The sequence below is a fragment of the Yinghuangia soli genome (assembly GCF_021502675.1).
Lineage (GTDB): Bacteria > Actinomycetota > Actinomycetes > Streptomycetales > Streptomycetaceae > Yinghuangia > Yinghuangia soli.
Genome location: NZ_JAKFHA010000005.1, coordinates 1 through 113,860, shown reverse-complemented (window position 1 = coordinate 113,860; position 113,860 = coordinate 1). Strand labels below are relative to the sequence as shown.

Below are 113,860 nucleotides of genomic sequence, written 5' to 3'. Positions count from 1 at the left end.
CCGGGGGCGAGGGCCATCTGCAGGTCGTACAGCTGCACGATCTGCCGCCAGTCCGTGTCTTCGGCGCGGACCGCATCGGCGTGCACCGCGCTGATCGCGGCCTGGATCTGGAACGGCCCGGGCCGGTCGATGCGCAGGCACCGCCGGACCAGGGCTCGGCCCTCGGCGACGAGGCCGCGGTCCCACTGCGAGCGGTCCTGGTCGGGCAGCCGGACCAGCGAGCCGTCGGCGGCGGTCCGGGCCGGCCGCCGGGCCTGGACGAGCAGCATCAGGGCCAGCAGGCCGAGCACTTCGGGCTCGTCGGGCATCAGCTCGGCGAGCAGCCGGCCGAGCCGGACCGCCTCGGTGCACAGCTCGTCCCGGACCAGCCGGTCCCCCGACGCGGCCAGGTAGCCCTCGTTGAAGACCAGGTGGACGACGGCGAGCACCGGCGGCAGCCGCTCGGGGAGTTCGCCGGCGGTCGGCACGCGGTACGGGATCCCGGCGTCGCGGATCTTGGCCTTGGCCCGCACGATCCGCTGCGCCATCGCCGCCTCGCCGACCAGGAACGCGCGGGCGATCTCGGGGGTCGCCAGGCCGCCGAGCAGCCGCAGCGTGAGAGCCACCTGCGCGGTGGGGGCGAGCGCGGGATGGCAGCAGGTGAAGATCAGCCGGAGCCGCTCGTCGGGCACCGGGCCGTCCGGGTCGCCCAGGTCGGCCGGGTCGGTCGCGTCAGCCGGGTCGACAGGGTCGTCCTGGGAGCCAGCCTGGCCGCCCCGGTCGCCCGGGCCGCCCGCGCCGTCCGGCATCGCGGACATTCCCGGCATGGGTGCGCCTGCCCCGTACAACCGCACCGCCTCGGTCTGCCGGGCCGCCCGGATCGACTCGCGGCGCTGCCGGTCGATCATGCGGTTGCGGGCCGTCGTCACGATCCACCCCGCCGGACTGGGCGGCAGCCCGGCCGCGGGCCAGCGCTCCGCGGCGGCGGCGAACGCCTCCTGGACCGCGTCCTCGGCGAGGTCGATGTCCCCGGACGCGCGCACCAGCACGGCCACCGCCCGGCCGTATTCGCTGCGGAACACCGCCTCGACGTCCTGCGCGGACGGCCGCCCCGGGGCGGCCGGCCCGCTCACCCCCGGAACGGCCGCACCTCGACGGGGAGCGTGGTCGCGGCCGCGTAGCGGCGGGCCCAGGCCAGCGCGACGTCCAGGTCGGCGACCTCGATCACCATGATGCCGCCGAGGTGCTCCTTGCCTTCGGCGTACGGACCGTCCGTGACGAGCACGCCGCCGTGCGCCTGCGGGCGGACGACGGTCGCGGTGTCGGGATCGTGCAGCGCATTTCCGAACACCCACGCGCCGGCCGCCGCCAACTCCTCGCGCAGCGCCGCGAGCTCGGCCGTCACCTCGGCCAGGAACTCGGGCGGCGGCATGCTGCCGGTCGGCTGGTGGATGCTGAGCAGGTACTGCTTCACGGGCTCGTTCTCCTCTCCGTCCGTGCGGCCTCGGACCGCGGCCTCAGACCGCGGCCGGTGCGCCGGGCACGTCGTACGTCGCGACGATGACACCGGTCGTCGTCGGCACGCTTTCCACCAGCCGCAGCCGGGCGAACGCGCCCCGCGCGGCGAACAGCCGCGTGCCGCTGCCCAGGACGAGCGGGTGGATCGACAGCACGTACCGGTCGACCAGCCCGGCGGCCGCCAGCGCCCGGGCCAGGACGCCGCTGCCGAGGACCACGATGTCGCCGTCCACCTCGGCCTTCAGGCCGGCCGCCGCCTTCTCCGCATCGGTCCCGTCGACCACGGTCGAGTTCTGCCACGGCAGCGGTCCGGCCAGGGTCGTCGACACGACGTACTTCGGCGTCGCGTCGAGCTTCGCGGTGAACGGGTTGCCGTCGGTCTGGTGCGGCCAGAACCCGGCGAAGTGCTCGTACGTCCGGCGCCCGAACAGCAGGGCCCGGCATGCGGCCATGCCGCGCTGCATGACCGACATCATCACTTCGTCCATGTACCCCGGGCCCCAGCCGCCGTGCGCGAACCCGCCGCGTTCGTCGTCGGGCCCGCCCAGTCCCTGCATCACACCGTCCAGGGACACGCTCATGGTGACCACGATCCTGCCCATGCTGCTGCCTCCGCCACTCGGCGGGCCGGCCGCCCCTCCGGCGGCTGGTCCCACCTCCTATACGAAGGCCCTGCGCAAAATCGACAGCCCCCGCCGGAATCAGCGGGGGCTGTCGCAAAAAACCTCGGCTCAGCGGACGACCGGCTCCGCTCCGCTCAGGTCGATGCGGGCGAACGAGTCGGTCTCCGGGTGCCCGGCGACGCCCTTCGCGTAGTACGGCTCGCCGGGGCGGCGCACGCCGACCGTCCGCCAGCCCGCCTCCTTGGCCGCGTCCAGCTCCTCGACCAGGTCGGAGAGGAACACGAAGCGCGCCGGGTCGGTCTCGCCGACCGCCGCGGCGATGGCGTCGTACGACGAGGCGATCTTCTTGGGACCGGCGGTCTCGGTGTCGAAGTGGCCGGAGAACAGCGGCAGCAGCGAGCCTTCCGCCGAGTGCCCGAACCACGCCAGCTGCGCGGAGACCGAGCCCGACGAGAAGACGTACAGCGTGTGCCCGGCGGCGTGCCAGGCGCGCAGGGCCGGGATCGCATCCGGGTAGAAGTGCGAGGTCAGCTCCCCGGAGGCGAAGCCCTCGGCCCAGATGACGCCCTGCAGCGTCTTGAGCGGAGTGACCTTCTCGTCGCGGTCCAGCCAGCCGTTCAGCGCCTCGACGATGCGCTCCGTGCCGGCCTCCGGCTCGCCGATCAGCTCGCGGACCGCGGCCGCCGCCCGGGCGACGTCCGGCTCGGTGCCGCGGGTGTCGAGCAGCTGCGCGAAATGCTTGCGGGAGTACGGGTAGAGCTGTTCGGTGATGAATCCGGTGGCACTGGTCGTGCCCTCGATGTCCACCACGACGTGCACCGGTGCGGTCGTGCGGGAGGCGGTCACGCGGCGGACTCCGTGTAGCCGGCCCAGATGGCGTCGAAGTCCGGGAAGCGCGTGGAGATCCCGCTGCCGGTGAAGTCCCCGACCCAGCCGTCCTCGTCGTGGAAGAAGCGGATCGCGGCGACCGACGGCTCGGCGCCCATGTCGAACCAGTGCGTGATGCCCTTCGGCACCGAGAGCAGGTCGCCCGCCTCGCACAGCACCGCGTACACCTTGCCGTCGACGTGCAGGTAGAAGATGCCCGCGCCCTCGACGAAGAAGCGCACCTCGTCGTCGTCGTGGGTGTGCTCGGACAGGAACTTCTGCCGCGCGGCCGCGGCCTTGGCCGGCCACTCGGGGTCGTCGGACGGCTGCAGGCGGATGACGTCCACCAGGATGTAGCCCTCGGCCGCGGTGATGCGGTCGACCTCGGTGCGGTACGCGGCGATGACCTCGTCCTGGCCGGCCCCGGGCGCGAGCTCCTGGTCCGCGGTCCACTGCTCGTAGCGCACGCCGATCGGCGCCAGCGCCTCGGCGATCGCGGACGGCTCGGCGGTGCGCAGCACCGGAGCCGTGCCGTCGGCCTCGGGCCACACGGTGAGCAGGGACATCGGACTCTCCTCGCTTGCCAGGGGAAACGCGCAGGCCGGACCGGTCGGGCGGAACGGCTGGCCTGCGGCAAATCTACCTCCGGCACCCCGCAGCACCCAGCCCGCGGCCGGATCCGTTCGTATTCCGGACACACCCGCGGGCCGGGGTGGACTTCAGCGGCGGCGTCAGAGGCCGAGCAGAGCCAGCAGCTCCTGGGGCGGGTCGACGGCACTCTGGCCGCCGAAGCGCGGCGAGCTCTGCATCATGGCCAGGCATGCGGGCGGGCCGCCGTGCACGACTACCCGGTACTGGCCGCCCGCGACGTCCGCGAAGTGCAGGGCCACGATCGGCCCGGGGTCGTTCCAACGGCAGGCGAACCGGTTGTACGGCGGCCCGGTGGGCGCCAGGGCGTTGACGCGGGCCTGGATATCGGCGGCGTCCGCGGTGCGGTCCTGGCTGCCGACCAGCACGCGCGTACCGTCCGCGCCGGCCTCGTACCGGCAGACGGTCAGTGCCGCCGACGGGTACGGGATGGCCTGGTCGGAGCCGACCATCGCGTCCCTGGTCGTGGCGAAGTCGCCGGTCGGCGCGGCTGCCGAGCAGGTCGGCGGCCCCGGCGCGGGTACCGGCGGGTCGGTGATGCGCTGCTGCTCCAGGAGGCGGAACATGATCCCGGACAACTGGCGCGCGTTGCGGTAGGTCGTGTCGCCGATCCGGAGCTCTCCGCACCCGCTCAGGTTCAGCGGGACCGACACCCGGACGCCGTCCGGGTAGAGGACCTCCAGAGGGACGTCAGGCCGGGCGTCGAGGGGGCACACGCCTGTGGATTCCCCGGCGCTCAGCCCGTTGACCGCGGCGATGAACGCCTCGACGTCCCGGTACAGGGTGGTCGGCCACGGCACCTCGGGTTTCATGACGTTGCCTTCGCGGCTGAACTCCCCCGAGCAGATCCGCACCGCCAGCGCGCCGGGCGCCAACGTGTGCCCGTCCCCGGTCGTCGCCCGCGGGTCGATCGGCCCGGGCGCGGGCGCGGCTGCCGGGCAGTCCAGCGCAACCCGTGCAGCGGGCGCCGGTGCGCCTGAACCGGCCCCGGGCGTCCCGGACGGAGCCGGCGTCCCGGTGGCCGGGCGGACCGTGGCGTCGCTGCCCTGCCCTGCGCTCTGTCCTCGGCCGCCATCGTCGTCGAAGAGCACCACGGCACCAGCAGTACCGCCCACGACGGCCACCACCGCCGCGACCGTGAACGCCACGACGCGGCGGCTGAACTTGCTTGGTACCGGCTCTGTTTCGTGGGCCTCAGCCACGGAGTCCTCCTCGTCTGCACCGACTGGTTGCCGTTCGACGCGCCGTACCGGATCCGGGTTCCGCCGGGTCAGAGACCGAGACGCTCCAGGAGCTCCTCGGGGGGATCGACGGCCCCTTGACCGGTAAAGCCCGACCCGCCCACCAACATGGCCAGGCACCCGGGCTGACCGCTGTGTACCGCGACCCGGTACTGCCCGCCCGCGACGTCGGCGAAGTACAGGACCACCATCGGGCCGCTGGCGGACGGACAGCCGAAGCGGGTGTACGGCGGCCCCGGGAAACGCAGTTCGTTGATGCGATCGCGCAAGAAGGCGGCATCCGCCATGCGGTCCTCGGTGGCGGTCAGCACCCAATTGCCGTCCGCGCCGACGTCGTAACGACACGCGGTGAGCGCCGCCGCAGGGTACGGAACGGGCCGCCCGTCACTGGTGATCGCATCCGAGGCGGCCGCGAACTCCCACTTCGGCGGGGCTGCCGGGCACGTCGGCGGGCCGGGTGCGGGGACCGGCGGGTCGGCGAGGCGCTGCTTCTCGAGGAGGCGGCTCATGATCCCGGTCAGCTCGTCCGCGTTCTCGTAGACCGCGTCGCCGATCTGGAGAACGCCGCACCCGCCCAGTTTCAGCGGGACCGACACCCGCACGCCGTCCGGATAAAGGATCTCCAGCGGAACGTAGGGTGTGGCTGCCAAGGTGCACGTTTCCGGGGGTTCCTCGCCGCTCAGGTCATTGATCGCGGTGATGAACTTCTCGACGTCCCGGTACAAAGTGGTCGGCCACGGAACGGCAGGCTGCATGAGATTGCCTTCGCGGCTGAACTCCCCCGAACAGATCCGCACCGCCAGCGCGCCCCGCGCCAGGGTGTGCCCGTTCCCGGTCGTCGCCCGCGGATCGAGCGGCCCAGGGGCGGGGACGGTCGCCGGGCAGTCGAGCGCGATGCGTGCGGCCAGAGGCGTCGGGCCGTCTTCGCGGCCGCCGCCGTCGTCATAGAGCGCCACCGCACCGGCAGTACCGCCCGCGACGGCCACCACGATCGCGGCCGCGACCGCCACGACGCGGCGGCTGAACTTGCTTGGTGCCGGCTCTGCTTCATCGGCCTCGGCCACGACGTCTCCCTCGGCAGTCCCAACTGGTTGCCGTTCGACGCAGCGCACCGGGAACGGGTTCCACCGGGTTCGGGCGTCGGGGCGTACGGGGAGGCCGGCTGTGGTCGGTGCGACCGCGGGGAGGAGCGGGGAGAAGCGGGGACCCGCAAAAGAGGCACCCGCCTCGGCGGCTCAGGGCCGGGAGGCGGGTGCCAGGACGCGGGTCACGTCGTCTTCACGTAGTGGCTCACCGAGCTGCCCTCGGCGAACTGCCGGGTCTCGACGAGGTCGAAGCGGCGCGGGTTGAACGGGCCCTGGAAGAGCGGGATGCCCGCACCGGCCAGGACCGGGTAGGTCTTGAAGACCAGTTCGTCGATCTCGTCGTAGAGCGCACTGGCGAGCGTGCCGCCGCCGGCCAGCCAGATGCCCATGTCGCCGTCCTCGGCCTTGAGGGCGCGGACGGTCGCGAGCGGGTCGGAGCCGACCAGCGTCACGTCCGCGGCCGGGGTCTCCTTGAGCGAGCTCGTCACGACGTACTGCCGCAGGTGCGCGTACGGGCTGAACAAGCCGACGTTGTAGCCCGGGTCGTACGTGGCACGGCCCATGATCACCGTGTCGTACTTCTTGGGCGTGGGGTCGCTGCCGATGGCGGCGTGGACCGGGGTCGGGAGCGTCTCCGGGCTGTTCTCGACGATCCAGGCGAACATCTCGTCGAAGCCCATGAGGAAGTTGAAGTCACCGTCCGGAGCGGCGATGAAGCCGTCGATCGAGTGGCTGATGTAGTAGGTGAGCTTGCGCATACGACTCCTTGGTGGGTGCCGCCGGGGCCTTGCCCCCGGTCGAACGACTACAGTTATAGTACTTCATCTGTAGTGGTTGCAAGCGATCCGCGCGACCATCCGAAATGCGCGAACCAGGAGGCCCGGCGACATGGTCCAGAACCCCGAAAGACGCGCGGCACTGCTCGACGCCGCGATCAGCGTGCTGGCTGCCGAGGGCGCCCGCGGGCTCACCTTCCGCGCGGTCGACGCCGCGGCCGGCGTCCCCAAGGGCACCGCGTCGAACTACTTCGGGCGCCGCGACGACCTGGTGAACCAGATCGCCCCGCGCATCTACGCCCGTCTCGGGCCGGATCCGGACGCGGTCGCCAAGACCCTCGAAGCGCCCCCGTCGCGCGAGGTCGTGCGGCAGTTCATGCACGAGCTGATGGCCCGCGTGACCGGCGACCGGGTCGGCTACATCGCGCTGCTGGAACTGCGCCTGGAGGCGACCCGGCGCCCCGAGCTGCGCGCCGCGCTCACCGAGATGCTGCAGCCGGAGTACGAGGCGTCCATCAGCTTCCACCTGGGCAGCGGGCTGCCGGGCGACCGCACGACGGTCAGCGTTCTCTATTTCGCGATACTGGGGCTGATCGTCGAGCACCTGACGACGCCCGGCGCGGTCGCCGCGGACTCGTTGGAGGTGCTGGTCGACGGCATCGTGGACCGGGTCGTCCCCGCGGGCTGACGGTCAGTGGACGCCCGGCCGCAGGCCCGCTGCCAACGCATGCGCCATGAAGGCCGCGGCGGCGGGCCCGGGTTCGCCGGGCGGGTGGATCAGCGCGACAGTGCCGCGGACCGGCGGGTCGAAGGGGCGGACCACGGTGCCCTCGTAGCCGAGGTGTTCCACCAGGTCGCGGTACAGGAATGCGGAGCCGAGCCCGGCCCGGACGCAGGCCACCCACGCGGACCTCTCCTCGGCCTCCATCGCGACCACCGGCCGGACCCCGGCCGCGGCGAGCAGCCGGTCGATGTCGTCGCGGCGTCCCGAACCGGGCGGCGGCAGCACCAGCGGCAGGCCGTCGAGATGGGTGTTGTTCACGGCCGGCGGCAGATCGACGTCGGCGGGCGAGACCAGCACCACCTCGCGGACCGCGAGCCGCCGCGCCGCGAGGCCGTCCGGCACCGGCATCGCGGCGACGCCGACGTCGGCCGTCCCGTCGTGCAGCGCCGCGAAGAGCGCCTCGCGGGAGGGCGAGCGGACCAGGCGCACCGGGATCTGCGGATGCCCGGCCACGAAGGTCGGGATCAGGTGCGTGCCGAGGTCGTTGGACAGCATCGGGGTGGCCGCGATGCACAGCGGCGTGCGGGCGGGAGCGGCGGGCGGTCTCGGCTGGGCCAGTCCCTCGAACGCCTGCACGTCGGCGAGGATCGCCCGGGCCAGCCGGACCGCGCGCTCGCCGTCCGCGGAGAGCACCGTGCCTCGATTGGTGCGGGCGAACAGCCGGGTTCCGACGTTGCGTTCCAGTTCGAGCAGGGACTTGGACAGGGCCGGCTGGGCGATGTAGAGCGCCGCGGCGGCAGCCGAAATCGAACCGTGCTCGGCGACCGCGATGAGGCGGCGCAGCTGATGCACGGTCAGCCGAGGGTCGGTGCCGCCGTCGTGGGCCATGCGGGGACTCCGTGGTGCCGAGGTGCGGTGGTGCGCGTGTGACCGGTTCCGGAGCTGTGCGGACAGCGCCGGGCGCAATCGTCGCGTGCCGCGGCCGCGGATGCCAGAGCCCCGCCGGCATTGCGACGCCCGGCACATTCGGCACGGGAACCGACGGGAAACGGGACGGGGCCGCCGACCGCCCCGCCTCCGCACTCACACGACCAGTCGGCCCGGCCGGTACCTGACGAACTCCGCCGCACCCAGCCCCGTCGCCTCCGCCGCGGCGTCCAGCGCCCACGGTTCGGCGACCGGTCCCCAATGCCCGAAGTCGAGGCGGAAGTCCAGGGCCCGTACCGATGCGACGACCTCGGCCGCACTGAAGATGCAGTGCCCCGGACGCGCGACGTACGCCTGCCGCAGCAGCCTGCCGTCGCCGGCGGCCCGCACCCGCTCCGCAAAAGAGGCCTCCTGCTCGACCGGGGCGAGCGGGTCGGCGGTGTTGTGCACATTCAGCGTCGGGACGTTCAGCGCCTGGCCGGATGTCCCGGTACGCCGTGCCTCGGCCCTGGCCGCGGGGTCGGCCGCGATGGGCGGGGCCGCCGCGAGCGCGGACAGGTCGGTACGCAGGTCCAGGCCCGCCTCGGCGTACAGCGCCCGGACGACGTCCGCGTGCCGCGAGCTCCGGAGCAGCGCCGCATAGTCCGCGCCGACCGTGCTGGACGGGTTGCCGCCCAGGGCGAGTTCGATCTGGTACCGGCCGAACCAGGTCAGGAAGTTGAGCAGCCCCTGGAACATGCCCGCGTATTGCTGCGCGGCGCGCGCGTGCACGTGGTCGCGCGCCGGCGGGCCGGCAGTGCCCTCGGCCCAGTCGGGCAGGTTCAGGTACGCGGCCGCCAGGGCGACCCGGGCCCGCCCTTCGGGCGTGGCCTGGGCAGCGTCGACCGCGGCCATCAGGCGCTGCCCGGACGCCTGGGCTTCGGCGAAGCTGTCGAAGCCGACGAGGTCGACTGCTTCGCCGGGCAGCAGCAAGGTGGTGATGGCGAGTTGGCCCCGCAGGAAGTAATCGCCCATGTCCAGGATTCCGGCCGAGAGGCCGCACAGCGGCAGTGCGGCGTCGATGCGCCCGGTGCGGTCCTCGGCCAGGCGCTGGGTGATCAGCCCGCCCATCGACTCCCCCACGGCGATCGTGCGGGATGGCGGGCGTTCGACGCGGCCGAAGGCTTCCAGGGTGGCGAGTTGGTCGCGTTCGGCGCTCGCCATGGCCCACCACGATCCGTTCGGGTCGTACGAGGACCCGGCGAGCGCGTAGCCGGCCCCGAGGAGTGCGATCTGGGCTTCCTCGGAGGGCACATGTCAAACCCAACTCGTCTACCGCGCGCAGGAGTGGGCGAACGCCTCGCGATCTACGGGCACTTCTCCCCGAACTTCACGACCCCGAGCCGGATCTTGTCCTTGGGCAACGGGGCACCCGGGGCCGGGTTCTGGGTGCAGACCTGCCAGTGGTTCTCGATGATGATCGGGCGGCCGCTCTTGAGGTCGTCGGCGTCCACCTTGACCTCGCTGCGCAGCGCCTGCCGGACCACGTTGACGCTCCGGCCCAGCACGTCGGGGGTGATCCCGTCGGGGGCGGACGGCTTGGTGGTGGGCATCGGGGTGGTCGGGCAGTCCTCGTCCTTGCGGACCACGCCGAGCCGGACCGTGGTGTCCTTGTCGACCTTGCCGGGCCCCGGATTCTGGTCGCAGACCTGCCAGTTGCTGAGCAGCAGCTGGGTACGCCCGCGCCCGAGCGCGTCGTGCGGCTTGATGAAGTGGTAGCCCGCCATCCAGACCGCGTCGCGGGCCTTCTGCAGGTCCTTGCCGACCACCTGCGGCACGCCGTCGGTGGCGGTGGGAGCGGGCTGCGGCGCGGCCGACGTCTTGGCCGGCGCCGGGGTCGTCTTCGGCGCGGGCGCGGGTGCGGAGCCGGCCCCGGTGGGGGTGCCACCGGGGCCCTCCTGGCCCGCCGCGCCGGCCGGCGCCGTCCCTGCCGCCGGACCGGCCTGGTCGCCGCCGGGACGCGGCGAGCAACTGCCGCGGTCGATGAGCGCGGCAATGACGAGGAGCACGAGGACGAGCGTGATGGCCGAGGTACGCCGCTTGGGGTCGCGCCACCAATCGGGCGCGGCCTTCGACGTCCCCCTCCTCGCCCTGGAAGAACTCAGGCGGTTGATGGCGCATCACCTCGAACGACCGACTCGCGCACTTGCTCCGGATTCTTGCCCTCCGGACCTCTGTCCGGAGCATGCTCGGCACGGCGCGCAATATGCACTCATGCACCACATACCGCCGTTTAGAGTGGCACATTCTCGGGATGAGTCGGTCAAATGCCAGGTATTGCCGGTTTTTGACGTGATCGATGCGCAGTACGACAGGGCAAACGTCAGCGAGTGGGCGTGAGTTCGCTGTGCACGTAGGCGAGCGCATGGGCCAGGCGGTCCGCGCGGACCACGCCGGGGGCGCCGATCACGATCTGCAGCGCGAAGCCGTCGAGCATGCCGTGCAGGCGGACCGCGAAGTCACGGCGCGCAGCCGCGTCCGTGGCGGGCCACTCCCCCGCGTCGGCGCCCTCGACGAGCAGGGCGTCCAATTCGGCGGCCCACACCCGCTCGATGTCGTGCCCGGCCTGGAGCACTTCCGCATCGCCGAGCGAACGCCCGTACACCGCGACCCAGATCGTCCAGCGCGGGTCGGCGCGGCCGACGGGGAGGTAGAGGTCGACGTACCCGGCCAGGCGCTCGGCGGCGGGGGCCGGGCCGGCCAGCAGCTCGCGGCGGCGTTCGCCGAGCAGTTCCTCGCTCCAGCGCAGCGTCTCGACCAGCAGGCGGTCCTTGGACCCGAAGTAGTAGAGGATGTGGCCGCCGCTGATGCCGAGGCGCTTGCCGAGGGCGGCCATCGTCATGGCGTCGAGGCCGCTCTCCGCGATGGCGTCGAGGGCGGCCTGGAGGACGACCTCGCGCGGCTGTTCGAGGCGCTTGCGGCGGGCCGGGGGCGGCATGGCGGTGGATCCTCTTTCGTTCGTCGGCCGCCCGAGGATACGCGGGCCGGGCGCGGCCGGTGGAGCACGGTCCTCAGCCCGGCCCCTCAAGGGACCGGGCCGAGGACCGGCAAACGCGTCAGACGCGCGGCTGCTGCTGCGTGATGCAGTGGATGCCGCCGCCGTTGGCGAAGATCTCCCGGGCGTCGACCAGTTCGATGGTCCGGCCGGGGAAGACCTTGGCGAACGTCGCGGCGTTCTCCTCGTCGCGCGGGTCGTCGAAGCCGCACAGGATCACGGCGCCGTTGACGACGTAGTGGTTGATGTAGCTGTAGTCGACCCAGCCGTGGCCGTCCTCCTCCAGCACGGTCGGTGCCGGGATCTCCACGACCTCGAGCTTGCGGCCGCGGGCGTCGGTGGCGGCGCGCAGCAGCGCGACGTTCTCCTTGCCCACCTCGTGGTCCGGGTGCGCGGGGTCGGGCTGCGTGTGGCACAGCACCACGCCGGGCCGGGCGAACGACGCCACGATGTCGATGTGGCCGCGCGTGCCGTACCGCTGGTAGTCGCGGGTCAGGCCGCGGGGCAGCCAGATGACCTTCTCGATGCCCAGGTAGTCCCGCAGTTCGGCCTCGACCTCGGCCTTGCTCCAGCCCGGGTTGCGACCCTCGTCGAGCTGCACCGTCTCGGTGATCATGACGGTGCCGTCGCCGTCGACGTGGATGCCGCCGCCCTCGTTGACCATGCGGGACGCATAGCGCTTGACGCCGGTCAGCTCGATCACGTGCTCGGCGATGTGCTGGTCGCGCTCCCACGACGCCCACTCCTGCGCGCCCCAGCCGTTGAAGATCCAGTCGGCGGCGGCCAGGTTGCCGGATCCGTCGGTGAGGAACGTCGGGCCGATGTCGCGCATCCACGCGTCGTCGAGCGGGCGTTCGACCACGGTGAGCGGGGCCCCGACGTACCGCGCCACGGTGTCCGACTCGCCGAGGTTGGCGACCATGGTGACCGGCTCGTAGCGGGCGATCGTCTCGGCGACCTTGCCCCATGCGGCGCGCGCGTTGTGCAGGTCGTCGTTCGCGCCGCTGTCGTCGTCGCCGAAGGTCTCGTTGGACGTGGGCCACGCCATCCAGGTCTGCTCGTGCTCGACCCACTCGGCGGGCATCGAGAAGCCGTCTGCGGCCGGGGTGATCGTCATGTCGGGGTTTCCTTACCGGTACTGGTTGCTGATGCGGGGACAGGGACAGGGACAGAGACGGGGACGGGGACGGGCACGAAGGAAGAGGCGGCGCGTCACAGGAAGTAGAGGCGGTTGAGGGTGACGGACTCGGCGGGCTCGGACATGATCGGCTCGCCGTCCAGCGTCACCATCCCGGTGTCCGCGGCCACCCGCACCTCGGCGGTGCGGTTGTTGAACACCATGGCCGCGGGGCCGATGCCGCGCGTGCCGCGCACCCCGACGCGGCGGCGCTTGGTGGGCATGTGGTCGCCGCCGTTCTCGGCCGCCGCCTGGCTGGTGAAGGCGACCGAGAGCTCCGCGGGGGCCGCGCCGTGTGCTCCGAACTGCGGCCCGAGGACAAGGGGTTCGCAGGTGTCGGTGGTGGCGTTGGGGTCGCCGACCACGCCGTACGCCGGGAAGCCGGACTTGAGCACCAGCTGCGGCTTCGCACCGAAGTGGTCGGGCCGCCACAACACGATGTCGGCCATCTTGCCCGGCTCGATCGAGCCGATCTCGTGGGCGAGGCCGTGGGCGATGGCCGGGTTGATGGTGAGCTTGGCGATGTAGCGCAGCACGCGCGCGTTGTCGTGCCGGCCGTCGGCGGGATCGCCGGTCCCGTCGAGATGGAGCGGCCCGAGTTCGGCCTTCATCTTCCCGGCCATCGCGAACGTGCGGCGCACGGTCTCGCCGGCCCGGCCCATGCCCTGCGCGTCGGACGAGGTGATCGGGATGACGCCCAGGTCGTGCAGTACGTCCTCGGCGCCCATGGTGCCCGCGCGGATGCGGTCCCGGGCCATCGCGGCGTCGCCGGGCAGGTCGGGCTTGAGGTCGTGAGCGGACACGATCATGCCGAAGTGCTCGGCCACCGCGTCGCGTCCGAAGGGCAGCGTGGGGTTCGTGGACGATCCGATGACGTTGGCCACGCCGGCCATGCGCATGACGTTGGGGACGTGTCCGCCGCCGCAGCCCTCGATGTGGTACGCGTGGATCGTGCGGCCTTCGAGCACCGCGAGGGTGTCCTCGACCGACAGGCATTCGTTCAACCCGTCGGTGTGCAGGGCCACTTGCACGTCGTGGTCCTCGGCGACCCGCAGCGCGGTGTCGAGTGCACGGGCGTGCGCGCCCATGTCCTCGTGCACCTTGAAGCCGGACGCGCCGCCTTCCACGAGCGCCTCGTCCAGCGGCCCGCGTCCGGACGACGAACCCCGGGCCAGGAAGGCGATGTTGACCGGCCACGCGTCGAACGCCGAGAAGGCGTGCCGCAGCGCCCACGGCGAGTTGACGCCGACACCCCAGACCGGGCCGAACTCCTGGCCGACGATGGTGGTCACGCCCGCAGCGAGCGAGGCCTCCATGATGCGCGGGCTGAGCAGGTGGACGTGCGTGTCGACGGCACCGGCGGTGGCGATGAGGCCTTCACCGCTGACGATCGTCGTCCCGGTGCCGACCACGACGTCGACGCCGTCGAGCGTGTCGGGGTTGCCGGCCCGGCCGACCGATGCGATGCGGCCCTCGCGGATGCCGATGGACACCTTGCGGATGCCCTGCACGGCGTCGATGACCACGACGTTGCTGATCACGATGTCGCAGGTGTCGCGGACCGTCTCAGCCTTGAGGTGCAGGCCGTCGCGGGCGGTCTTGCCGAAGCCGGCGAGGAACTCCTCGCCGTGCCGCTGCGCGTCCGACTCGATCTCGATGATCAGCCCGGAGTCGCCCAGCCGGATGCGGTCGCCGGCCCGCGGGCCGTACGTGGAGGCGTAGTCGCGCGGGTCGAGCACCCCGCCGGTCGCGGCCGTCATCGCCCTCCGCCTTCCCGGTCGTTCTGGCTGTCGTTCTGCCTGTCGCCCTGCCCGGAGCCCCGCCCGGCCCCTTGGCTGCCGCCTTGTCCGCCGCCCTGCCCGGCGCCCTGCCCGGCGCCTTGCCTGCCGTCTTCCGCGTCGCCGCGGCCCGGGCCGCCGTGCGCGTAGATCCGCGGTTCCACCGGCTGTTGGTCCGGATTGCCGGTGTCGAGGTAGCCGCAGGCGTGCGCCCTGCGCAGCGCCTCGTCCTTGGCGCCGGGGGCGTCCAGCGGGCCGTCGACCAGCCCGGCAAAGCCGATGGCGATGCGCGCGCCGCCGATCGGCACCAGGCCGACGGACACGGTCGCGCCCGGGTCGAAACGCACCGTGGAGCCGGCCGGGATCGCGGCGCGGCGCCCGTAGGCGGCCGAACGGTCGAAGCGCAGCCGGGGGTTGGCCTCGAAGAAGTGGAAGTGCGAGGTGACGCTGACCGGCACCGCGGAGGTGTTCTGCACGTCGAGCGTGACGACGTCGGCGTCCGCGAACGGGTCGGTCGGCGCATCGCCGAACAGCACCGCACCGGGTGCGTCGGGGCCGAGCGCCCCGGGGGCGGCTGCGTCCAGCGGCGTCGTCTCGGCGGCACCGGTACGCGAGCCGCCTGCGTGGCAGGTGCGGTCGTTCCCGGTCGGCGCGGCGCCGACGCGCTCGGCGGACCGGAAGGGGTCGGACACGACCGCGAGCCGGGTCGCGTCGTCGAAGACCGCCTCGACCTTGACGGTCCCGACGATGTCGACGACCCCGGGCAGCACGTCGCCGGGGCCGAGCACGCTGCGCGCGAGGTCGATGGCCTCGGCCAGCCGGCGGCCGTCGCGGGCCGCCTCGCAGACCGTGTCGGCGATGAGCGCATGCGCCTCGGGCACGTTGAGCCGCAGCCCCCGGGCCCGCCGGGCACGCGCGAGCTCGGCGGCGGTGAAGATCAGCAGCCGGTCGCGCTCGGTCGGGGTCAGTCGCACGGAACCTCCGGTTTGTACGGCGTTCAATACGTGATTGAACAGCGTTCTAAACTGGCTGTCAAAGGTCCGCCGCGATCCGCCGCCACGGCCGCCCGCGAGGCGGCCCCCGAGGGCGCACCCGGCCGCACCCGAGTAGCCGCGCGCTCCCGCCCCGAAACGTCGTGCCCGGGGCAGGAACGCCGGTGGATGCGGGCATGCCGCGGCAGGGCCGCCGGACATGCGGGAGCGGTGGCGCGCCGGGGCGAACCGGCCGGCCTCATGAGGGGCGACCACGCGTACCTGGTCGACCGGACGGACGCCTGCCTCAGCCTGGCGCGGGCGGACCCTGTGCCGCGCGTGGGGTCTGCGGCCGGCCGGCGGTGCGAATTCTCCGCGCCGACGGCGGACGCGACGCCCGCGTGGTCGGCGTTCCGGGCGGGATCCGCCCGACCGTCACGCGCTCGGCGTCGGCCCCAGCCGTACTGCAAGGCCGTCGAGCAGCAGCCGCAGCCCGCGCTCGAAGCCGCGCTCGTCGAGGCCGGCCAGCCCGTCGGGGGCGGCCGCGTCGGCCGCTTCGAGGGAATCGGCGAGGCCGGGGTACTCGGGGCGGTAGCCGTCCGGGGTGCGGATGAAGCCCGCGGTGTAGGTCTCCAGGACCGAGCCGAGCACCAGGTAGTCGAACGCCGCGGAGACCTCCGCGGTCTCCGCGTCCGGCAGACCCCAGCGGACCAGCGCCCGGGCGAGCGCGTCGTAGCCGGCGAGGGCCTCGGGGGTCTGCACGGGCCGGCGGGCGACCACCGGGAGGATGCCGTGGTGCCGCAGGAAGACCTGGCGGTAGCTGCGGGCGTACGCGGCCAGCCCGGACCGCCAGTCGTCCGACTCCAGCCCGCTGTGATCCATCTCCCGGCTGATCTGCGCGGTCATCGCGTCGAGCAGGTCGTCCTTCGAACTTATGTGGTTGTAGAGCGACGGCCCGCGGACGCCCATGCGCGCGGCGAGGGCCCGCATCGTCAGCGCATCCGGGCCCTCCTCGGCGGCGAGGTCGAGCGCCGTCAAGGCGATCGCCTCGCGGCTCAGCAGCGGATTCGTCGGCCGCCCCATCGCGTGCACCCCATTCGTCCCCCGGCGCCGCGGCTCCTGCACGGCCGCGTCCGGTCACTCGGCGTGGCGAGCCTAACTGCGATTTGGGGTCTTCCCCGAGGGCAGGTCGCTCGCTACAGTCTCCAAAACTAACAACGTAAGTTTTTATTCGGCAGTAGTTCTTCCGCAGTTTCCCGGCCGCGGCTCTCCCGCCCCGGCCGCGCTCCCACCCCGCCATTCCTCGATCGGACGACGCGTCCGCGCGTCGTTCCCGGCCCGGCCGATCGACCTGCCACCTGATGAGGGCCCATGACGCAGCACCCTCCCCCGAGATCCACCGCCCCCGGAGCCGCCGGAGCCGCCGGCACCGTGCCGGGCACACTCGACGCCGACGCCGCCCACCTGGAGAGCCTCGGCTACAAGCAGGAGCTCAAGCGCAGCCTCAGCGTCTTCGGCAACATCGCGATGGGCTTCGCCACGGTCTCGCCGGTGGTCGGCCTGTACGCGGTGGTCGCCCTCGGCATGGTCGTCGCGGGCCCGGCGTGGGTGTGGGCGCTGCCCGTGGTGTTCGCGCTGCAGGCGCTCGTGGTCTGCGTCTACGCCGAGCTCGCCGCGGACTTCCCGATCGCGGGCGGCGCGTACCAGTGGACGCGGCGCCTGATCGGCCCGAAGTACGCCTGGGTGGTCGGCTGGATGACGGTGTGCGGGCTGTTCTTCGCGCACACGACCATCGCGTACCTGGCCTCGCCGTGGTTCTTCGCGCTCTTCGGCTGGACGCCGACGCCGGGCAAGGTGGTCGCGGTCGCGGCCGTCTTCCTGGTCGTGTGCGCGGCGATCAACGCGTACGGCATCGATCTGCTCAAGCGCGTCGTCGACCTGGGCATCGCGGCCGAGGCAATCGCGTCGGTGCTGGTCGGCATCGGCCTGCTGCTGCTCTTCCGCGAGCAGGGCTTCTCGATCCTCACCGACACCTTCGGCGCCGAAGTGCTCTCGGACGGCTCCAAGTCGATGGCCTTCCTGGCCGCACTCGCCGTCGCGGGCTGGGCGTTCATCGGCTTCGACGCGTGCGTCGGGATGGCCGAGGAGACGGTCGGTGCGGCAAAGCAGGTGCCGAAGGCCCTGTGGTGGGCGTTCCTGAGCGTCGGCGTCATCGTGATCCTCAACGCGGTCGCGGTCGACCTGTCGCACCCGGACCCGGCGAAGGTCATGACGGGTGAGGACCTCGACCCGGTGACGACGGCTGTGGTCGCGTCGTTCGGCGACTGGTCGACGAAGCCGTTCATCGTGGTCGTGATCATCGCCTTCGTCGCCTGCCTGCTCGCCTCGCAGGCGGGTGGTGCCCGCGCGATCTTCTCGATGGCCCGCGACAACGTGCTGCCCGGCTCGGCGACGCTGCGCAAGGTGAACCGGCGCCAGGCGCCGATCGGCGCGCTCGTCGTGGACCTGGTGATCAGCGGTGCGGCACTGCTGTTCGGCCTGGAGGCCTCGGCGATCGGCAGTGTCGTGACGTTCGGCAGCGCGGCGATCTACCTCGGCTTCCTGGCCATCGCGTTCGCAGCGCTGGTGGCCCGGGTGCGGGGGACGTGGGTGCCGCGCGGCATCCGGCTCGGGCGCTTCGGCCTCGCCATCAACGTCGGCGCCGTGCTGTGGCTCGCCTTCGAGTTCGTCAACATCGCCTGGCCCCGCAAGATCCTGTCCCCGCCGGACGCGCCGGCCTACCAGGTGTGGGCCGCGGTGATCGGCGTCGCGCTGGTCCTCGGCGTGGGTCTGGTGTACCTCGTCATCGCCCGCCCGCAGCGCGCCCTGGCCGAGGCCGCGGCCCGCGCCGAAGCCATCGCCGCGGCAGCGGTCCCCGCCCAGTCCGCCACCACCCCGACGGAAAGCCACGCATGAGCACCAGCACCAACGCACAACTCGCCATCGTCGGAGCGCGGATCCTGACCCAGGACCCCGCCAACCCCGTCGCGTCGGCGGTGGCGATACGCGACGGCCGCATCATCGCCGTGGGCGACGACGCGGACATCCGGCCGTACATCGGTGCGGGCACCGAAGTCATGGACGCCGCCGGGCGCGTACTGACTCCTGGACTGACGGACTGTCACCAGCACCCGGTGCACGGCTCCGAAATGGGGCGCGGCGTCAGCCTCGTGGGGGCGATGACGCTCGACGAGCTCCGCGGCAGGTTGACCGAGCAGGCCAAGCTGACCGGGCCGGACGACTGGGTGATCGCGTACGGCGGCGAGTACGCGGCGTTCGCGGGGCACGAGCTGCACCGCGACCTGATCGACGATGCGGTGGGCGGGCGTCCGGCGTTCATCTGGATGTTCGATGCGCACAGCGCGCTGATGAGCACCGAGGGCTTGCGCCGGGCGGGCCTCACCGGCCCGCGGGAGTTCGCGGACCGCGCGGAAATCGTGTGCGACGACCGCGGGCCGACGGGCGAGCTTCACGAAATGGGCGCGACCGAGCTCGGGTACGCGGCGGTGACGCCGATGCCTGCGGAGGAGTTGGCGTCCCGGGTCGAGGAGTTGTTCGCCGAGCAGAGCAGGCTGGGTGTCACCGGCGTACACGTGCTCGACGACGGGCCGGGCACCGCGACGACGCTGGCGTCGCTGGACGCGCAGGGCCGCCTCGGCATGCGGATCCGCTTCGCGCCTTGGTGCCCGCCGGGTCAGGTGGACAACCTGGCGCAGCGCATCAGCGACCTGCGCGGCGTGCTCTCCGAGGCGTCGCTGGTCCGCCTCGCCGCCATCAAGTTCTTCGCCGACGGCGCGATCGACGGCGGCGGCGCGTGGCTGCACGAGCCGGACTGCTGCGGGCAGTCGAAGACGTCGCAGTGGAAGGACATCACGCGGTACGACGACGCAGTGCACATCGCCGCTGCGAACGGCCTGCCCGCGTGGACGCACGCCATCGGCGACAAGGCGGTCGCGAACACTCTGGACACGTACGCGCACGCCGCGGCCCCCGTCGGCACTCGCCACCGCATCGAACACGCCGAGGTGTTGCAGGACGCTGAGATCGCCCGCTTCGCGGCGTTGGATGTCGTCGCGTCCATGCAGCCGACGCACATGGACTGGTCGCTGCCGGACCACTCCGACAACTGGTCGACCCGCGTGGGCCCCGAACGCGCGGCCCTGGCCTGGCGCTACGGCGACATCCTGCGCGCGGGCGGGCACGTGGCCTTGGGCTCCGACTGGCCGGTAGCCGCCTTCGATCCCCGCCGTACGCTCGCCGGAGCCCAACTCCGCCGCCCCGCGGGAGAGCGTGACCGCGCCCCGTACGTCGCTGCCCAGGCGATCACCGCCACCCAGGCCCTGGCCGGATACACGACGGAAGCCGCCTACGCCGCAGGCGAGGAGTCGTACGCAGGACGGGTAAAGGTAGGCCACTACGCCGACCTGACTCTGTTTGCGGACGACCCCACGCTGTGCAACCCGGACGACTTGGTGGACTTGCCGGTGGCGGCCACCATCGTCGCCGGCCGCTTCACCCACCGCGAAGGCGTGTAGAACTTCCGCGGGGGCCGGCCATGGAGGAGACCCGGCCCCCGCGGAACAGTGATTCAGATGGACGGCGTGCTCGTACCCTTGAGCCCCGACACCAGCGCCCCCCACGCCTCATGCCTGTAGAGCTGCACGGGCCCACCAAGAAACTTGCTGTCCCGCACACCGGCGAGACGCGCACCGAGCGCAACCTCCACACATTGGCCCGCATCGGTCGCCGAGTATGAGGACTTGAACCAGGCGGCTTCGGCGAGGGCATCAGTTGCGCGTTCGGTCGTCAAGATCCGTTGCCTTCTTCGAGTCTCGCGTGCAGAAGCATCATGGAATCGTCCGGCGTCAGAGCCGCACGGCTGATCTGGTCGAACAGCCGATTACAGCGTCTCACTTCGCGTTCGGATTCGTAGAGGATCGTACCTCCAAGGTCTTCACTGGAGGCTACGTCCGGATCCGCCTCGTCACCGAACTTGAGCACGGTGAACGGCACAGGCTGCAGAGCCATCCGGCCGGCTGACAACGGCAATACCTGAATCGTCACGTTGTCTTGCTTCGCAACCCTGGCGAGGTGCTCCAACTGTTCACGAAGGACTTCGGGTTCACCCAGGTCGAACCCCAGCGCCACCTCGTTCACGACGCAGTGGAACTTCAGCGACGGTTCCGTAGACAGCCTCTGCTGCCGAGCCAGCCGCACCGCCCCCAGCGCCTCGGCCTGCTCCAGACCGAGCGCACGTGCCCCGGTACTCAGCAGCATGGTTGCGTACTCTGAAGTCTGAAGCAGACCGCTCATCACCATCGGGGCGTACTCGATTGCCTCGACAGCATCGTTCTCCAGCGCGACGAACTCGGTGTACGCCGCGGACATGATGTCTGCGTACGAACGCCACCAGTGCTGGGGACGCTTCCCGACGAGCAGCAGCTCCCAGGCATGTCGCTGGTCCGGCGTCACGTCGTAGATGTCGCAAAGCCGGTGCAGGTCATGCGGTTCGACGTAGGCCTTGGCCAGTTCCATGCGCCCGAGTTTGTTGCCGTCCATCTTCATGCGCGCCGCGACCTGGCGCAGTGTCAGACCTTGATCCAGCCGGACTTGGCGGAGTTCGCGACCCAGTCGCTGCCGCTTCAAAGTGTGCTGGTCGGCACCCATCGAGCCACCTCCCCTTCGCGAGCACATTGTGGCGCATGTCGATCTCCCGGATACAACACGGAAGTTCAAGACATCACCAAGCACTCGGTGACGAACTTGCGTACTCACTTTCGCTGGGTGTTACATCATCACATCACGCATTGCATCCGCAAGATCACTCATCGCGATGGCGTGGAATGTTCGCACACCCTCAAGCAAGGGAGCTGCGCCGATGCCTTCCGCCTACATCAGGGCCTCGTTCCGATTCGTCTACGAACCCCTCCCTGAACACGTCTCCGACGCTCGACGCCAAGTCGCCGCCATCTGCGACGCGCACGACTTCGATCCCTTCGGTCCCGCCCTCGCGGTTTCCGAACTCCTCACCAACGCTCTCAAGTTCGGCTCGTCCGACGACCACCTCACGGTCGCGGCGCACGTGGACCGAACGTCCCTCACCGTCGAAGTGACCGACCCCGCGGTCGGCACCGTCCCCGACCTAGACGGCATCACCCACCCGGCCGACGACAGCGAAAGCAGCCGCGGACTCCTCCTCGTCCGCGAAGTCTGCGACCGCGTCGAAGTCACCCGCCGAACGCCCGACCAAAAGGCGCTCAGCGCTCGCTTCACGCGTACCGACCGCGAACTCGCTTGCTACGCTGCGCCACAAGCCAAGCGTCCGCCGAATCCGACCACGCCGGCCAACCCCGGACGGCCGCCCCGCGACCCCAAGAAGCCCGACAAGAATCCCCCGATGCCGCCCAATCCACCGGCGCCTCGCAGGAGTTCGTGACATGAGCGAACGCACCTCGTGGGAGCAGATGCCGGCTGCGGTCCACGACGCCGTCACCGCACGCTTCGGCGCCTTCTACACCTCCCACGAAGCGACCGGCGGCGGCTCCGACTCCGACTGCACCTCGTGGGTCTACCTCAACGACGGCGACGCCCTCTTCGCCAAAGGCGTCCTCCTCCACCACGTCGACAAGCTCCAGCGCCTGGACCTCGAAGCCGCGATCAACCCCTGGACGCCGTCCTGTACACCCAGACTGCGCGGCCGCATCCGCACCGCAGGCTGGGACGTCCTCCTCTTCGAAGTCGTCGGCACCCGCGAGTGGGCCGTCTTCGAGCCGGACTGGCCCGATCTTCCCTTGGTCGCAACCGCCTTGGACTCCCTGAGCAGATGCGCGGCACCCCCTCTGCCGCTCGCCACACTCCGGGACCGCTGGGAAGACTTCTGCGAACCGTCCGATCAGCCCCTGCTCACCGGAGGAGCCCTCGTCCACAGCGACCCGGCCGCCACGAACTTCGTCATGAGCGACGATCAGGCGTACCTCGTCGACTGGACGAACCCCCTCCTCGGCCCGGCCTGGGCAGACGCGATGCTCTGGGGCATGCGCCTGATCTCCGACGGCGGCCAGACCCCCGAACAGGCCGCCGAATGGACAGCCAAGGTGCCCGCGTTCGCCACCGCTCCCCGCGAGGCCGTACGCGTCGCAACTCTGGCCGAGGCCCGCATGTGCGACGCCTTCGCCGACCCCGGGCAGCCCCACCCCATGGCCGCAGCCGCCCACGCCTGGGCCGCCCACTGGTCGTGACGTCCCCCACGACCTGACCGTACGTACGTCCACAATGAGCGCGCCCCGAGCCGCGCGCCCATCAAAGACAGGCCCTGTCCATGCCGCGCACTCCCTGGGCTGATCTGCCCGATGAGGTACGCGACGCCGTCACCACTCACTTCGGGGCGCTCGACGAGGCGCATGATGCCGGGGGGGAGGCGCCGACTCCGACTGCACAGCATGGCTCTGGTTCGCGGACGGGACCGACCTCTTCGCGAAGGGGATCGCCCAGGAAAGCGGCGACAAACGGCTCCGGCTCGATCTCGAAGCACGCATCAATCCCTGGACGCCCGCCTGCACTCCACGACTCCGCTGCTGCCAACCTCGTGCACACAGACCCGGCGGCCACGAACTTCGTGATGACGGACGACCAGGCCCATCTGGTCGACTGGACGTGGCCCGCGCTCGGCCCGCCCTGGATCGACGCCGTCCTGTGGGGCTTCCGACTGATCAGCGATGGCCACCAAAACCCAGAAGAAGCCGCCGACTGAGTACGCCGTATCCCCGCGTTCGACGACGCATCCGTCCCAGGCGTCCAGGTACTTGCCGGAGCCGAGGCCCGCTTCTGCGAAGCCCAGGCCATCGAATCCCCCGCGGTCCGTGCGGTGGTCGACGCAGCGCGTGCGTGGGCGACGTACTGGGAGAAGCGCTGACGGCGTCCCCGATTCCGGTTGGGCCAACACCTGGTCGTGACGTCCCCGCGACCTGATCGTACGTACGCTGTCCACGAGCGCGCGCCGAGCCGCGCGCTCGTCAAGGACGCCACTGCACCCCGGTTCACATCCCGTCCAGCATTCCGTCGACCACCTGGCCGTGATCGTCGTGTCTCGGGCGCACGAGAGGGGCCCGGACACCACACGGCGCCGGGGGTCTGCGGGATCGGGACAGTGGCTCGTGGTCGGCGTCGGGGCCCGGGAGGGTGTGGGCGCTGAGCCCGGCCTCTCGGTGGGGCGGCTGACGTGATCTTGCGACGAGGGGAAACCGCTTCCCATGTACTTCGGCATCATTCTGCTGCCCGACGACCGGGCCGGCGCCGCGCTGGCGGCATACGCACAGCGCGTTTCGGCGGACGGGCCCACCATCATGTGCCTCGGCGAGAAGTACCTGCCGCACATCACGCTGCTGCACGTCGACGGTACGCCCGAGCAGGCCGCCGAGTTGTGGGACCGCTGCCTTTCGTCGGTCCCGGCGACGGTCGAAATACACCCCACTGGCGTGCAGTTCGCCGCCTACGCCCCGGACGACATCTACCTGCCGGACGGCGGGGTCTACGTCGGCGTCGAGGCCCTGCGGCGCAGCGACCTGGCTGCGGCGCACCTCCGCGTGCTCGGGCATGCACGTGACATGGGCCTGCGCGTCCTCAGCGGTGCGGACGAGGCTTTCCGCCCGCACGTCACGCTGGCCGCCTTGACGGCCACCGACCGCTTCACCGCCCCGCTCCCGCCCGCGGAACTGCTCGTGCCCTTCGACGCCCGACTGGCCTGGGGCGAGATGGGGCCGCACGGCACCTTCTCCGTCATCGAAGCCTCCGCCCCATGACATCCGCCGCATGACCCGAAATGCACGTACGGCGGCCTGAACCGTTCGCACGCCTGTATGTCGGCGAGACAATCCGACACTTTCTGTCTGTTCGGGCGTGGTTCGCACAAATGTCGGAGGGCGGTGCAAAACTGTGCGCGTTCGAGGCGTCACGCCACGGAAGGAGCACTTCCCATGATCAATCCCCCGGTCTTCCCGCCCGGCACCCCCAACTGGATCGATCTCGGCAGTCCGGACATCCCGGCCTCCACTGCCTTCTACACCGCCGTCTTCGACTGGTCGTTCCAGGACCTGGGCCCCGAGGCCGGCGGCTACGGGTTCTTCCAGATCGACGGCAAGACGGTCGCCGCCCTCGGCCCGCTCACCGAGGAAGGCGCGTCCAGCGCCTGGACGATCTACTTCGCGACGCCGAGCGCCGACGACACCGCCAAGTCCGCCGAGCAGGCGGGCGGCACGGTGCGCGTCCCGGCCTTCGACGTCTTCGACGCGGGGCGCATGGCGTGTCTGACCGACCCGCACGGCGCGCAGTTCGCGACCTGGCAGGCCGGTACGACCACCGGCGTCGACATCGCGTGCCAGCCCAACACCTTCCTGTGGGCCGAGCTGCACACGTCCGACCCGGAAGGCGCCTTCGCCTTCTACCGGACGCTGTACAAGTGGCGCGAGCAGGTCATGGAGGTGCCCGGCATGGCCTACCGCGTCGTGTCGACGGCCGAGGGCGACATCGAGGACGCCTCCTTCGGCGGCCTCGCCCCGCACATGGAAGAGGGCGAACCGAACCGCTGGGTTCCCTACTTCATGGTCGAGGACCCGGACGACATCTCGGTGCGCGTGGCCGCCGCGGGCGGCACGGTGAAGATGGCCGCCGCCGACATGCCCGATGTCGGACGCATGGCCTGGTACGCCGACCCGACCGGCGCCGAGTTCGCCGTCCTGCGCCCCGAGCCGCCCGCGCCGCGCTGACCCACACCGCACGGCAACGCACCACGGCATACAAGCAAACAACGCACAAGCAAACGGCGGCGGTACTCCGCATCGATCGCGGAGTGCCGCCGCCGCGCGCGCTGCGGCGCAAAGCTCAGCGTCGCGTCCCGAAGTCGCGGACCAGGTCGTACGCGACCGCCGCCCCCACCGCCAGCGCCCGCACCCCGTCCGGTGCGGCGGCATGGAAGCGGAACACGTTGCGCCGCACCCGCTTGCCGTCCCGCTTGGCCACCTCGCCGGTGTGCACCGACATCACGGCCGAGAGCAGCCCCAGCGATGTCCCGGCACCGTCGTGCAGCACCACCTCGGCGCGCCCCTGCCGCCGTACCGTCCCGAAGGCCCGCCCGTCCGCGCCGCGCACCTCCAGCACCGGCTTGAAGAGCGAGAATCCCTTGCTCAGCCCGAGGAGTTCCGTCCCGTCGGGGCCCAGTACCCGCAGGTCGAACGGGGTGGACCCGGACAGCTCGGTCAGCCGGGCGACGGCCAGCACCCCGGGCCCGCGGCGCTCGCGTACCGTCCCGACCGGCCGGTCCGCGTCGTCGTAGACGTCGGCCGCGTACTTGGTGTCCAGCAGCGTGTCCTTGACCGCGATCGACCGCTCCACGACGAGCGCCGCCGCCCGGGTCAACCCCGACTCCGGCAGTACCGGACCGCCCACGCCGTTCATGGCATTCCCGCCTTTCCTCTCCTCGACGGTGCCCACCCTCTCAGCCGGACCGCGCTGCGGCAGGCCCCCGCCTTCGCCGAGCCACCGGGGTCAGGCCGGAGCCACCCGGCGATTCGACGGAACACGCCACATGCCCGGACGAGTTGGCGCTAGCGTCGAGTAGCACCGACGAGGGCGGAATTCCTGGGGGACGTCGATGACCGAGTACGTACGCATGCGCCTTGAAGGCGGCGGCACTCTCCTCTTCGAGGTCGGCGCGGGCCTTCCCGATCCGCCGCTGCCGCTGCCTCCGGCCCCGCCCGGGGCGACTGCTCCGCCGCCTCCACCGCCGCGACCGCCCAAGCCCGCCGTCGACATCATCCGCGATGTCCCCCCAGGCCTCCAGAGCGCGCTGGCCCCGGTGGGCACGGCCGCCCGCATCGTCCTGGAGCAACTGCGCAAGGCCGAGCCCAGCGAGGTCGAGATCGAGTTCGGTGTCGACCTGTCCTCGCCGACGGCCACGATCATCACCAAGACCGAGACGCCGTGCCACTTCAAGGTCCGCATGTGCTGGGCTCCGGACCCGGACGCGGACCCGGACGCCGAGCAAAAGCCGCGCCCGCTCCAGTTCTTGCCCACCGGCGGCGGCAGCCCGGCCCCGACTCCCTGACACCCGGCCCGGCCCCGCACCGGACCCGCTCCTGTCGTACCCGAGTTCGGGCGGCTAACGTGTGCGCTCCCTCGCGTCGCCCGAGCGCAGGCACCGCCGACACCGCCTGGGCGCCCCCGTGCCACCCAAGGAACACGTTGACGACGACGCCTACTGCGCCGCCCGCTCCGGACGACGAGTCGCCGAACGCAGCGGAACAGAACACCGTGACCGCGGCTTGCGCAACGCCCGCGGGCGCGGACGGCTCCGGCGGACCGGAGCCCGCACCGCGCAAACCCGGCATGCTCGGCCCCGAATACCACCGCCCCGTCGTCGACCCCGACTACGGCGCAGACGCGCGCTTCACGTGCACCCGGTGCGGGGCATACCCCGCCGCTGACGTGACTCTGCGCGGGCATCGCGGGGTGGTCGTCTGGATGGTGTTCCTCAAGGAGCCCGGCCCGTTCTGCCGGTCCTGCGGCATCTCCGAGTACCGCGACATGACCGAGGAGACGCTCCTCAAAGGCTGGTGGAGCCTGTTCTCCGTCTTCGTCGCGCCGTTCGTCCTCCTCGCCAACCTCCGCGCATACGCAAAGCTGCGCGCGCTCGGTGAGCCTGTCCCCGGCAGCCCGCGGGCCCCGTTGCACGTGGGGAAACCGCTGCGCAGGCGGCCGGCGGTCGCCATGCTGCTGGTCGCCCCGCTGCTCGCGGTCGCCCTGATCGCCTGGGCCGTCTCGGCCTGGGGAGACGGCGGCGACGACATGAGCCGCGCGCAGGCCGGGCAGTGCGTCAAGAACTCCGGCTCGGACGCGAAGCCCAAGATGCACTTCGCGGACTGCGAGTCCACGGACCCCGGCGTCCTTGTCGTCCTCGAACGCCTCGAGAAGACCGCCTCGGACCTCCGCTGCCCGGAAGGGACTGCGTCCGCACTGTCCTCGAAAAACGCCGACCCCGACGAAGAGTTCGTCCTGTGCCTGGCTCCGGTGAACCCGGGTTCCGCAACCCGGACGGTCGCCTTCACCAGCTGAGCACAGCCTCCTCAGGTGCGAAGTCCGACTGGTGAGGGCCGAATTCCGCCGGAGTTCCGGCCGGCAGCGGGCTGGACTGGATCTTGCCGCCATACCGGGCGGTCCGATCCTGCCGGAGGGGTGCCGTGGCCACCGCCCATGCTGCTCGTGGAGCCGACCGTCCGTACGGTGCGGGGGACGCCGCTCCGCCCCCGGCGGCAGACGGTCCCGCGCACTGGACCGCTGTCGCCGGGGTCTCGCTGGGCATCTTCACGATCGTCACGACCGAGATCCTCCCGGTCGGCGTCCTGCCCACCCTGGCCGACGACTTCGGCACGTCGGACGGCACTGCCGGGCTGCTCATGACGCTGCCGGGCATCCTGGCGGCGTGCTGCGCCCCGCTGGTGATGGCCGCGGTCGGGCGGCTCGACCGGCGGATCGTGCTGACCGCGCTGATGGCGCTGCTGTGCCTGGCGAACGTGCTGACCGCGGCCGCCCCGGCCTTCTGGGTCGTACTGGTGGCCCGTGCCCTGGTCGGGCTGGTCATCGGCGGCTTCTGGTCGGCCGGCGCGGGCCTCGCGCCGCGGCTCGTGCCGGCCGCAGCGGTCGGCACGGCGACTGCGGTGATCTTCGCCGCGGTACCGGCCGGGTCGGTGCTGGGCGTGCCGGCCGGGACGCTGCTGGGTCAGCAGGCGGGCTGGCGTTCCGCGTTCGCGATCCTGGCGGTACTGGCCTTCGCGGTGGCCGTCCTGCTGGCGCGGTCGCTTCCCGCGCTGCCGGTGGACGCGACGGTCGGACTGCGGGCGATCGGCGCGCTGCTGCGGATCCGGGGCGTCCGGCTCGGACTGGCCGTGACGGGTCTGCTGGTGGTCGGCCACTTCGCCGCGTACACGTACGTCGCCGCGTTCCTGCGCGACGTCACCCGCGTCGACGGCGCGCAGGCCACCGCGGGCCTGCTGGTCTACGGCGCTGCCGGGGTCGCGGGCAACTTCCTCGCGAGCCGCGCGCTCGCGCGCAGCCTGCGCGGGGCGGTCGCGGCGTACGCGGGCGGCATCGGAGCCGTGACCCTGCTGTTCCCGCTGCTCGGGCAGTCCTGGCCCGGGGCCGTCGGCCTGCTCGTCGTGTGGGGGTTCCTCTACGGCGGCGTGCCCGCGGCCGCGCAGACGTGGTTCGCCCGTTCCGCGCCGGACGCCCCCGAGGCCGCCGCGGTGGTGTTCACGTCGTCGTTCCAGGCGGCGCTCGCGGGCGGTGCGCTGCTGGGCGGAGTGGTCGTGGACGCGGCGTCGCTCTCGGCTGTCATGTTTTTCGCGGCGACCGTCTGCGCCGCGGCCGGTGCGGCAGTAGCCGTCCCGGCCGCGCGCAAGTCTCCGTGACCGGTCAGGAAGAGACCGGGATGGAGATGCCGAGGCCGCCCTTCGTCTGGCCGCCGAAGCGGGCGATCTCCGCGCCGAGGTTCAGCGCCTGGGTGGGCTTGCGGCGCGCCTCGGCGAGGATCTCCTCGGTGAGCAGGTCGGCCGGGAGCAGCCAGCTGACCTCGAACTCGATGCCGTCCGGGTCCTTGGCGTACAGCGCCTTGGTGGTGCCGTGGTCACTGGCCCCGACCAGCGCGCCGGCCTCGGCCAGGGCGCGGCCGATGCGCTCCAGCTCGTCGAGCGTGTCGACCTCCCAGGCCAGGTGGTACAGGCCCACCGTGCTGCGCCCGGCGCCGGAGTCGCCGGCCGCGGCGCCGATCTGGAAGAGCCCCAGGTCGTGGTCGTTGGTGCTGCCGGACGCCTGCAGGAACGCCGCGCCGGGGAAGGCCGCCTTGGTGCGGAAGCCCAGGACATCGGCATAGAAGGCGACGCTGCGCTCGACATCGCGCACGTACAGCACGGCGTGGTTGAGGCGGGTGACGGGCATGGCGGACTCCTCGGGGCTGAGCTTCTGGCCCCATTCTAACCCCGCTTAGTTCATCGTTCAACTAAATGCGGACCGCGGGCATCCGCTCCGCCTCCCCGAGGCCGCGCAGGGCCGTCTCGGTGCGGGACCCCGGCTTCGCGGCGAACACGTCGAGCCCCACGCAGTCCGGCGCGTCCGGCAGGGCGAGCAGGGTCGCGTGCAGCACCAGCTCCCCCGCACTCGCGTGGTGCAGCACATACGTGCGGTCGCGCAGGCGGGCGACCGGATGCTCTCCCCACATGCGCGCGAAGTCCGGGCTGCTCCGGCGCATTTCGGTGATGTGCCCGGCCAGTTCCCGGTCGCCGAGGAAGCGGCCAAGCAGGACACGCAGGTGGGCCACGTGGGCGTACGCCGCCTGCTCCCACCCCGCCCCGAACAGGGCGTGCCGGTCCGGCGCGGCGAACAGGAGGTGGGTGAACGTCCGCCGGCCCGGCGCGTACGCGTCCAGGTCGCCGAAGACCGCCGAGGCCAGGGGGTTCCACGCGACGATCTGGGTGTGCCGTCCGATGAGCAGGGCGGGCGTGAGGACGAGCGATCCGAGCAGGTGGCGCCAGCGGTCGGGGACGTCCGCGAGGCCCGGCTCGGCACCGGGCTCGGGATGGGCCCCGGTCCTGGCCCCGGTCCTGGCCTCGGGATCGGCCTCGGGATCGGTCTCGGGATCGGTCTCGCGCCCGGTCCGGGGCTCGGCGCCGGCCCTGGCCTCAGGACCGGCCCCCCGCCCGGCCTCCGGGTCGGCCCCGGGCTCGGCCGCAGTCCCCGCCTCGGGCGAGACCGGCGGCTCCGCGCACACCGCAGGCCGGCGCGCGATGGCTCGCAGATACGCAGCCTCGTCCGCGTCCAGGCGCAGTGCGCGCCCGATGGCGCTCAGCACCTCGTCCGAGACGCTGTCGCCGCGCCCCTGTTCCAAGCGCGTGTAGTGCGCGGTGCTGACGCCCGCGAGCTGCGCCACCTCCTCGCGGCGCAGGCCGGCGACCCGCCGCCGGCCGCCGTAGTCGGGCAGTCCGGTGTCCTCCGGACGCAGGCGGGCCCTGCGCGAGACGAGGAACGCGCCCAACTCGGTGCGGTCTGCCACTGCTCGCCCTTCGCCGTCGCTGTCGATTTCGCCTCCGCCTCCGCCCTCACCTCGGCCTTCACCGCGGCGCTCACCTCGGCGCTCACCTCGGCCCTTCGCCTCGGCCTTGGCCGGCGCCCGGCATGGTGATCACGCCGTGCGTAGGCAAACCGGTTGCCTGGCACGCACATTCCTGCGGGCCGCAGCCTTGGGTTCGCGGCCATCCGCCGCACCGCACGTACGACAGAACGGAGGCACTGCGGTGCCCGACACCTTGGGTTTCATCGGCAGTGGCATGATCGGCTTGGCCGTCGCACGCCTGGCCGTCGCGGCGGGCCTGGACGTGGTCCTGAGCAACTCGCGCGGCCCCGAGACGCTGGCCGGCCTGGTCGCCGAACTCGGCCCGCGCGCCCGGGCGGCCACGCCCGCCAAGGCGGCGCGCACCTCGGACTTGGTCGTCGCGGCGATCCCGCTGCACGCGTTCGACCGGCTGCCGGCCCGCGAACTCGCCGGCAAGACCGTCCTCGACACCGCGAACTACTACCCCGAACGCGACGGCGGCATCGCCGCCCTGGACGCGGGCGAACTCACGTCGACCGCTCTCGTGCAGCGCCACTTGGCCGACGCGCACGTCGTGAAGGCGTTCAACACCATCACGCCGCATCAGATCGTCTCCCTCGCCCGGCCGTCCGGCGCCCCGGACCGCAGCGCGCTGCCGGTCGCGGGCGACGACCCGAAGGCGACCGCGGAGGCCGCCGAACTCCTGGACGTCCTGGGCTTCGACGCCGTCCGGGTCGGGAATCTCGGCGAGAGCTGGCGCACCGAACCGGACACTCCGGCGTACGTGCGCCCCTACCTCGGCGACGTCCCGCCCGTGGACGTCGAGGAGTTCCTGCTCTGGACCACGCGCACTCCGGGCGTCGTCGTCCCCGCGCCGCAGGTGGCCGCGCTCGTTGCCGCAGCCGTCCGCCGCGTGGCAAGTGCGGCCCGGCTGCCCAGCGCCGACGCGTAACCGCCGCGCTGACGCGTGTCCAGCGCACTCATACCTGCCGCTGCGGGGGCGGCTACCCCCGCAGCGGACGGAAGAAGTCCCGCAGGTCGCGGGCCAACTGCTCGGGCTCCTCATGGGCCATGAAATGCCCGCCCCGCTCCGGAGTACGCAGTTGCCGCAGGTCGGGGAACACGCGCTCGGCCAAGCTGCGCGGCATGCCGCGGTAGGCCGGCTCGTTGGACAAGGTCACGGCCCCCGGGACGGCGACGGGCGGCCGCGGGCGGTTCAGCGGGTAGTCGTAGTACTGCCGGAAGGAGGTGCCGATCGACTCGGTCGCCCAGTACAACGTGGCCACGGTCAGCAGGGTGTCGCGGTCCCAGCGCGTGGCGACGTCCCCGCCGCAGTCGCTCCAGTCGCGGTACTTGTCGACGATCCAGGCCAGCAGGCCTGCCGGCGAGTCGGTCAGCGCGGCCGCGACGGTGTCCGGGCGGGTCCGCATGATCTCGCTGTAGCCGCCGTCCTCGCGGTCGTACGCGTCCATCGCGTCGAGGAACTTCTGCTCCTCGGGCGTGGCCGGGTTCTCGGCGAAGTCCGCCGGAATCACCGCGGAGGTGACCAGAACGCCGGTCACCTGGTCCGGGAACAGCGCACCGATCCACTGGGTGACGCCGCCGCCGATGTCGCCGCCCTGCGCGCCGTACCGCGGGTATCCGAGCACCTCGGTCATGAGCTCGTGCCACGCCTCGGCGACGCCGCGCCGTGTGAAGCGCCCGGGCGGCGGCGCGGAGAAGGCGAAGCCGGGCAGCGACGGGATCACCACGTCGAACGCGTCGGCCGGATCGCCGCCGTGCGCAGCCGGATCGGTCAGCAGCTCCGTGATCCGCAGCATCTCCACGAACGTGCTCGGCCAGCCGTGGCTGAGCACGAGCGGCAGCGGCGCCGGGCCGGCGGCGGGGCCCTTGCCGCGCATGTGCACGAAGTGCACCTGACTGCCGCCCACTTCCGCACGGAAGTTCGGGTACGTGTTCAGGTGCGCTTCGGCGCCGCGCCAGTCGAAGCCGTCCGCCCAGTACGCCACGAGGCCGCGCAGGTAGTCCGGGTCGACCCCGGCGGTCCACGACGACGCGTCCGAGGCGGTGGTGAACCGGGTGCGGACCAGCCGCTCGCGCAGGTCGTCCAGCACGGCGTCCGGGATCGAGATGTGAAACCGCTCTGCCGTCATGTGTCCTTCGGTGGTTCGTCCGCGGGCAAGGCCGCGACCCGGGGCACGGGCCGCGGAGTTGCGACTGTCACTTCGCCGGTCGCAACACCGTCCGGCCGCCGCGGATTCCACGGCGGCACTACGCCGTACGAGCGGAAACGGACCCCCGGGCGGGCGAACGCCGGGAGTTCGCCACGCGGTGTGCCACCGTGATCATTCAATGGACACGATCATCTTTCTGCTGATCCTCGCCACCGCCTGGGCGGTCCACCGCAACTGGACCCGGTACGCGGTGCTGGGACTGTGGTTCGCCTCGCTGGTCGCGAGCCTGCTGCTGTTCGACCACCACGTGACGTCGAGCCTGAACCTCGAGTGGTGAGGAACCCGCCATGGTGACCGACTACACGACGCGCCTCAACGCGGGATCGTTCAACCGCCTGGGGTACTGGTTCGCGCACCTGTACGTCGTGGGCATGTGCGGCGTGCTCGCGGGCGGTTTCTACTACCAGTTCGTGAAGTGGGAGTACCCCTGCCCGCTGTGCGTCCTGCAGCGGATGTTCATGATGCTGGTCGCGATGGGCCCGGCGTACATCATCGCCCGCGGCCGCAAGGGCCGTGTGGACACGCGGGATTACGTGACCGGCTACGGCATCGCGATCGTGTCGGCGGTGGCCGGGGCGATGGTGTCGGCCCGTCAGATCCTGCTGCACATCGTGCCGCCGGACCCGGGCTACGGCGGCACGGTCTTCGGCCTGCACCTGTACACGTGGGCGCTGATCACCTTCGTGCTCGCGATCGTGGCGGCCGGCGTGATGCTGGTCTTCTGCCGCGAGACGGAGCCGCTGGACAGCGACTACACGCCCATCTCGGCGGCGGTCATGTGGCTGTTCCTGGCGATCATCGCCGCCAACGCGGTCGCGGTGTTCCTGCTGGAGGGCTTCAACTGGGTCCTGCCGGACGACCCGGACCGGTACGAGATCTTCTACTGACCGATCCGGCGCAATCGCCTGCCCGCGGGCAGGCCTTCGGACCGCTTGCGGGTGGGAGCAAGCGGTCCGCCGGCCCGGCGGATGCCAGGTGTGTGCGAGGGGTCAGGCCCGCGGGTGGTCCGCGCGCCCCTCATACGGCAGCACCCGCTCGGCGTGCCCTGCGCGTTCGCGGGCCGCGACGATCTCCTTCTCGGCGTCGTCCCGGCCTTCCCAGTGCGAGCCGTCCACGGACTTGCCCGGCTCCAGATCCTTGTAGACCTCGAAGAAGTGCGCGATCTCGTTGAGTTGGTGGGCCGGGACGTCCGCGATGCCGAGTACCCCGAAGCGCCGCGGGTCCTGCGCGGGCACGCACAGGATCTTCTCGTCCGGGCCCTTCTCGTCCCGCATGACGAACATCCCGAGCGCCCGGCAGCGCACCCGGCAGCCGGGGAAGGTCGGTTCGTCGAGCAGGACCAGTGCGTCCAGCGGGTCGCCGTCGCCGCCCAGCGTGTCCGCGACGAAGCCGTAGTCCGCCGGATAGGCGGTGGAGGTGAACAGCATGCGGTCGAGCCTGATGCGTCCGGTGTGCCGGTCCATCTCGTACTTGTTCCGGCTGCCCGCCGGAATCTCCACGACGACGTCGAACTCCACGACGGCTCCTCTCTGGTTCGCCTGCTTCGGCTGTACGCGCGTTGCGGGGCGGCCTCGCCTGCGAGGCGGCGGCCTGCGGTGCGACGGCATTGACAGAGGTGCATATCGGCGCAGTCGTGGACCTTCCCCGGTGACGGGTCCGTTACGCGCGCGTGAACCTGCCGGATCGGAGCGCACCGCGCGGACCCCGCGCGCCCCCACGTCCCTTGACTTGGTCAATAAAGAACGGTTTCCTGTCCAACGGCCCGCATGCGGCCACCCGCCGGCACGTCAGCACGGAGAGGCCCGCCATGATCCGCATCGAGGACACCGACCGCGTACGGATCCTGACCCTGGACCGCCCCGACGCGCTCAACGCGTTCAACGAGGCGCTGTACGACGCGACCTGCGAGGCGCTGATCGACGCGGCCGCCGACCCGGGCGTCGCGGTCGTCGTGATCACCGGCACCGGCCGCGCCTTCTCGGCGGGCACCGACCTGGTCGAGATGGCGCAGCGCAACTCCGGCACCTTCGCCAACGGCAAGCACGGCTTCCCGGGCATGGTCGACCAGCTCGCCGTGTTCCCCAAGCCGCTGATCCTGGCCATGAACGGCCTGGGCCTCGGCATCGGCGCGACCATCATCGGCTTCGCCGACCTGGTCTTCATGTCCACCGACGCGCGCATCAAGTGCCCCTTCACCTCGCTCGGCGTCGCCCCCGAGGCCGCCAGCAGCTACACCTTCCCGGCCCTCATCGGCCGCCAGAAGGCCGCCTGGGTGCTGCTCAGCTCCGAGTGGATCGGCGCCGCCGAATGCGTCGAACTCGGCCTGGCCTTCAAGGCGGTCGCCCCCGACGACCTGATGCCCGAGACGCTGCGCCACGCCAAGATCCTGGCCGCGAAGTCGGTGGCCTCCCTGGTCGAGTCCAAGCGCGTCCTCCTCGGCGCCCTGGGCGACCAGCTCGACCAGGCCCGCGCACGCGAGAACGAAGCCTTCCGCGTCCTCCTCGGCGGCCCCGCCAACATCGAGGCCCTCACCGCCTTCGCCGAACGCCGCGACCCCGACTTCGCCGCAGTCGACGCAAAGGCCACGACCCCGAACCCCGACGCGGCCTCCTGACGCCGTCCGCCCCAAGGAGGTCACGGGCGGACGGGCGGATGGGCGGATGGGCTAAGGTCCCGCGACCGACGTGACCTTGGTCCGTCGATGCACCTATTCATGACACTTTCATAGCTATCGATGGCATAAGGAATACTGGAGCGGTTCCACCCGCACCACCTCCAGGACCCGAGCGCACCGATGAGCAGTCGCAACACGTCCGTGAAAGCCCACACCCCGGGCGCGGACCCCGGGTCCTCGGCCGGCAGCGGCGACGAGCATCTCGGGCACGGGCTCAAGCCCCGGCACCTCACCATGCTCGCGCTCGGCGGCGCGATCGGTGCCGGGCTCTTCGTCGGCACCGGGCAGGGCATCCGCACCGCGGGGCCGGCCATCCTCATCTCGTACGCGCTGGCCTCGCTGCTCGTCGTGATGATCATGCGGATGCTCGGCGAGATGTCCGCGGCGTCTCCGCGCAGCGGGTCCTTCTCGGTGTACGCCGAGCGCGCGTTCGGCCGCTGGGCCGGCTTCACGGTCGGCTGGCTCTACTGGTGGATGCTGACCATCGTGCTCGCCGTGGAGTCGGCCGGCGCCGCGACGATCGCGCACGGATGGTGGCCGGACGTCCCGCAGTGGGCGTTCGCGCTGGCGATCATGGTGTTCTTCACCGGGGCGAACCTGCTGTCCGTGAAGGTCTTCGGCGAGTCGGAGTTCTGGTTCGCGGGCGTCAAGATCTTCGCGATCGTGGCGTTCCTGGTGCTCGGCACGCTCGCCATCTTCGGCTGGCTCCCGGACAACGACGCTCCTGGCCTGGCGAACCTCACCGGGCAGGGCGGCTTCCTGCCCAACGGCTGGACGGGTGTGGTCACCGGCCTGCTCGCGGTCGTCTTCGCCTTCGGCGGCGTGGAGGTCGCCACCATCGCGGCCGCCGAGTCCGACAACCCCGCGCAGTCGGTGGCCCGCGCGGTCCGGACGATCGTGTGGCGGATCCTGCTCTTCTACATCGGCTCGGTGCTCGTCATCGTGACGCTGCTGCCGTGGGACTCGGACGCGGTCGGGTCGGGGCCGTACGCCGCGGTCCTGGACCGCATCGGCATCCCGGGCACTGCCGTGCTGATGGACATCATCGTCTTCGTCGCGCTGCTGTCCGCGCTGAACACCATGCTGTACGGCGCGTCCCGCATGGTCTACTCGCTCGCCGAGCGCGGCGAGGGCCCGCGTGCGCTGCTGGCGGTCTCGCCCGGCGGCGTGCCGCGCAAGGCGGTGCTGGCGTCCTCGGCGTTCGGCTTCGTCGCGGTGCTGCTCAACGTGTGGTGGCCGGAGCAGGTCTTCAAGCACATGCTGAACTCGGTCGGCGCGATGCTGCTGTTCGTGTGGTTCGCGGTCGCCGCCTCGCAGTTGGTGCTGCGCAAGCGATACGAGCGCGAGGCGCCGGAGAAGCTCGTCGTACGGATGTGGCTCTACCCGTACCTGACCTGGGCCTCGCTGGCCGCGATGATCGCCGTGCTGCTCCTGATGATCTTCGGCGAGAGCGACGACGCCCGCACCCAGCTCGCCTCGTCCACCGCGGTCGTCGTGGTGATCCTCGCGATCGGCCTGATCCGCGAGCGCCGCGGCCGTCGCGGCGGCCACGACGGCCGCGCTCGCGGTGCGGCTAATTCCGTTGGCGGCGGCCCGCACGGCGAGTAGCTTCGCCGCCGTGACCCCGACGCTGACCACCGCCCGCCTGGTCCTCCGCCCCTACGTACCCGAGGACGAGGACGGCTTCGTCCGGCTGTTCGACGACCCGTCGGTGACGCGCTGGCTCGGCATGCCGAGTGTCGATGCGCGCACCCTGTTCCGGCGCGCCTTCACCCCGGAGTTCAAGATCACCTGGGATATCTGGGGCATCTGGGAGGACGGCGCGTACGTCGGCCATGCCGAGATCAAGCCGAGCCCGGACCCGCAGGTCGACGGGCACGAACTCGTCTACGCCCTCCTCCCCCGGGCCTGGGGCCGCGGCCTCGGCTCGGAGATCGCGGCGGCGGTCACCGGCCACGGAGTCGGCGCCCTCGGCCTCGCGGAGGTCCACGCGACCGTCGACCCGGCGAATGCCGCGTCCCTCGCGCTGCTGCGCAAGCTCGGGTACGCAGACGTCCGCGACCTCGTCGACGAGGACGACGGCGAGATCAGCCGCCTGCTGACGTTCCGCGCATAGGCGCGCGGCCTGCCCCGCGGGAAAATCCGCGGCGCAGGCCGGTCCGAACTCCCGTGCAGGGCGGGGCAGCTCAGACCCTGCGGGCGCTGCGTCCCTCGACCGTGGTCAGCGCGCTCAGCGCGGCGCCGAAGAACAGCACGCCGGCGGTCGAGACCGTATTGACCAGGACGCCGCCGAACAGCGCGCCGCCAGGTCGACCAGCTCGCGATGGTCGCCAAGGTCCGCACCCTGGTCGCCGCGGCGCCGCCGGCGCCGCCGGTGCTGCACGTGGCCTGACGGCGGCCGGCCGCGGCGCGGCCGCGTCCCCCGGATTTCCGGGTGGCAGCCGCGTCTCGTCATGTGGATTATGTGCGGATGACTTCTGAGGCGATCACCGCGGCGGCGTCCGGCACCTGGGTCCTCGGCGACCTGACGGTCCATCGGATCGGGTTCGGCACGATGCGGCTGCCGCAGACCGGCGCGGCGCTGGTCCCGGACGCGGTGCCGCGCGACCGCGCCGAGGCGATAGCGGTACTGCGCCGGGCCGTCGAGCTCGGGGTGAACCACCTCGACACCGCGGCGTTCTACTTCTCGCCGCTGCGTTCGGCCAACGAGCTGATCAACCAGGCCTTGGCGCCGTACGCCGACGACCTGGTCATCACCACCAAGGTCGGCCCGGCCCGGGACGCGTCCGGGCACTGGGCCACGCACGCGGGGCCGAAGGAGTTGCGCGGCCAGGTCGAGGAGAACCTGCGGCAGCTGGGCCGCGACCACCTCGACGTGGTCAACCTTCGGGTGCTGGGCACCGCGTCGATCGCCGAGCGCTTCGGCGCCCTCGCGGAGTTGCGCGAGGCCGGGCTGATCCGGCATCTGGGCATCTCCAACGTCACGCCCGAGCACCTCGCCGAGGCGCAGGCCATCGCGCCGGTGGTGTGCGTGCAGAACCCGTACGGCATCGCGATGCGGCCCGAGCAGGACGACTTCGTCCGCCTGTGCGGCGAGCAGGGCGTCGCGTTCGTGCCGTTCTATTCGATCGCCGCGACGGGCGGCCAGTACGGCACGACCGCCGCCGAGCCCGACGAGGTGCTCACCGTCGCCCGCGCGCACGGCGTGAGCCCGGCGGAGATCCGGCTGGCCTGGACGCTGCACCGCGGCCCGCACATGCTGGCCATCCCCGGCACCGGCGACCTGGGGCACCTGGAAGCCAACATCGCGGCGGGCGCGCTGCGGCTGAGCGATGCGGAACTGGCGCTGCTGGAGACGGCCCACCGGCGGGCCGCGGAGGCGTGAGAAGGCCGTTCCGCATCCGCGCAGGCTAAGGTTCCACGACCACCTTGATCGAGCCGGTCCCCCGGTCCCCGGCGACCCGGAACGCCTCGGCGGCGTCCTCCAGCGGGAAGCGGTGCGTAATGACCGCGGCCGCGATCCCCGGGCGCGCCGCCAGCATGCGCGCGGCGCGGTCGATGTCGCGTACGCCGTCGTCGTCGGTGCCGTACGCCATCGACATGACCACCCGCGCCTCCTTGAGGAACGCCGCGAGGAAGGGCAGCGGCAGGTCGCCTTCGTGCAGGGCGGCGATCGACACCGTGCCGCCCGGGGCGAGCAGTTCCACCGCATCGGCGAGCGCCGCGGGGGTGCCGGCGGCGTCGACGACCACGTCGTAGCCGCCGGCCGACGTCGTCTTTGCGGCGGACGCTGCCGACGCATCGGTGAGGACTGCCGCGCCCAGGCGTTCGCCGGCCTCGATGCGTTCGGTGCGGCGGGCCGACAGGGCGACCTCGGACGCGCCGAGCGCCTGCGCGGCCGCGACCGCAAGCAGTCCGATGGCCCCGCCGCCGACCACCGCGACCCGGCTGCCGGGACCGACGCCGGCGATGCGGGCCGCCCGCCAGGCCACCGCTGCGGGTTCGACGAGACTGGCGTCGTGTACCGGCAGGCCGTCCGGTAGCGGGACCAACGCCGAGGCGGGGACGGCGTATTGCTCGGCCATCCCGCCGTCGATGCTCAGCCCGGGCACGCGCAGGTAAAGGTCGGCGCAGTGATTCCGGTGCCCGGCTCGGCACGGCGCGCAGATGCCGCAGCCGAAGACCGCCTCGACCGCGTAGCCCCGCCCTTCGGCGTCGACGCCCGCGAGTTCGTGGCCGATCAGCAGGGTGCTGCCCATGGCCAGGTAGCCGAAGTCCGAGCCGCAGATGCCGGCCGCCGCCATGGTGAGCAGGCGGTCCGCACCGGGTACTTCCGGGACACCGTCGACATCGACGACCTCCACCGCGGCGCCGCCGCCCGCGGCCGTGCCGCGCCCCCGTACCGCCCTCATGCCTGCCGCCTCTCGTCGTCGGTGATCGGCGTCCCCTGGAGCAGATCGTTCGAAATCTCTATCACAACGGTCGAGAGATCGAACGGCAAGGCCGTGGGTCCGGCCTTCCCTTCTCGGTGGACCCGCCTTAGCATGCACGGACTTTCGGGACCGAGACCCGAGTGCGACCGAGGAGCGTGGTGCCGCGATGCTGGGACCGGACGACCTGGTGCTGTGCGCCGGAACCGTGCTCGGCAGCGGGTTCCGGGAACGCGCGGAGGCTGCGGCAGCCGCCGGATTCGGCGGCATGACGCTGTGGGCGCAGGACTGGCAGCGGGCTCTCGACGAGGGGCTGACGCCCGCCGACATGCGCGCGATCCTCGCCGAGCACGGGCTCTCGGTGGGCGAGTTGGACGCGGTGACCGACTGGCTGCCGTCGGGCCCGGCCGGGGCGGACGGCGTCGGGTTCTCCGTACCCGCCGACGTCTTCTGGGAGATCGCCGACGCGCTCGGCGGACGCTCGCTCAACGTCGTGGAGATCGCCGGGGCCGCGGTCGACCCGGAGCAGGCGGCCCCGGCGTTCGCCGCACTGTGCGACAAGGCCGCGGGGTACGGGCTGCTCGTCCATCTGGAGTTCCTGCCGTGGTCCGGTATCCCGGACATCCATGCGGCGGCCCGCATCGTGGCCCTCGCCGATCGGCCCAACGGCGGCATCCTGCTGGACACTTGGCACCACTACCGGTCGGGCGGCGGCCTCGCCGACCTCACGCCTGAGGTGACGCGGCACATCAACGGCATCCAGATCAGCGACGCCCCGGCGCAGCCGTCCTCTGCGACGGCGGCTGATGCGGCCGCGCTCATGGACGAGACGATGACGCGCCGCCTGCTCCCCGGCGACGGCGACGCGGACGTCGCGGCCACCCTCAGGGCGCTGCGTGCGGCAGGCGTCGATGCGCCGGTGGGCGTCGAGGTGTTCTCGTCCGAACTCGCCGCCCGCGGTGTTCACGAGGCAGCCCGGGCAGCGGCGGCCGCGGGGCGGGCGGTCATGCCGGGCTGAGCCGTACGGGACCGGGCGGCGGCCGATTCCGGAGATGTCGGTCGCTCTCCGGGGCCGGAGGGGCCGGGCGCGGCAGCCAGGCCGGACGGGGCGAGCGGCAGCCGATTTCCGGAGGGGGTGGGAATCAGCCGGGTCAGGCGGAGTCGGCTGCCAGGAGCAGCACTTCGGCACCCACCGGCACGTACCCCGCAGCCTGGAAGACCCGGATACTGCGGGCATTTCCGGTGGCTTGCTGGGACCAGACCGGTCCCCCGCCCGGGACGAGATGGCGAGCGGCAACAGCCATCGCGCGGCCCAAGCCGCGGTGGCGGCCCCCCTCGTCCACCTCGATCGCCGCCTCCCAGCGGCCTGCGACGCCGCGGCCGAGCACGAGGACTCCCCCGTCGGCGGCCCAGACGCGTACGTCGTCGCGGCGTTTGAGGGCCCGGACGACGCGCGGATGGTCCGGGTCGGCGATCTCGCGCAGCGGCAGCGGCGGCTCCCCGGTGAGCGGCGGAGCGACGGTCAGCAGGTCGATGGTGTCCATCGTCCGACCGGTGCGGTCCATGAGTGCGGACAGGAAGCGCGGGTTCATGCTGGCCGCCAGCGGATCGCAGCGCACCGCCGCGAGGGTGGCCCGTACCCACGCGGGGTCCTCGTCCGTGTGGACGACCGTGTGCGCGGTGAACGCGATGACTCCGGCGTCGCGTCGGTTCGCCTGCGGCAGCACGGTCGTGCGGCCGTCGGGAGGCGGGAACTGCCCGCGGGCCGCTGCGTCCAGGATCGCGGCAAGCGCGGGCGGGCTCGGTTGCTCCGCCGCGTCCGCCGCGGCAGGGTCCCCGCGGTCGGCCGGCCCGTTCTTGATCGTTTCCACGCTCCGAGGCTACGTGACCTGCTCTGCTGGCACGGCTCGCGTCGACGTGCCCCGGCAGGTTGCTGTGCCGTTCCGACCGGACCTACCCGTCGGCTTCGGGGATCTGCTGGAGCCGGGCCTGCTGGATGTCGAGGGCGTGCTGGGCGCGGCCGAGGGTGCGTGAGCTGTACGCGCCTGCGCGGCGGGCCAGCAGCAGTTCGTCCTGCTCGGCGGCGAGGACGCGCAGTATCAACTCGCGGTACTGCTCGCGCGGGTCGGTGGCGTCCGCGGAGCCGGAGCCGGGGCCGGAACCGGAACCGGAGCCGGGGCCCTGGCCGGGGCCGGGGCCGGGGCTGCCCGCCTGCTTGCCACCGGCGGCCTCTGCGGCTTTGCGGTAGCCGGTGCGGGTGTCGTTGCGTACCCGGTCCACGACGATGTCGGCGTAACGATCGGTGCCGTCCGCCGGTGCGAGGTCGGAGGCGTCCAGGATCTCGCGGGCGCGGTCGCCGAGTTCGTCGAGCAGCGCGGCGTACTCGGCTCGGTCGGCGGCGGTGTCGTCGCCGGGGATGGCCAGGACGCGGATGACCTTGGGCAGGCTGAGTCCCTGCACGAGCAGAGTCGTCACCGCGACCACGAAGGCGATGAGCAGGAGTTCGGTGCGGTACGGGGTGTCCGCGGGCAGCGTCTGCGCGGCGGCGACGGTGATCGCGCCGCGCATGCCGGACCAGCCGAGGACCACGCCGCCGCGCCAGCCGATGCTCTCGGCGAGGGCGAACTCGAGGTCGCTCTTGCGGCGGGTGATGCGGAGTTGGAGGCGCTCCTTGCGCTCGTCGGTGACCTTCTTGCCGCGGACCACGGTGCCGGGTTCGAGGTCGGCGACCTGGCCGCGCATGCGTTCCAGCACCGGCTGCCAGGTCTCCGCCCGGCTGGCCTCGCGGCGCAGCGACGCGACCAGCGGGGCGACGAACGCCATCCGCAGCGCCATCACGAGCACCGAGGCGACCAGGCCGATCCAGACGGCTTTGCCGACGTCCACGCCTGCCCGGTCCGCGTCGTCCAGCAGGGTCTTGAGCTGGAGTCCCATGAAGAGGAACAGGCCGCTTTCCAGCAGGAACGCGACGGTCTGCCAGTTGAGCGCCTCGGTCACCCGGTCCTGGGCGCGCAGGAAGCGGGGGCTCTGGTGGCCGGTGACCAGTCCGGTGACCACGACGGCCAGCACCCCGGACGCGTGGATCTCCTCGGCCGGCACGAACGCCACGAACGGGATGACGAACGTGACCGCGGTATTGAGCACGCTGTCGTCCAGGTGCGCCCGTACGCGGACGTTGACCTGGCCGACCGCGACACCGATCGCGATCGCGGCGGCCACCGCGTAGAGGAAGTCGAGGCCGATGCGGGCGAAGGCGACGTCGTGCGTGATGGCGGCGACCGCAGAGCTGAGCAGCACGAGCGCGGAGGCGTCGTTGACCAGCCCTTCGCCTTCGAGGATGGTCAGCAGGCGGGACGGGAGGCCGAGGCGTTTGCCGACCGAGGTCGCCGCGACCGCATCGGTGGGGCTCACCACCGCCCCGAGCGCGAACGCGGCGGCAAGGCCGAGCCCGGGCAGCAGCGCCTCGAAGACCAGGCCGGTGCACAGCGTCGTCACGGCGACCAGCAGCACCGCAAGCCCGGCGATGGCCTTGAAGTCGCGCCGGAAGTCGACGGCCGGCATCCGTACCGCGGCGGCGTACAGCAGCGGGGGCAAGACGCCGGCGAGCACCCACTCGGGATCCGCCTCGATGCGCGGCAGGCCGGGGATGAAGCTCAGGCCGATGCCCACGACCACCAGAGCGAGCGGCGCGGCGACGCCCAGCCGCCGGGACACCGAGGCGACGGCGACGATGCTGATGACGCCGAGGACGGCGACGATGGTCAGTTCCATGGCCGTCCCATTGTGGGCGTTTTGCCGCGTTTCTCCGGGCAGGTACGCCCACCCGCGTGGCGGACCGGCGCGGCGCACTTCCCATGCGCCGCGTCGTATGGCCGCCTCTGACGACTACTGCACGTGCGTACGTACTGCGTCGTCGCCCACGGTGTGCCACGCGTCGAAGGCAAGCGCAGTCACCAGCCAGGCAGCGCCGGCCACCCGCACGAGTGCCAGCCGGTAGGCGCCCCAGCCCTCCCACTTCGCGCCGCCGAGTCCGCCGCCGACCTCCTCCGCGAGCAGGTTGTACGCGTAGCCCTTGGTGTCGACGAGGGCCGAGTCGCCGTCCAGCTGCACGCGGATGTTGGACACCGCATGGAAGCTCTGCTTCAAGGGGTGCAGCCCCTGTATCCAGCCCTCCACGAGCGCATCGGCCGGCAGACGCACGGGATCGCCGCCCGCAAGGCTGGTGAAGTCGAGGTCGACCTCGTCGGCGAACAGCGCGCGGGCCGCCGTCCAGTCCTTGGCATCGACGGTGTCGAAGACGGCGTTCACGACGTCGGTGATGGCGTACTTGTCGACGATGACCGCGAGTTCGTCGCTCATGATGACCCCTTCCGTGACCTGATGGGACACGGGGCACGCGCGTGCGTCGAGCTCCGCACGCATCCGGCCCGCGGCCGGATATTCGATCACAGGATGATGAAGCCCATTACCGGACAAGCGAATTCAAGCCACGCACACGGCCGGTGACGGCGCCGCCGACGACCACGACGCGGTGCCCGCCCAAGGCGTCGCCGAAGGCCGCCAGGAACTGCGGGCTGAACCGCGGCCAGTCGCGGAACGCAAAGCCCAAATAGCCGAACGCGTAGCGGTCGTGGTCCCAAGTCCAGGCGGTCAGATCCCCGGCACGGCCGCAATCCGGGCAGACCACTGCGGCCGCGCCGCTCTCGTACCAGCGGTCCATGGCGGCGTCGAACGGCAGCCACGCGCCGGGGATCACGTCCCAATCCTCGGTGTACAAGGCGATGCGCGACGCACAGTGCGGGCATTGCGCGTACGCGGGCGGGTACTGCCCCGCGTCGAAGCCGACCCGTCCCGTCGTGACCCTGAGCCCTCCGTACGGCTCCCCCTCCCCCGCGGCCACCGCCCGTCCCCACTCCGGCCCGGGCGGATGCCCCAACGGCACCCCGAGCACGCAGTCGGTCCGCTCGGCGAGGACGATCCCTTCCGCCACCAACCACCGAAGTCCCCGCGCCGCCACGGCTTCTGCGGCCGCGGCCGACACGCTGAGATCCACGACAGTCTGGAGATGGTGGCCCATACACGGACCGTAGAAGGCGCCACCGACATCCGCGAGTGCCCAACGGGGTCGGCGGGGTAACGAAGGTCATGCCGCGACGGATGCTCCCCCTCATGATGGCCTTGGCGTTGGCCTGGGTTTGCGCGTGCCAGCGGGCGGGCGGGCCCTCGTCCGCCAATACGGCTCCATCAGCGCCGCCGACGAGGGCGGGCAGTCATCCCGCGTCGGCGTCGCCGAGCCCTTCGGCCCAGGAGCCCCTGAAACTGGACCACTTCTACCGGCTGTGCACCGGGGAGGCCCGCGGCTTCCCGACGAAGCCGTACCGAGGACCGGGGCCGCATCGGATCGTACTGGTTCCCCGCATCGGCGCAAACGGCTCCTTCTGGACGTCCCCCGACTACCGGCGGCTGCCCGCCGAGTGGGATATCGAAGGGGCCGCCTCCCCCTACGACATCGAGCTTGTGGCCTGCATGACGAGGACTGACGGCGCGCACATAAGCAACTGCCTCTACAAGCAACTAGGCAACCTCAAGCTCCACTTGGGGCATTACAGCGTGGTGGTCAAGGAGACCAGTACCGGTACCGAGGTCGCCCGCTTCGAGTTCGATGCAACTGCCCGCACATCGTGCCCGCCAGCAGCGTTCGCCAATACGACGCTCTCCACCTCGGCCACGCCGGAAGAGCTCGCGGAAGCGTTCCGCGCCGTTGCGACGGCCACCGTCTGACGTCGCGGACCGTATGCCGCAGCCTCCGGAGGGCTCCCATTCCTCCGCGGCCACAGCCCGTGCCCGCTCCGGCCCGGGGGGATGCCCCAACGGCACTCCCAGCATGCAGTCGATCCGGTCGGCGAGGACGATCCCTTCCGCCACCAACCACCCAAGTCCCTGCGCCGCCACGGGTTCTGCGGCGGCGGACGGCACGCTGAGATCCACGACGATTTGGGGATGGTGGCCCAGAGGCGGACCGTAGAAGCCGGCGCCGACCTTACCGACCGTTCACCACGCCCAGACCTGCCACCCGGTCCGCCGCGGTTCCGCCGCGGTCCGGAGGAAGGTTTCGCGTACGACGTACCGGTCGTCGGCGTACCACCGCTGCCGAGGCCCCGAGGCCTCCGCCGCCACCGGCAGGCTCGCCGCGAACTCCTCGGGCGCCGCACCGAACGGCGGCACCGCAAGCCGCTCCGCGTCCACGCAGGCGTCCAGCAGTGCATGCGACTCGATCACCTGAAGCATCGACGCGTACAGCGGCACGAACGCGAACGTCTCCGCCTCGGCGATCCCGAACCGTCCATCGACGTGCTGCATATAGGGGACGGGGCTCGCGACACACTCACCGACGACTTCGAAGGCGCATCCGCGGACGTCCTGTCGAGCGTGGTCGACGAGCGTGAACTCCCAGTCTCTGTCGTATCGGAGCGGGCCGTCCGGGAAGTCGATCCACTGTCGTACCGGGTACCGGAGCCCCCCGAACCGCCTCGCGTACCCTTCACGCCTCAGCACCAACGCGAACGGCGCCGGAACACGCTTGCCGCGCCGGTCGAGCACCGTCATGAACTCACTTGGCCGATCGGCCTGTTCCACCCGGTCTCCGACGCGGGCCAGAAACCCCCGAGCGCGATCGCTCAGATCCCACGGGTCGTCAAGGACGTGCACATGAGCTTCCTCGTTCTGTGTTGTGCGTGCACTCTAGCCCGAGGCAACCGCAACCGGACGTTCGCGCGAACGAACCGGCTCACCACTCACCGAGGCGGAACCATTCGGATCCGTCGCCCGGCCGAACCCGGACCGAGCCCCCGAGATCGAGCTCTCGCAGAGCGGCGAACACTCGTCGAAGGACGTCGTCGCGATCGGCCTCTGGATCGATGTCCAGGTCGAGGTTCGATACAAAGCTGCCGGTGCCGGCGCCGCTGACCTCGCCGACTCCGTCCAGCGCCGCGGAGAGAGAATCCTCCACGTCATCACGGTCCACCGGAATCGGACCGTCGATGACGACCTCGATGAAGTCCATGGTTGCGCCCCCCGGGACCGAGTCGTTTGAATCCGGTCGTCACCACAGCGAGCCTCCGGGCGGTCAGTATGGCCCGCGCGGCACTTCCTCCGCTTGGTTGAAGGCCCTTGCCTGCTCACGTACCGCTTGGATCCAGCCCCGTGGATCCGCATCGTAGAGAGCGCAGCTCTCGAGCCATCGGGCGAGTCCCCCGATGATGCCGTCGAGGGAGTGACACCATCTGCCCTCGCCCGCCCTCCCGTGCCAGACAACGCCGGGGCGGCCTGGATCCTCGCAGAGGTCGAAACCGTGCAGGTGCTGCAGGGCGCTTACGACCAAAGGGTCCTCGAAGTCGGCAAAGGCACCGTCGCCCTCCACCCATGGAACCGCCCACGCATGCACCGCTTCACGGGTCACCTCACCCGCTGCCAGCGCATGCCACCAGGCGGCCACCTCCCCGCGACCGGGCGGAAGCGGCGGGGCGTCCGGATCACTCATCAACTCACCCTCCCAGCCGGACAGCCCAGGCGCGGAGCCGGATCCAAGGTGCCCCCGAACAGGCCGTCGCATGACCGGACCGTTTCATCCGCTCGGGGCGGGTTGGTCTCACAGCGCAGACCGGATGCGATCATGAGGCCCCTCTGACCTGGGAGGGGCACATGGGCCATGTCTTCGCTCGGCTGACCGGATTCGGCATGACGCTGATTCCGGTCTGGCCCTACACCTTCGAGCGTACGGTCGACGCGCCCGGCACGGTGAGCGTGACTCGCTGGGAGGGCCAGGCCGCCCGCACCGCCATCGTCGCCGGATCTGCAGAGAAGCCCTCGGTCCAACTCGCGAACACCCAGACCGCCGACGAAGTCGTCGAGGTTCTGGCAGGACCCGCCGAGCAGGTCTGGCGCATCGAGACGACGCCGTTCTCAGTCGAGTGGCCGGAAGGCTTCGCGATCGACTCCCCGCCTGCGGGCGACAACTCCACCCCGTTCATGCTGTTCGGACCGGCGGGCTCCACGATCTATCTCCAAGGCCCGCTTAGCCGCGACCAAATCCCCTCCCCCGCCCGGCTCGCAGCTCCCGGCCAGGCCCTCGTCGACCACCGCACCGAGGGCGCATTCGAAGCGGTCGAACTTGCGTATCAGCACGACGGCGCCGCCTGGCAGCAAAGCCACCACCTCGTCGCGCTGACTGAAAGCCATGTGCTCGTTATCACCGCCCAGTCGCCGGCAACGCACGCCGCGCAAGTCCGGGCGGCCGCTGATCTCATGGCCCGGTCAGTCGTGGTACGCACCAACACCTGATCAGGGCGGACGCCTGCACCCCAAGAGTCGGGCTCCTGGGCTCGGTGGGGTGTCCGCGCTGGTGCTTGCCGGGGTCCGGGCTTCCTGGGGGTGTTTGGTAACGAGCATGGAGGGGCGGGCGGAGCGGGGGCTGTCGTTAGTGGGGGTTAGGGTGCGCGGCCATGAGCTATGACGTGTACTTCTTGGCGCGGGAGGCGGGGCAGTCGTGGGAGGACGCGTTGGATGCCTTGGAGCATCGCGTCCGGGACGAGAGCCTGCCGACCGGGTGGGATGACGTGGTGCGTGGTGTGGGCGAATTGCTCGGCGGGGTCGAGGTGAGTGCGGGGCCGCCGAGTTGGTGCATGGGGCACCGGAAGACCGGCATCGAGGTCAGTTGTCTGGCCGGCGAGTGGTCGATGTCGGTGCCGTTTTGGACCTCGGGGGACGCCGCGCTCGGCGTTGTCGACAGGCTCAAGGCGATCGCGGCGGTCGTCGAGGCGGCGACCGGATTGTCCGCCTACGATCCGCAGACCGGCGAGTTGTTGCTCGGGGTCGAAGACTCGGCTGCGGCAGGGGTGTTCGACCGCGTGGCCGAGTCGTTTGCGGAGCGGGGGATCCGGTCGCCGGGCGACTCCGGGTGAGGGGCGGCGTCAGGGGGTGGTGAGCAGGGCGCAGACGAAGTCTTCCTGGATGGCGCGCATGCGCTCGAGGAGGGCCGGGTTGCTGGTCTTGTTGATCTGGGCGCTCACCGAGAAGGTCAGGGAGCGGCGGCCGTCCTCGGTGGACGCGGCGAGCTGGGTGTAGCCGGCGGTGTTGCCGGTGTGGCCGTAGACGACGCCGCAGCGGGTCGTGTAGCGGAAGGTGGCCAGGCCGGCGTCGTTGCGCCCGGGGCCTGCGGGCTCGGATGCGCCGCCGTCGACGAACTGGAACTGCTCGGTGTGCTCTGCCGGGCCGACGAGCGCGCCGCTTGCCCAGGCCCGCATGAAGGCGCCGGTCTCGTTCGGGGTGGAGGTGATGGCTCCCGAAGCCCAGACGCCCGACATGCCGATGAGTTCGCTGACGTCCTCCGGCGGCTCGTTCGGGGCGACGGCATAGCCGTGGATGTAGGGCTCGTACATCCGGAAGCCGCTGGGGAGGCTGGTCCTGCGGAGTCCGAGCGGGCGGTAGACGAGGTCGGCGAGGAGGTCTTCGTACCGCCGGCCGCTGGCTGCCTCGGCCATCAGGGCGACGGCGATGTTGTCCGAGTTGGAGTACTCGTAGCGGCTTCCGGGCGGGAAGTTGAGCGGCTTCTCGGCGACGAAGTCCAGCAGGCGGCGCGAGTCGAACAGGTGGTGCGGGTCGGCGCGGAGGATGTCGCGGAAGGCCTGGGAGCCGCTGAAGTCCGGCAGGCCGCTGGTGTGGTTGAGCAGCTGCCGGAGGGTGACGGACGCCCAAGCCGCGGGCAGGTGCGGCAGGCGTTGGCCGAGGGTCTCGTCGAGGCCCAGCAGGCCGCAGCGGACGAGCGACAGGGCGACCGCGCCGGTGTACGCCTTGGACGCGCTCGCCAGGCGCATGTAGTCGCCGGGTCGGGGCGGGCGCTGGCTCCCGACCTCGGCGACACCTGCGCGATAGACCTTGGTGCGCCCGTCCGTAGTCAGTACGGCGATCACCCCGGGCGGGCCGTCCGGGCGGGCGACCAGTTCGGCGAGTTCGGCGCGCAGGTTCGCGTCCTGGCCGGCGTGCGGGCGGGGCTGCGGGCTGTGGGCCTGGGCGGACACGGGTGCGGGCACGGTGGCAAGCAGGGCCATGACCGCAAGGGCCGCGGTCTTGGCGGTGAGCCGCTTCGGGCGTCGCATCCGGTGCCTCCCGGGGAGTCGGTGTCCCGGAGTGGCCGCGCCACCCCGCGTCTCCGGCAGCATGGGCAGGCGGACGTGCCGGGCTGCGGAGCAGGGCGGCGACACGGCGAAATTCCACCGTTCGGCGGTGGGGCGGGGCCTGGGATTCAGGCCGCGGCGCGGGGGAGGAACGCGAGCGCGGCGGCGAGGTTGTGTTCGACGATGCCGAGCATGGCGTCGCGGTCCGGGAAGTCTCCATCGAGCAGGCGCAGCGGGCCGGCGATCAGGGAGAGGTGCATGGCCATGGCGTAGAACGCGATGCGCTGCGGGTCGAGGTCGGCAGCGGAGGCGGCGGCGATTGCCGGGTAGTGCTCGCCGAAGCGCAGGTGGAGAAAGGTGTGCTCCCATTCGACGTCGAAGAACATGAGTCCTTCGATGTCGATGATCACCGGTTCGCCCGCCGCATCGACCAGGACATGGTCGGGACCGAGTTCGCCATGGATGAGTGCGTACTCGGTACGCGGCTGCACGGTGGCGGCCAGACCGCGGACGGCCGCTTCAAGGTCGCGGTCTCTGCCTCGGAGCCGGGTGTCGCGGGATGCCGCCTCGGCCAAGTCGGTCAACGCTCGTTCCAGGAGCACCTGTTCGCAGGACTCGCCGTGCGAGGCCCTGCCCGCGTCGATCAGTGCGACCTTCCCGAAGCGCGGGCCACGGTGGCCGTGCATGGCGCCGAGGGCCTCGGCGAGTCGGGCCAGAGGCCGCGCTGCGGCGGCCGGGTCGGCTCGGAGCAGCGCTTCCAGGCTGCCTCCGGTCACGTCTTCCAGGACGACGACGTCGGCGGGCAGGTACGTCCTGCTCCGATCGGCCAGGTGGATGCGGGGCGTACGTATGCCGAGAGCGGTGAGGTGCCGGTGGGCGGCCTCGAAGAGGTCGATGCCAGTGGCCGCCGAGAACGGGTCCCGGTGGTCGTCGGAGTCGGTGCCGGGCGTGGTCGGCCAGTAGTTCTCGGCGTCGTTCCAGACGTACGCGACCGCGGTCGAGGCGTCCTCGAGGACGAGCCGGTACACGCCCTTCTTGGTGCCACCCCGGATGCGCTCGACGGCCGCGAGGCTGCGACGCTCCCCCAGCGCAGCCCGCGCGACGTCGACGAATTGCTCGCGGGTCAGGTGCGTACGTGGTGACGAGTCCTTGCGGGGATACTGCCGGATTCGACCAACTGGACGCCTGGCAATTGTCGTTGGCGGCGTGCAGGGGTTCCTACTGATCGGGGTCCCAGGCGCGGAGGAGGTCGATGAGACCCGAGTCGCCGTCGACGCGCAGGGACGTCAGAGGGATCCGGTCGTACATGAAGAGGACGAGGTCGCCGGCGGAGCCGTGGACCGAGACACCAGGAGCGGGGTCGTCGGCGGTCGGGTTGCGGGTGTAGCGCGCGCCGGTGGCATCTGCGGTCAGGCGCCACGAGCGACCCTCGGCAGCGTGGAAGTCGAACGCGGTGGCCTTGTGCGGCCAGGGGCTCGACGTCGAGCAGCAGGTGGACAGGAAGTCCTCGACGCCGTCGAGTGCCACCTCCGCGGGCAACGACTGCGGTGCACCTGCGGTGAGCTGCGCGTCGTAGGTGTGGACGGCGAGTTCCTGCAGTTGGTGCCGGGCGACGGCATGGCAGGTGGGCGGCGACTGGGAGTCGCCCCACCACATCCAGCAGCCGCGGTCGGGCCCGGCTTCGCGCAGTGCGTCCAGCAGGGCGTGTGTCGATGCGGCCAGCCAGGCCTGGATGCTCTCGGGGTCGCCGGGCGCGGGCGGGGCGCCCGCCGCGGTGGACTTGGCGGTGGCCTTGGGTCCGGCGGCAACGGTCGCCGCCCAGGCGTGGCGACCCTCGCCGATGTGCCGGATCAGATCGGACAACGTCCAGTCGGGGCAGGTCGGAACCTGCGCATCGAGGCTGGGCGCAGCCGCCACCGCGGCCCGGAATGCAGCCGACCGCTCGTCGATCAGCCGCAGCAGGTCGGAGAACTCCGGAGTCGTGTCCACGGCCGGATTCCTATCACCATGATCCGCTTATCGGACAGTCCTTTTCGGTTGGACGGGGAGACCCTTGCGGGTGGCAGCCGGGAGGGTGGCGGCTGTGGCGGAGTTGCCAGGGGCGGTGAGGAAGGTCAGGTACGGGTTGCCGCGGCGGTGAACATGGGGATGGCGACGAGGATCCGGTCGGCGTCGGTGAGCACGGTCGTGTGCACGGTGACCGTGACGTCGACGAATCCCGTGTCGAGCAGCAGATTGCGGTAGCGGCGGGCAGTGCGGGGGCCGACGACCAGGTCGGCGCGGGCGTGAATCAGGGTTCGGGTCAGTAGGTGGTCTTCGGAGTCGACCACGACGGCGTCCCAGTCCTGGCCGGTCAGGACGATCCGCCCCCGAGGAGCCAGTACGCGTCGGGCCTCGGCCAGGGCCCTGGCCGGGTCGACGAGTTCGTGGAAGACCTGGTGCGGGCACGAGGACATTGCCTCGTGCCCCGACTTTCGGAGGCTGGTCGGCGCCGTACCGTCGGTGGGCTAGGCCCGGTCAGGCCGCGGTGAGCCAGGTCAGGAGCTTTTCCCTGGTCTGCGGGTGCTGGAACAGGGAGCTGTGCCAGACGGCGGTTTCTGCGGGGAAGTGCAGGGTTCGGTCGTCGGCTATCGGGAAGCCTGCTGCGCCGCGGGCGGCCAGGTCGTGGCGGCAGACCCCTGCGGTGGGGACGACGAGGTCGTTCTCCATGCCGAAGATGTCGTCCATGAGCAGGTCGCCGGCCTTGAGCTTGAGGGTGAGGTCGGGGCCCGGCTCGAAGTTCGCGGATATGCCGTAGTACTCCGTGCCGGCGGCGCCGGGGAGCAGGTCTTCGAGGGATTTGCCCTGGGGGTCCATCGCGCAGAGGCCGTCGAGCGAGGCCAGGCCGGCGTGGCCGAGGATCTGGACGGCGGTCATGAGGCCGGAGAGGATGTCGCCCGCCACCGCGGCCGGGCCGGGGAGCAGGCCGGCCAGGTTGGCGTAGCGGTCGATGAAGCGGACGACGTGGTCCGGGTCGGCCAGCGGGGTGCCGTTGTTGGGTGTGGCGGCGAACACCACTTTGCGGACGCGGTACTTGGCGTCGGGTGCGTGCTGGCGGCGGATCAGCTCGCGGGCCACGAGGCCGCCGCGGCTGTGGGCGACGATGTCGACGTCCAGCGGCCCGGTGGCGTGGGTGAGTTCGAGGAGCTTGTCGATGTTGTGGGTCAGCGAGAACGACACCGTCGGATGGTCGAAGGCGATCACCCGGCCCTCGTAGCGCTCGTGCAGAGCCTGCACGGTGGCCTGGTCGAGGCCGCTGAAGCCGCCGTGGCAGGTGGAGAAGGTGCCGTGGACGAAGAGCAGTGTGCGGCCGGTGCCGAGGCGGGACCAATCCTCGGCGGTGGTAAGGGCTGACCCGGCGGCCTGCGGGGTCGTGTAGTTGTCGGGCGTGAAGGTGCGTACGCCGTAAGGGTGCGATGCCAGTTCGCGCTTCTGCCAGATCTTGTCGATCAGCGGATCGGCGATGGTGTCGACGATCGGGTAGACGAGCACGGCGAACTTGCGCACCACCTGGCGGGCGATCGCGCCGATGAGGCCCTCATCGAGGACGGGCTGGTCGGGCTGGTCGGCGGGCGGTGCGGTGAGGGCGGCGCGGGGGATGACGAACTGGGTTCCGGGAGTGGCGGGTTCGGGGACGGCCGACTCGTTCTCGGCAGGCTGTTCGGTGCGCGGCGCGGGCACGCGCCAGTGCCATAGCCCCGCGTCGTCCTGGTAGCGGAGGACCTGGAAGGTGCCGGGCTGCGGGTCGGGGACAGTGAGGACGACGTTGTCGTGGGCGGCGCCGCCGGCGCCGGGCGGCAGGGGCTCGGCCTCGACGATGAGGGTCTGCCGGGTCAGCAGGTTGGCGGCGGATTCGGCCTGGCCGCGCGGGTCGGCGGCGTCGGCGGCGGCCGCCTCGGCGTCGGCCTCGATGTCGCGCCCGGTACCGACGCCGGGGTCCGCGGGGCCCAGGGAACTCTCGTCGAGGTTCGGGACGTTGTCGTGGCGGTCGTGCAGCGTGACGGTCATGCGCAGGCCTGGCGCTTGCACGGCATAGCCGTTGGCCAGGTCGACGAAGCCGTCACCGGTAGCAGTTGTAGTGCTCATGGTGTTCCCCCCGGAACCCGAGTACCCCCGGCGGCGCAGTTGCGTCGCTGTGCACGACGATACTGCGGCTGCCGGGGGCCGGGAGGGGCCTCAACGGACGGGCCTGTGGAGAAGCCGGAGCCGGGTACCGGGTCGTCCACAGGACGGGCAGAAGGGTCAGGCGCGGGGTGTCCGGTGCAGGTACAGTGCGCGGGCCACGGCCCCGGTCGCCGCGAGGCAGAGCACGGCGCGCACCGCGTTCCAGGCGTTCCACGTCGCCTCGAAGTCGGCCCGCACGCCGGACGGGTCGGCGTCGCCGGTCGACGCGAGGGTCTCGTTGAGCGGCACGTTGATCGCCATCGTGGTCAGTACGCCGATGCCGTACAGAACGGCCGATGCCACGGCCCAGCGGAGCGCCGGTCCGCCGCCGCGTTTCCGCATCTTCCAGGCCGCGAGTGCGGGCAGGACGAAGGCGGCGAAGAACAGGACGAAGAAGGCCGGGTTCTCGATGATCACGTTGGTCCGCTGCATGGCGTCGACGAAGTCGGCGTCGTTCTTGCGGCCCAGGATCGGCATCACCGCGACGCTGAACGCCACGTAGATGGCGGCCATCACCGCCGACGCGACGGTTCCGAAGACGAGCAGTTTGCGGACCCCGTCGCGCGGTGCCGGGGTAGCGGTGAGCGGCGCGGCGGCGGAAGCAGCGGTGGAGGGACGGTCGATGACAGCCATGGTGGTTGCTCCTCGGAAGTCTTGGTTCGGCAGCTTGGTTCGGACGTCTTGGTTCGGCACTCTTGGTGCGGCGGTCTTGTTTCGGAAACGGTGTCGGTCAGCCCGCGTACGCGAACGGCATGGCGGTGCGGTGCTTGAGCATCCGGCCGTACGGCTCGCGCGTGCCCGGCGGCAGCGTCGCGGCCCACAGCACCTCGTCGAGGGCGACCCCCGCGGTGTCGGGGTCCGCGCACACCGCGCCGACCAGCAGGTCGCGCTTCCCGCGGACGTCGGCGAGGGCCCGGGCCAGGCAGCGCATCGCCGCGATCTGGCCGACACGCGAGGCCACTTCGATCCAGGCCGGCCAGCCCTCGGCCGCTGCGGTGCCTGCGGCGACGGCTTCGGCGTAGGCGGCCAGCACCTCGTCCAGGTGGGCAAGTCCGGAGGCGAGTGCGGCCCCGGGGGACGCCTGGGACGGCTCCGGGAAGCCGTCGAACCGTCCGCGCAGCCGCAGCGGCAGGTGGTCGAGCGACCCGAGCGTGCTGGACACCACCACGAACCGCGCGCCGTCGGCGAGCACCGGCAGGTACGCGTTCATGATCAGGTGCAGATCGCCGTTGTTGGCGTCGAGGTACGCGGCGACCTGGTCGGCCATCCGCACACCCGGTTCGATCCCCGCCGCCGGGGCCGCGACCACGATGTCCGCCTGCTTCCCCGCCGCCGCGAGTGCGTGGGCGAACGCGACGGCCTTGGCTGTGTCGGTGATGCTGCGGACGGTCGCCTCGGTACCGAGCAACTCGGCCAGGCCCGCGGCAACTTCGCCGCCCGACCTCCGGTCCGGTCCGATCACGACGGCGGTTTTGGGCATGACGGTCTCCTTTCTCGGCACATGGGGATGGTCTGCGCGACCCGGGGGCGCCCTTGCGGCCGACGGCCTTCCGGGCGGGGCAGGTCCGCGTCCGCGGTCCTTGCGCTCGGCGGTTCCGGCGCCTTTGGGGCCCGTTCCTTCGATGTCTCAAGCCTGCGGCACCCGCGCGGGCCGAACAACGGCCAAGATGAGAACCTCGGTTAACCCATGGGTTACCGGTCCGGCCGCTCGCGTCCGGCACGCTCGATCACGGGACAGGACGGACGGGTACATGGAACTGCGCGACATCGAGATATTCCTGACGCTCGCCGAGGAACTGCACTTCGGACGCACCGCCGACCGCCTGCTCGTCTCGCGCGCCCGCGTCAGCCAGGCCATCAAGGTGCAGGAGCGGCGCATCGGGGCACCGCTGTTCGAACGCACCAGCCGCAACGTCGCGCTCACCCCGATCGGGGCGCAGCTGCGCGACGACCTGGCGGACGGCTACCGGCGCATCAACGAGGGCCTGGAGCGCGCCGCGGCCGCCGCGAAGGGCCTGACCGGGGTGCTGAGCCTGGGCATCATGGACGCGATGCTGCACGAGATCCACGCCGTCACCGACCTGTTCCGGGAACGCCACCCGGAGTGCCGCCTGCAGATCCGCGAGGCGCAGATCAGCGATCCGTTCGGGCCGCTGCGGGCCGGGACCGTGGACGTGCAGCTGGTGTGGCTGCCGGTCGAGGAGCCGGATCTGACGGTCGGCCCGGTGGTGGTCACCGAGCCGATGGTGCTGGCTGTTTCGGCCCGGCACCACCTGGCGCAGCGCGAGACGGTGTCGCTGGAGGACCTGGTGGAGGGCCCGGTGCTGCAGTCCGCCGAGTCGATCCCGGCCTACTGGGAAGAGGCCATCAACCCGCGCGTCACGCCGAGCGGCAAGCCGATCCCGCGCGGCCCCGCGGTCGCGACCGTGCACGAGACGCTCGCCAACATCGCCGCCGGGCTGGGCATGGCACCGGTCCCCGCACACGCCCCGAAGTACTTCCAGCGCGCGGACATCGCGTTCGTGCCGATCCACGACATGGCGCTACTGCGCTGGGGCCTGGTGTGGCGCAACTCGGGCGCGAGCCCGCTGGTACGCGCCTTCGCGCAGGCAGCCCGCGACGCGGTCAAGGCCTGACCGCGCAGCCCCCGACCGGGGCAGGCCCGCGGGCTGCGCGGTGGCCGGCCGGCGGGCGGTTGGCCGACGGACGCGCAGGCAGCCATGCGGACGGGCAAGCCATTCAGCAGGCAGCGAAGTCGGCGGGCGTGCTCGTGGGTGGGCCGGCAGACGCGCCCGGGCAGGTCAGCGACCGCAGGCCGGCCCGCGCGGCCCAGGCGACTGGGTATGCAAGCCCGGCCAACCCTTCAACCGGGCAACCCTTCAACCGGGCAACCCTTCAACCGGGCAACCGGGCAACCGGGCAACCGGGCAACCGGGCAACCGGGCAACCGGCTCAGGCGTAGCGCTCCTTGAGCTCCTTCTTCAGCACCTTCCCCGCCGGATTGCGCGGCAGCACCCCCACGACCTCAAGCCGTTCGGGCAGTTTCTGCACCATGAGGCCCTGACCGCGCAGGAACTCGCCCAGTGCGTCGAGCGTCGGCGGGGCGGCCGGGTCGGAGGCGACGACGACTGCGCACGCGCGCTCGCCGGTCGCGGCGTCCGGCAGGCCGACGACCGCGACCTCGGCGACCGCCGGGTGGGCGCTCAGCAGGTCTTCGATCTCCTTGGCGCTGATCGTCTCGCCCTTGCGGATGATCACGTCCTTGAGACGGCCGGTGATGTACACGTTGCCGCCCTCGTCGATGCGCCCGAGGTCGCCGGTGCGGAACCAGCCGTCCTCGTCGAACGCCTCGGCGTCCAGCGACGCGTCGAGGTAGCCGAGCATCACCTGCGGCCCCTTGGCCCGCAGTTCGCCCTCGCCGCCGGGCGGCACCTCGCGGCCGTCCGGGCCGACCACGCGCAGCCGTACGCCGCAGTTCGGGCGGCCCTCGGCGGCGGCGAGCGCCTCGTCGGGGTCCTCGGGGCCGGCCATGGTCAGGATCGGCGCCTCGGTGAGGCCCCAGCCCGCCACGATGCCCGCGCCGCCCAGTTCCTTCTTGACCTCGGCGTGCAGCCCCGGTGGCTTGGGCGCGGCGCCGCCCGGGAAGCAGCGTACGTCGGGGAACAGCGGGGTGCCCGGGTCGCGGCGCTGCGCGGCCAGGTACGTCTGGTGGAAGACGGTCCCGGCGCCGGCCAGCGTGACGCGCTCCCGGCGCAGGAGTTCGACGGTGGCGACCGGGTCGAACGCCTCGGTCAGGATCATCGCGACCCCGTGCACCACCGACGACGCCAGCCACGTCGTGCAGCCGCCGATGTGCGCGAACGGGAAGACCAGGCCGACCCTGTCCCCCGGTACGCAGCCGATGCGGTCCGACATGCCGATGCCCGCGGCCAGCACGGTGGCGTCGGTGTGCCGGGCGCCCTTGGGGTCGGCGGTGGTGCCGGAGGTGTAGAAGTACCAGCGGACCGGGGCCTGTTCCCGGCTCTGCGGGACGGCGGGCGGGGGCGGCAGGAGCGCGGGGTCACCGTCCGGCAGGTCTCCGGACAGCACCATGACGTCGAGGCCCTCGGTCCGGGCCGCGACCGCGGCGGCCATCTCCGGGTAGTCGAAGCCGCGCCACACCGGCGGGACGATGAGCAGGCGACTGCCGGCCTGGCCCGTGACGAACGCCAGTTCGCGTTCCCGGTAGATGGGCATCACCGGGTTCTGCACCGCGCCGAGCCGGGCCAGCGCGCCGACCACGACGACCGACTCGATCCAGGTCGGCAGTTGCCACGTGACGACCGTGCCCTCGCGCACCCCGCGCTCGGCCAGGTGCGCGGCGAACTTCTCGGCGGCGGTGCGGTATTCGCCGTAGGTCATGCGCCTGCCGCGGTCGTCGGCCATCATCTCGGCTTTGGGCGTGGCATCCGCCCGTGCGGCGATCTCCGCCCAGAAGCTGGTGTGCATCCCCCGGCCCCTCTCCCGTGTAGTCCGCTGCTCCTGCCGCACTGATGCCCTTCCGGATCCGCCGCGCCGCGCTGCCACGCGATGCCCTGCGCGCTTGCCCTGCTGCCCCGTAACGCCCTACCCCGTAACGCCCTGCCCCGTAACGCCCTGCCCCGTAACGCCCTGCCTGTACCGCGCCCTGCCCGTACCGCCCTGCCCTGCCGCCCCGCCCGACCGCCTCGCCTGCAGCCGCTACATCCGCCCGTCGCGGGCCAGCGACTGCTTGGCGATCACGATCTGCTGGATCTGGCTGGTGCCTTCGTAGATACGGAACAACCGGGCATCACGGTAGAACCGCTCGACCGGCACGCCCCGCATGTACCCGACCCCGCCGTGCACCTGCACCGCGCGGTCGGCGACCCGGCCGACCATCTCGCTGCAGAAGTACTTGGCGCAAGAGGGTGCCATGCGCACGTCCTCCCCGCTGTCGAACTGCGCGGCGGCCGCGGCCACCATCGCGCGGCCCGCGTACACGTCCGTCTGGCTGTCCGCGATGAGGCCCTGGATCAGCTGGAACTCGGCGATCGGATGCCCCGACTGGCTGCGCGTCTTGGCGTACGACACGGTCTCCTCCAGCAGCCGCTGCGCGAGGCCCACGCACAGCGCCGAGATGTGCAGGCGGCCGTGCGCCAGGCAGCGCATCGCGGTGCGGTAGCCCTGCCCGAGGCCTTCCGGGCCGCCGATCAGCGCGCCGTCCGGGACCGCGACGGCGTCCAGGAAGACCTCGGCCGTCCAGGCGCCGTGCTGGCCCATCTTGTGGTCGCGCGGGCCGACGGTGAGACCGGGCGTGCCGGCCGGGACGAGGAACGCGGAGATTCCGTCGCCGCCGCGCCCCGGGTGGTCGGCGTCGCGCGCGAACACCATGAAGACGTCCGCCACGGGGGCGTTGGTGATGAAGCGCTTGGCGCCGTCGAGGATCCATCCGCCGTCCGGGCCGCGGCGCGCGGTGGTGCGCAGGTCGCCGGGGTCGGAGCCGGCCTCGGCCTCGGTGAGCGCGAAGGACGCGGTCCATTCGCCGCTGGCCAGGCGCGGCAGGAAGAGCTTCTTCTGCTCCTCGGTGGCGCCTTCCAGCAGGACGTGTCCGGCGATGCCGTTGTTGGTCCCGAACAGCGACCGGAAGGCGGGCGTGGTCCAGCCCAACTCCATGACCAGGGGCACTTCCTGGCTCATCGTCAGGCCGAGGCCGCCGTACTCCTCGGGGATTGCGAAGCCGTACAGGCCCATGGCGGCGGCCGCCTCGCGCAGTTCGCCGGGGATGCTGTCGGTCTCGTCGATGCGGGTCTCGAGCGGTACGACCTTGTCGCGGATGAAGCGGCGTACCGAGGCCACGATCTCGGTCACGTCGGAGTCGTCCACCGGTTCTCCTTCTGTCCTCTGCGGTCCCTGCGGTGCTCTTCGGTCCTCTTCGGTCCTGCCGTGCTCTGCGGACCCGGCCGACGGGCAGCGATCGCCCAGGGCCGAGGCGGCGGCCAACCTATAAGTCCGGGAGCCGCGCCGGTCAGACCCGCCAGGCGGTGATGTGGCCCGCCACATGTTCGAGATCGGCGAGCTGCGCCGCGTCGTAGCCGACCGCCACCACGACGGGCCGGTTCGCGGCCACGGCCTTGCGGACGTCGTCGAGGTGCTCTTCGATGCCGACCTGCGGGCCGTCCGGGGACCAGCAGACGACCGGTACGGCGATGCCGCGGGCGGCCGCGGCATCCACGACGGCCTGGGTCGCGGCGTCCGGTCCGGTGCCGTCGACCAGGGCCAGCGCGGGCAGGTCCGGTTCGACCGAGCGGCGGGCGAGGACCGCCTCGGCGGCGAAGCCGGGCGTCGGCGCCAAGGGCAGCTCAACTGTGCGCGGGCGCAGCGTGGGGAACGTCCGGCCGAGGTAGAACCCGGCCGTCCCGGCGTCGGCGGCGACCATGCCGCGGTCGCCGAGCAGCAGCGCGTACTGGCGGGTTATCAAGGTCGGGGCGAGCGGCGGCTTTGCGCCGCCCCATGCCTTCTGCACCACGGCGGCCAGCCGCTCGCGCAGCGGGGCGTCGGTGGTCTCGGCGCCCTCGCGGTCGGCGCAGCGCACGGCGAGGATCTCCAGGTCCTCGACCGGGCAGTGGACCGTGTCCAGGCCGTCCGGCAGGGCGGGCGGCTCGCCTTCGACGATGCCGGTGGCCAGGACCAGGTCGTACCCGTCGAGCTCGCACAGTTCCAGGTCGCGCTCCTGCAGCCCGATGGTGCCGAGGTGGAAGTCGCTGTCCCAGGGCAGGACGCCTTTCGCCCGCCAGGTGTTGTAGACGCCGACCCGGGCCTCGGCGGCGAGCGCGCGCAGCCCGGGCACGGCGTCCGCGGCGACGACGCCCGACCCGGCGATGACCAGCGGACGCTCCGCGGCCATCAGCCGCTCGGCCAGCACGGCGAGCTCCGCGGCCCGCTCGGGCCGGGCCGGCGGCGGATCGGCATCGTGATGCAGCCAGCCCCGCACCCGGGACGCCCAGGGCTTCCCCTCTGCCATCCGCCCACCTCCGATGCACCTCTGGCCTGCGGTATCGCCGACCGTTGGCGCCTACCGGGACTCCCTAGACGTACCGCACGGAGGGAGAATGCACCACCGTCGCGGAGTGCATGCCCGGATACGGAACGGGGTGGTGCAGGGCCGAGAGCCCGGGTCAGCCCGGCTGCTCCGCGCCGAACGTCGGAGCGAGCGCGGCCAGGAGACGGCGGACGAGGTCCTCCTGGTCGACCGCGAGGCCGGGGTAGTCGGCGGCGAAGCCGCGCCAGTCCACGTCGTCGCAGGCCCGGCGGATCTCGTCGAGGTCCACGTCGGCGTAATACTGCGCGTCCTCCAGATCGGCGATCAGCAGCCCCATGAGGTCTCGTGGCAGCGGCAGCGGCATCCACTCGGCGAGCAGGACCGCGTCGTAGAGATCCTTGCCTTCCGGGAAGAGGTCGGTCAGCAACCAGATGATCTTCCAGCCCAGCGAGAGCTCAGGCGTCGCGGCCAGGAGCACGGCCGTGCCGCCGCCCGCGAGCGGGATCGCGGACGGCTCCGGCTCGACGTGCAGGGTCTCCTCGAACACGAAGTCGAGCTGGACGAGCCCGCCGGGGATGCCGGGCGCGCTCCAGGGCAGGACGAGGCGCCGGCCCGGGGCGCGGTCGTACGTCCAGATCTCGTCGCTGCGCGCCCACTGCGCGGCGAAGACGACCCCGCCGCGGTTCCGGCGGTCCGACTCCTCGGCGACCAGGCGCGGGATGCTCGTGAGCATGACCTGCGTGGCCGGGTCGCCGACCTTCCAGGTGCGCGGCACCGCGACGAAGTCGAGGTCACCGGGCTCCCGCGCGGCCTCGCCCAGCCAGGCACGCAGCATGACGCTGCCGCGCAGGACGAGCTTGTCCGCCCAAGGGGAACCGGCCAGCGCAGTGAGGACGGTGTCCATCGCGCATCGCCGGGCGGCGTGCCAGGCTGCGGCCAGCACCGGATCGCCGAAGCTCGGCTCCGAGGCCCGATAGGACTGCCCATACCAGGCGTGGGCCGGGTCGAAGACCAGCTCCTGCGCGACCCGGGAGTCGGGAATGCGCATAAGGGTCTCGGGGTGCCGAGGTCCTTCGTCACGGGGGTCGGGCGGCGTGCCGAGGATCTCGGACGGGCTGGCCGGAACCGCCGGGACGCCGGCCGGCGGTACGGGCGGGGTCGAGGGGTCCGTCACGGCAGATCTCCTTCCTGGGGATCGTCTGCGCAGCGCGGCCGCACGCACCACCCCTGCGGCCCCGCGGGAGCGACGTGGACCCGGAGGTATTCGCCCTGCGGGACGGACCGGACCGGACCGAAAGCCGGGGCGACCGCGGCGGCCAGCCGGCAGGGCAGCCGGTCCGGATCGGGAACGAGGCCGGGATGGTCCGCGTCGAAGCCCTGCCAGTCCACGCTGCGGGCCGCCTGGCAGAGGTCGGTGAGGTTGACACGGGCCAGGTGGTCGGCGTCCTCGTGGTCGGCGAAGACGCGGTCCATGAGCTCGTGGGACAGCGGGCGAGACGACGACTCGGCGAGCAGGACCGCGTCGTACAAATCCTTGCCCTGCGGGTGGAAGTCGGAGAGCAGCCAGACGAGCTTCCACGCCAGGGACAGTTCCGGCGTCGCGCCGAGCACTTCCGCCGCTCCCCCGTCGGCCAGCGGGATGCCGTACGTCTCGGGCGCGGCGTGCAGTTGCTCGCCGAAGACGAAGTCGAGCTGGACGACTCCGCCTGGCACACCGGGTGCGGCCCACGGCAGCACCAGCCTGCGGCCGGGCACCCGTTCGTACGTCCAGATCTCGTCGCTGCGGGCGAGTTCGGGGTAGAACGCCAGGCGCTCGCCGCCGGCCGCGTGGGCCGCGCGGCGGGCCAGGTCGGCGATCATGCGGTCGGTGTCCGGGGCGTCGATCGCCCAGGTGCCGGGCACGACGACGAAGTCGAGATCGCCGGGCTCCCGAGCAGCCGCGCCGTACCAGGCCCGGAGCAGGACGCTGCCGCGCAGCACCAGGCTGCCCGCCCATGGCGACGCCGCGACAGCCACGAGGACGGCGTCCATCGCGCGGCGGCGGGCTGCGCGCCAGGCCTCCCCGAGTTCGGCGTCGGCCATGTCGGGGTCGGCCGCGCGGAAGGCGTCTCCGTACTGCTTGAGAGCCGGATCGAAGACCATCGCCTGGCGGGCCCGCTCGTCGGGGATGAACAGCGTGCTGGGCGGGAGATCGCAGTAGCGGCTGTCCTGCGGGTCGCGCAGCGGGATGGGCGCGGTCGTCGGCTCGGGGCGGCTCTGCGGGGCGTCGCTCATGGCGTCCATGGGAGATGGTCGCGCGGCATGTGACCTGCGCGCACCGGCTTTTCCGGCGCAGACGGCGCCTTCCGCACGTGAACGCCTGGCGCGCGCAGCGCCCGGCACCGGAGTCCCGGAGCCCGAGTTCCGAGTCCCCGGACGGAATCGAGCACAGGCTCGTGCGGGCTCTCTGCGGAATCGGCCGAACGGGGGGATGCCAGGCCCAAATACCCGGGGCAGCCGCACCCCCTGGGGACAATCGCCTCATGTCCGAACCGGGTTCCCCGCCGTCCGCGACCGAGGCTCCCGATGCGGCGGTGCAGGTGGGCGGGCCGGCGCCGCGGTTCCGGCGGGGCGCGGCGTTGCGCGGCGCGGTGGCCGGCGGCGCGCGTACGGTCGGGCGCAAACTGGCGGCGTGGGCGCGGCATCCGTACCGCGATCCGGTCGACCCGGCGCGGCTTGTACGGCGGTGGCCCGATCTGACGGCGTGCTGCCTTGCGGTGCTGTTCTTCTGGGCCTCGCTCACCCCGTCGCTGCTGCCGCGGCCCTGGTACTTCCAAGGGCTGGTAGGCGGCATCACCGGGGCGATCGGGTACGCGTTGGGCGCGTCGGCCTCCGGCGCGGTGCGGTTGGCCACCAAGCGGCGGCCGAGCAGCGTGTGGCGCACCCGGTTGTGGCAGGGCTTCTACGTGCTGGCCATCCCGGTCACTTTCGCCGGCGTGGTGTGGAGTGCCGAAGCGCAGGAGCGATTGCGGGAGTTACAGAGCCTGCCGCCGTCGGCGCCGTGGAACGGGCCGCTGATCGTGCTGATCGCCGTCGTGGTGGCCGGAACGCTGGTGGTGCTCGGCCGCGCGGTGCGGCTGCTGACGCGCCGGGTCATCCGGTGGCTCCGGCGGCTGCTGCCGCGGCCGGTCGCGTATGCGCTGGGCGTGGCCGTGTGCGGGCTCCTCTTGAGCTTCGCGGTGTTCGACGTGGTGTGGGAGCGCGGGGTCATCGGGCTGGCGGACCAGGCGTCGCGCAAGATCAACAGCACGCTGGACCGCGGAGTGCGGCAGCCCGTTTCCCCCCTGGTGTCGGGCAGTCCCGAGTCTCTTGTCCGCTGGGATGAACTAGGCGCCGAGGGGCGCAAGTTCATCTCGGCCGTGCCGGATGCCGCGGAGATCTCCGCGTTCACCGGGCGTCCGGCGCTGGATCCCATCCGCGTGTACATCGGCGAGGAGCCCGCGCGCGAGGACTTCCCCGGGATGGCGGAGCTCGCGGTCCGCGAACTCGACCGTACCGGCGGCTTCGACCGCCAGGTCGTGGCGCTGCTCGGGACCACCGGCAGCGGCTGGATCGACCGCGGCATCCCGAAGCCGCTGGAGTACATGTACGGCGGCGACACGGCGATGGCCGCGCTGCAGTACTCGTACCTGCCGAGCTGGATGTCGTTCCTGGTCGACCGCGGGCGTGCGGAACGCGCGTCCCAGGCGCTGTTCGACGCGGTCTCCGCCCGGATCGCCGCGCTGCCGCCGGACCGGCGGCCGAAGCTGGTGGTGGCCGGCGAGAGTCTGGGCGCGTACGCCACCGACCACGCCTTCGACAGCGTCGACGCGCTGCTCACGCGCACCGACGGGGCGCTGTTCATCGGCCCGCCGAATGCGAGCCCGCTGTGGCGGCACATCGTGGCCGACCGCGAGCCGGGCAGCCCGGTGTGGCGGCCGGTGTACGAGCAGGGCCGCAACATCCGCTTCGCGCAGTTCCCCGAGACGGATCTGGCGGTGCCGCCGGGGCCGTGGGAGTCGCCGCGCGTCGTGTACCTGCAGAACGCGTCGGATCCGGTGGTGTGGTGGAACCCCGGCCTGTTGTTCGAGGAACCGGCAATCCTGAAGCCGCCGTTCGGGCCGGACATCACCGACGAGGTGGACTGGTTCCCGCTGGTGACCTTCTGGCAGACGACCGTCGACCTCGCAGTCTCGTTCGGCGCACCGCCGCCGCACGGCCACCGCTACGGCCAGAACGCGACGCTGGGGTGGGGTGCGGTGCTCCCGCCGGAGGGCTGGACGGAGGTCGACTCGCTGCGCCTGAAGGCCCACTTCGAATCCGCGAAGTGACCAGGTCGCACAGGCTGTTCGCCTACGAAGGGTCGCGCGTCAGATGTAGAGGAAGTGCGGGGACGCGGCGACCAGGGTCGGGACGATCAGCGCCGCCGCGGTGAGGGTGCGCAGGGCGGCCACCGCGACGGGAGTGCGGCCGGGCTTGGGGGCGGTGCGTACGGTCAGCTCTTCCTGGCGCTGCAGCGGCCACGCGAAGCAGGGGCAGAAGGGGCCGTTGGCCTGGCCGGGCCCGGACAGCTTGGCGAGCGCGCGGCGCAGGTTGGAGCGCGCGATGGGGCCGTGGACGTCGTCGTCGGCGCCCTTCTCGGCGAGCGCAGCGCTGTGGTCGGCCCAGCGGGCGAAGAACGGGATGCGCGGGAACGCCTCGGCCATGGTCTCGGACACCGTCATCCACAGCGCGTCGCGGCGGCGGAGGTGGCCGGTCATGTGGGTGAGCACCGCGTTGAGCTCTTCGGGCTTGAGGAGGTCCAGGGCACGCGTGGTGACCTCGACGCGCGGCGGCCGGGAGGGCAGCAGCACGAGCCGCGGCTGGGTGTCCTCGACGATGACCAGGCGCGGGTGGCCGCGCTCCTTCTCGTCCAGCACGGGGCTCGTGCGTTCGAGGCGGTCGAGCTGGACCCGCAGCGCGCGGCGGTAGTCGCGCACCACCGGGCCGCCGCGGCGCCAGCCGGCCACCAGGCCGACGAGGACGAGGACGGCGACCAGCACCTGCGCGGGAAGCGGCACGTCGCCGAGCCCTATCTCCGGGGCGATGTCGGTGGTGAGGCCGAGCGAGCGGGCGGGCGCGGCCCACAGGTCGGTGGTGAAGACCGGCACGGCGAGGGCGAGCGACGCAAGCGCTCCCCCTGCGGCGGCGCGCCAGCCCTGCTGCACGAGCTGCGGGCTGAACCCGGCGGCCTCGGCGCGGTCGAGGACGAATGGTGCGGTGGCAAGGATCGCTGCCGCAAAGAGCGCAAGCACGAATCCGTGCATCACGTCGCTGCCGCCTTCCGCCCTGGGCGCCGGACCCCCGTGCGCCCTTTTCTACCAAGACGAGGGGGCTGTGCCCAGCGTTCCCGGGCCGCAGCCGAAAGGGTTTCGTCACAACGGCGCGCCGCACCCCGGAAACCTGTGCGAATCCGCGGCGATACCACCGATTCGCCCCCCGGCCGGATTTCACAAACGCACGAAACTCCGAGGGGCGGAAAGGGATTTCACACGTTCACATGGAGCCGGGGGCAGGTCATTCGGGCAGCCGGGCGCTGGGCCGCGACGCAACACCGATGACACGCGGGCGCCCGGTCGCGGGCGGGCGCGGACGTCGGCAGGGGCGCCGCGTGCGCACGGCGGACGCAGCAGTTGCCGGACGGAACGCCGAGTGGCCTGCCGCGTCGCGGATGGCGGGGGTGCGCGGCAGGCGGCAGGTCGACTCAGGGCAGTCCGGCAGCCACGCCTGCGCCTCGACGCCGCACCCGGCAGCCAGGTACTTGCGCTGCCACGCCGCCCTGCCCCTGCAGAGCGTTCAGCGTCCTGCGGCGAGGTCCTCCAGCGCCGGGCGGGCCGTGCCCAGTACCGCGCTCAGCCACGCCGTGTGGTCGTGGGCGGCCAGCCATGCGTCCAGTTCCGCGAGCGGCACGTACGCCACCTCGTGGACCTCGTCCGGATTGAGCGCCGTGCTGCTCCCCACGCGGCCCACGAAGAGGTGGTTGTACTCCTTCTCCACCAGCCCGGAGACCTCGTCGGTCACGTCGTACGTCACCAGCCCGGCCGGGATCAACACCGCGGGCTTGATGCCCAGTTCCTCGCCGACCCGGCGGGCCACCGCGTCCGCGGGCGGTTCGCCGGGGAACGGGTGGCTGCAGCAGGTGTTCGACCAGCGGCCCGGGGAGTGGTACTTGGTGAGCGCGCGGCGCTGCATGAGGACCGAGGCGGCGTCCGGGCCGCCCTCTTCGCCGAGCAGGAACACCGAGAAAGCGCGGTGGAGTTGTCCGGGCGGCTGGTGGGCCGCGAGCTTTTCGGCGAGGCCGATGGTGTTGCCGTCGGCGTCCACCAGTTCGACCATCACAACGTCGGCCGACGCTTCCTGCGTCATGCGCGCTCCTACCCGCTCGCTACTGTCCGTACCTCTTCGGAAACCCTACCGGCCGCGCCTTTATGCCGCGGGGATTCCGCGCCGCGCCCATCGACATCGCAAGGCCCTGCTGCTTCACTGCGGACCATCGGTTAATGAGGTTTCATCACAAGCTGGCTCGGCGGGAGGGCCCATGCACGACCTGGTGATCCGCGGCGGGACCGTGGTGGACGGGACGGGCGCACCGGCCCGGACCGCGGACGTCGCGGTGGCGGACGGCCGCATCGCCGCGGTGGGCAGCCGCTCCGAAGTAGGCGCGGGGCGTACCGAGATCGACGCGGACGGCGCACTGGTCACGCCCGGCTGGGTGGACATCCACACGCACTTCGACGGCCAGGTCACCTGGGACGAACTCCTGACCCCGGCCTGCTGGCACGGTGTGACCACGGTGGTCACCGGCAACTGCGGCGTGGGCTTCGCGCCCTGTAAGCCGGACGAGCGCCGCCGGCTGATCGAACTCATGGAAGGCGTCGAGGACATCCCCGGCACGGCGCTGCACGAGGGCATGCAGTGGGCCTGGGAGTCGTTCCCCGAGTACCTGGACTTCCTGGCCACGCGCCCGCTCGTGATGGACTTCGGGACGCAGATCTCGCACGGCCCGGTGCGCACCTACGTCATGGGCGAGCGCGGCGCCCGCAACGAGCCGGCCACGCCCGCGGACATCGCCGCGATGGCCGCGATCGTGCGCGAGGCGATGGAGGCCGGGGCGCTGGGCTTCACCACGTCCCGCACGATCATGCACCGGGCGATCGACGGCGAGCCGGTGCCGGGCACCTACGCCGCCGAGGACGAGCTGTTCGGCATCGGCGCGGCGCTCAAGGCCGCCGGGCACGGGGTCTTCGAGGTGGCGCCCGCCGGCGTCGCGGGCGAGGACGATCTGGCCGCCTCGCGCGAGGTGGCGTGGATGCGGCGCCTGGCCGCGGCCATCGGGCGGCCGGTCGCGTACGGCATGACGCAGTCCAACGCGTCGCCCGACCTCTACCGCGAGCTGCTCGCCGAGACGCAGGCCGCCGCGGACGCCGGCGCCGAGGTGTGGATGCAGGTCGCGGGCCGGGCCACCGGCCTGATCTTCAGCCTGGAGACGACGTACCACCCGCTGCGCGGGCGCCCGAGCTTCGACGCGCTGCTGCCGCTGCCGATCGCCGAGCGCGTGGCCCGGCTGCGCGACCCCGCGGTGCGCGCCGCGATCCTGTCCGAGAGCGCCGCGAAGTTCTCGCTGCTGGCCACGTTCGGCGACCGCATCGTGCCGATCGGCGACGAGGTCGACTACGAACCGGCGTACGAGGACAGCGTGGCGGCCCGGGCCAAGCGCGAGGGCCGGGCGCCGGACGCGGTGCTCTACGACCTGATGCTGGAGCGCGACGGCCGCCGCATGTTCATGATCCCGATCCTGAACTACGCGGACGGCAGCCTCGAACCGGTGCGCGAGATGCTCCTGCACCCGCGCTCGGTCTTCGGCCTGGGCGATGCGGGCGCGCACTGCGCGACGATCAGCGACGCGAGCATGACCACCACGATGCTCACCCACTGGGCCCGGGACCGCAGCCGCGGCGACCGGCTGCCGCTGGAGCTCGCGGTCAAGAAGATGACCGCGGACACCTCGGCGCTGTACGGGCTGCGCGACCGCGGGCGCATCGCCCCCGGCCTGCGCGCCGACCTCAACGTCATCGACCTCGACCGGCTGCGCGCGCACCCGCCGGAGGTGCTGTACGACCTGCCGGGCGACTGCCCCCGGCTCATCCAGCGCGCCGACGGCTACGTGGCCACCGCGGTGGCCGGGCGCGTCACCTTCCGCGAGGGCGAGCACACCGGCGAACTGCCCGGCACGCTGATCCGCGGCCGCCGGTAGCCCTGGGGCGCGTAACGGCTCGGGGACTCAAGGGCTTGAGAGCACGAGGGCTTGAGAGCACGAGGGCTTGAGGACTTGAGGGCTCAACCGGCTCTGGGCACTCGGGGGGCTCGGAGGCTCGGTCGGGTGCCAGGCCCGGCGCAAGATCCCCCCGGCATGCCCTGGCGGCACTTCTTCCGCTCATGACCGAGGCCCGGGCCGTCTGGCAGACGGCCGGGGCCTGGTGCGGTGCTTCACGTGCTGGTACTGCCTGCCGATCCCGCCGGGAAGCCGGCACGGCCTGGCTTCCGCTGCGGGTCCGGTGATCCGGGTCAGAGGCTGACGGCGTCAGTGACCTCGTGGACGACCTGGACCTCGGGGCACGGGCACTCCTCGTCCGAGGGGCACTCCTCCGACGGCGGCGGGGTCACCGGCGGCGGGGTCACGGGCGGCGGGGTGACCGGCGGCGGGGTCACCGGCGGGGGCGTCACCGGCGGCGGGGTGGTGGGGGGGCACGCCGGCGGGGTGGTCGGCGGACCCTGCGGCGGGCACGCCGGCGGGTGGTGCGGCGGGTGGTGCGGCGGCGGAGCCATCGGGCCCTCGGCGTTCACGCAGGTGTTGCCGAACGCCGGGTTGAGGACGCCGATGACGTCGACGCTGTTCCCGCACAGGTTGACGGGCACGTGCACCGGGACCTGGACCAGGTTGCCGGAGAGGACACCGGGAGAACCCGTGGCCGCGCCGTCGGCAGAGGAGGAGGCCTGCGCCACCCCGCCGCCCAGGGCGAAAACGCTGCCGACCATGGCGGCAGTCACCACGGTCTTCTTGGCGAACTCGTTCACTGAGATGTTTCCCATCGTTCGAATGACGGTGGAACCGGGGTTCCACCGTCATCAACGCGCGACCCCCCATGGGGGCAACGGGAAGATCGCCAATTCGCCCGTATGCACGAATAACCCGGCGGCTGCGGGCATATGACGACTCGTCAGCTAAGAAAACCGATCATGTCGGGTCGAATCCCTGCCAACCGTCCGGGCGGATCAAGCCCGCTTGATCGCCTCGTGGTGGTGGATCACCTCGGCGATCAGGAAGTTCAGGAACTTCTCCGCGAAATCCGGGTCCAGCTTCGCACCGGCCGCCAGCGACCGGAGCCGCTGGATCTGCACCGACTCGCGCGCCGGGTCGGCGGGCGGCAGGTCGTGCGTCGCCTTGAGGACGCCGACGCGCTTGGTGCACTTGAACCGCTCGGCGAGCAGATGGACCAGTGCCGCGTCGATGTTGTCGATGCTGTCGCGCAGGTCCTGCAGCTCGGCGGGGATCGCCGGCGCGTCCTCGGACCCGGTCGCCTCGGGCGCGGACTGTTCGTTGGTGGAGTCGGCCATATCGCGCCACCCTACCCGGGGCCGCGACGGGGGCCGCTTCGAGGTGTCACCGCGGTCCACCCGGGGAACTTCAAGGTACGGCCGATGCGGAATCCCGATCCCTGTTCGGGTGCGCGCGACCGGCACGCATGCGACGAGGCATGAGGGGGCGACCGGCATGGACGACGTCCGCCTGACGCCCGCCGAACGGCGGGCGCTCGAGGAGATAGAGACCGAGCTGCGCAAGGACCGCGAGCTCGACCGCGCGCTGCGCAGAATGCGCACGCCCCGCAATTCCCGCCGAGCGGTGCGCCGACGCGGCGACGAGGCGCCGGGCACCCCGGGCGAGGAGGGCACCGCCCCCGGGGACAGCGCACCTGAGGTGCACGCGCCCGGCGACCGGCGCCGGACCTGGGCGCTCGCTTTGGTGTTCAGCATCGTCCTGACCGCGCTGCTCACCGCGGGGACGGTCTACTTCGTGGTCTTCGCGCTGGTCATGATGACGCTGGCGACGTCCGCGGCCATCGTGTGGATGTGCGTCGGCGTGTACATGCGGCGGCCGGATACCGGCTGAGCCCGGCGGCCGTCCGGCGGTGGCCGGGCCGGGCGGTCGTACGGCGGCCGGGGCCGGACGGGCTCAGCGCGCGTGGCGCCGGCGGCCGTGCCCCACGGGCTGCTTCGCGGCCCCGAGGCCGCGGCCGCGCACCGCAACCAGCACGGTGACGAGCGGGCCGAGGGTGCCGATGACCAGCGCCGCGTCGAGGGCTGCGAGCCGGCCCTGGCCGATCGAGAAGAACACGAGCGCGAGGCACACGATGATCGACGCGAGCACGCACGCCAACATGCGGTTCTGCCGCTGACCGTGGACGAACGCCCAGCCGCAGGCGGACAGGCCCACGACGGCAGTGGCCAGCGCGGCCAGCGAGGTGGTGGTCATCGCGGGAACCTCCGCATCCTTGCCCCGGTCAGGAACGACCCGGAACCCGAGTGTTACCCGGATTGACGGCAATGATGCCGCAGAGGCCGGCGAGCCGTGAGCCCGGCCCGCCCGAATTTCCCGGGAACCTTCGCAGATGATCCGATTGATGCGGACTGCGCGGCGGTTCCGGGGCGGATCGTGCGCGATTCCGTCCGGTCTGTCCGGTCCGATCCGGCTGATCCGGCTGATCCGGTCGCCCCGGCCGGCGCCGGCGGTCAGCCGCGGCGGACCGGCGGCTTGCCGCCGACCGCCTGCGTGATGCGCGTGCAGCCGCGCAGCAGGCGGCGGCCGACGCGCTCGACGTCCTTCGCGGCCATCTCGCGGTGCGGCTGCACCGACAGGTTCATCTGGGTGCCGCCGTCGGCATCGAAGACCGGGGCGCTGAGCGCGCTCACCGGGTAGCGGCCCGGGCCGTCCAGGTCGCCCGGCAGGTACTCGGCCTGCCGCAGTTCGGCGAGCAGGGCCATGACCATCGGCTGCAGCCCCTCGGCGAGCGGGTCGTCGCTCAGCTCGGCGAGGGCGTGGCGCAGGCGTACGCCGGCCGGGGTGAGGCGTTCCACGCTGTAGCCGCGGGCCCGGATCGCGGCGAGCGAGTCGAGCAGCGGTCCGCGGGCGGCCGGCCCCTCGGTGCGCGCCGCCCACTCGGCCACCACCTCGTCGTCCGCCCACGCCACGAACACGCCGCCGAAGGGCGGCGCGAGCGGGATGCGGCGGCCGATGCGGGCCGCGCCGGCCGCAGGCCCGGTGGCGGCGCCGCCCGCGTGCGCGACGATCACCAGATGCCCTTCGCTGCGGATCGCGGCAGTGGCCTCCATGCCGAGCTCCTCGGCGAGTGCGACGGCCTCGGCCTGGGCGAGGTGCACCGCCGGGTACGAAAGCTCCGCGGCGCGACCGGCGGCGACGAGGGCCGGGCCGAGCGTGAACGTCTTGTCGAGCGGATTGCGGATCAAATAGTCCGCGCTCGCGAGACTTGCGGTGACCGCATGGCAGGTTGCCTTGCTCATGCCGAGGGCCCGCGCGATGTCGCTGAGGCTGAACGCGTGCGACGGGCGGCCGGCCAGGAGCTCCAGGACGCCCACCACGCGGTCGGTGGGCGGGGACGGGCTCGCCCCGGGGGCCGCCGTACCGCTGTCGCCGCCGTCGAACGCCATCGGATCGTCTCCACCCTCGCCGGCCGGTCCCCCGGGCCTCCGCACGCCGCCGAACGGGCGCGCCACACGCTACCAAGAGGCAGGCGGATACCCGGTCCTACCGGCGCTGCGCTAGCCGAATCGCGCGTACCGGACAGGGAATAGGAACCCCCAGGGGGTACTTGACGATCATGAACGCCGCGCGTAGTTTCGACGCCGACGGCGATACCCCATGGGGGTATCGGGCAGACCGGCGAAGACAGGGCGGGACCACGATGAGCAACTCGACGCAGCAGCAGCACCAGCACGGCGCGAGCGCCGGCGCGCACGCGGACCATGCGGGACACGCGCACCACGGCGGGCATGCGGGCCACGAAGGCCATGGGGGCCACGGGGCGCACGTCGACCACACAGGCCACGCCGGACATGGCGAACACGTCCCGGACGCGGTGCCCGATGAACAGGGGGCCCACGCGGGGCACCACGGGCATCACGGGCACCACGCCGGGCACGGTGAGCATGCCGGGCACGGGGACCACGCCAACCACGAGGGGCATGGCGAGCACGGGCAGCACGGCGAGCACGCCGCGCACAGCGACCAGGCGCAGCACGCCCAGCACGCCCAGCACGCAGCCCATGCCGACCACGCAGAGCACGCCGGGCATGCCGACCACGCCTCCCACGCAGGCGGCCACGAACACCACGGACACGGACACGGCCACGGCCCGGTCTCCTGGCGGATGGCCGCCCTCGCCACGCTGCACTGCCTCACCGGCTGCGCCATCGGCGAGGTGCTCGGTCTCGCGATCGGCACCGCACTCGGCTGGAGCAACCTGGCGACCATCGCGCTCGCGGTCGGCCTGGCGTTCTTCTTCGGCTACGCGCTGACCATGTTCGGCATCCGCAAGGCAGGCCTGCCGTTCGGCACCATGATCAAGGTGGCGCTGGCCGCGGACACCGTGTCGATCATCGTGATGGAGGTCATCGACAACGGCTTCATGATGGCGATCCCGGGCGCGATGGACTCCGGGCTCGGCGACGGCCTCTTCTGGGGCGCGCTGGCCGGGGCGTTCGCCCTTGCCTTCGTGATCACCACGCCGGTCAACAAGGCGCTGATCGCCCGCGGCAAGGGCCACGCGGTCGTGCACTCGATGCACTGACCGGACCGGAACCACCGGCAGCCGCCGGGACCGGGGCGAGCAGGAGACGAGCAAGGAACAAGCAAGGAACAAGCAAGGGCCGGTCGGGCGTCCGCAGGGATGCCCGACCGGCCCTTGGTTCATCCGGGATCGGCCGACTGTCCGTCAGGCCCCTGCGGCAGGACCGGAGTTCTTCGCCAAGGCGTCGGTCACCGCGGCCAGGTCGAAGTAGTCGCGCCAGGCGTGGATCTTGCCGTCGCGCAGTTCGAAGACGCCCATGACAAGGATCTCCAGCGTGTTCCCGTTCGGGAACGTGAAGACGTCGGTGCGCTCGTTCAGCACGGTGTCGCCGTTCACCGCCTGGTGGTGCACGGTGAACTCGGCCCCGGTGAAAGGCCCGACGAAGCCGGCGATGAAGTCCCGGATCGCCTCGCGTCCGGTCACCGGCATGATCGGGATGTTGTGGTACGTGGCGTCCTCGGTGAAGTACCCGGCCAACTCGTCCGGGTCGAGCCGGCCCCACGCCTTGATGAACTCGTCGACCGTCGCTGCAGCATCCATGCGCGCGACCGTAGCGGTCCGACGATACGACTTCCAGAGCCGTGCGCAGCCCCTCATTCGGCGGATTGCCTGCACGGAATGTAACCGCGCCGTTACTCGACTGCCCTCATCCGGAAATGCCTCCTGGGTCTACTCAAAAGAGACAAACGTTCCTGGTAGTGGACGAAAGGATGCGAAGCCATGGCACCCACGCGGACCCCTGCGCCGTACGCAGCGCCTCTGCCCCGCGGGCGCGTCGTGGTTCCCGGGCGCGGCGCGAGGACCGCTACCGGAATGCGGCGCGGAGGCAGCATCGTGGACGTGGTGATCGTCGGCGGCGGCCTGGAGGGCATGGCGGCCGCCTGGGCGCTGGCCGAACGCGGCATGCGGGACGTCCTGGTCCTCGAACGCGGCACGGTCGGCCCCGGCGCCACCGGCATGTCGAGCGGCGTCGTGCACTGTCGCTACGGGACCCCTTCGTCTGCCGCGATGGCGTGGCGGAGCCTGCAGATCTTCGAGAAGGCGGAGGAAATCCTCGGTGCGAGCGTGGGGTTCCGGCGGACCGGCCACCTGGTCGGCGTCGGTCCGCTGGACGTGCGCGCGCTGGAGGCCGGCGTCGCGATGCAGCGGGCGCTCGGCATCGACGTGTACCTGGTCGGCCGCGACGACGCGGCGCGGCTGCGGCCGGCGGCCGAGCTGAAGGACTTCGCGGCGTTCGCGTACGAACCGCGCGGCGGGTACGGGGACGCGCACCGGACCGCGCACGCATTCGGGCGCGCCGCGATGCGCGCGGGGGCGCGGATCCGGCAGCATGCTCCGGTCGCCGCGCTGACCGCGTCCCGCGACCGGGTGACCGGGGTACGCCTGGCCGACGGGCAGGAAATCGCCGCGGGCACCGTGGTCGTGGCGGCAGGTCCGTGGAGCCCGGCGCTGGTCGCACCGCTGGGCGTCGACCTGCCGGACGCGTCGTTCGCGTCGCTGTACGCCGGTTGCCACGACGCCACTCCGGGCTTCGCCCCGGTCATCGGCCCCGCGGGCCCGGAAGGGCTCTTCGTGGCAGCCGGCTTCGGCGGGCACGGCTACGCCACCTCTCCCGCGGTCGGCACGCTGATCGCCGACCTGCTGTGCGAGGGCGCCAGCACGGACCCTGATGTCCCCGCAGCCGACTTCGCCCTGCGCCGGTTCGCCCACGGCCGCCCGCCATCCCCTCGTCAGGCCTTCGCCGGCACCGCGATCCCGTTCAGGGCGCGGTCGACGGCACCACGGAGGATCTTGTTGTAGGCAGCGCCCCAGATACGCCTGCCGAGGCGCTGAGGGCTTGGACGGTGTCGGGGCTGCCCATGTGCTGCCGTGCTCCTCAGAAGGGGCGGGTGCCGGTGATGTTGCGGGTGGTCAGATCGGCCAGGTCGGAGTCGGTGAGACCTAGTTCGCCGGTCAGTATCTCCGCGGTGTGCTGGCCCAGGGTCGGGGCGGCGGTGGTGAGCCAAGGGCCGGGGATCGAGGCGAGGCGGAACGGGAGTCCCGGGACGCGGTGTTCGCCCGCGACGGGGTGGACGACGCGGTTGAGGAAGCCGCGGTGCTCCAGTTGCTCGTCGGTCTCGATCGCGGCGGGCGGGACCACGACCGCGGCCGGGATTCCTGCGTCGCGCAGTTCGGCGGCGAGGCGGTCGGCGTCGCGGTCCGCGCACCAGGCGTCCAGGGCGGCGTCGATCGCGTCGTGGGCGGCGCGGCGGGCGGCCAGGTCCTCGCTGCCGGTCCAGGGCAGGTCGGCGGAGGCGAGGCCGACGAGTGCCTGCCAGTGCGCGTCGGTCTCGACGGCGAGGGCCAGCCAGGAGTCCGGGCCGGCGCAGCGGTAGACGCCCTGCGGGGCGGCGCCCGCGCCGCGGTTGCCGTCGCGGCGTACCTCGCGGCCCTCCGCGGTCCAGGCGACCAGCGCCTCGGCGGCGACGTTGAGGGTGGCCTCGACCATGGTGGACTCGATCATCGTGCCGGTGCCGGTGCGGTCGCGCTCCTCGAGTGCGGCGAGCAGCGCGAACACCGCGTGCGTACCGGCGTTGGGGTCGCACGGGCCGCGCGGGATGAGCGGCGGGCCGTCGGCGCGGCCGGTCATCCAGGCCATGCCGGAGACCTGCTCCATGGTCTGCGCGAAGCCGGTGCGGTCGCGCCACGGGCCGTCCAGGCCGAACGCGGGCATGCGCAGCAGGATGAGGCGTTCGTTGCGGGCGTGCAGCGTGTCCCAGGTGAGACCGAGGTTGTCCATGACCCGCGGCGAGAAGTTCTCGATCACCACGTCGGCGGTCTCGGCGAGGCGCAGGACGAGGTCGTGGCCTTCGGGAGTGCCCAGGTCAAGGGTGATGCCGCGCTTGGCGGGGTTGGCGCCGAAATACACCATGCCCCATTCCCACCACAGTTCGTCGGTGGGCTTGCGGGCGGACGCGAACCGCATGCCGTCGGGGCGCTTGTGCGCCTCGACCTTGACGACGTCGGCGCCGAGCGCGGCAAGTGCCATGGTGGCGCTGGGACCGGCCCAGAATGCGGTGAGGTCGAGGACGCGGAGGCCGGCGAGGGGGCGTGCGTCCGCGTCGGCGGGCGGGATCGCCGCTTCGGCGTCGGCTTGCGGTGCGGCTGCCGGCGTCGGCCCGGGTGCGGGTGCGTCGAACGGGACGCCGCGGAAGTCGCCGATGCGGTACGGCACCCGTGGTTGCAGGAAGCCGCCCTGCGGGTTGGGCACGAAGACGCCGCGTTCGACGAAGTGGTCGATGCCGGGCAGCGAGGAGGGTGTCCCGACGTCGGCGACGGGGATGCGGAGCGCGCCCGCGAAGGCGACGATGTCGGCGGTGCGGTGCTTGGTCGTCCAGGTGCGCACGATGTCGAGGAACTCCTCGCGGTGCCTGGCGCGTTCGCCCATCGTCGAGAAGCGCGGGTCGTCCAGCAGGTCGGGGCGTTCGATCATGAGCAGGAAGTCCTGCAGCTGCTGGCCGGTGCCCAGGCAGAAGCCGACCCAGCCGTCCGCGGTCGGTTCGATCGAGGGGATCTCCAGGGTGCGGCCGCTCACGAACTCGGCTCCGGCAGCCCGGAAGAGCGAGGCCGCGACGGATCCGTACGTCTGCATGGTCGACGCCATGCTCTCCAGCATCGACACGTCGGCGTGGTCGCCGCGGCCGGTGCGGCGGGCCGCGCGGGCGGCGGCGAGGGCGGCGACGGCCGCGTAGCCGCCGGTGACCCATTCGCCGATGTGCCCGCCGGCCTGCAGCGGCATCTCGCCGGCCAGCCCGCGGCCGCCGGTCGAGCCGCAGGACGCCTGCAGCGTGAACTCGGTGGCCGGGCGCCCGGCGTGCGGCCCGGTGCGGCCGTACGGGGTGATCGAGACGATGACCAGGGCCGGGTACGCGGTGCGCCATGCGTCCAGGTCGGCGTCGGCGAGGCAGCCGTCCTCGATGAGGATGTCGGGGCGCTCCGGGAATCCGGCGGCCGCGGAGCCGGGCACGAACGTGCCGCGGTCGGAGACGGCGCTGAAGCGCTTCCCCGCGGTCAGGTAGCGGAACAGTGCCGAGTCGGTGCCGTCCGGTGCGATGCCGTCGCGGCCGCGGCGCAGCGGGTCGCCGGCGCCCGCCTCCGCCTTGACGACGTCCGCACCCGCATCGCGCAGGAGTTTGGCGCAGTAGCCGCCCGGGACGCCGTAGGAGAGTTCGATGACGGTACGGCCCGCCAGCGGAGCGGTGGATGCCAACGCGATCGACCTCCGGGAGTGGCTCAGGGGAACTGCGGGCGGAAGTACGGCAGGACGCGCTCGCCGCCCACGCCGTGCAGGTCGACGCGTACGCGCATGCCCTCGCGTACCGCGTCCGCCTCGACGCCGATCAGGTTGGTGAGCATGCGGTAGCCCTCGTCGAGGTCGACGATCGCGACCGCGTACGGGGTGGTGAAGCTGGGGGTGACCGGCCGGTGCACGACGGTCCAGCTGTAGACGGTGCCGAGCCCGGCGCTCACGCGCCATTCGAGCTCGCGCGACGTGCAGCCGCGGCACAGGTCGGTGGGCGTGAAGTTGGCGGTGCCGCACGCGGTGCAGCGCTGGTAGCGCAGTTCCCCTTCCGCGCAGCCGTCCCAGAAGGGCGCGGTGAGCGGGGTGACGGGGTTGAGGGGTACGCCGGTCTGGGGTTCGAGCACGGTCAGGGCCTTTCCGTTCCGAACAGCGCGACCTGGTTGAACAGCGCGCCGGAGCCGCCTGCGCTGGCGAGGGCCACCCGGGCCCCGGGAATCTGCGTGGACGCGCAGGTGCCGCGCACCTGCTGCACGGCGCGGATGGCGCGCTGGAGCATCTGCGGGTTGGAGCCGGCGTGGCTGTAGGACATGAGGCCGCCGTCGGTGGTGGCGGGGTACTTGCCGTCCGGGGCGATGTGCCCGTCCGCGACGAACGGGCCGCCCTCTCCGGGGGCGCAGAAGCCGAAGGCCTCCAGTTGCCGGATGACCTCGAAGGAGAAGGGGTCGTACAGCTCCAGGACGTCGACGTCGGTGCGGCCCAGGCGGGCGGTGCGGAACGCGCGGTCCGCGGCGCGGCGGCCGACGGTGCCGGCCCGGTCGTCGGCGTCCCGCGCAGTGCGTCCGGCCAGGTCGTACGCGGGCGGGTGCTGGTAGGCCGGGCCGTAACTGTCGGCGGCCATGCCGAGCAGGTAGACAGGTGTGGCGCGCAGGTCGCGGGCGCGGTCGGCGCGGGTGAGGACGAGCGCGCAGCCGCCTTCCGAGGTCATCGCGCAGTCGAGCAGGTGGAAGGGCTCGGCGATGGGACGCGAGGCGCGGATGTCGGCGGGGGTGTAGGGGCCGCGGCCGTGGTAGACGGCTTCGGGGTTGGCGTGGCCGTTGTTGCGGATGGTGGCCGCGACGGTCGCCATCTGGTCTTCCGTGGTGCCGTATTCGATCATGTGGCGGCGGGCCACCAGGGCGAACTCGGCCGCGGTGAACAGGCCCCACGGGATGACGAACTCGTTCTCCGGGCGGGTCCACGGCGCGGTCGCGGCGCGGTCGGTGTGGATGCCGGCCTCACCGGACGCCACCACCGCCACGTCGCACATGCCCGCGGAGATCGCGAGGGCGGCCTCGGCGATCATGCCGAGTCCGTACTGCGTGCCGCGCCAGGCCGGGCCGAGGCGGAGGTCGTGGATCAGCCGCGCGGAGAGGTCGGCGGCGCTCACCCCGTCCACGTCGTCGAGGCCGAGTCCGGCGTCGGCCAGGGCTCCGTGCACCGCCTCGACGGTGATCGACGCGGAGGTGTGGCCGGGCAGCCGGCGGGCCTGCGCGGTGTTGAAGACCCCGGCGACGACCACGTCCCGGTACGGATGGGACTCCGGTGCCATGGCGTCGTGCCCCTTCCGGTCGCCCTTGTCCGACTGGCCGCGGGGTCCTGGCACCCCGCGCGAGTGCCCCATTGGAAGCGGGACTTGATGAGGAGTCAAGGGCCATGGACGCGCAGGGCTTGTTGTCGGTTGTGGTCAATTCCGGTCAGGTTGCGCGGGAAACGCGCGAAACGCGGTCCGGGGCGGGGAGATGGTGACTGGACGGATGCGGGGCTTGATCTTCCTTGCCCGTGCGGTGACCGATCCGGGCGGGACCAACGACCGAGTCGCACCGCTCGGCGGACCGGATCGCCGCAATCGATGAGGACTTCTGTGTCAAGGCGGGCACATCGGGTGACCTTCATGCGCCAGGATGGGATTTGCATACGCGTAGGGCCGACCGCCATCGGGCCGCGCGTGCACCCTCGTGGGGAAGGTGCCGTCATGGCAGAAGCGAACGGATCGCCGGGTTCCGGGACCCCGCGGCCCAGTGGGACGACGGCGGATATTCCGCCGGAAGGGCGCTCGTCGGGAGCGCTCGAACGGCGCGCAGAGGGAGCGCGCCGTATCGACGTGCGCGGTGGGGCGGCCGTCGACGTCTCCGACTGGGCCGGCTCGGAAGCGCTGCTCGCACAGCCCCCGGTGCTGGAGCGGGACAACGAACTGGCCGCGGTACGCGCGGTGATCGAGAATCTGTGCGCCCACGCCCGCGCGGACTCCGGCGCGGACCAGGTGCACCGCGGTGAACTGCTGCTGGTGGAGAGCCGGGCCGGCTGGGGCAAGACCACCATCCTGGACGAGGCCCGCCGGATAGCCGTGGAGAACCACTGCACGGTGCTCCTCGCCAAGGGCGGCGAGCGTGAGCAGACCCGCTCGTTCCTCGTGGTCAAGGAACTCTTCTACAAGCTGCTGGCCGGATACACCGACGCCGAGCGCACCGCGCTCCTCGGCAGCTGGTTCGACATCATCGCCCCGGCGCTGGGCCTGTGCCCCGCCGCGGCGGGCTCCACGCCCGACCGGCTCGCCATCAGCGACGCCCTCGACTGGCTCATGACCTCGCTCACCCGGAACCGGGGACCGATCGTCATGATCCTGGACGACGCGCACTGGGCGGACGCCGAATCGCTCTCCTGGATCACGAGCTTCGCGCAGCGCCTGCACAATTGGCCGGTCCTGCTCCTGGTGGCCCGGCGTACCGAGGAAGTCACCGAGGTCAGCCCGCTGCTCCGCACCCTGGCCACGCTGGACCGCGCGCAGCGCCTCCGGCTGGGACCGCTGTCCCGCACGGGCAGCGCGCAGATGGTGCACATGGCGCTGGGGCCCGCGGTCGACGAGGGCTTCCGGGAGCGCTGCTACGAGGTCAGCGGCGGCGGCCCGTTCGTCCTGTGGGCGACACTGCGCGAGTTCAAGCGCTTACGGCTGGCGCCGGTGGACGCCCACGCAGGCCGCCTGGCCTCGATCGCCGCCGCGCAGATCGGCGAGAAACTGTCGCTGCGCCTGGAGAGCATGGGCGCGGCCACCTTGGCGGTCGCCCGTGCGGTGGCGATCCTCGGCAGCGACGCGACCGTGGTCCGCGTCGCGGACCTGGCCGAGGTCGACGTGCACCAGGTAGGCGAGGTCGCGGACCGGCTGCGGGCCGCGGCGATCCTGGTCAACCAGGACGTGCTGGGCTTCGTGCACCCGCTGATCGCCGCCGCGGTCTACGACAACATCCCCTCGCACGCGCGCAGTTCGCTGCACGCCAATGCCGCCCGGCTGCTGGTCAGGGACGGCCGCGACGCCCGCTCGGCGGTCTTCCACCTGCTGGCCACCCGGCCGCGCAACGACCAGTGGATCGTCGACCAGCTGCGGGCCGCCGCCGACCAGGAGAAGCGGGCCGGTGCGCCCGAGTCCGCACTGCGCTGCCTGCAGCGCGCCATGGAGGAGCCACCGCGGCCCGCCGACCGCGCCGCGGTGCACTACGAGCTGGGCCGGGCGCTGTTCAGCACCTCGCCGCAGGGCGCGATCGAAGAACTGCGCAAGGCGCTGGAGGCCGACTCCGAGGTGCGCCAGCTGCGCGAGCAGATCGTGCTGCAGCTCTCCCGCGCGCTGGGCTACACCGACCAGATCAAGGAAGCCGTCGAACTCCTGGACACCGAGGCGCAGGCCGCCAATGCGTCCGCCAGCCGGCTGCGGCTGCAAGCCGAGCACTTCCTGTGGGCGGTCTTCTGGGTCGACGACCCCGACTACCCGGCGCGTGCCCGGCGGCTCAAGAACCTGGTGCTGCGCCTGGAGGGCAACAACCGCACCGAGCGCTGCCTGCTGGCGCTGCGCGCCTGGTACGGCGTCATGCGCGGCGACCCGATGGTCCAGGTGCTGGCCAGCGCGGACCAGGCGTGGGGACCCGGCCTGAACTGGACGGACGAGGACTGGGGATTCGAGATCCCCAGCCTGCTCGCGCTCGTCTACATGTACTGCGACAAGAACGACCGGGCCGAGCAGCTGTTCAGCGCCGGCGTGAAGGAACTGGAGTCGCACGGCTGGAGCGGCACCCAACTGTCGTACGCGCATGCCATGCGCAGCCTGGTCCGCTACCGGCAGGGCAAGCTCGCCGCCGCGGAACACGATGCCCGGCGCGCGCTCGCACTGTCGGACCGGCTGCCCGAGGGACTGCCGCTGCCCTGGTACTCGCTCGGGCCGCTGATCGAAGTGCTGATCGCGCGCGGCGACATACCCCAGGCCCTGGCGCTCGCGGAGCGGTACCAGTTCGGCAAGCCGTTCCCGAACGCGGTGGTCTTCCCCGTCCCGCAGGCGGTGCGCGGCGAGTTGCGCCTCGCCACCGGCGAGAACCGGTCCGCGGCGGAGGACTTCACCGAGGCCGGGGAGAAGCTGGAAGCGCGCGGCGTGGCCAATCCGGCGTTCTGCGCGTGGAAGGTGAACCTCGCCCGGGCGCTGGCCGGCGACGACCCGGAGACCGCGTACGAGCACGCCAGCGAGGCGCTGCGGCGCGCGTACCGGTTCGGTGCGCCGTCGGCGATGGGCCAGGCGCTGCGGGTGACCGGGCGGCTGGAGGGCGGGCAGAAGGGCCTCGCGAAGATCGAGGACGCACTGATGTGGCTCGAACACTCCGATGCCCGGTACGAGTACGCCCTGACGCTGGTCGAGTACGGCATATGGCTGCGCCGCGAGTTCGGCGACCGGGACGCCGTGGACACGCTGTTCGAAGGCCTGAACGTCGCACTGGAGTGCGGGGCGGACGCACTCGCCGAGGCGGCCCGCGCCGAGCTGGTCGACATCGGCGAACTCCCGCCCTCGCGGGCGCTGGGCGGCGGCCCCGGAGCGATTCGGTGACCGGTGCGGCCTCGGCCGCACCGGATCCCGGACACGAGCCGCTGCTGGAGCGTCGGCGCGAGCTGACGCTTGTGCGCGAGCTGGTGCGCGGGTTGTGCGGTGCCGAGGGGGCGGGCGGTTCCGGTTCGGGCGACTCGGACAGTCCGGGTGGTCCGGTCGGTTCGGGTGGCTCGGTCGGTTCGGTCGGTTCGAGCGGCACGGGTGCGGGTGGCGCGGGCGGCCCCGCGATCGGCGGGGTCCCGGGACCGCTCGGGGCTGCCGGGACCGGTCAGCGCGGCAGCGTACTGCTGTTCGAGGGTGCGGCCGGGCTCGGCAAGACCACGCTCATGGACGCGACCCGCCGCATCGTCACCGAGTCCGGCTGCACGGTCCTGTACGCCCGTGGCGGCGAGCGCGAGCAGGGCCGGGCGTTCCACGTCGTCCGCCAGCTCTTCCGCCGCCTGCTGGTGGCCTGCGACGACGCCGAGCGGCACGAACTCCTCGGCGGCTGGTGGGACATGGTCGCCCCCGCGGTCGGCCTGGCCCCCGCCGCACCGGACGACGAGCTGGCACCGCCGGACCCGCAGGGCGTGCGCGACGCACTGGACTGGCTGATGGCCGGCCTGAGCCAGCGCCGCGGCTGCATGGCGGTGCTGGTCGACGACGCGCACTGGGCGGACCGCGAGTCGCTGGCCTGGCTGGAGGCGTTCACCCGGTCCGTCGAATCGATGCCGGTTCTGGTCGTGGTGAGCCGGCGGCCCGAGGAGCCGACCCCGAACACCGACCTGCTCGGCGACCTGGCCGCACTCGCCGGCCCGCAGCGGCTGATGCTGGCGCCGCTGTCCGGCCAGGCCGTCGCCGAGCTGGTCCGGGCCCGGCTGGGCGACCACGCGGACGACGCGTTCTGCGCGCAGTGCCACGTGTCGGCCGACGGAAACCCCTATGTGGTCGGCCAGTTGATCGGCGAGATGCTGGACCGCGACCTCAAGCCGACCGCGGCCAACGCCCGGCACCTCGACGCGATCGCGGCCGCGATCGTCGGCCGCGGCATGATGGCCCGCCTGGAGCGCACCGGCTCCGAGGCGATGCGCCTGGCCCGCGCGGTCGCGGTCCTCGGCGCCGACGCGACGCTCGGCCGGGCCGCGTCGCTGGCCGGGCTCGCCGCGGACGACGCGGTCGGACCGGCCGACCGGCTGCGCGCGGTCCGGGTGCTGGCCGGCGACGAGCAACTGGAGTTCGCGCACCCGACCATCGCCACCGAGGTGTACCGCCGCATACCCCCGCAGGCCCGCGGCGCACTGCACGCGCGGGCCGCACGGCTGCTGGTCGGCGACGGCCACGACGACGCGCAGGCGGCCGCGCATCTGCTGGCGACGTACCCGTCGGGCGACCCGTGGGTGGTGGCGCGGCTGCGCAGCGCGGCGTGGGAGGACCTGCGGGCGGGCGCCCCGGATGCCGCGTACCGGAACCTGCTGCGGGCGCTGAACGAGCCCCCGTTCGGAGAGGAACGCACAGCGGTCCTGTACGAATTGGGGCTGGCCGCCTTCGTGCACGACCCGCGGGCCGCGATCGAGCACCTGTACGCGGCGCTGACCTGCGCGCATCCGACGCAGCCGATCCGGCAGGCCATAGTGATCCGGCTGGCGAAGGCCCTCGCCCACGACGACCGGATGGCCGAGGCGGTCCATCTGGTCGATGCGGAGGCGCGGACCACGCGCCTGTCGCGGGCCCGGCTGCGGCTGCAGGCCGAGCACTTCCTGTGGGCGCTGTTCTGGGTCCAGGACACCGAGGCGCATGCCCGCGCCCGGCGGCTGCGGTCGCTGGCCGGGCGGCTGGCCGGCGCGGACACCACCGAGCGCTGCCTGCTGGGCATCCGGGCCTGGTACGGCGTGGTGCGCGGCGACCCCGCGGTGCAGGTCATCGCGTACGCGGAGCGGGCCATGAACCCGCCGCTGCGCTGGGTCGACGAGGACTGGGGCTTCGAGTTCCCGATCCTGACCGCGCTCGCGTTCCTGTACGCGGACCAGCCGGACCGGGCCGAGGCGTTCTTCCAGGACGGCATCGCCGAGCTGGAGGCGCGCGGCTGGCGCGGCACGCACCTGTCGTTCGGGCACACGCTGCTCGCGCACATCCGGTACCGGCAGGGCCGGCTCGCCGAGGCGGAGGCGGGCGCCCGCGCGGGCCTGGAACTGGCCGACCGGCTCGGGCCGGACGCCCCGGCCCGCTGGTACGCGCTCGGGACGCTGCTGCAGATACTGATCGCGATCGGACGCCTCGACGAGGCCGAGCAGCTCGCCGACCGCTACGGGTACGGCGAACCGTTCCCGCAGGCCGTGATCTTCCCGGTGCCGCAGGTCGTGCGCGGCGAACTGCGGCTGGCCCGGCACCAGTACGCGGCGGCGGCCGAGGACTTCGCCGAGGCGGGCCAGTTGCTCGACGCGCGCGGCGCGAGCAACCCGGCGTGGTGCCCGTGGCGTCCGTACCTGGCGCTCGCCCTCGCCGAGGAGGATCCGGCGGGGGCGCGCCGGGCGGCGCAGCGCGCGGTCGGCCAGGCGTACGTCTTCGGGGCGCCGTCGACGCTCGGCCAGACCCTGCGGGTGGCCGGGCAGCTCATCGGCGGCGCGGAGGGGCTGGCCAAGCTCGGCGAGTCGGTGCGCTGGCTCGCCGACTCTCCCGCGCGGTACGAATACGCCCTGTCGCTGGTCGAGTTCGGTGCGGCCCTGCGCCGCTCCAAACGCATCACCGAGGCCCGGCTGCGGCTCGGCGAGGGCCTCGAGGCGGCGGTCCGCTGCGGTGCGGAGGCGCTTGCCGTCCGGGCCAGGGCCGAGCTCCTGGCGGCCGGCGGACGGCCGCGGCGGGCGTACCGGACCGGCGTCGAGGCGCTCACCGCACGCGAGCGCCAGACCGCCGAACTGGTGGTGCGCGGCCTGTCGAACACCTCGGTGGCCCGCGAACTCGCGGTCCAGCTCGGCACCGTGCAGAAGCACCTGACCGCGGTCTACGCCAAGCTCGGCACCGACCGCGACGGTCTGGCGGAGTGCCTGGTCAGGTCCGACGTACCAGCACCGCGCGGGTATACATCGCCGGGCAGTAGGTGATCACCGACGCGTCCAGGTGCAGGGTCAGCGTGCCGGGGCCCGGGTGCACGCGGACGAGGCTGTGGCCGTAGCCCTCGATGGTGATGTCGCCGCTGCCGCCGAACACGTCCAGCCGGCCGTACGCGTAGCCGAGCAGGACGTGTGAGCGGCGGTAGCGGAAGCGGTCGACGTCCGCGGGGTCGTCGGCCGCCTTGCCGTCGATGATGTAGGCGGTGTGCGAGCCGCGGAACGAGCCGTCCGCGGCCAGCCGCACGTCGAGGTAGAAGTCGCGGAGGTCGTAGCCGTCGTGCCCGGCCGACCCGGGCACGACGGAATCCGCCGACGCCCAGCGGGCCCCGGGTCCGCGCGGCAGCGCGCCGCGGCCGATGTGCGCCTCCTGGTGGCGGACCATGACTCCCCTGCCCCTACCCGTCGTTGCCCTGCTGCGCCTTTGCCCTGCTGCGCCGTTGTCCTGCCGCGCCGTTGCACTGCCTCGCCGTTGCACTGCGCACGCCCCGCGGGCCCGCGCCCGGCACCGCCGATCGGACCCACTCGTGGCAGCAGGCCCGACCGGCCACCCCCGCACGGTCCCCGCCTACCCCCCGGTCGGCGGTTGCGGTCCGTGCCGAGCGTTTCCCGCGCTCGTTGCCACCCAGCGTGCCGGTTGCCCGACAGCGGGCGCAGTGGAGGGGCCCCTCTACTCTTTGCCGCAAAGTGCCGCGAGCCTCCGCAATCCGCTTGCACGCCGTGTGCGCCCGCGTGCACCACTCCGCCGGTCCGCGCTCCCCCGCCCGGTAACGTAGGCGGCGTGATCGAGACCTCTTCTGCTTCCCCCACCTCGGGCGCCGTCGCCGCGGGCCTTGCCACTCTGGCCGCCGACGGCACCGTCCTGGACACCTGGTACCCCGCCCCCGAGCTGACCGCCGGCGGCGGCGCGGCCGAGACCGTGCGCCTGACCGCCGAGGAGGCCGTGGCCGCCCTCGGTGCGGACGCGGCGGCCGGCCTCGGCACCGACGAGCTGCGCGGCGTCGAGGTCGTCGCGGTCCGCACGGTGATCGGCTCGCTGGCCGACGCGCCGGCCGACGCGCACGACGCGTACCTGCGCCTGCACCTGCTGAGCCACCGCCTGGTCCGCCCGCACGGCGCGAACCTCGACGGCGTCTTCGGCCTGCTCGCCAACGTCGCGTGGACCAACCTCGGCCCGGTCCCGGTGGACGGCGTGGCCGCCGCCCGCCTGCGCGCCCGCGCCGCCCGGGTCTCCTTCGAGGTCGCCGGCGTGGACAAGTTCCCGCGCATGACCGAGTACGTGGTGCCGTCCGGCGTCCGCATCGCCGACACCACCCGCGTCCGCCTCGGCGCGCACCTCGCCTCCGGCACCACGGTGATGCACGAGGGCTTCTGCAACTTCAACGCCGGCACCCTGGGCGCCTCGATGGTCGAGGGCCGCATCAGCGCGGGCGTCGTGGTCGGCGACCACAGCGACATCGGCGGCGGCGCGTCGATCATGGGCACCCTGTCCGGCGGCGGCAAGCAGGTCATCTCGGTCGGCGAGCGCTGCCTCCTCGGCGCCAACGCAGGCATCGGCATCTCGCTCGGCGACGACTGCGTCGTCGAGGCGGGCCTCTACGTCACCGCGGGCACCCGCGTCACCCTGCCCGAGGGCAAGGTCGTCAAGGCCGCCGAACTCTCCGGCCGCAACGGCCTCCTGCTCCGCCGCAACTCCACCACGGGCGCCGTGGAAGCCATCTGGCGCTCCGAGTCGTGGGGCTCCCTCAACGAGGACCTCCACAAGAACGACTGATCCCGGACGCCGGCCCCGCACCTCGGGTCCGGCTCCGCGGCACCGCCCGCAGCACCACGCGCAGCACCGCCCGCCGAAGGCCAGGCCGGACACCGTCCGTCCTGGCCTTCGGCGTTCCCGCGGGCCGAGGGTGCCGTTTCCGCAGAATTACGGGCCGCGCCATTTGGACACGGAATGGAGAATTCCGCACGCCCCGCGGATATTCGGGGACGCCGCGCGCGCGGCCGGGACTTGACAGCTTAGTTGCCTCGAACTCCCATACATTTTCTGCCTGTTGACTGCTTAGCATCGGCCCGGACGGAGCGGTCGGACTGTTCCCTGTCGCATTCCCCGACGAGCACACCCAATTCTCGGAAGGAAATACGTGCAGAAATCACCGAAGGTCATTCTCGGCACAGCGTTCCTCGCCGTGCTGGCCGTCCTGGTCCCGACCCAGGCGACCCAGGCGGCACCGGCCGGCGAACCGAACGTCACGCACGACCAGATCGCGGCCATGTCGCAGAGCGAGCAGGCCAAGCTGCTCGACCCGCTGCGCGCCCTCGCCAATGCCGTCGACGCGCTGGGGCGCCCGGGCTCTTCCGGCGCGTACACCGGCATATACGCGGGCATCGAACTCGATGCTCCGGCCAAGAAGGTCAACATCTACCTGACCGACGTGAAGCAGTCCGCCAAGCTGCTCGCGGACGCCAAGCGCGCGGACAAGTCCATCGACACGCGCCTGGCGAACATCAAGCAGGGCAAGCACTCCCGCCAGGACATGCACGCGGCCCGCGACCGGGCGTTCCGGTCCGGCCAGGGCCTCGGCATCGCCAGCATCTCGGTGCCCGTGGACGGCAGCGCCCTGGTCATCGGCGTCTCCGACGTCGCCGCCGCCCAGCAGGCCCTCACCCGGCCGGTCGCCCCCGGCCGCACGCTGGCCGCGGAGGTCGGCGTGGAGACCGTCTTCAAGCAGGCGGCCGCCGGTTCGGACATGTCCCGGCGGATGGACTCGGTGCCGTGGATCGCGGGCGCGGCGCTGGGCAACACCAGCCTCCCGCAGAGCTCCGGCTGGCTCTGCACGTCGGGCGTGCCGACCCGGCGCAAGTCCGACGGCAAGGCGTTCCTGATCACCGCCGCGCACTGCTTCGCAGACGGCAACAGCGTCTGGACCGGCTGGGAGAACGGCCGCCGCAACTACATCGGCCAGGTCGTGGCGCGGGCAAACCTCTGGGACGCGGTCGCCGTCGACACCACCAACACCGGTCTGACGCGCGGCATGGCCTGGGACGGCCCGAACAACGGCGACGCGTTCGTGCAGCAGCTGACCAGCTCGGCGTACTCGTACAACGGCGACTACGTCTGCCAGGACGGCTTCACCTCCGGCGTCATCTGCAGCATCCGCGTCGTGGACCAGGACATCTCCTGGACCGGCAGCAACGGCGTCCCGCACCGCGGCGTCGAGGGGAGCCGGTCCGGCACCGCGATCCGGGGCGGCGACAGCGGCGGCCTGGTCTTCGGCATCACCGGCAGCACCCGCCAGGCCCGCGGCATCAACAGCTGGGGCGGCGGCGGCACCATCCGGTGGACCGAGGTCGTGGACATCTACAACACCTGGAACCTCGCCCTGGCCCCGTAAGCCGCAGCGGGTGAACGGGATTGCCCTTTCCGATTGACCGGGGCCTGCCCGGCCGGAGCATTTTCCGGCCGGGCAGGCCCACATCCCGGCATGAATCCGTGCGCCTATGCGGCGGATTCCTCGCGGGTGAGGGTGCGGATTGCCGACACGACGAGTTCGGTGTCGGTCAGGTCCGGGAGAACGGTGTGGGCGCCGGCCGCGGTGAGGGTCTCGGCGGAGGTGCGGCCACTGGCCACGGCGATGACCGCCGCGTCGTTCCGGAGCGCCGCTTCGACGTCGTGGACGGTGTCGCCGATCAGCACCGTCCGGCGCCCCTGGTACGGGTGGCCCGTGGCGGCGGTGGCGCGCCGGCGGGCCAGCGGCACGAGCTTGTTGCGGTCCTCGTGGTCGTCGCCGTAGGCGCCGGTATCGGTGCGCAGCAGGGCCGCCGCGTCGCCGAGCAGGGCGAGCTTGAGCGGCGCCGTGCGGGCCATGTTGCCGGTCAGGATGCTCTGGTGGATGTCCGGCGCGGCCAGCGCGTGCACCGCTTCACGCGCGCCGGGGAGCGCGTATCCGGCACTGCGGGCTTCCTCGTCCTGCTCGAAAGCGGTCGCGAAGCTGTCGAGGAGCCGCGTGATCAGGTCGTCGGTGGGCAGGACGCCATGCGCGCGGAGCATCTCCCGAGCGATGTGCAGATCGGTGCGGCCGCCGAAGTCGATCTTCTCCGTGAGGCGTTTGCCGGCCACCGCGGACAGCGCATCGTCGAAGGCGGTGAGCGTCGCCGGCCCGGACCGCACCAGCGTCAGGTCGATATCCCACAACACCAGCACGTGTCCGCCCGCGGCCCCACCTTCTGATTCCAGCACGGCGCCACCCTAGTTTCCCCCGAACGGCCGCGCGAGGAATCTGCGGTCCGGATGGGGTGATTCAGCACAATGTGCCCATGCTTCTCTGGGTGTCGGACGCTGCTCCCCCGTTGTTCGGCACGGGCGACGGGAGCGGGCAGAGCCTGCGGCAGTTCGCCGAGTTGGGCATCGCGCTGGTCCTGTCCACGCTGATCGGACTGGAGCGCGAGGCGCGGCAGAAGAGCGCGGGCCTGCGGACGCACATGCTGGTCGGGGTAGGCAGCGCGCTGTTCATGGAGGTGTCGATCCACGGGTTCGGCGCCGCGGTCGGGATTCCGGGAGTCTCGCTGGACCCCTCGCGGGTGGCCGCGCAGATCGTGTCCGGGATCGGCTTCATCGGCGGCGGGCTGATCTTCGTCAAGCGGGACATCGTCCGCGGGCTCACCACCGCCGCCACGATCTGGTTCGTGTGCGCGGTGGGCATGGCCTGCGGCGGCGGCCTTGTGGTGCTGGCCGCGGGTGCCGTGGTGATCTACTTCGCGATCGTGCGCGGCACGCGGCGGCTGACCGCGCGGATGGCGCCGGACAACTCGTACGGCGAGGTCGAAGTCCGGCTGCTGTACGCACCGCACGGCGGCGTCCTGCGCAGCGCCCTGGAGGTGTGCACCCGCCAGGGCTTCCAGGTCACCGACGTACGCACCGAGGGAGACGCCGGCGACTGGCTCGGGGAAGTCGGCGGCGCCGGCTACCGCAAGGCCCCCGCCCCGCGGTCGCCGGAGGACGCCGGAACGGCCGTGACGTCCGTCCTGCTGCGCCTCGAAGGAGCGGGCTCCGCCCACCCGTTGCTGGAAGAGCTCACTGAGCTCGAGGGCGTCCGCGGAGTCTCCCTCGGCGTCCGCGCCGCGACGACGGAGTAGGGGCGCCGTAGGGTCGCGGGATGCGTTTGTATCTTTCTTCGTTTCGGGTGGGGGAACGGCCGGAGCGGTTGCGCGGGTTGGTGCCGGGGGTGGGTGGGCGGGCCCTGGTGGTGGCCAATGCGATGGATGGGCAGCCTGCCGGGGAGCGGGCTGCCGGGGTGGTCCGTGAGGTCGACGCCTTGGGGGCGCTGGGCTTCGCGGCCGAGGAGTCGGATCTGCGGGAGTACTTCGGGGCAGAGGCGGGTGTGCTTGCCGAAGTGTTCGGCGAGGCCGACCTGCTGTGGCTGCGCGGGGGCAATGCGTTCGTGCTGCGGGCGGCGCTGGCGCTCAGTGGGGCGGATGCGGTGTTGGCCGGGCTGCTGCGGGAGGACGCGGTGGCGTACGGGGGCTACAGCGCGGGTGGTTGCGTGCTCGCGCCGAGCCTGCGGGGGCTGGAGGCGTGCGACGACCCGGCCGAGGTCGGGCGCGCGTACGGGCGGCCGGCGGTGTGGGACGGGCTCGGGCTGCTGCCGTACGCGTTCGTGCCGCACGTCGACTCCCCCGGGCACCCGGAATCGCAGGTGCTCGGGGAAGTCGCGGAACGCTACCGGGCGGACGGCACGCCGTACCTCGCGCTGCGCGACGGCCAGGCGCTGGTGGTGGACGGGGAGCTGTCGGAGGTGGTGTGAGGCCTGCTCCGCGCGCGGGGCAGAGCCTTCAGCGGTCCGCGTGGGGCCTACTCCTCGACGAGGTCCGCGGCCTTGGCGCCGGTGACGACTGCGCGGATGACCTTGCCGGTCGCGGTGCGCGGCAGCGGCTCGGTGCGGATCTCCCAGTAGCTCGGCACCTTGTAGTACGCCAGGCGCTCGCCGACGTACGCGGACAGCGTCTCGGGTGTGAGCGCGCCGCCCGGCTTGGGTACCACGACGGCCTTGACCTCTTCGCCGAGTTCCGGGTGCGGGACGCCGACCACGACGGATTCGGCGATGTCCGGGTGGGCGTCGAGGCAGTGCTCGATCTCGGCGGGGTAGATGTTCTCGCCGCCGCGCAGGATCAGGTCGGAGCGGCGGGTGGCCATGAAGAACTGCCCGTTGCGCTCGAGGCCGAGGTCGCCGGTGCGCAGCCAGCGGTCCTCGGTGAGGGACTTCGCGGTGGCCTCCGGGTTGCGCCAGTACTCGCGCATGACCAGGGGGCTGCGGATCCAGATCTCGCCTTCCTCGCCGTCCGCGAGGCGCGTGCCGTCCTCGCCGCGGATCTCGACCTGCACGGTCGGCACCGCGGCGCCGATCGCGCCGACCGCGGCCTCCAGTTGCGCGGCGCCCGCAGAGGTGGCCACGCCGCCGCTCTCGGTCAGGCCGTAGCCGACGCCCATCGCGCCCTTGGCGTTGGTGAACACCTGCTGGAGCCGGGTGACGAGCTCGGGGGCGAAGGCCGCGCTGCCGCCGCCGAGGCGGGCGACCGAGGAGAGGTCGTACGCGCCGGAGTCGGGGTGGTTGACCACGCGCCAGCCGACGGTCGGGACGACGGACCAGTTCGTGCAGCGCTCGCGTTCGATGGTGGCCAGCACCGCGGGCACGTCGAAGCGGCCGCTGAACAGGACCATCGTGTGGCCGTCCGCGAAAGCCGCGACGGCGCCCGCGAGGAGTCCGGAGACGTGGAAGAAGGGGCTGTTGACCAGCCAGCGGCCGGCCGGCGGCGAGGCCGGGCGGCGGTCCGCGGGCACGTGGGCCATGGCGCGCGCGGCGAGGAGCGCCTGCACGTTCTGCATCGCGATGACGTTGCGGTGGGTGAGCACCGCGCCCTTGGGGCGGCCGGTGGTGCCGGACGTGTAGAGGATGAGGGCGGGGGCGTCCTCGTCGCCGGGGCCGGCCGGCAGCTCGGCGTCCGGGGCGTACCGGACGAGGTCGGCGAAGCCGGACTCCATCTCGACCACGGGGACGGTCGCGTCGGGCAGGCGTTCGAGGCGGCGGCGGTCGGCGACCAGCACCTTGGGCTCGCAGTCGGCGAGGCCGTAGCGGATCTCGTCGCCGGCCCACCAGCCGTTCATGCCGACCGCCACGGCGCCGAGCGAGACCGTCGCCCAGAAGGTGATCAGCCACTCGGGCCGGTTCGCGGCGAGGATCGCGACGCGGTCGCCGGGTTCGACGCCGTACCGGTCGCGCAGCGCGGCGGCCACGGAGGCGACCGCGCGGGCGTGCTCGGCGTAGGTCCAGCGGGTGCCGTCGTCGTGCACGACGTACTCGCGGTCGCCGTACCCGGCCGAGCGGGCCACGAATTCGGAGAGCGACCGCGGCCGGTTCGCCAGCACGCGCAGCGGTACCCCGAGGACGTCCTCCTCGGCCAGCTCGAACGGCGAGCCGGGCGCGGTGAGCGCGGCCATCGGGTCGGACGCGGCTGCGGAGGGGGTCCCGGACGGGGAACCGGAGGTCGAGGTCGCCATGAGCGGACCCTAAGAATGCTTGACCGAGTCAGTCAAGTCTTCGCGCTATGCGAACACCGCCGCCGGGACCTCGGGCCGGGCCCTCCGCATCTGCCCAGCTCGGCACGTGTCGCAGCACTCCGCACCGGCAGTCGGGCTTGTTCTCGGCGCCCGCCCGGCCTACCGTGCGAGGGCCGGTCTGACGAAGCGTCAGGTACACAGGTGTGCATTACACCCATCCTGCCGCCCGCCGGACCGCCCTCCCCCGCGGGGCCGCCGCCACCAGGCCGCCCCGGCCGTGCCGCTCGAAGGAGTACGCGTGACCGACCTGCTCCTCCCCGATCCGGAGCCGCGTGAGGTCCGGTACACCGTCATCTCGGTGGACGACCACCTCGTCGAACCGCCCGGCATGTTCGAAGGCCGCCTGCCGGAGCGCCTCCAGCCCTTCGCCCCGCGCGTCGTCGAGGACGAGAAGGGCAACCAGGTCTGGGAGTTCGACGGCAACCGCTACACCCAGGTCGGGATGAACGCGGTCGCCGGGCGGCGCCCCGAGACCCGCTCGCTCGAACCCACCCGCTTCGAGGACATGCGCCGCGGCTGCTGGGACATCGACGCCCGCATCCGCGACATGGACATCGCCGGGGTGTGGGCCTCGCTGAACTTCCCGTCCCAGATCACCGGCTTCTGCGGCCGCGTCTTCTCCGCCGCGGCCGACCCCGAGGTCGGCCTCGCGGTCACCCGGGCCTGGAACGACTGGCTGTACGAGGAGTGGTGGCAGCCGTACCCGGACCGCATCATCCCGCTCGGCATCACCTACCTCACCGACCCGGAGGCGGGCGCCGCCGAGATCCGCCGCAACGCCGCCCGCGGCTTCCGCTCGGTGGCGCTGCCCGAGCGCCCGCACCGCATCGGCCTGCCGTCGCTCTTCTCCGGCCACTGGGACGCGATCATCGAGGCCTGTGCGGAGACCGAGACCGTCATCTCGCTGCACGTGGGCTCGTCCGGCATGGCCGACATGGCCCCCGGCGCGCCGATGCTCGAACTCGGCGCCACCACCTTCGGCCAGCTCTCGCTCCAGGCCTGCGCGGAATGGCTGTGGTCCGGCTACCCGGCCCGCCACCCGGGCCTGCGCATCGCGATGTCGGAGGGCGGCATCGGCTGGGTCGCGATGCTGCTCGACCGGCTCGACAACATCGTCGACCGGGCCGGCTACGCCAAACACGCCGAGCAGTGGGGCATCCGCCCGGCCGACGTGCTCACCCGCAACTTCCGGTTCTGCACGATCGACGACCCGTCGACCATCGACACCCGGCACCGCATCGGGATCGAGAACATCATGCTGGAGACGGACTACCCGCACGGCGACGGCACCTGGCCGGACACCCAGGACGTCATCGCCAAGGCGTGGGGCCACCTGCCGGACGACGAACTGCGGCTGCTCACCCATGCGAACGCCGCACGCCTGTTCCGCCACCCGCTGCCGCCGAACCCCAAGCCGTAGGCGAGGCCTCCCGTGCCCCTGGACTCCCCCTCCTCCGCCGCGTTCACCGCGACCCCCGAGCAGCTGCTCCCCGACCTCGACCCGCGCCTCGAACTCACGCTGCTGGCGCGTACGTTGTGGCACGAGGGCTACAACGACCACCTCGCCGGGCACATCACCTACCGGCTCGACGACGACACGTACCTGTGCAATCCCTGGTACCTGCTGTGGGACGAGTTCACCCCCGACGACGTGATCCGCATCGACGCCGACGGCAAGGTCCTCGACGGCCGCTGGCCCGCACCGCTCGGCATCCCGCTGCACCTGGAACTCCACCGCGCCCGCGACGACGTGCGCGTGGCCATGCACAACCACCCGCGCTGGGGCACGGTCTGGGCGGACGCGGGCCGCATCCCGCCGCTGCTCGACCAGTCCTCCGCACTCGGCGGCGGCCGCCTGGTCTTCGTGGACGAGTACGCCGGGCCCGTCGACCAGGCCGAGAACGCCCGGGCCGCGGTCGACGCGATGGGCGACGCCGACATCGCGCTGCTCGCCGGGCACGGCGTCTTCGTGACCGGCAACGGCATCCGCGCCGTGCACCAGCGGGCCGTCGCCCTCGAACAGCGCTGCCGCAATGCGTGGCACGCCGAGGTGCTCGGCAAGCCGGTCGAGCTCCCCGAGCAGGTGCGGGCCCGCTTCGCGGCCAGCAAGGGCGACGGCTTCCGCGGCTTCTGGGAGGCGATGGCCCGCCGCGAACTGCGCCGCGACCCGGCCCTGGCCCGCTGGCTGCGCACCGCATGACGACGGCCGGCGCCGCATCCGGCTGATACCCCTACCCGGTACGCTGTGACCGGGCCGCCGCGGCGCGGCCCGGCTCACGGCACCCGGCGGGAAGGACTCGGCGCATGCGCAACGCATCGACCCTGGTCCGCCTGATGCTGTTCGCCCTGCTGCTGATCGGCACGGTCGGCATGCACACCATCGGGCACCCGCCCGAGGCCCGGGCCGCGGCACCGGCTCCGACGGCCGACGCCGCCGCGGTCACAGTCCCCGACGCCGCGACCGCGCTTTCCGCCGACCCCGGCGCCTGCCCGAGCGGCCACTGCGCGACCCCGGACGCCATGCCGGCCGTCGCGCACTCCCCCGGCAACGAGGCCCACAGCCAGGGCCAGAACCAGGGTGACCACGGTTCCGGCGGCATGGACCCCGCGTCCCTCTGCCTGGCCATCGCCCTCGCCGCGTTCGTCCTCGCGGTCGCCTGGTTCGCGCTGCGGCGCGGCACCCGGCGCCGCACGGCGGCCGTCCGCGGCCTGTGGGGACGCCTCGCCTCGGCGCTGCCGCCGCCGCGGCCACCCGACCTCTCCCGACTCGCGGTCCTGCGCATATAGGCCGGCGCGCGCCGGCGGGCTTCGGCCTGCCCGCGTACCGCCGACCTCGACCGATGCCGCATGTCCGCGGCACCTCGCAGAATCCGGGAGACCCCTATGAAGCGTCGTATTTCGCGCGCCCTCGTGCTGTCCGCACTCGCCCTCAGCGGCGCACTCGTCCTGGCCGCATGCGGCGGCGACGACAATATGGACGGCATGGACCACGGCAACGGCGGCACCACGTCGTCCGCCCCTGCCGCCCCCGGCGGCAGCACCGCGCCGGGTGCCTTCAACGACACCGACGTGATGTTCGCGCAGATGATGATCCCGCACCACGAACAGGCCGTGGAGATGGCCAAGGTGGTGCTGGCCAAGACCGCGAACGCCGACATCAAGAAGCTGGCCACCGCCATCGAGGCGGCCCAGGCCCCGGAGATCGCCCAGATGAAGGGCTGGCTCAGCGCGTGGGGCAAGCCCACCGCGATGCCCTCCGGCGGCAGCATGCCGGGCATGGACCACGGCAGCGCCGACGGCATGATGTCCGATGCCGACATGCAGAAGTTCAAGGCCGCCGCCGGCACCGAACTCGACCGGCAGTTCCTCGAGATGATGATCGTGCACCACAACGGCGCCATCAAGATGGCCGAGGACGAACTCGCCAAGGGCACGAACCCGGACGCCCGCAAGCTCGCCGAGGCGATCAAGTCGTCGCAGTCCGCCGAGGTCCAGGAGATGCAGCGCCTCCTGGCCGGCACCGGCGCCAAGCCCGGCGCGACCCCGGCCCCGACGGCCACTTCGTCCGGCAGCATGCCCGGCATGGGCCACTGACCGAGCGCCGTCGCGTGGCGGTCGGGCCGCCACGCGACGGCATCGCTCGTCGTGCCGGATACGTCGGCGCGCTACGTCAGCGTGCCTCGTACATCGGGACGAGGACGTGGTCGACGACGCGGCGGACCTCGTCGCGGGTGGGCGGGTTGTCGGTGGCCATGTAGATCTGCCCGATCATGGCCGGGCCGGCCAGGATGCACTCCGGTTCGAGGGCGCCCGGGCGGGCTTCGCCGCGGTCGACCGCGGCCTGGATGATGCTGCGGATGGCGGCGAGCCGCGGCTCCGCGGCGCGTTCGCGCCACATGGTCTGCAGTTCCGGGGACTTCACGGCATCGCCGCACACCGCGCGGAGCGCGACGCCGATGGTGCCCGCGCACGAGGTGGCGTAGGCCTCGAGGACGTTGACCAGGTCCTCGCGGAGGTCGCCGGTCGGCGGGTGGTCGTCGGGACCGGGCAGCACGGCGGTGAGGCAGTCGACCACCATCGAGGGCTTGTCGGCCCAGCGGCGGTACAGCGTGGACTTGCCGGTCCCGGCCCGGGCCGCGACGCCCTCGAAGGTCAGCGCGGTGTAGCCGCGCTCCGCCAACTCCTCGACCACGGCGTCGCCGATCGCCTGCTCGAGCACCTTGCCGCGGCGGCGCGGGAAGCGCCGGTGGTCGTACCCGCCGACCTCGACGGCGAGCTCGCCCATGGCGACACAATGCGCATCGACCTGCACATCTACCGCCACGTCAGGGGTCACGCCCGTCTGTACTTCGGTCATCCGTCTGCCCTCCGGATCCCATCGTACAGAAAACGGTTGCGTACTCTAAAGTGGTTGCTTACTGTAAACAGAGTACGGAACCGTCCTCTATTTCCGTGCTCTGTACATCTCCGTGAACCAAGAGAAATCCTGCGAGGTACACATGTCCACGGCACCCCCCGAGGTGGCCCCCGCCACGGGAACGCCTGAAGCGCCAGGCCGGAAGGTACATCCGGGACTGGCGCTGGCCGTCCTGGCAGGTGCGCAGCTCATGATCGTGCTCGATGCCACGATCGTGAACATCGCTCTCCCGGACATCCAGCGGGCCCTCGGCTTCTCCGAGGCCTCGCTGACCTGGGTGATGAACGCCTACACGCTCACCTTCGGCGGCCTCCTGCTGCTCGGCGGGCGGCTGGGCGACCTCCTCGGCCGCCGCAAGCTGTTCATATACGGTCTGCTGCTGTTCACGCTCGCCAGCCTGCTGGGCGGGTTCGCGCAGAACGAGGCGACCCTGCTGGCCGCACGTGCCCTGCAGGGCGTCGGCGGCGCGATGACCGCCCCCGCGGTCCTGTCGCTGGTCACCACGACCTTCAAGGAAGGCGCCGAGCGCAACAAGGCGCTGGGCGTCTACGCGGCGGTCTCCGGCATGGGTGCCGCGGTCGGCCTGCTGGCCGGCGGCTTCCTGACCGAGTACGCCAACTGGCGCTGGGTCATGTTCGTCAACGTGCCGATCGGCATCGCGCTGGCGATGGCCATTCCGCGGGTCTTCCCGCCGGACCGGGTGGAGTCCTCGGGCAGCGGCCTGGCGCGCTTCGACATCCCGGGCGCCATCACCTCCACGATCGGTGTCTCGGCCCTGGTGTACGGGTTCATCCGGGCCGCCGAGGAGAGCTGGACCGACTCCGTGGCGATCGTCGCGTTCGTCCTGGCCGTGGTGTTCATCGCCGCGTTCCTGGCGATCGAGACGCGTACCCGCGAACCGCTCCTGCCGCTGCGGCTGTTCCGCAACCGCACGCGGACCGGCGGCTACCTGGTCATGATGCTCGCCGGCGCGGGCATGATGAGCACCTTCTTCTTCCTCACGCTGTACATGCAGTTCCCGGCGCTGCTGGACCTGTCGCCGGTGCTCGCCGGTACCGCGTACCTGCCGCTGACCGCGGGTGTCATCACCTCGGCGCAGATCACCTCGCGGCTGATCACCACCAAGGGCCCGCGGCCGTTCCTGATCATCGGTCCGCTGGTGGCGGGCTCCGGTCTGCTGTGGCTGTCGTTCCTCGAGGTCGACTCCACGTACTGGACCGGCATCCTGCCGGGCGTCCTGCTGATGGGCCTCGGCATGGGTGCGGTGTTCGTGTCGATCATGACCACCGCGACCGCGGGCATCGCCGCCGAGGACGCCGGCATCGGTTCCGCGGTGCTGAACGTGACGCAGCAGATCGGCGGCACGATCGGCCTCGCGGTCCTGGCCACCATCTCGACCACCGTCATCAAGGACGAGATGGCCGCGAAGGGTGCGGCGCACGCGTACACGTCCGGCTGGACGACGGCCATCCTGGCCGCATCGATCATGCTGTTCGCGTCCGCACTCGTCGCGTTCGCCCTCGTGCGCATCCGCCGCGAGGACGTCGTGGTCGACCCGAGCGCGGTCACGCACTGACCCGGACCGCACCACGGATCGCCCGAGGCCGGGCGGCGGATTTTCCGCCGCCCGGCCTCGCCGCGTCCGGCCCTCGGGCACCCGGTCGGCAAGGTTGCGGGAGGTGTGCCCGAACGCCAGGGAATCCATGGCGTCTGCCCCCGGAAAACCCTTGTACGAAAGGGATATAAGGCGTCATCGTGACGGTACGGGATGCTGCCCCGAGGTCCGGGCATGGGGACCGGCCCACAGCTCCCAGGGGATGGTGTGCCCATGTCCGAAAGCACATCCACGACGGTCGAGACCAGCGCGCAAAGACCGGCTCGCGCGTACGACTGGTGGTCCCTGACCGGCCTCGTGTTCGTCGTGATCTACATCCTGCTCGTGGTGATCGATCCGGGCGTCGACACCTCGGAGAAGAATGCCCCCGCGAAGGCCCGCGAATGGCTCGACGACATCGAGACGTCGTCGCTCGTCCTCCAAGGCGCCCTCGCGATGCTCGCCATCGCGTCGCTCGTGGTGTTCGTGCACCGGGTGGACGACCGGCTCGCGGCCGCGGGCGTCGCGGAGGGCCGGTTGCGCTCGACGCTGCGCACGGCCGGCTGGGTCGCGGCCGTCATGTTCATGATCGACGGCTCGTTCGTCCTGGGCGCCGGGATCACCGAGACGGCGTCGGACGACTACCAGGTGAGCGGGGACGCCATGTTGGCGCTCCAGGGCGCGTCGGCGATGACCTGGGCGTTCGCCATCACCGCGGGAGGCGTGGTGGTGCTGTGCGCCGGGTTGGCGGCCCGGAAGACCGGGGCCATGCCCGCATGGCTGATGTGGGCGAGCCTGGTCATCGGCGTGCTGTGCGCGCTGGCCGTGCCGTTGATGGCGATGCCGACGCCGCTGCTGGGGTTGTGGCTCGTGGTCACGTCGATCGCGTTCACGGTGTGGCGGCCCGCCACCGCGTGACGCGCGTCCGCTCGGCAGTTCGCTCACAGCTCGCTCAGCAGGTCACTCGGCAGGTCGCTCGGCAGGTCGCTCAGCACATCCGGCGGGGCCGGACCCGGGACGGGGTCCGGCGCCCACCCACCCCCGGGGGGGCCCCCCCGGGGGCGGGGGCCCGCCCCCGCCGGATGTGCCCCGCGCGCGCCCCGGCCTCGCGCTCCGCTCCCCTGCCGCGCCGCCGCGCCAGGCTTGCGCCAGGGCCGGAGGCCACGCGCATGGAACCCCCTTGACCATTCGGGCGTCTCAAGGCTGTGAAGGTTCCGCGACACCTGCCGCGGAGGGGGGCACACCGTGGGCAGCCGTGTCTGCGGGCGAGTACTCTGCCTCAGGCAGCAGGGGTATTCCGGACGCGGTGATCCGCGCCCCCGGTCGCTGCGCGTCCGCCGGTCCACCGGGTCGGTGCAAAGTCTGTCGCAGCGAGGAACCGGCGGGGATGATGGGCGGTGGTGGGGGAGAATTCGGGGGGATTGTGACCGAACACGAGTGGCCGGGTGAGCCCCTTGCCAAGGGGGACCCGACCCGCATCGGGCCGTACACGGTTCTCGGCCGCCTGGGGGCGGGCGGCATGGGCCGGATCTACCTCGGACGTTCGCCGTTCGGGCGCCTTGTCGCGATCAAGACGATCCGCTCCGAGTTGGGCGGCGACCCCGGCTTCCGGGCGCGCTTCGCGCAGGAAGTCGCTGCCGCACGCCGGGTGAGCGGCGTGTTCACCGCCGCGGTGGTGAACGCCGACCCGGACGCCGCGGTGCCGTGGCTGGCCACCGCATATGTGCCGGCCCCCTCGCTGGAGACCCTGGTGCGTTCGTGCGGCCCGCTGCCGCCGAGCGCGATCCGCTGGCTCGCCGCGGGCATCGCCGAGGCCCTCGAGTCGGTGCACGCCGCAGGGCTCGTGCACCGCGACCTGAAGCCCTCCAACGTTCTGGTGGCCAGCGACGGCCCCAAGGTCATCGACTTCGGCATCTCGCGGGCCGCGGACTTCGGTTCGCTGACCATGACCGGTGTCGCGGTCGGCACGCCCGCCTACATGTCGCCCGAGCAGGCCCAGGGCGTCCGGGACATCACGCCGGCCAGCGACATGTTCTCGCTGGGCGCGACGCTCGTGTACGCCGCGACCGCGCACTCGCCGTACCCGGACCGCAAGCCTGCCGAGGCGCTGCTGCGCCTCGTGACCGGCTCGGCGGACCTGACCGGTCTGCCGGACGAACTGCACGACCTCATCAACTCGTGCATGCAGCGCTCGCCCGAGCACCGGCCGTCGCCGACCGCACTGCTGACCTCGGTGGCACCGCTGCTGGACGCCGAGACCGGATACACCGGCGACAGCCGGCTGCCCGAGGCGGCGGCCGCGATGGTCGACCGGTTCGAGCGGCAGTACCGCCCGGCCGGGCAGCGCACGCCGCCGGTCCCCGAGCCGCAGCAGGCCCCCGACGAGACGGACGACGACGTCGGCCGGCTCAGCGACGACGACTGGGGCAAGCTGCCCGCGCAGGTCCGCGAGGAGCAGCCGGCCGCGAACCGCCCCGGCGCGGGCGGCGGAGCGGACGCTCCGGGCCGTCCGGGCCCGGATGCGGGCGGCCCCGGCCCGGTCGGACCGCAGGGGCAACCCGGTCAGCACGGACAGCAGGGTCAGCACGGCCCGCAGGGGCAACCGCAGCCCGCCGCCGCGCAGCACGGTGCCGGCGGCCTCGGCGGTCCCGGCGGCCAGGGGGGTGCCGGCGCGCAGCACGGCCAGTCCGCTCCCCCGCGCCCGAGCGGCCCGCCGGCCGGCAGCCCGTCGCCGTACGGTCCGCCGCCGGTGGCCGGCCAGCCCGCGCGGCCGCAGGGCGGTTCGCAGCCGTACCCGCAGCGTCCCGGTTCGCAGCCCGGCGGCCCGCAGCAGGGCCCGGGCGGCAACCCGCCGTACGGGCAGGGCGGCGCCCAGGCGTTCGCGCAGCAGCCCGCGCCGCAGCCGTACGCGCCGCCGCACGGCGCGCCCAACACCCCCCAGGGCCAAGGCGGTTCAGCACAGGCCGCACCGGTCGGCGCGCTGCCGACCGAGCTGGCGTTCCGCAAGGGCCCGCCCCCGCCCGCCGCGCCGACCTATGTCGCGGGCCAGGACGACGTCCCGCGCCAGCACCCGCCGACGCCGCGTACCCCGACGGGTCCGCTGGAGGCCGCGAGCACGCAGCCGTGGCGGTTCGCGGCGACCGCGGAGATCGTCTCGCCGCCGGTGCGCGCGGGCGGTTCGCGGACCTCGCGCGTGCACGTGCACAGCAAGGACAACGGCCTGCACACGCTGCACCTGGGCACCCGGGAGTGGCGCTTCGACAGCAGCGGCTGGTCGCACCCGCCCGCGGTCGAGGGCGACATGATGTACCTGAGCAGCCAGGACAATCACCTGTACGCGCTGGAGCTGAGCAGCCGCGCGTGGCGGTGGAGCTTCCCGACGAACGGCGAGGTGGTGGCCGCTCCGGTGGTCGCCAACGGCACCGTCTTCTTCGGCAGCAGCGACAACCAGGTGTACGCCGTGGACGCGGCGACCGGCCGGTGCAACTGGCGCTTCCCGACGCAGGGTTGGGCGACCACCCCGACCGTGGTGGACGGCACCGTCTACTTCGGCAGCAGCGACCGCTGCGTGTACGCGGTGGACGCGGCGACCGGCTGGGCGCGCTGGCGCTACCCCACCGGCGGCTGGGTGTCCGCGCCGACCGTCTCGGGCGGCGTGGTGCACGTCGGCAGCACCGACCACTACCTGTACCTGCTGGACGCCCGGTCGGGCACGCTGCGCGGCTGGTACGCGGCGCAGGGCCCGGTGGCGCAGCCCGCCGCGGCGGCCGGCATGTCGTTCTTCGGCAGCGGCGACGGCGGCCTGTACGCGGTGGACGTGAACTCCACCCAACTGGCCTGGCGCTTCAAGACGGACGGCTGGGTCACCTCGCCGGTCGTCGCGGGCAACACGGTGTACGCGGGCAGCAGCGACCACTCGGTCATCGCGGTCGGCACGTCCGGCGAGCCGCGCTGGAAGTTCACCACCGGCGGCCGGGTCACCTCGCCGATCGTGGCGGACGGCCTGGTGTTCGTCGGGAGCACCGACCGGCACCTCTACGTGATGGACGCGGCAACCGGTGGCGCGCCACAAACCGGCCGCAGCAACTGACCGGTTATTCACCGTAGTTACCTCGGGAAACACCTAAAAGCGCAGGTCAACTGAGCCCCGGCGAACGAGAGTTCGCCGGGGCTTCGTGCTGCCTGAAGATCGACGTGTCACGGTCGCATCACAAACCTACCTATCGCTAAGTAACCGTCGTACAGTCTGCGGCACCGGACTCCGGCAGGCCCGTGAACCCAAGGTCGGTGGTGACCCAGGTGCGCTTCCTGTTCCGTCGTATCGCCTTCTACGCAGTTACCGCGTGGGCGGCGATCACCATGAATTTCCTCATTCCCCGGCTCATGCCGGGGAGTCCGGAGAACACCGTCCTGTCCCGTTTCCAGGGGCAGGTCTCGCAAGAGCAAATCGACGCCGTGAAGGCCCAGTTGGGCGTGAGCGATGCCGGCATCCTGTCCCAGTACGGCACGTACTGGAAGGACTTGCTCTCGGGTGATCTCGGGCTGTCCGTCTCGTACTTCCCCGGCGAGGTCTCGGAAGTGATCGGCCAGGGCGTCTGGTGGACCGTCGTCCTGATCGGGGTCGCGACCGCGATCAGCTTCGTCCTCGGCACCCTGCTCGGCGTGCTCGCGGCGTGGAAGCGCGGTTCGCGGCTGGATGCCCTCCTGCCGCTGACCACGTTCCTCTCCGCGGTGCCGTACTTCTGGATCGCGCTGGTCGCACTCAGCGTCTTCGGCGTCGAACTCGGCCTGTTCCCGCTCACCGGCGGCTACCGGCCCGAGCTCGAGGTGGGCTGGAGCGGGGAGTTCATCTCCAGCGCGCTCAGCCACTCGGTGCTGCCGGCCCTCACGATCATCGTGAGCTCGATCGCCGGCTGGCTGCTCGGCATGCGCAACATGATGCTGACCACGATCTCCGAGGACTACGTGCTGGTCGCCGAGGCCAAGGGCCTGCGCACCCGCCGCGTCATGCTCGGCTACGCGGCCCGCAACGCACTGCTGCCGAACATCTCCGGATTCGCGATGTCGCTCGGCTTCATCGTGAGCGGGTCGATCGTCACCGAGACGGTCTTCTCGTACCCCGGCATCGGGTTCCTGCTCTACAACGCGGTGCTCAACAACGACTACCCGCTGATGCAGGGCATCTTCCTGATCATCACGCTCATGGTGCTGTTCGCCAACTTCGTCGTGGACCTCTGCTACGTGGTCCTCGACCCGCGCATCCGACAGGAGGCCTGACCCATGGCGGCAACGGCCACCATCGTCACCGCCGAGACCGCCCCGGCGCCCGCCAAGGCCCGCCGCGGGATCCCGCTGCTGCGGTCCGGCAAAGCGCTCACCGGCGTGGTCATCTTCGGCATCTTCATCCTGCTCGCCGTGATCGGCCCGTGGATCGCCCCGGACGACCCGTCGCAGACCGGCGGACCCGTCCTGCAATCCCCGTCCGGCGCCCACCTGCTGGGCACCACGCAATCCGGCCAGGACGTCCTGTCCCAGGTGCTCACCGGGGCCCGGACGTCGATGCTGGTCGGCGTGGTCGCGGCCACGCTGGCCACCGCGCTCGCGGTGCTCATCGGGGTCACCGCGGGGTACGTCGGCGGCTGGACCGACGACATCCTGTCGATGCTGACGAATATCTTCCTGGTCATCCCGGCCCTGCCGCTGACCATCGTGCTGACCGGATATCTGGAAGGCGGCGGCTGGTTCCCCATCGCCGTGGTCATCAGCGTCACCGGCTGGGCCTTCGGCGCCCGGCTGCAGCGCGCCCAGACGCTCTCGCTGCGCAACCGCGACTACATCAAGGCGGCCCGCGCGGTCGGCGAGCGGCCCTGGCGGATCGTGACCGTCGAACTGGTCCCGAACCTCGGCGCGATCATCATCTCCGGGTTCCTGTTCACGTTCATCTTCGCGATCCTCACCGAGGCCAGCCTGTCGTTCCTGGGCCTGGGCTCGATGACCACGTGGAGCTGGGGCACGACCCTGTACTGGGCGCAGAACTCCAGCGCCTTCACCACCGGCGCGTGGTGGTGGTACGTGCCGCCCGGGCTGTGCATCGCGCTGGTCGGCGCCAGCCTGTCGCTGATCAACTTCGGCGCCGACGAACTCATGAACCCCCGGCTGGCACCGGTCGCCAAGCGGAACCGCAAGGCGCGCCGCGCTCAGCGGCGCCAGGCCGCAGCCGCGGGGGCCGCCGGAAAGGAGGCGACGCCGTGACCGCGACGGACACCACGGCCGATGCGGCCGTACCGCCCGCCCGGGACCCCGGTCCGGGACGCGAACCCCTCTTGGAGATCAAGGGGTTGACCGTCGACTACGGCGAGGGGGCAGGTGCCGTGCACGCGGTCGACAACGTCGACATCACGCTGCACCGCGCCGAGACCCTGGGCCTGGCCGGCGAATCCGGTTCCGGCAAGTCCACGCTGGCGCACGCGGTGACCCGGCTGCTGCGCCCGCCCGGGCGCATCACCGGCGGCCAGGTGCTCTACCACCGGCGCGCCAAGGACGGCGGTCCGGTGCCGCCGCCGGTCGACGTGCTGGCCATGAACCCGGCCGAGCTGCGGGCGTTCCGGTGGGAAGAGATCGCGATCGTCTTCCAGAGCGCGATGAACGCGCTCAACCCGGTGCACAACGTGGCGGCGCAGATCGCCGACACGCTGCGCGCCCACCGGCCCGGCATCACGCGCGAGCAATGCCGGGAGCGCGCCGCGCACTTGCTCACCACCGTGGGCGTGCCGGCGGCCCGGATGAAGGCGTATCCGCACGAGCTGTCCGGCGGCATGCGGCAGCGCGTGATGATCGCGATGGCGCTCGCCCTCGACCCGGACGTCCTGGTCCTGGACGAGCCGACCACCGCGCTCGACGTGGTGGTGCAGCGCGAGGTGCTGGCCGAGCTGGTGCGGCTGCGCGAGGAGTTCGGCTTCGCGGTGCTGTTCATCACGCACGACCTCTCGCTGCTCCTGGAGGTCGCCGACCGGGTGGCGATCATGTACGCCGGGCGGCTGGTGGAGTCGGCGCCCGCGCAGGCGGTCTACCACGAGCCCGAACACCCGTACACCCGCGGCCTGGTGGGGTCCTTCCCGCCGCTGCGCGGACCGCGCCGGGAGCTGACCGGGATCGGCGGCTCGCCGCCCGACCTGCGGTCGCTGCCGCCGGGCTGCGCGTTCTCGCCGCGCTGCGGCCATGCGTTCGACCGGTGCCGCCGCGACATCCCGCTGCTGCGGGTGCCGCCGGCCGCCCCCGAGCGGCTGGTCGCGTGCCACCTCGACGACCCGGACGGAGGCTCCGATGCGACCTGATGACCCGGTTCTGGAAGCCCGCGACGTCTCCCGGCACTACCCGGTCCGGCACGTCGGCCGGCGCGGGGTCGTGCACGCGGTCGACGACGTCTCCCTCGCGCTGTTCCGCGGCCGGATCACCGCGGTGGTCGGCGAGTCCGGCTCGGGCAAGTCGACGATCGCGCGCGTGCTGGCCCGCCTCGAACCGCCCACCTCGGGCGAGTTGCGGCTGGACGGCGAGCCGGTGGGCAAGCCGCGCGGGCAGGCGTTCCGGAAGTACCTGGGCCAAGTCCAGATGATCTTCCAGGACCCGTTCGCGTCGCTGAACCCGATCCACACCGTCGAGCACCACATCGCCCGGCCGCTCAAGCTGCACGGCCCGCCGCGCTCCAAGGCGGAGGTGCATGCCGAGGTACTGGCCCTGCTGGAACGTGTCAGCTTGACCCCGGCCGAGCAGTTCGCGCGCAAGCGGCCGCACGAGCTGTCCGGCGGGCAGCGGCAGCGCGTCTCGATCGCCCGGGCCCTCGCGGTACGCCCCGAGGTGCTGCTGGCCGACGAGCCGGTGTCGATGCTCGACGTGTCGATCCGGCTCGGCGTGCTCAACCTGCTGCAGCGGCTCGGCCACGACGACGGCCTGGCGCTGCTCTACATCACCCACGACATCGCCTCGGCCCGCTACTTCGCGGACAGCGTGCAGGTGATGTACGCGGGCCGGTTGGTCGAGGGCGGCCCGGCGGAGGCGGTCACCCAGGAGCCGGCGCACCCGTACACGCGCCTGCTCATCGACTCGGCCCCGGACCCGGACCGGCGCGGCGTGCTGGACGGCGGCCGCGCCGAGCGGCTCGGCGAGGCGCCCGACCTGTCGGACCCGCCGTCCGGCTGCCGGTTCCACCCCCGCTGCCCGCTGGCCATGCCGGTGTGCGAGGAGAAGGCACCCCCGAAGTTCTCGGTCGGCGGCGGGGCCGGCGAGGAGCACTGGGCCGCGTGCTGGCTGCACGCCCCGGAGGAGCAACAAGAGCAGGCGCAAGAGCAAGAAGCGCAGGACCAGCACCCGATGACGACCGGACGGCGGTGAGAGCTCGTGCTCGGATTCAGCAGACCAGGCTCGCGCGGTGAGACAGGCGCGGACCCGCGGCAGGCGCGGCAGGACGGGCGGGTACGGCAGGCCCGGCAGGGCACGGGTGCGCCCGGGCTGCTGCGCCGGATACGCCGCTCCAAGGCGGTGCTGCGGGCCGGTGTGGGCCTCGCGGTCCTGGCGCTGACCGCCACCACGGCGGCGTGCAGCGACGAGAGCAGCACCTCGGGCGGCGAGAGCATCCTGCGGGTGACCGGCGCGCCCACCGGGCCGCTGATCCGCAACTTCAACCCGTACCTGACCACCAGCCCGGTGAACCTGGTGGGCGGCTCGTCGATGATCCACGAGCCGCTGTTCATCCCCAACACGCTCAAGGTCGGCTCGTACACCCCGTGGCTGGCCAAGACGTGGGAGTTCTCCGCGGACGGCAAGCAGCTGACGCTGAACCTGCAGAGCGGCGTCAAGTGGACCGACGGGCAGCCGTTCAGCGCCGAGGACGTCGCGTTCACGCTCAACATGCTGGTGAAGAACCCGGCACTGAACGCGAACGGCATCGTGCTCACCGAGGCGAAGGCCGAGGGCCCCGACAAGGTCGTCATCTCGTTCCCGATGCCGAGCTTCACGCAGCTGCCGTTCATCGGGATCACCTACATCGTGCCCAAGCACAAGTGGGGCTCGGTCGCGGACCCGGGCACGTTCAACGACGAGAACCCGGTGGGCACCGGCCCGTTCATGCTGGAGACGTGGTCCGCGCAGGGCTACTTCCTCAAGAAGAACCCGAACTACTGGCAGGTCGGCAAGCCGAAGATCGACGGTCTGCGGTACGTCACGTTCAACTCCAACGTGAGCGCCAACCTCGCGCTCTCGCAGGGCCAGTTGGACTGGACCGGCAACTTCGTCAACAACATCGAGTCGGACTACGTCGGCAAGGACCCCGAGCACAACAAGTACTGGTTCCCGGCGATCGTCCCGACGTTCCTGTCGCTGAACCTGACCAAGCCGCAGTGGCAGAACGCCGACGTGCGCAAGGCCATCAGCCTGGCCCTGGACCGCGACGAGCTCGTGCGGCTCGCGGAGCAGAACCAGCAGCCCGCCAACAAGACGCCGACCGGCCTGGTCATGCCGCAGCATGAGCCGTTCCTCGCGGACAAGTACAAGGGCGTGGAGATCAAGCAGGACGTCAACCAGGCCAAGGCGCTGATGCAGAAGGCCGGTTACACGATCGGCGGCGACGGCTACGCGAACGGGCCGGACGGCAAGCGCCTGACCCTGACGCTGTCCACGTCCTCCGGCTTCACCGACATCCTGACGATGTACCAGGTGATGACCGAGCAGCTGAAGAAGATCGGCATCGAGGTCAAGGTCGAGCCCAAGGCGACCGCGGAGTGGATCGCCAATCTGTTCGTCGGCAACTTCGACGGCTCGACGTTCGGACCGCTGGCGGGCGCGTTCACCCCGTTCGACGTCTACCAGCGCACGCTGGCCGGCTACCTCACCAAGCCGGTGGGCGAGCCCGCGTTCGTCAACGTGGTGCGCTGGAAGGACGCGGAGACCGACAAGCTGCTGATGCAGTACGCGGGGACCACCGACGCCGCACTGCAGAAGCAGGCACTGGAAGGCCTGCAGACGATCATGGCCGAGCAGGTCCCCGTCATCCCGCTGTTCAACTTCGTCTCGTGGGACGAGTACACGACGAAGAACTTCGTGGGCTGGCCGGACAAGGACAACCCGTACTCCGTGGGCTCCCCCATCGGCCCGTCGTCGGTGCTGGTGGCGACTTCGCTGGAGCCGCGCCAGAAGTAGCACCGCGGCAGTGCGGCAAGTCGTGCAAGGGCTGCGCGGTGGCGTGCAGGGGCCGCCACCGCGCATGAGGGGAGGCCGGCCGGGCGACGGGGGGCCCGGTCGGCCTCTCCGCCTGCCCGGAAACGCCGTGAACGCCGTGAACGCCGTGAACACCGGCACCGCCTGAACGCAGGTACGCCGGAGCCCCTGGGCACACGAACGCCAGAACGCCGGAACGGCCGTCCGACGCTGTCGGACGGCCGTTCCGGCGTTGCAGGTCGTGCAGGTGTCAGGCGCCGGCCCTGCGGGCCGTCAGCGGGCGCCGATCGGCACGTAGTCGCGGATCGGGGTGCCCGTGTAGACCTGGCGCGGGCGCCCGATCTTCGAGGACGGGTCGGCGATCATCTCGCGCCAGTGCGCGATCCAGCCGGGCAGCCGGCCGAGCGCGAACAGCACCGTGAACATCGAGGTCGGGAAGCCCATCGCCCGGTAGATGAGGCCGGTGTAGAAGTCCACGTTCGGGTACAGCTTGCGGGACACGAAGTAGTCGTCGGACAGCGCGACTTCCTCGAGGCGCAGCGCGATGTCGAGGAGCTCGTCGCGCTTGCCCAGGCGGCTGAGCACGTCGTCCGCGGCCTTCTTGATGATCGTGGCGCGCGGGTCGTGGTTCTTGTAGACGCGGTGCCCGAAGCCCATCAGGCGCACGCCGTCTTCCTTGTTCTTCACCTTGTTGACGAACGCGTCGACGTTGCCGCCGTCCGCCTTGATGCCGTCCAGCATCTCCAGCACCGACTGGTTCGCACCGCCGTGCAGGGGGCCCCACAGCGCGCTGATGCCGGCCGAGACCGACGCGAACAGGTTGGCGTGGCTGGAGCCGACCATGCGCACCGTGGAGGTCGAGCAGTTCTGCTCGTGGTCCGCGTGCAGGATCAGCAGCTTGTCGAGTGCGGAGACGACGACCGGGTCGGCCTTGTACTCCTCGGACGGCACCGCGAACGCCAGGCGCAGGAAGTTCTGCACGTAGTCCAGCGAGTTGTCCGGGTACAGCAGCGCCTGGCCGACCGACTTCTTGTACGCGTAGGCCGCGATGGTCGGCAGCTTGGCCAGCAGCCGTATCGTCGAAATGTGGACCTGGCGCTCGTCGAACGGGTCGTGGCTGTCCTGGTAGAACGTGGACAGCGCGCTGACCACCGACGACAACATGGCCATCGGGTGCGCGTCGCGCGGGAATCCGTCGTAGAAGCGCTTGACGTCCTCGTGCAGCAGCGTGTGCTTCGTGATCTCCTCGCGGAAATCGTCCAGCTGCGCCGGCGTGGGCAGCTCGCCGTAGATCAGCAGGTACGAAGTCTCCAGGAAGCTGCCCTGCTCGGCCAACTGCTCGATGGGGTAGCCGCGGTACCGCAGAATGCCTTCTTCGCCGTCGATGAAGGTGATCGCGGATTTGCAGGCGGCCGTGTTCACGAAGCCGCCGTCGTACGTGACCAGTCCGGTCTCCGCGCGCAGCTTCGCGATGTCGATGGCGTTGTCGCCGATGGTCCCGTCGACCACCGGGTACGTGTGCTCATTTCCCTGATAGCGCAGTACTACCGAGTCCTCGCTCATGGCTGGGTCCCCTACTTCTCGGCTCAGGCTCCGACACCCGTCCGGATCGTGTCCGGTCGGCCCCGGCTTTCGTGACATGTGTGCACCAGTACGAATAGCAGGCGCACGATGCCGCGCTGCAACCGGCTCCCGTCTCGCGGAATAAACCGTGAGCCACATCACGTGACGATCCGTCACACCCTGGTGATGCCCGGCGGGGCCTCCAGGTACCCCTCGGAGCCGTTACCACCTGCGCGGACCGCTTGGTGACGGTCCGACTCCCGCCCACGCTACGGGGTCGGCACCGGCCCGACCACTCGGGCCGGGCCGGTTCGGCGCTGGTCACCCAGGGTGATCGAGCGTGCCATCTTGCTCGATCTCACCGCGCGGTCAGGGGCGTTGTGCGGACTCTTTGGGTTCCAGGACACCGGAGGTCAGGCCGTCGAGGAGGCCGGCGGCGAGGAGGGCGCCCTGCCGGGCGACGCGGCGCAGCGCGGTGTTGTAGGCGTACAGCGCGCGGAACGCCTCGGCGTAGCGGCGCTGGGCGTCCACGGGCAGCAGCGGGACTTCGAAGCGGCGGACGTCGAGCCGCACGATGCTCGATCCGTAGGTGGCCTGGCGGGTGTTGGCGGGGGCGGACAGGAAGCCGGCCAGGAACCACGGGTCGAGGACCTGGGGGTCGGGGCGCAGCAGGTGCAGGTTGGCGCCCAGGAGGGCGCCGGCGTCCGCGTCGTCGGCGACCCGGACCGAGGTGCCGTCGGCGGCGAAGACGGCCGGGACCACGACGTCCCCGGCCTGGACGCGGGTGGCCTGGGCGGTGCTGTCGTCGGCGGCCGGCCAGGCGCCCGAGGGGGCGCTCCCGGAGGTGACGTCCGCGGCGGTGAGGACGCGCTCCTCGCTGCTGCCGCCGGCCTCGGGGTCGGTGCGGCCGGGGCGTACCGGGCCGCGGTGCAGCGAGACGGCGCCGCCGCGGGCCAGGTCGGCGATGGCGACCATGCGCCACGTGGCGCGGCCGGGGTCGGCGGGGTCGGTGGCCGGGATGAGGCCGGGCAGGTCGGCGATCGCGTCGACGAGGTGGCCGCGGGTGTCGGCGACCAGGGCCGCGCTGTCCGCGCCGGCGGGCAGCGGCAGGTTGTGCGCGGGGGTCAGGTCGACACTGTCGTCGAGGAGGTCGATGACCGGCACCGAGCGCCGTACGCCGGGCAGTTGCGGGCAGGACGCGGGGTCGGCGCGGAACGCCTGCCAGGATTCGACGGCGAGGGCGGTGACCGCGTCCCAGTCGATGTCGCGGCGGCCCGGGTCGGCGGGGCCGGGCGCGCCTGCGGTGTCCACGAACAGGACGTGGGCGGATGCGGCGGTTCCGGATCCGGGGCGGGCCAGCAGCCAGATCTGCAGTGCGATGCCGGCCGGCGGGGCGGCGCCGGCCGGCAGGCCGATCACGGCGCGGAGGGCGCCGCTGCGCAGGAGTTCGGCGCGGATCCGGCGGCCGGAGCCGCGGGCCGCGACCGCCGGGGGCATGAGCATGGCCACGGCTCCGCCCGGGCGGACGTGGGCCAGGGCGTGCTGCACCCAGGCGAGTTCGCCTTCGGTCTTGGGCGGCAGGCCGTATTCCCAGCGGGGGTCGTAGGCGAGGTCTTCGTGGCCCCAGTTGCGGTCGTTGAAGGGCGGGTTGCAGAGCACGGCGTCGGCCTGCAGGCGCGGCCAGGCGTCGTGCCTCAGGGCGTCGCCTTCGGCGACCAGCGGGTCGGCGGCGTCCCCGGCGCGGGCGCCGGCCCGGGCCGCGAAGGCCAGGCGTACCGCGGCGAGCCGGGCCAGGCCAGGGTCGGCGTCCTGGCCGGCGAGGGCGGCGGTGCCGCATCCGGCGCGCTGCGCGGCGAGCAGCAGGTCGCCGGGGCCGCAGGACGGGTCCAGGACGGCGGCGGCCGGTCCGCCGGCCGCGGCCAGCGCGGCCATGAGCGCCGCGGGTCCGGGCGGGGTCGCGGACGCCGGCCGGGCGGCCGAGTCGGCGTGCCGGGCGTAGAGGTCCTCGAACACC

Annotated in this window: 105 protein-coding genes (1 of these 105 cut by a window edge); 46 read left to right on the top strand and 59 right to left on the bottom strand. The window is 72.1% G+C overall.

What is annotated here, in order from left to right; translation table 11 throughout:
• The 8 genes from LZ495_RS11750 to LZ495_RS11715 all read right to left on the bottom strand — a co-directional run.
• A protein-coding gene (locus LZ495_RS11750) for an RNA polymerase sigma factor (protein ID WP_235052058.1) crosses the window boundary here: on the bottom strand, positions 1-1,112 show its 5' portion. The gene continues 250 nt to the left of window position 1, outside the view; the window shows 1,112 of its 1,362 coding nt (coding positions 1-1,112); the start codon lies at positions 1,110-1,112; its stop codon lies beyond the left edge, outside the window.
• Positions 1,109-1,453, bottom strand: coding sequence for a YciI family protein (locus LZ495_RS11745; RefSeq protein WP_235052057.1), 345 nt, complete (start codon positions 1,451-1,453; stop codon positions 1,109-1,111). Before LZ495_RS11745 ends, LZ495_RS11750 begins: the two co-directional genes overlap by 4 nt.
• A 43-nt stretch (positions 1,454-1,496) precedes the next feature.
• A complete protein-coding gene (locus tag LZ495_RS11740) occupies positions 1,497-2,099 on the bottom strand; it encodes a dihydrofolate reductase family protein (protein ID WP_235052056.1) in 603 nt (200 codons plus the stop codon).
• A gap of 129 nt (positions 2,100-2,228) precedes the next feature.
• A complete protein-coding gene (mtnC, locus tag LZ495_RS11735; protein ID WP_235052055.1) occupies positions 2,229-2,966 on the bottom strand; it encodes an acireductone synthase in 738 nt (245 codons plus the stop codon).
• On the bottom strand, positions 2,963-3,553 hold the full coding sequence (locus tag LZ495_RS11730) for a 1,2-dihydroxy-3-keto-5-methylthiopentene dioxygenase (RefSeq protein ID WP_235052054.1): 591 nt from the start codon (positions 3,551-3,553) through the stop codon (positions 2,963-2,965). Before LZ495_RS11730 ends, mtnC begins: the two co-directional genes overlap by 4 nt.
• Before the next feature lie 165 nt (positions 3,554-3,718).
• Positions 3,719-4,837, bottom strand: a complete 1,119-nt coding sequence (locus LZ495_RS11725; RefSeq protein ID WP_235052053.1) for a hypothetical protein — start codon at positions 4,835-4,837, stop codon at positions 3,719-3,721.
• A 68-nt stretch (positions 4,838-4,905) separates the two neighbouring features.
• Complete coding sequence (locus LZ495_RS11720) at positions 4,906-5,940, bottom strand: hypothetical protein (RefSeq protein ID WP_235052052.1); 1,035 nt, start codon at positions 5,938-5,940, stop codon at positions 4,906-4,908.
• A gap of 203 nt (positions 5,941-6,143) precedes the next feature.
• Positions 6,144-6,719, bottom strand: a complete 576-nt coding sequence (locus LZ495_RS11715) for a dihydrofolate reductase family protein (RefSeq protein ID WP_235052051.1) — start codon at positions 6,717-6,719, stop codon at positions 6,144-6,146.
• A 130-nt stretch (positions 6,720-6,849) separates the two neighbouring features.
• Here LZ495_RS11715 and LZ495_RS11710 point away from each other — a divergent pair, with 130 nt between their 5' ends.
• Positions 6,850-7,425: a TetR/AcrR family transcriptional regulator gene (locus LZ495_RS11710; RefSeq protein ID WP_235052050.1), complete on the top strand. Its 576-nt coding sequence runs from the start codon at positions 6,850-6,852 to the stop codon at positions 7,423-7,425.
• 3 nt (positions 7,426-7,428) lie between these two features.
• Here the strand turns inward: LZ495_RS11710 and LZ495_RS11705 are convergent, their stop codons facing one another.
• The 8 genes from LZ495_RS11705 to LZ495_RS11670 all read right to left on the bottom strand — a co-directional run bounded on the left by LZ495_RS11705 (position 7,429) and on the right by LZ495_RS11670 (position 16,431).
• Positions 7,429-8,349: a LysR family transcriptional regulator gene (locus tag LZ495_RS11705; RefSeq protein WP_235052049.1), complete on the bottom strand. Its 921-nt coding sequence runs from the start codon at positions 8,347-8,349 to the stop codon at positions 7,429-7,431.
• 195 nt (positions 8,350-8,544) lie between these two features.
• Positions 8,545-9,681, bottom strand: a complete 1,137-nt coding sequence (locus tag LZ495_RS11700) for an alpha/beta fold hydrolase (protein ID WP_235052048.1) — start codon at positions 9,679-9,681, stop codon at positions 8,545-8,547.
• A 53-nt stretch (positions 9,682-9,734) separates the two neighbouring features.
• Positions 9,735-10,436 carry a hypothetical protein gene (locus LZ495_RS11695; RefSeq protein WP_235052047.1) on the bottom strand — a complete coding sequence of 234 codons (702 nt, stop codon included), beginning with the start codon at positions 10,434-10,436 and terminating at the stop codon, positions 9,735-9,737.
• 314 nt (positions 10,437-10,750) lie between these two features.
• Entirely contained in the window at positions 10,751-11,365 is a 615-nt protein-coding gene (locus LZ495_RS11690; protein WP_235052046.1) for a TetR/AcrR family transcriptional regulator, read from the bottom strand.
• A gap of 118 nt (positions 11,366-11,483) precedes the next feature.
• The gene (locus LZ495_RS11685; protein ID WP_235052045.1) at positions 11,484-12,539 is read right to left on the bottom strand and encodes an agmatine deiminase family protein; all 1,056 of its coding nucleotides are present in this window, start codon (positions 12,537-12,539) and stop codon (positions 11,484-11,486) included.
• Positions 12,540-12,634: 95 nt separating this feature from the next.
• Positions 12,635-14,359, bottom strand: a complete 1,725-nt coding sequence (locus LZ495_RS11680; protein WP_235052044.1) for an urease subunit alpha — start codon at positions 14,357-14,359, stop codon at positions 12,635-12,637.
• Positions 14,356-15,351 carry an urease subunit gamma gene (gene ureA, locus LZ495_RS11675; protein WP_235052043.1) on the bottom strand — a complete coding sequence of 332 codons (996 nt, stop codon included), beginning with the start codon at positions 15,349-15,351 and terminating at the stop codon, positions 14,356-14,358. Before ureA ends, LZ495_RS11680 begins: the two co-directional genes overlap by 4 nt.
• 432 nt (positions 15,352-15,783) lie before the next feature.
• Positions 15,784-16,431, bottom strand: a complete 648-nt coding sequence (locus LZ495_RS11670) for a TetR/AcrR family transcriptional regulator (RefSeq protein ID WP_235052042.1) — start codon at positions 16,429-16,431, stop codon at positions 15,784-15,786.
• A 288-nt stretch (positions 16,432-16,719) separates the two neighbouring features.
• Between LZ495_RS11670 and LZ495_RS11665 the strand changes: the two genes are divergently transcribed.
• Both LZ495_RS11665 and LZ495_RS11660 read left to right on the top strand, forming a co-directional pair.
• The gene (locus tag LZ495_RS11665; RefSeq protein WP_235052041.1) at positions 16,720-18,303 is read left to right on the top strand and encodes an APC family permease; all 1,584 of its coding nucleotides are present in this window, start codon (positions 16,720-16,722) and stop codon (positions 18,301-18,303) included.
• Positions 18,300-19,922 carry an amidohydrolase gene (locus tag LZ495_RS11660; protein ID WP_235052040.1) on the top strand — a complete coding sequence of 541 codons (1,623 nt, stop codon included), beginning with the start codon at positions 18,300-18,302 and terminating at the stop codon, positions 19,920-19,922. The genes LZ495_RS11665 and LZ495_RS11660 overlap by 4 nt, the downstream gene beginning before the upstream one ends.
• A 53-nt stretch (positions 19,923-19,975) precedes the next feature.
• Here LZ495_RS11660 and LZ495_RS11655 read toward each other — a convergent pair whose 3' ends face one another.
• Both LZ495_RS11655 and LZ495_RS11650 read right to left on the bottom strand, forming a co-directional pair.
• Positions 19,976-20,197, bottom strand: coding sequence for a DUF397 domain-containing protein (locus LZ495_RS11655; RefSeq protein ID WP_235052039.1), 222 nt, complete (start codon positions 20,195-20,197; stop codon positions 19,976-19,978).
• Complete coding sequence (locus LZ495_RS11650; protein WP_235052038.1) at positions 20,194-21,054, bottom strand: helix-turn-helix domain-containing protein; 861 nt, start codon at positions 21,052-21,054, stop codon at positions 20,194-20,196. Before LZ495_RS11650 ends, LZ495_RS11655 begins: the two co-directional genes overlap by 4 nt.
• 211 nt (positions 21,055-21,265) lie before the next feature.
• On the opposite strand from LZ495_RS11650, the gene LZ495_RS11645 reads away from it, so the two are divergent.
• The 5 genes from LZ495_RS11645 (at position 21,266) to LZ495_RS11625 (ending at position 25,148) form a co-directional block, all read left to right on the top strand.
• Positions 21,266-21,823 (top strand): ATP-binding protein, encoded by a 558-nt coding sequence (locus LZ495_RS11645; protein WP_235052037.1) that lies wholly within the window; start codon positions 21,266-21,268, stop codon positions 21,821-21,823.
• Position 21,824: 1 nt separating this feature from the next.
• Complete coding sequence (locus tag LZ495_RS11640; protein ID WP_235052036.1) at positions 21,825-22,625, top strand: aminoglycoside phosphotransferase; 801 nt, start codon at positions 21,825-21,827, stop codon at positions 22,623-22,625.
• 347 nt (positions 22,626-22,972) lie between these two features.
• Positions 22,973-23,137 (top strand): protein kinase family protein, encoded by a 165-nt coding sequence (locus tag LZ495_RS11635; RefSeq protein ID WP_235052035.1) that lies wholly within the window; start codon positions 22,973-22,975, stop codon positions 23,135-23,137.
• A 499-nt stretch (positions 23,138-23,636) separates the two neighbouring features.
• Positions 23,637-24,185 carry a 2'-5' RNA ligase family protein gene (locus tag LZ495_RS11630; RefSeq protein ID WP_235052034.1) on the top strand — a complete coding sequence of 183 codons (549 nt, stop codon included), beginning with the start codon at positions 23,637-23,639 and terminating at the stop codon, positions 24,183-24,185.
• Positions 24,186-24,359: 174 nt separating this feature from the next.
• The gene (locus LZ495_RS11625) at positions 24,360-25,148 is read left to right on the top strand and encodes a VOC family protein (RefSeq protein WP_235052033.1); all 789 of its coding nucleotides are present in this window, start codon (positions 24,360-24,362) and stop codon (positions 25,146-25,148) included.
• A 115-nt stretch (positions 25,149-25,263) separates the two neighbouring features.
• Here the strand turns inward: LZ495_RS11625 and LZ495_RS11620 are convergent, their stop codons facing one another.
• Positions 25,264-25,836 carry a hypothetical protein gene (locus LZ495_RS11620; protein WP_235052032.1) on the bottom strand — a complete coding sequence of 191 codons (573 nt, stop codon included), beginning with the start codon at positions 25,834-25,836 and terminating at the stop codon, positions 25,264-25,266.
• A 196-nt stretch (positions 25,837-26,032) separates the two neighbouring features.
• Here LZ495_RS11620 and LZ495_RS11615 point away from each other — a divergent pair, with 196 nt between their 5' ends.
• From LZ495_RS11615 to LZ495_RS11605, 3 genes are all read left to right on the top strand, one after another.
• Entirely contained in the window at positions 26,033-26,485 is a 453-nt protein-coding gene (locus LZ495_RS11615; RefSeq protein WP_235052031.1) for a CU044_2847 family protein, read from the top strand.
• Positions 26,486-26,622: 137 nt separating this feature from the next.
• Positions 26,623-27,492: an LppU/SCO3897 family protein gene (locus LZ495_RS11610; protein ID WP_235052030.1), complete on the top strand. Its 870-nt coding sequence runs from the start codon at positions 26,623-26,625 to the stop codon at positions 27,490-27,492.
• Positions 27,493-27,617: 125 nt separating this feature from the next.
• Complete coding sequence (locus tag LZ495_RS11605) at positions 27,618-28,844, top strand: MFS transporter (RefSeq protein WP_235052029.1); 1,227 nt, start codon at positions 27,618-27,620, stop codon at positions 28,842-28,844.
• A 4-nt stretch (positions 28,845-28,848) separates the two neighbouring features.
• Here the strand turns inward: LZ495_RS11605 and LZ495_RS11600 are convergent, their stop codons facing one another.
• Both LZ495_RS11600 and LZ495_RS11595 read right to left on the bottom strand, forming a co-directional pair.
• Entirely contained in the window at positions 28,849-29,370 is a 522-nt protein-coding gene (locus tag LZ495_RS11600) for a VOC family protein (RefSeq protein ID WP_235052028.1), read from the bottom strand.
• A 61-nt stretch (positions 29,371-29,431) separates the two neighbouring features.
• Positions 29,432-30,481: an MmyB family transcriptional regulator gene (locus LZ495_RS11595; RefSeq protein ID WP_235052027.1), complete on the bottom strand. Its 1,050-nt coding sequence runs from the start codon at positions 30,479-30,481 to the stop codon at positions 29,432-29,434.
• A gap of 241 nt (positions 30,482-30,722) precedes the next feature.
• Between LZ495_RS11595 and LZ495_RS11590 the strand changes: the two genes are divergently transcribed.
• The gene (locus tag LZ495_RS11590) at positions 30,723-31,472 is read left to right on the top strand and encodes an NADPH-dependent F420 reductase (protein ID WP_235052026.1); all 750 of its coding nucleotides are present in this window, start codon (positions 30,723-30,725) and stop codon (positions 31,470-31,472) included.
• Positions 31,473-31,524: 52 nt separating this feature from the next.
• Here LZ495_RS11590 and LZ495_RS11585 read toward each other — a convergent pair whose 3' ends face one another.
• Positions 31,525-32,673: an epoxide hydrolase family protein gene (locus LZ495_RS11585; RefSeq protein WP_235052025.1), complete on the bottom strand. Its 1,149-nt coding sequence runs from the start codon at positions 32,671-32,673 to the stop codon at positions 31,525-31,527.
• A gap of 199 nt (positions 32,674-32,872) precedes the next feature.
• Here LZ495_RS11585 and LZ495_RS11580 point away from each other — a divergent pair, with 199 nt between their 5' ends.
• Positions 32,873-33,031, top strand: coding sequence for a DUF5993 family protein (locus LZ495_RS11580; RefSeq protein WP_235052024.1), 159 nt, complete (start codon positions 32,873-32,875; stop codon positions 33,029-33,031).
• Between the two features lie 10 nt (positions 33,032-33,041).
• Positions 33,042-33,641, top strand: coding sequence for a disulfide bond formation protein B (locus LZ495_RS11575; RefSeq protein ID WP_235052023.1), 600 nt, complete (start codon positions 33,042-33,044; stop codon positions 33,639-33,641).
• A 102-nt stretch (positions 33,642-33,743) separates the two neighbouring features.
• On the opposite strand, the gene LZ495_RS11570 is transcribed toward LZ495_RS11575, so the two are convergent.
• Positions 33,744-34,271 carry an inorganic diphosphatase gene (locus tag LZ495_RS11570; protein WP_235052022.1) on the bottom strand — a complete coding sequence of 176 codons (528 nt, stop codon included), beginning with the start codon at positions 34,269-34,271 and terminating at the stop codon, positions 33,744-33,746.
• A 290-nt stretch (positions 34,272-34,561) separates the two neighbouring features.
• On the opposite strand from LZ495_RS11570, the gene LZ495_RS11565 reads away from it, so the two are divergent.
• The 4 genes from LZ495_RS11565 to LZ495_RS11550 all read left to right on the top strand — a co-directional run bounded on the left by LZ495_RS11565 (position 34,562) and on the right by LZ495_RS11550 (position 38,813).
• A complete protein-coding gene (locus LZ495_RS11565; protein WP_235052021.1) occupies positions 34,562-35,368 on the top strand; it encodes an enoyl-CoA hydratase/isomerase family protein in 807 nt (268 codons plus the stop codon).
• 180 nt (positions 35,369-35,548) lie between these two features.
• Entirely contained in the window at positions 35,549-37,036 is a 1,488-nt protein-coding gene (locus tag LZ495_RS11560) for an amino acid permease (RefSeq protein WP_268822661.1), read from the top strand.
• A 10-nt stretch (positions 37,037-37,046) separates the two neighbouring features.
• A complete protein-coding gene (locus tag LZ495_RS11555; protein ID WP_235052020.1) occupies positions 37,047-37,544 on the top strand; it encodes a GNAT family N-acetyltransferase in 498 nt (165 codons plus the stop codon).
• A 354-nt stretch (positions 37,545-37,898) separates the two neighbouring features.
• The gene (locus LZ495_RS11550; protein WP_235052019.1) at positions 37,899-38,813 is read left to right on the top strand and encodes an oxidoreductase; all 915 of its coding nucleotides are present in this window, start codon (positions 37,899-37,901) and stop codon (positions 38,811-38,813) included.
• A gap of 25 nt (positions 38,814-38,838) precedes the next feature.
• Here the strand turns inward: LZ495_RS11550 and LZ495_RS11545 are convergent, their stop codons facing one another.
• Positions 38,839-39,840 (bottom strand): zinc-dependent alcohol dehydrogenase, encoded by a 1,002-nt coding sequence (locus tag LZ495_RS11545; RefSeq protein ID WP_235052018.1) that lies wholly within the window; start codon positions 39,838-39,840, stop codon positions 38,839-38,841.
• 187 nt (positions 39,841-40,027) lie between these two features.
• Between LZ495_RS11545 and LZ495_RS11540 the strand changes: the two genes are divergently transcribed.
• On the top strand, positions 40,028-40,876 hold the full coding sequence (locus tag LZ495_RS11540) for a sugar phosphate isomerase/epimerase family protein (protein ID WP_235052017.1): 849 nt from the start codon (positions 40,028-40,030) through the stop codon (positions 40,874-40,876).
• Positions 40,877-41,009: 133 nt separating this feature from the next.
• Here LZ495_RS11540 and LZ495_RS11535 read toward each other — a convergent pair whose 3' ends face one another.
• From LZ495_RS11535 to LZ495_RS11520, 4 genes are all read right to left on the bottom strand, one after another.
• Positions 41,010-41,639, bottom strand: coding sequence for a GNAT family N-acetyltransferase (locus LZ495_RS11535; protein ID WP_235052303.1), 630 nt, complete (start codon positions 41,637-41,639; stop codon positions 41,010-41,012).
• 172 nt (positions 41,640-41,811) lie between these two features.
• The gene (locus LZ495_RS11530) at positions 41,812-43,629 is read right to left on the bottom strand and encodes a cation:proton antiporter (protein ID WP_235052016.1); all 1,818 of its coding nucleotides are present in this window, start codon (positions 43,627-43,629) and stop codon (positions 41,812-41,814) included.
• 114 nt (positions 43,630-43,743) lie between these two features.
• A complete protein-coding gene (locus LZ495_RS11525; protein ID WP_235052015.1) occupies positions 43,744-44,217 on the bottom strand; it encodes a nuclear transport factor 2 family protein in 474 nt (157 codons plus the stop codon).
• A gap of 106 nt (positions 44,218-44,323) precedes the next feature.
• Positions 44,324-44,935 carry a hypothetical protein gene (locus LZ495_RS11520; protein WP_235052014.1) on the bottom strand — a complete coding sequence of 204 codons (612 nt, stop codon included), beginning with the start codon at positions 44,933-44,935 and terminating at the stop codon, positions 44,324-44,326.
• Between the two features lie 92 nt (positions 44,936-45,027).
• Here LZ495_RS11520 and LZ495_RS11515 point away from each other — a divergent pair, with 92 nt between their 5' ends.
• Positions 45,028-45,639, top strand: a complete 612-nt coding sequence (locus LZ495_RS11515; RefSeq protein WP_235052013.1) for a hypothetical protein — start codon at positions 45,028-45,030, stop codon at positions 45,637-45,639.
• Positions 45,640-45,909: 270 nt separating this feature from the next.
• Here the strand turns inward: LZ495_RS11515 and LZ495_RS11510 are convergent, their stop codons facing one another.
• The 3 genes from LZ495_RS11510 to LZ495_RS45450 form a co-directional block, all read right to left on the bottom strand.
• On the bottom strand, positions 45,910-46,566 hold the full coding sequence (locus tag LZ495_RS11510) for a hypothetical protein (RefSeq protein ID WP_235052012.1): 657 nt from the start codon (positions 46,564-46,566) through the stop codon (positions 45,910-45,912).
• A gap of 79 nt (positions 46,567-46,645) precedes the next feature.
• A complete protein-coding gene (locus LZ495_RS11505) occupies positions 46,646-46,921 on the bottom strand; it encodes a hypothetical protein (protein ID WP_235052011.1) in 276 nt (91 codons plus the stop codon).
• 63 nt (positions 46,922-46,984) lie between these two features.
• Positions 46,985-47,398: a YxzC family protein gene (locus LZ495_RS45450; RefSeq protein WP_505011341.1), complete on the bottom strand. Its 414-nt coding sequence runs from the start codon at positions 47,396-47,398 to the stop codon at positions 46,985-46,987.
• 161 nt (positions 47,399-47,559) lie between these two features.
• Here LZ495_RS45450 and LZ495_RS11500 point away from each other — a divergent pair, with 161 nt between their 5' ends.
• Both LZ495_RS11500 and LZ495_RS11495 read left to right on the top strand, forming a co-directional pair.
• Positions 47,560-48,198, top strand: coding sequence for a hypothetical protein (locus LZ495_RS11500; protein WP_235052010.1), 639 nt, complete (start codon positions 47,560-47,562; stop codon positions 48,196-48,198).
• Between the two features lie 161 nt (positions 48,199-48,359).
• The gene (locus LZ495_RS11495; protein ID WP_235052009.1) at positions 48,360-48,818 is read left to right on the top strand and encodes a hypothetical protein; all 459 of its coding nucleotides are present in this window, start codon (positions 48,360-48,362) and stop codon (positions 48,816-48,818) included.
• Between the two features lie 9 nt (positions 48,819-48,827).
• Here the strand turns inward: LZ495_RS11495 and LZ495_RS11490 are convergent, their stop codons facing one another.
• From LZ495_RS11490 to LZ495_RS11460, 7 genes are all read right to left on the bottom strand, one after another.
• Positions 48,828-50,012 carry a serine hydrolase domain-containing protein gene (locus LZ495_RS11490; protein ID WP_235052008.1) on the bottom strand — a complete coding sequence of 395 codons (1,185 nt, stop codon included), beginning with the start codon at positions 50,010-50,012 and terminating at the stop codon, positions 48,828-48,830.
• 146 nt (positions 50,013-50,158) lie between these two features.
• Positions 50,159-51,058 carry a phosphotransferase gene (locus tag LZ495_RS11485; RefSeq protein ID WP_308267954.1) on the bottom strand — a complete coding sequence of 300 codons (900 nt, stop codon included), beginning with the start codon at positions 51,056-51,058 and terminating at the stop codon, positions 50,159-50,161.
• 190 nt (positions 51,059-51,248) lie between these two features.
• Positions 51,249-52,019 carry a maleylpyruvate isomerase family mycothiol-dependent enzyme gene (locus LZ495_RS11480; RefSeq protein ID WP_235052007.1) on the bottom strand — a complete coding sequence of 257 codons (771 nt, stop codon included), beginning with the start codon at positions 52,017-52,019 and terminating at the stop codon, positions 51,249-51,251.
• A gap of 125 nt (positions 52,020-52,144) precedes the next feature.
• Positions 52,145-52,486 (bottom strand): methyltransferase domain-containing protein, encoded by a 342-nt coding sequence (locus tag LZ495_RS11475; protein WP_308267952.1) that lies wholly within the window; start codon positions 52,484-52,486, stop codon positions 52,145-52,147.
• Positions 52,487-52,547: 61 nt separating this feature from the next.
• Positions 52,548-54,155, bottom strand: coding sequence for an esterase/lipase family protein (locus tag LZ495_RS11470; RefSeq protein ID WP_235052006.1), 1,608 nt, complete (start codon positions 54,153-54,155; stop codon positions 52,548-52,550).
• A 156-nt stretch (positions 54,156-54,311) separates the two neighbouring features.
• The gene (locus LZ495_RS11465) at positions 54,312-54,866 is read right to left on the bottom strand and encodes an anthrone oxygenase family protein (protein ID WP_235052005.1); all 555 of its coding nucleotides are present in this window, start codon (positions 54,864-54,866) and stop codon (positions 54,312-54,314) included.
• 97 nt (positions 54,867-54,963) lie between these two features.
• Positions 54,964-55,713, bottom strand: coding sequence for a hypothetical protein (locus tag LZ495_RS11460; protein WP_235052004.1), 750 nt, complete (start codon positions 55,711-55,713; stop codon positions 54,964-54,966).
• A gap of 271 nt (positions 55,714-55,984) precedes the next feature.
• Between LZ495_RS11460 and LZ495_RS11455 the strand changes: the two genes are divergently transcribed.
• Positions 55,985-56,869 (top strand): LysR family transcriptional regulator, encoded by an 885-nt coding sequence (locus LZ495_RS11455; RefSeq protein ID WP_235052003.1) that lies wholly within the window; start codon positions 55,985-55,987, stop codon positions 56,867-56,869.
• A 316-nt stretch (positions 56,870-57,185) separates the two neighbouring features.
• Here LZ495_RS11455 and LZ495_RS11450 read toward each other — a convergent pair whose 3' ends face one another.
• The 5 genes from LZ495_RS11450 to LZ495_RS11430 form a co-directional block, all read right to left on the bottom strand.
• Positions 57,186-58,721: an AMP-binding protein gene (locus LZ495_RS11450; RefSeq protein WP_235052002.1), complete on the bottom strand. Its 1,536-nt coding sequence runs from the start codon at positions 58,719-58,721 to the stop codon at positions 57,186-57,188.
• 231 nt (positions 58,722-58,952) lie between these two features.
• Positions 58,953-60,116, bottom strand: coding sequence for an acyl-CoA dehydrogenase family protein (locus LZ495_RS11445; protein WP_235052001.1), 1,164 nt, complete (start codon positions 60,114-60,116; stop codon positions 58,953-58,955).
• Between the two features lie 142 nt (positions 60,117-60,258).
• Entirely contained in the window at positions 60,259-61,254 is a 996-nt protein-coding gene (locus LZ495_RS11440; protein WP_235052000.1) for an acetolactate synthase large subunit family protein, read from the bottom strand.
• 154 nt (positions 61,255-61,408) lie between these two features.
• Positions 61,409-62,446 (bottom strand): nucleotidyl transferase AbiEii/AbiGii toxin family protein, encoded by a 1,038-nt coding sequence (locus LZ495_RS11435; protein ID WP_235051999.1) that lies wholly within the window; start codon positions 62,444-62,446, stop codon positions 61,409-61,411.
• On the bottom strand, positions 62,443-63,555 hold the full coding sequence (locus tag LZ495_RS11430) for a nucleotidyl transferase AbiEii/AbiGii toxin family protein (RefSeq protein WP_235051998.1): 1,113 nt from the start codon (positions 63,553-63,555) through the stop codon (positions 62,443-62,445). Before LZ495_RS11430 ends, LZ495_RS11435 begins: the two co-directional genes overlap by 4 nt.
• Positions 63,556-63,794: 239 nt before the next feature.
• Here LZ495_RS11430 and LZ495_RS11425 point away from each other — a divergent pair, with 239 nt between their 5' ends.
• Positions 63,795-65,621, top strand: coding sequence for an alpha/beta hydrolase (locus LZ495_RS11425; protein ID WP_235051997.1), 1,827 nt, complete (start codon positions 63,795-63,797; stop codon positions 65,619-65,621).
• A gap of 39 nt (positions 65,622-65,660) precedes the next feature.
• Here LZ495_RS11425 and LZ495_RS11420 read toward each other — a convergent pair whose 3' ends face one another.
• Together LZ495_RS11420 and idi are read right to left on the bottom strand one after the other, a co-directional pair.
• Positions 65,661-66,599, bottom strand: a complete 939-nt coding sequence (locus tag LZ495_RS11420; RefSeq protein WP_372498556.1) for a M56 family metallopeptidase — start codon at positions 66,597-66,599, stop codon at positions 65,661-65,663.
• Between the two features lie 526 nt (positions 66,600-67,125).
• Positions 67,126-67,695, bottom strand: a complete 570-nt coding sequence (gene idi / locus LZ495_RS11415) for an isopentenyl-diphosphate Delta-isomerase (RefSeq protein WP_235051996.1) — start codon at positions 67,693-67,695, stop codon at positions 67,126-67,128.
• Positions 67,696-67,867: 172 nt separating this feature from the next.
• Between idi and LZ495_RS11410 the strand changes: the two genes are divergently transcribed.
• Positions 67,868-69,583: an N-acyl-D-amino-acid deacylase family protein gene (locus tag LZ495_RS11410; RefSeq protein WP_235051995.1), complete on the top strand. Its 1,716-nt coding sequence runs from the start codon at positions 67,868-67,870 to the stop codon at positions 69,581-69,583.
• A gap of 311 nt (positions 69,584-69,894) precedes the next feature.
• Here LZ495_RS11410 and LZ495_RS44560 read toward each other — a convergent pair whose 3' ends face one another.
• Positions 69,895-70,419, bottom strand: coding sequence for a chaplin (locus LZ495_RS44560; RefSeq protein WP_235051994.1), 525 nt, complete (start codon positions 70,417-70,419; stop codon positions 69,895-69,897).
• Positions 70,420-70,602: 183 nt separating this feature from the next.
• Positions 70,603-70,944 (bottom strand): chorismate mutase, encoded by a 342-nt coding sequence (locus tag LZ495_RS11400; RefSeq protein WP_235051993.1) that lies wholly within the window; start codon positions 70,942-70,944, stop codon positions 70,603-70,605.
• Between the two features lie 157 nt (positions 70,945-71,101).
• Between LZ495_RS11400 and LZ495_RS11395 the strand changes: the two genes are divergently transcribed.
• Positions 71,102-71,497: a hypothetical protein gene (locus LZ495_RS11395; protein WP_235051992.1), complete on the top strand. Its 396-nt coding sequence runs from the start codon at positions 71,102-71,104 to the stop codon at positions 71,495-71,497.
• Positions 71,498-71,560: 63 nt separating this feature from the next.
• Here the strand turns inward: LZ495_RS11395 and LZ495_RS11390 are convergent, their stop codons facing one another.
• Together LZ495_RS11390 and LZ495_RS11385 are read right to left on the bottom strand one after the other, a co-directional pair.
• Positions 71,561-71,860 (bottom strand): monovalent cation/H+ antiporter complex subunit F, encoded by a 300-nt coding sequence (locus LZ495_RS11390; protein ID WP_235051991.1) that lies wholly within the window; start codon positions 71,858-71,860, stop codon positions 71,561-71,563.
• A 257-nt stretch (positions 71,861-72,117) separates the two neighbouring features.
• The gene (locus LZ495_RS11385; RefSeq protein ID WP_235051990.1) at positions 72,118-73,053 is read right to left on the bottom strand and encodes an IclR family transcriptional regulator; all 936 of its coding nucleotides are present in this window, start codon (positions 73,051-73,053) and stop codon (positions 72,118-72,120) included.
• Positions 73,054-73,307: 254 nt separating this feature from the next.
• On the opposite strand from LZ495_RS11385, the gene LZ495_RS45260 reads away from it, so the two are divergent.
• A complete protein-coding gene (locus tag LZ495_RS45260; RefSeq protein WP_372498555.1) occupies positions 73,308-74,192 on the top strand; it encodes a DUF4396 domain-containing protein in 885 nt (294 codons plus the stop codon).
• A 144-nt stretch (positions 74,193-74,336) separates the two neighbouring features.
• Here the strand turns inward: LZ495_RS45260 and LZ495_RS11375 are convergent, their stop codons facing one another.
• The gene (locus LZ495_RS11375; protein WP_235051989.1) at positions 74,337-74,732 is read right to left on the bottom strand and encodes a nuclear transport factor 2 family protein; all 396 of its coding nucleotides are present in this window, start codon (positions 74,730-74,732) and stop codon (positions 74,337-74,339) included.
• 294 nt (positions 74,733-75,026) lie between these two features.
• On the opposite strand from LZ495_RS11375, the gene LZ495_RS11370 reads away from it, so the two are divergent.
• A complete protein-coding gene (locus LZ495_RS11370) occupies positions 75,027-75,992 on the top strand; it encodes an NAD(P)/FAD-dependent oxidoreductase (RefSeq protein ID WP_235051988.1) in 966 nt (321 codons plus the stop codon).
• A gap of 76 nt (positions 75,993-76,068) precedes the next feature.
• Here LZ495_RS11370 and LZ495_RS11365 read toward each other — a convergent pair whose 3' ends face one another.
• Genes LZ495_RS11365 through LZ495_RS11355 form a run of 3 tightly spaced genes read right to left on the bottom strand, consistent with a single transcriptional unit; the run spans position 76,069 to position 80,062 of the window.
• Positions 76,069-78,441 carry a CoA transferase gene (locus LZ495_RS11365; protein WP_235051987.1) on the bottom strand — a complete coding sequence of 791 codons (2,373 nt, stop codon included), beginning with the start codon at positions 78,439-78,441 and terminating at the stop codon, positions 76,069-76,071.
• Between the two features lie 23 nt (positions 78,442-78,464).
• Complete coding sequence (locus LZ495_RS11360; protein ID WP_235051986.1) at positions 78,465-78,878, bottom strand: Zn-ribbon domain-containing OB-fold protein; 414 nt, start codon at positions 78,876-78,878, stop codon at positions 78,465-78,467.
• 2 nt (positions 78,879-78,880) lie between these two features.
• On the bottom strand, positions 78,881-80,062 hold the full coding sequence (locus tag LZ495_RS11355; RefSeq protein WP_235051985.1) for a thiolase family protein: 1,182 nt from the start codon (positions 80,060-80,062) through the stop codon (positions 78,881-78,883).
• Between the two features lie 552 nt (positions 80,063-80,614).
• On the opposite strand from LZ495_RS11355, the gene LZ495_RS11350 reads away from it, so the two are divergent.
• Positions 80,615-83,371 carry an ATP-binding protein gene (locus LZ495_RS11350; protein ID WP_235051984.1) on the top strand — a complete coding sequence of 919 codons (2,757 nt, stop codon included), beginning with the start codon at positions 80,615-80,617 and terminating at the stop codon, positions 83,369-83,371.
• On the top strand, positions 83,368-86,448 hold the full coding sequence (locus tag LZ495_RS11345; protein WP_235051983.1) for an ATP-binding protein: 3,081 nt from the start codon (positions 83,368-83,370) through the stop codon (positions 86,446-86,448). The genes LZ495_RS11350 and LZ495_RS11345 overlap by 4 nt, the downstream gene beginning before the upstream one ends.
• Here LZ495_RS11345 and LZ495_RS11340 read toward each other — a convergent pair.
• A complete protein-coding gene (locus LZ495_RS11340) occupies positions 86,396-86,839 on the bottom strand; it encodes a hypothetical protein (protein ID WP_235051982.1) in 444 nt (147 codons plus the stop codon). The genes LZ495_RS11345 and LZ495_RS11340 overlap by 53 nt on opposite strands.
• A gap of 396 nt (positions 86,840-87,235) precedes the next feature.
• On the opposite strand from LZ495_RS11340, the gene dapD reads away from it, so the two are divergent.
• Both dapD and LZ495_RS11330 read left to right on the top strand, forming a co-directional pair.
• On the top strand, positions 87,236-88,228 hold the full coding sequence (gene dapD / locus LZ495_RS11335; RefSeq protein ID WP_235051981.1) for a 2,3,4,5-tetrahydropyridine-2,6-dicarboxylate N-succinyltransferase: 993 nt from the start codon (positions 87,236-87,238) through the stop codon (positions 88,226-88,228).
• Between the two features lie 364 nt (positions 88,229-88,592).
• Positions 88,593-89,843 carry a chymotrypsin family serine protease gene (locus LZ495_RS11330; RefSeq protein WP_235051980.1) on the top strand — a complete coding sequence of 417 codons (1,251 nt, stop codon included), beginning with the start codon at positions 88,593-88,595 and terminating at the stop codon, positions 89,841-89,843.
• A 104-nt stretch (positions 89,844-89,947) separates the two neighbouring features.
• On the opposite strand, the gene LZ495_RS11325 is transcribed toward LZ495_RS11330, so the two are convergent.
• Entirely contained in the window at positions 89,948-90,688 is a 741-nt protein-coding gene (locus LZ495_RS11325; protein WP_235051979.1) for a haloacid dehalogenase-like hydrolase, read from the bottom strand.
• 77 nt (positions 90,689-90,765) lie between these two features.
• Between LZ495_RS11325 and LZ495_RS11320 the strand changes: the two genes are divergently transcribed.
• Entirely contained in the window at positions 90,766-91,584 is an 819-nt protein-coding gene (locus LZ495_RS11320) for an MgtC/SapB family protein (protein ID WP_235051978.1), read from the top strand.
• Between the two features lie 122 nt (positions 91,585-91,706).
• Complete coding sequence (locus tag LZ495_RS11315; protein WP_235051977.1) at positions 91,707-92,252, top strand: Type 1 glutamine amidotransferase-like domain-containing protein; 546 nt, start codon at positions 91,707-91,709, stop codon at positions 92,250-92,252.
• A 47-nt stretch (positions 92,253-92,299) separates the two neighbouring features.
• Here LZ495_RS11315 and casG read toward each other — a convergent pair whose 3' ends face one another.
• Positions 92,300-94,003, bottom strand: coding sequence for a steroid-24-oyl-CoA synthetase (casG, locus tag LZ495_RS11310; RefSeq protein WP_235051976.1), 1,704 nt, complete (start codon positions 94,001-94,003; stop codon positions 92,300-92,302).
• 298 nt (positions 94,004-94,301) lie between these two features.
• Between casG and LZ495_RS11305 the strand changes: the two genes are divergently transcribed.
• From LZ495_RS11305 to LZ495_RS11290, 4 genes are all read left to right on the top strand, one after another.
• Positions 94,302-95,483: an amidohydrolase family protein gene (locus LZ495_RS11305; RefSeq protein ID WP_235051975.1), complete on the top strand. Its 1,182-nt coding sequence runs from the start codon at positions 94,302-94,304 to the stop codon at positions 95,481-95,483.
• 12 nt (positions 95,484-95,495) lie between these two features.
• Positions 95,496-96,263: a class II aldolase/adducin family protein gene (locus LZ495_RS11300; protein WP_235051974.1), complete on the top strand. Its 768-nt coding sequence runs from the start codon at positions 95,496-95,498 to the stop codon at positions 96,261-96,263.
• 104 nt (positions 96,264-96,367) lie between these two features.
• Positions 96,368-96,850, top strand: a complete 483-nt coding sequence (locus LZ495_RS11295; protein ID WP_235051973.1) for a DUF6153 family protein — start codon at positions 96,368-96,370, stop codon at positions 96,848-96,850.
• A gap of 96 nt (positions 96,851-96,946) precedes the next feature.
• Entirely contained in the window at positions 96,947-97,657 is a 711-nt protein-coding gene (locus LZ495_RS11290; protein ID WP_235051972.1) for a DUF305 domain-containing protein, read from the top strand.
• Between the two features lie 76 nt (positions 97,658-97,733).
• On the opposite strand, the gene LZ495_RS11285 is transcribed toward LZ495_RS11290, so the two are convergent.
• Positions 97,734-98,348, bottom strand: a complete 615-nt coding sequence (locus tag LZ495_RS11285) for a TetR/AcrR family transcriptional regulator (RefSeq protein ID WP_235051971.1) — start codon at positions 98,346-98,348, stop codon at positions 97,734-97,736.
• A 322-nt stretch (positions 98,349-98,670) separates the two neighbouring features.
• Here LZ495_RS11285 and LZ495_RS11280 point away from each other — a divergent pair, with 322 nt between their 5' ends.
• From LZ495_RS11280 to LZ495_RS11245, 8 genes are all read left to right on the top strand, one after another.
• Positions 98,671-100,056 (top strand): MFS transporter, encoded by a 1,386-nt coding sequence (locus LZ495_RS11280; RefSeq protein WP_235051970.1) that lies wholly within the window; start codon positions 98,671-98,673, stop codon positions 100,054-100,056.
• 252 nt (positions 100,057-100,308) lie between these two features.
• Positions 100,309-100,992 carry a hypothetical protein gene (locus LZ495_RS11275; RefSeq protein WP_235051969.1) on the top strand — a complete coding sequence of 228 codons (684 nt, stop codon included), beginning with the start codon at positions 100,309-100,311 and terminating at the stop codon, positions 100,990-100,992.
• A gap of 505 nt (positions 100,993-101,497) precedes the next feature.
• Positions 101,498-104,164 (top strand): serine/threonine-protein kinase, encoded by a 2,667-nt coding sequence (locus LZ495_RS11270; RefSeq protein ID WP_235051968.1) that lies wholly within the window; start codon positions 101,498-101,500, stop codon positions 104,162-104,164.
• Positions 104,165-104,373: 209 nt separating this feature from the next.
• Entirely contained in the window at positions 104,374-105,351 is a 978-nt protein-coding gene (locus LZ495_RS11265; protein WP_235052300.1) for an ABC transporter permease, read from the top strand.
• 3 nt (positions 105,352-105,354) lie between these two features.
• Positions 105,355-106,326 carry an ABC transporter permease gene (locus LZ495_RS11260; protein ID WP_235051967.1) on the top strand — a complete coding sequence of 324 codons (972 nt, stop codon included), beginning with the start codon at positions 105,355-105,357 and terminating at the stop codon, positions 106,324-106,326.
• Positions 106,327-106,397: 71 nt separating this feature from the next.
• Complete coding sequence (locus LZ495_RS11255; protein WP_235052299.1) at positions 106,398-107,408, top strand: ABC transporter ATP-binding protein; 1,011 nt, start codon at positions 106,398-106,400, stop codon at positions 107,406-107,408.
• A complete protein-coding gene (locus LZ495_RS11250) occupies positions 107,398-108,462 on the top strand; it encodes an ABC transporter ATP-binding protein (protein ID WP_235051966.1) in 1,065 nt (354 codons plus the stop codon). Before LZ495_RS11255 ends, LZ495_RS11250 begins: the two co-directional genes overlap by 11 nt.
• 6 nt (positions 108,463-108,468) lie before the next feature.
• Positions 108,469-110,265, top strand: a complete 1,797-nt coding sequence (locus LZ495_RS11245) for an ABC transporter substrate-binding protein (RefSeq protein WP_235051965.1) — start codon at positions 108,469-108,471, stop codon at positions 110,263-110,265.
• Positions 110,266-110,556: 291 nt separating this feature from the next.
• Here the strand turns inward: LZ495_RS11245 and LZ495_RS11240 are convergent, their stop codons facing one another.
• Both LZ495_RS11240 and LZ495_RS11235 read right to left on the bottom strand, forming a co-directional pair.
• Positions 110,557-111,846: a citrate synthase gene (locus tag LZ495_RS11240; RefSeq protein ID WP_235051964.1), complete on the bottom strand. Its 1,290-nt coding sequence runs from the start codon at positions 111,844-111,846 to the stop codon at positions 110,557-110,559.
• Between the two features lie 369 nt (positions 111,847-112,215).
• Positions 112,216-113,860, bottom strand: a 1,645-nt coding sequence (locus tag LZ495_RS11235; protein ID WP_235051963.1) for an N-6 DNA methylase, incomplete at its 5' end; no start/stop codon positions are given.

Excerpts from the sequence above, each read along its gene's own strand:
- LZ495_RS11315 (WP_235051977.1), top strand. The coding sequence starts at position 91,707 with ATGGATGGGCAGCCTGCCGGGGAGCGGGCTGCCGGGGTGGTCCGTGAG.
- LZ495_RS11280 (WP_235051970.1), top strand. The coding sequence starts at position 98,671 with ATGATCGTGCTCGATGCCACGATCGTGAACATCGCTCTCCCGGACATC.
- LZ495_RS11520 (WP_235052014.1), bottom strand. The coding sequence starts at position 44,935 with ATGGGCCACCATCTCCAGACTGTCGTGGATCTCAGCGTGTCGGCCGCG.
- LZ495_RS44560 (WP_235051994.1), bottom strand. The coding sequence starts at position 70,419 with ATGGGAAACATCTCAGTGAACGAGTTCGCCAAGAAGACCGTGGTGACT.
- LZ495_RS11740 (WP_235052056.1), bottom strand. The coding sequence starts at position 2,099 with ATGGGCAGGATCGTGGTCACCATGAGCGTGTCCCTGGACGGTGTGATG.
- LZ495_RS11525 (WP_235052015.1), bottom strand. The coding sequence starts at position 44,217 with ATGAGCGACGAACTCGCGGTCATCGTCGACAAGTACGCCATCACCGAC.
- LZ495_RS11660 (WP_235052040.1), top strand. The coding sequence starts at position 18,300 with ATGAGCACCAGCACCAACGCACAACTCGCCATCGTCGGAGCGCGGATC.
- LZ495_RS11680 (WP_235052044.1), bottom strand. The coding sequence starts at position 14,359 with ATGACGGCCGCGACCGGCGGGGTGCTCGACCCGCGCGACTACGCCTCC.
- LZ495_RS11670 (WP_235052042.1), bottom strand. The coding sequence starts at position 16,431 with ATGGGGCGGCCGACGAATCCGCTGCTGAGCCGCGAGGCGATCGCCTTG.
- LZ495_RS11385 (WP_235051990.1), bottom strand. The coding sequence starts at position 73,053 with ATGGCGTTCGACGGCGGCGACAGCGGTACGGCGGCCCCCGGGGCGAGC.
- LZ495_RS11495 (WP_235052009.1), top strand. The coding sequence starts at position 48,360 with ATGAGCTATGACGTGTACTTCTTGGCGCGGGAGGCGGGGCAGTCGTGG.
- LZ495_RS11545 (WP_235052018.1), bottom strand. The coding sequence starts at position 39,840 with ATGAGGGCGGTACGGGGGCGCGGCACGGCCGCGGGCGGCGGCGCCGCG.
- LZ495_RS45260 (WP_372498555.1), top strand. The coding sequence starts at position 73,308 with ATGAGCAACTCGACGCAGCAGCAGCACCAGCACGGCGCGAGCGCCGGC.
- LZ495_RS11490 (WP_235052008.1), bottom strand. The coding sequence starts at position 50,012 with ATGCGACGCCCGAAGCGGCTCACCGCCAAGACCGCGGCCCTTGCGGTC.
- LZ495_RS11705 (WP_235052049.1), bottom strand. The coding sequence starts at position 8,349 with ATGGCCCACGACGGCGGCACCGACCCTCGGCTGACCGTGCATCAGCTG.
- LZ495_RS11715 (WP_235052051.1), bottom strand. The coding sequence starts at position 6,719 with ATGCGCAAGCTCACCTACTACATCAGCCACTCGATCGACGGCTTCATC.
- LZ495_RS11540 (WP_235052017.1), top strand. The coding sequence starts at position 40,028 with ATGCTGGGACCGGACGACCTGGTGCTGTGCGCCGGAACCGTGCTCGGC.
- idi (WP_235051996.1), bottom strand. The coding sequence starts at position 67,695 with ATGACGCAGGAAGCGTCGGCCGACGTTGTGATGGTCGAACTGGTGGAC.
- LZ495_RS11450 (WP_235052002.1), bottom strand. The coding sequence starts at position 58,721 with ATGCACACCAGCTTCTGGGCGGAGATCGCCGCACGGGCGGATGCCACG.
- LZ495_RS11515 (WP_235052013.1), top strand. The coding sequence starts at position 45,028 with ATGATGGCCTTGGCGTTGGCCTGGGTTTGCGCGTGCCAGCGGGCGGGC.
- LZ495_RS11565 (WP_235052021.1), top strand. The coding sequence starts at position 34,562 with ATGATCCGCATCGAGGACACCGACCGCGTACGGATCCTGACCCTGGAC.
- LZ495_RS11730 (WP_235052054.1), bottom strand. The coding sequence starts at position 3,553 with ATGTCCCTGCTCACCGTGTGGCCCGAGGCCGACGGCACGGCTCCGGTG.
- LZ495_RS11375 (WP_235051989.1), bottom strand. The coding sequence starts at position 74,732 with ATGGATGCTGCAGCGACGGTCGACGAGTTCATCAAGGCGTGGGGCCGG.
- LZ495_RS11355 (WP_235051985.1), bottom strand. The coding sequence starts at position 80,062 with ATGGCACCGGAGTCCCATCCGTACCGGGACGTGGTCGTCGCCGGGGTC.
- LZ495_RS45450 (WP_505011341.1), bottom strand. The coding sequence starts at position 47,398 with ATGAGTGATCCGGACGCCCCGCCGCTTCCGCCCGGTCGCGGGGAGGTG.
- LZ495_RS11285 (WP_235051971.1), bottom strand. The coding sequence starts at position 98,348 with ATGGGCGAGCTCGCCGTCGAGGTCGGCGGGTACGACCACCGGCGCTTC.
- LZ495_RS11685 (WP_235052045.1), bottom strand. The coding sequence starts at position 12,539 with ATGACGATCACCCCGGCCGCAGACGGCTTCTCGATGCCCGCCGAGTGG.
- LZ495_RS11650 (WP_235052038.1), bottom strand. The coding sequence starts at position 21,054 with ATGGGTGCCGACCAGCACACTTTGAAGCGGCAGCGACTGGGTCGCGAA.
- LZ495_RS11290 (WP_235051972.1), top strand. The coding sequence starts at position 96,947 with ATGAAGCGTCGTATTTCGCGCGCCCTCGTGCTGTCCGCACTCGCCCTC.
- LZ495_RS11425 (WP_235051997.1), top strand. The coding sequence starts at position 63,795 with ATGTCCGAACCGGGTTCCCCGCCGTCCGCGACCGAGGCTCCCGATGCG.
- LZ495_RS11620 (WP_235052032.1), bottom strand. The coding sequence starts at position 25,836 with ATGAACGGCGTGGGCGGTCCGGTACTGCCGGAGTCGGGGTTGACCCGG.
- LZ495_RS11440 (WP_235052000.1), bottom strand. The coding sequence starts at position 61,254 with ATGGCAGAGGGGAAGCCCTGGGCGTCCCGGGTGCGGGGCTGGCTGCAT.
- LZ495_RS11665 (WP_235052041.1), top strand. The coding sequence starts at position 16,720 with ATGACGCAGCACCCTCCCCCGAGATCCACCGCCCCCGGAGCCGCCGGA.
- LZ495_RS11430 (WP_235051998.1), bottom strand. The coding sequence starts at position 63,555 with ATGGACGCCATGAGCGACGCCCCGCAGAGCCGCCCCGAGCCGACGACC.
- LZ495_RS11575 (WP_235052023.1), top strand. The coding sequence starts at position 33,042 with ATGGTGACCGACTACACGACGCGCCTCAACGCGGGATCGTTCAACCGC.
- LZ495_RS11295 (WP_235051973.1), top strand. The coding sequence starts at position 96,368 with ATGCGCAACGCATCGACCCTGGTCCGCCTGATGCTGTTCGCCCTGCTG.
- LZ495_RS11340 (WP_235051982.1), bottom strand. The coding sequence starts at position 86,839 with ATGGTCCGCCACCAGGAGGCGCACATCGGCCGCGGCGCGCTGCCGCGC.
- LZ495_RS11470 (WP_235052006.1), bottom strand. The coding sequence starts at position 54,155 with ATGAGCACTACAACTGCTACCGGTGACGGCTTCGTCGACCTGGCCAAC.
- LZ495_RS11560 (WP_268822661.1), top strand. The coding sequence starts at position 35,549 with ATGAGCAGTCGCAACACGTCCGTGAAAGCCCACACCCCGGGCGCGGAC.
- LZ495_RS11615 (WP_235052031.1), top strand. The coding sequence starts at position 26,033 with ATGACCGAGTACGTACGCATGCGCCTTGAAGGCGGCGGCACTCTCCTC.
- LZ495_RS11240 (WP_235051964.1), bottom strand. The coding sequence starts at position 111,846 with ATGAGCGAGGACTCGGTAGTACTGCGCTATCAGGGAAATGAGCACACG.
- LZ495_RS11580 (WP_235052024.1), top strand. The coding sequence starts at position 32,873 with ATGGACACGATCATCTTTCTGCTGATCCTCGCCACCGCCTGGGCGGTC.
- LZ495_RS11400 (WP_235051993.1), bottom strand. The coding sequence starts at position 70,944 with ATGGCCGACTCCACCAACGAACAGTCCGCGCCCGAGGCGACCGGGTCC.
- LZ495_RS11550 (WP_235052019.1), top strand. The coding sequence starts at position 37,899 with ATGACTTCTGAGGCGATCACCGCGGCGGCGTCCGGCACCTGGGTCCTC.
- LZ495_RS11395 (WP_235051992.1), top strand. The coding sequence starts at position 71,102 with ATGGACGACGTCCGCCTGACGCCCGCCGAACGGCGGGCGCTCGAGGAG.
- LZ495_RS11455 (WP_235052003.1), top strand. The coding sequence starts at position 55,985 with ATGGAACTGCGCGACATCGAGATATTCCTGACGCTCGCCGAGGAACTG.
- LZ495_RS11460 (WP_235052004.1), bottom strand. The coding sequence starts at position 55,713 with ATGCCCAAAACCGCCGTCGTGATCGGACCGGACCGGAGGTCGGGCGGC.
- casG (WP_235051976.1), bottom strand. The coding sequence starts at position 94,003 with ATGGCGACCTCGACCTCCGGTTCCCCGTCCGGGACCCCCTCCGCAGCC.
- LZ495_RS11390 (WP_235051991.1), bottom strand. The coding sequence starts at position 71,860 with ATGACCACCACCTCGCTGGCCGCGCTGGCCACTGCCGTCGTGGGCCTG.
- LZ495_RS11585 (WP_235052025.1), bottom strand. The coding sequence starts at position 32,673 with ATGACGGCAGAGCGGTTTCACATCTCGATCCCGGACGCCGTGCTGGAC.
- LZ495_RS11475 (WP_308267952.1), bottom strand. The coding sequence starts at position 52,486 with ATGTCCTCGTGCCCGCACCAGGTCTTCCACGAACTCGTCGACCCGGCC.
- LZ495_RS11690 (WP_235052046.1), bottom strand. The coding sequence starts at position 11,365 with ATGCCGCCCCCGGCCCGCCGCAAGCGCCTCGAACAGCCGCGCGAGGTC.
- LZ495_RS11410 (WP_235051995.1), top strand. The coding sequence starts at position 67,868 with ATGCACGACCTGGTGATCCGCGGCGGGACCGTGGTGGACGGGACGGGC.
- LZ495_RS11600 (WP_235052028.1), bottom strand. The coding sequence starts at position 29,370 with ATGCCCGTCACCCGCCTCAACCACGCCGTGCTGTACGTGCGCGATGTC.
- LZ495_RS11500 (WP_235052010.1), top strand. The coding sequence starts at position 47,560 with ATGGGCCATGTCTTCGCTCGGCTGACCGGATTCGGCATGACGCTGATT.
- LZ495_RS11630 (WP_235052034.1), top strand. The coding sequence starts at position 23,637 with ATGTACTTCGGCATCATTCTGCTGCCCGACGACCGGGCCGGCGCCGCG.
- LZ495_RS11710 (WP_235052050.1), top strand. The coding sequence starts at position 6,850 with ATGGTCCAGAACCCCGAAAGACGCGCGGCACTGCTCGACGCCGCGATC.
- LZ495_RS11275 (WP_235051969.1), top strand. The coding sequence starts at position 100,309 with ATGTCCGAAAGCACATCCACGACGGTCGAGACCAGCGCGCAAAGACCG.
- LZ495_RS11250 (WP_235051966.1), top strand. The coding sequence starts at position 107,398 with ATGCGACCTGATGACCCGGTTCTGGAAGCCCGCGACGTCTCCCGGCAC.
- LZ495_RS11625 (WP_235052033.1), top strand. The coding sequence starts at position 24,360 with ATGATCAATCCCCCGGTCTTCCCGCCCGGCACCCCCAACTGGATCGAT.
- LZ495_RS11260 (WP_235051967.1), top strand. The coding sequence starts at position 105,355 with ATGGCGGCAACGGCCACCATCGTCACCGCCGAGACCGCCCCGGCGCCC.
- LZ495_RS11645 (WP_235052037.1), top strand. The coding sequence starts at position 21,266 with ATGCCTTCCGCCTACATCAGGGCCTCGTTCCGATTCGTCTACGAACCC.
- LZ495_RS11505 (WP_235052011.1), bottom strand. The coding sequence starts at position 46,921 with ATGGACTTCATCGAGGTCGTCATCGACGGTCCGATTCCGGTGGACCGT.
- LZ495_RS11320 (WP_235051978.1), top strand. The coding sequence starts at position 90,766 with ATGCTTCTCTGGGTGTCGGACGCTGCTCCCCCGTTGTTCGGCACGGGC.
- LZ495_RS11530 (WP_235052016.1), bottom strand. The coding sequence starts at position 43,629 with ATGGAACTGACCATCGTCGCCGTCCTCGGCGTCATCAGCATCGTCGCC.
- LZ495_RS11640 (WP_235052036.1), top strand. The coding sequence starts at position 21,825 with ATGAGCGAACGCACCTCGTGGGAGCAGATGCCGGCTGCGGTCCACGAC.
- LZ495_RS11465 (WP_235052005.1), bottom strand. The coding sequence starts at position 54,866 with ATGGCTGTCATCGACCGTCCCTCCACCGCTGCTTCCGCCGCCGCGCCG.